Origin of the sequence: Methylobacterium sp. (assembly GCF_019745455.1) — a bacterium.
In the GTDB taxonomy this organism is placed as follows: Bacteria; Pseudomonadota; Alphaproteobacteria; order Rhizobiales; family Beijerinckiaceae; genus Methylobacterium.
The window spans coordinates 1-115343 of sequence record NZ_JAIETD010000013.1 but is presented as its reverse complement, the minus strand read 5'-3'; the positions used below and the strand labels follow the sequence as shown (position 1 = coordinate 115343).

Sequence of the window (115343 nt, the reverse complement as noted above, 5' to 3'; positions counted from 1 at the left end):
CGTCGCCGACGATCTCGCGGGCGCACCAGACGGCATGGCCGAGACCGAGCGGCGCCTGCTGGCGGGTGAAGCTCGTCTGGCCGGCCTTCGGCAGGTCGCGCTTGAGTTCCTCGTAGGCGGCTTCCTTGCCGCGCTCCCGAAGCATGTGGTCGAGTTCGAACGCGATATCGAAATGATCCTCGATGACCGCTTTGCCCCGGCCGGTGACGAAGATGAAATGCTCGATGCCAGCCTCGCGGGCCTCATCGACGACGTGCTGCACCACGGGCCGGTCAACGACCGTCAACATCTCCTTCGGGACCGCCTTCGTCGCCGGGAGAAAGCGGGTGCCGAGGCCCGCGACAGGAAGGACGGCCTTGCGAATCGGTTTCATCAATCGGAACCCGGCTACGGAAAGACACACGGTCGCGATGACCGTCAGGACGACCAGCCCCCATCGACCGGCGCATAATCCCTGACATCCACCGCGCTCTCGTGGCATAAACGATGTGATACCTTTCCGATATAACGTCGCCGGCAAGAGGAGAGCCTTCGATCCGGTCCTCGTCCGTCCACGATCAGGTCTTCGGCTGCCCCGCAGGATCACGGCAAGGGAATAAGAAATGGCGGTTCTTGTAACGGGTGGCGCGGGTTACATCGGCAGCCACATGGTGCTTGCGCTGATCGACGCCGGGCACGACGACGTCATCGTCATCGATGATCTCTCCACCGGTTTCGATTGGGCTTTGCCGCCGGAGGTCACTCTCGTCGTCGGCGACGTCAGCGACCAAACCCTTGTCGCCGACGTCATCCGCCGCCACGGCATCGACGCCCTCGCGCATTTTGCGGCCCGTATCGTCGTTCCGGACTCGGTGGCCGACCCGCTCGGATACTATCTCGCCAATACGGTCAAGACCCGCGCCCTCATCGAGACTGCCGTCAAGGAAGGCGTGAAGCACGTCATCTTCTCCTCGACCGCTGCGGTCTACGGCGAGCCCAAGGTAGTTCCCGTTCCCGAGGACCTCGTTGCTTCGCCGATCAATCCCTACGGCCGCTCGAAGCTGATGAGCGAGTGGATGATCGCCGATGCCGCCGAAGCTCACGGCTTCAATTACGTGATCCTGCGCTATTTCAACGTTGCCGGAGCCGACCCCAGGGGCAGGAGCGGGCAATCCACTCCGAACGCCACCCACCTCATCAAGGTCGCGACCCAGGCGGCGCTCGGGCAGCGGCGGCATCTAGAGGTCTTCGGCACCGATTACCCTACGCCGGACGGCTCGTGCCTGCGTGACTACATCCAAGTCTCGGACCTTGCCGAAGCACATCGCCTCGCGCTCGAACACCTGCGCGGCGGCGGCGAGAGCCTGACATTGAATTGCGGCTATGGCCGGGGCTACTCGGTGCTGGAAGTGATCGAGGTCGTCAAACGCGTCTCAGGCGTCGATTTTGCCGTCAAGCTTTCCCCCCGTCGTGCCGGCGATCCAGCCCGGATCGTCGCCAAGGCGGACCGGATCCGCGAGCGTCTCGGCTGGCGCCCGCAGAATGACGACCTTCAGGGCATCGTCACTCAGGCGCTTGCCTGGGAGGAAGCCCTCACCCGCCGCAACCGGACGTGACGCGCTTCACCGCCATCTCGCTGGTTGCCCTTCTGGCTCCGATGGTGTCACCCTGGGCGATTGCGGCACCAGCGCAGCGCCAGCAACCTGCCGAGGCGGCGACTGTCCGGGAATTCCAGGCTTTCGTCGCGGCCCTGAAACCCGATGCACGTGCGCTGGGGATCTCGGATGCCACTTTCGTTGCCGCGTTCAAGGATGTCACCGCACCAGACCCTGCCGTCATTAGCCGGACCCGCGCGCAAGGGGAGTTCTCGCGACCGGTTTGGGACTACCTCGTGGGCGCAGTATCGTCGGGGCGGATCGATAGGGGGAAAGCAGAAGCTGCTCGTCTTGATGCGACCCTGTCACGGATCGAGGCGAGCTACGGCGTTCCCCGCGCGGTCCTAGTGGCGATCTGGGGAGTTGAATCCGATTTCGGCGCCAGCGGCGGGACCACGTCGGTCATCCGCTCACTGGCGACCCTCTCGCAGGTCCGATACCGCGGCACACTTTTTCGCGACGAGCTCCTGGCGGCGCTCACCATCCTCGAACAGGGCGACGTTTCTGCCGGCACCATGAAGGGGTCCTGGGCCGGCGCCATGGGGCAGGTCCAGTTCCTGCCCTCGAACTACCTCAAGCATGCCGTCGATTACGATGGCGACAAGCGCCGCGACATCTGGACCTCGCGTCCAGACGCCCTTGCCTCCATCGCCGCCTTCCTGCGAAGCCTCGGCTGGAATGCGAGCCTGTCGTGGGGATACGCCGTGACGCTGCCGCCCGGATTCGACCTTACGCGCTATCGCGGGGATCTCTCCGATTTCGCCGGACGAGGCGTACGCCGGATCGATGGCAAGGCACTGCCCGCTTCCGGAAATGCGAGCCTTTTCCTGCCCGGCGGCGCGAGCGGCCCTGTCTTCCTCATCACCGATAACTTCGAGGTGATCCGCGGCTATAATACCTCCGATTCTTATGCCCTCGCCATCGGACACCTCGCGGACCGCCTGGCCGGTGGGCCACCCCTCGCCGTGCCATGGCCTAGTGCCGTTTCGCGCCTCGACAGGGCCGGCCTGCAGGCCCTTCAGAAGGGTCTCGCCGCTGCGGGCTTCTACCAGGGGGAGACCGACGGCCGCGCCGGGCCGAAACTCCGGGAAGCGGTCCGGCGCTATCAGATCGGCGCCGGCCTCGTGGCAGACGGCTATGCGACCCCCGAGCTCCTCGCACATGTGCAGACGTACCGCTGACGATTCGGCGCCGGGCTCGGTTCGCCCTATATGTTCTCAGGCTGCGAGGCCCTCGCGTACCGGGCCGGTGACGACAAGGTCCATCTGCATGGAACCGACGAATTTTTGGAGGGCGATGCCTGCTCGGTGTCATCTGGCAGCCGGGCGCATCCTCACGGTGCAGATTCTGGCGTTCGCCCTGTTCTGCCTCACCGATGCGGCACCGGTTCTGGCGCAATGGAGCGGTTACGACGACGTCCCGCGCCGCCGCCCCCCGGACTATTACCGTGACGACGGTTATGGCGCGCGGCCGAGTGCGCGCCGCTACCAGGCACCGCCACAGGAAGCACCGCGCCAGTTCTTCTGGCCTTGGGAGGACCGTCCGCAGCAGACACAGCCGGCTCCCGTGCCGTCCGTTCGGCAGCGCGGCTATGCCCCGCCTTCCTATGCCGACGAGCGCCGGCCGGCACCGCGCCGGCCGCGACAGACACCTCCAGCCGTCGCGCAACCGAAGCCGGTGGCACCGAAGGTGGAGCCCACGAGGCGCCTGCTCGTCCTCGGGGATTCCCTGGCGAGCTATCTCGGCCGCGGCCTCGACGATGTGTTCGAGGACAATGCCGATGTGGAGGTCTTGGACCGTTCCCGGGCGGATAGCGGGCTCGTCCGCAAGGATGTCGTGGACTGGCCGAAGTCCGCCGAGGAGGCGCTGAAGGCTGGACAGAAGACCACCTATGCCCTCGTCATGCTCGGCGCGAACGATCGCCAGCCGATCCGTGAGGGCGACCAGGCCTTCGAACCGCTAAGCGAGCGTTGGCGCGAGATCTACCGCAATCGGGTCGATGCCCTCGTCAAGGTGTTCACAGACCGCAAGGTGCCGCTGATCTGGGTCGGCACGCCTCCGATGCGCAGCGAGAATCTATCGAAGGATCTTGCCGCGATGAACGACATCTACCGGGAGAGGGTCACGAAGTCGGGGGGCACCTATGTCGACATTTGGCCGGCCTTCGTGGATGACCGCAACCGCTATACGGTGACGGGTCCGGATCTCGATGGCCAGATGGCCAAGCTGAGAACCTCGGACGGCGTTCACTTCACCGGCGCGGGTTCCCGCAAGGTCGCGCATTTCGCCGATGTCGAACTCAAGCGCCTTATGGGCGCCGATACGCCGAATTCGGCGGAGCCGGCAGCCACTGTTGCGGCTACGCCATCTGGATCCAGCCTCGGCGCGGACTTGCCGCGGCTCGACGATACCGCAGCCATCGATAAGCTGATCACGGCGATGCTGCCGAGTTTGCCCGAACCGCCCGGAATACCGGCCCTGCCGGTCAAGCCCGCTGCCGGGCCGGTGGTGCCTCTCAGCAGGGCCGAAGTTTCGCCGGGAGGAACGCTGATGAGTGGTCGCCCACGCGAGAGCGAAACGTCAGCCGCCCTGGAAAGAACCATGGTCCAGGGTGCCGCTCCGGCGCCTCAACCCGGACGGGCCGATGATTTCCGATGGTCGCCGCGCTAGGGAGATCAGCGCGGCAGGACGCTGGCACCCATCAGGGCTTCGTCGATCGAACGGGCGGCCTGGCGGCCCTCGCGGATGGCCCAGACAACGAGGGACTGGCCACGGCGCATGTCGCCTGCCGTGAAGATCTTCTCGTGTGAGGTCCGATAATCACGGTCGTTGGCCGTTACGTTGCCGCGCTTGTCCATGGCGACGCCGGACTCCTCCAGCAGGCCCTTGCGGACGGAACCGGCGAATCCGATGGCCAGGAAGACGAGGTCGGCCGGCAGGACGAACTCGCCACCGGGAATAGGCTGACGCTTCTCGTCGACGCGGGTGCACACGACGCCGGTGAGCTTGCCCTTCTTGCCCTCGAGCCTGAGGGTCGCCGCCTGGAATTCACGCTCGGCGCCCTCCGCCTGACTCGACGAAGTCCGCATCTTGGTCGGCCAGTAGGGCCAGACGCTGAGCTTGTCCTCGCGCTCGGGTGGGCGCGGACGGATGTCGAGTTGGGTCACAGAAAGCGCGCCCTGCCTGAACGAAGTCCCGACGCAATCCGATGCGGTGTCGCCGCCGCCGATGACGACGACGTTCTTGGCGGTGGCAAGGATCGGCGGCTCGCCGTTGCCTGGCATCGGCTCGGCGCCCACACGCCGGTTCGACTGAACCAGGAACGGCATCGCATAATGGACGCCGGCGAGGTCCTGGCCGGGAAGCTGCGGGTTGCGCGGGTCTTCGGCACCGCCGGCGAAGAGCACGGCGTCGAACTCCGAGGTCAGCTCATCGATCTGCTTGTTGAGGCCGACATTGACGCCGTAGTGGAAGCGCACGCCTTCGGCTTCCATCTGCGTCACGCGCCGGTCGATGTGGCGCTTCTCCATCTTGAAGTCGGGAATACCGTAGCGGAGCAGGCCACCGGCCTTCGGCTCGCGCTCGAACACGTGGACTTCATGACCAACCCTCGCGAGTTGCTGCGCTGCGGCCATTCCGGCAGGGCCTGAACCGATCACCGCGACCTTCTTGCCCGTGCGAGTCTCGGCGGGCTCCGGCTTGACCCAACCCATGTTCCAGGCGCGGTCGGCAATCGCCTGCTCGATCGTCTTGATCGCGACCGGCTGGTTCTCGAGGTTGAGGGTGCAGGCCTCTTCGCAGGGCGCTGGGCAGATGCGCCCGGTGAATTCGGGGAAGTTGTTCGTGGAGTGGAGGTTTCTGTGCGCCTCCTCCCAGTCCGACTGATAGACGAGCTCGTTCCAGTCGGGGATCTGGTTGTGAACCGGACAGCCGGTATCGCCGTGACAGAACGGGATGCCGCAATCCATGCAGCGGGCTGCCTGCTTCTTTAGGTCGTGCTCGTCCAGTGGCAGGGTAAATTCACGGAAATGCCGCACGCGGTCTGCCGCGAGCTGATACTTCTGCTCTTGCCGATCGAACTCGAGAAAACCCGTGACCTTGCCCATCGTGCCCGTCTTTCGCGCGTCTGTCTGATCCGCCGCGCAGAAATCGGCCGGGTCGGCTCGTTCCGCGCTGGTGTCTTGTTCTTACCGATCCGGCGTGACGCCGACCGGCCCTTACCTCTTTGCCGTCTCTGTTCCTGCCCCGAAAGCTTCGGTGCAACGGCCGAGCCAAGCCCGGATCGCCGGCCTCGGCCCCAGATCGAATCCACCTTCGTCGGCCCAGTGCGTATAGGCGTAAAGGGCGACATCCGCGATGGTCGCGTCGTCGCCGACGAACCAATCTGCAGCACCGAGATGCAGCTCCATCAGGTCGAGGGCCGCCTCGCCGCGGGCGACCCGATTGGGGTCGCGCGCCGATGCAGGCTTGCCGAGATAGCGCATCTCGAACCTGCAGACCGCGATGTTTGGCTCGTGGCTGTACTGCTCCCAGAACAGCCATTCGTCCATCTTGGCCTGCAGAAAGCTCTCCTGCGGGACGAGGGCGCTGCCGCGCGCCAGGTACCGCATGATCGCGTTAGATTGCGCCAGGCAGCGCCCGTCGTCGAGTTGCAGGCCCGGAACCTGCCCCGCCGGAAAGCGGGAGAGGTAATCGGGTGTTCGGCTATCGCCCTTCAGGATGTCGACCGGAGCCCAGTCGTAGGTGAGCCCAACGAAATCGGCGACGATCTTCACCTTGAGGCAGTTGCCGGAGACGGGATCGCCGTAGATCCGCATGCCCGACCCTATTCCGCTGCCACCGGCATCCGCGCCATCTCCATCTCGCGAAGTGCCCGGCGGTACTCCACCGGCATCACCTTGACGAACTTGGTGCGGTAGCCTGCCCAATCGTCGAGGATCGCCTTGGCGCGAGGCGAGCCGGTGTATTTCAGATGGTTGGTGATGAGCTGCGAGAGCCGCTCCTCGTCATGGCCCGACATGTCGGCGAGGATGTCGACGCGCCCCTTGGTCTCCAGGTCGCCATCCTGGTGGAAGCGGCGCATGACGTCGTCCTCCTCCTCCACCGGTTCGAGATCGACCATGGAGAGGTTGCACCGGGCGGCGAACGAGCCGTCCTCGTCGAGGACGTAGGCGATGCCGCCGGACATGCCGGCCGCGAAGTTGCGCCCGGTCTCGCCGATCGACACGACGACGCCGCCGGTCATGTATTCGCAGCCATGGTCGCCCATGCCCTCGACCACCGCGATCGCGCCGGAATTGCGCACGGCGAAGCGTTCGCCGGCCGAGCCGCGGATGTAGCATTCGCCCGCGATCGCCCCGTAGAGCACGGTGTTGCCGGCCATTATCGTGTGGCCGGCCGGCGCCTTGAGGGCGTCGGACGGGCGGATAATGAGCTTGCCGCCCGACAGGCCCTTGCCGACGTAATCGTTGGCATGGCCGGTGAGCTTCACGGTCACACCGGCGGCGAGCCAGGCGCCGAAACTCTGGCCGGCGGTGCCCGAGAGGTTCACCACGATGGTGTCGTCGGGCAGGCCTTCGTGGCCGTAGAGCTTGGCGACGGCGCCGGAGAGCATGGCGCCGGCGGTCCGGTCGGAGTTCCTGATCACGTCCTCGATGGCGACGGGCTCGGCCCGTTCGAGTGCGGGCTTCGCCGCCTCGATCAACCGACGGTCTAGCACGTCGTCGATCGGGTGCTTCTGCTTCTCGACATGGCGGATCGCCACCTCGGGACCGACATCGGGTCGATGGAAGAGCTTGGAGAAGTCCAGCCCCTTCGCCTTCCAGTGGGCGATGACCTCCTTGGTGTCGAGGTAGTCCGCGCGGCCGATGAGGTCTTCGAGCTTGGTGAAGCCCATTTCCGCCATCAGCTCGCGCAGTTCCTCGGCCACGTAGAAGAAGTAGTTCACCACGTGCTCGGGCGTGCCCTTGAAGCGCTTGCGCAGGACCGGGTCCTGCGTCGCCACGCCGACCGGGCAGGTATTGAGGTGGCACTTGCGCATCATGATGCAGCCGGCCGCGATCAGCGGCGCGGTCGAGAACCCGAACTGGTCCGCGCCGAGCAGGGCCGCGACCAGCACGTCACGGCCGGTGCGGATGCCGCCATCGGCCTGGAGCACGACGCGGCCGCGCAGGTGGCTGAGCACCAGCGTCTGCTGGGTCTCGGCAAGGCCGGTCTCCCAGGGTCCGCCCGCATGCTTGATCGAGGTGAGAGGAGCGGCGCCGGTACCGCCATCGAAGCCGGAGATCGTGATGTGGTCGGCCCGCGCCTTGGCAACGCCGGTGGCGACCGTGCCGACGCCGACCTCGGAGACGAGCTTCACCGAGACATCGGCGGACGGGTTCACGTTCTTCAGATCGAAGATGAGCTGGGCCAGGTCCTCGATCGAGTAGATGTCGTGGTGCGGCGGCGGCGAGATCAGGCCGACGCCCGGCGTGGCGTAGCGGACCTTGGCGATCTTGGCATCGACCTTGTGGCCGGGCAGCTGGCCGCCCTCGCCGGGCTTGGCGCCCTGCGCGACCTTGATCTGCATCATGTCGGAATTGACGAGATACTCCGTCGTCACCCCGAAGCGGCCGGACGCCACCTGCTTGATCGCCGAGCGGCGCGACCGCCCGTCGGCCATCGGCTTGAAGCGCTCGACCTCCTCGCCGCCCTCGCCCGAATTCGAACGGCCGCCGAAGGAGTTGACCGCGATAGCCAGCGTCTCGTGCGCCTCCTTCGAGATGGAGCCGTAGGACATCGCGCCGGTGGCGAAGCGCTTGACGATGTCGGCGGCCGGTTCGACCGCCTCGATGTTCACCGGCGCGCGGCCGATCTCGGTCGCCTGCTTGATACGGAACAGGCCGCGAATGGTCTTGAGGTGGTTCTCCTGCTCGTTCACGAGCCGAGCGTATTCGCGGTAGCGCTCGGGCAGGCCGAGGCGCACGGCGTGCTGCAGGGTCGCCACGGTGTCGGGCGTCCAGGTATGGCTTTCGCCGCGCAGTCGGTAGGCGTATTCGCCGCCGACATCGAGGGCGTGGCGATAGACGGGCGCGTCGCCGAACGCGTCGGCATGACGCCGGGCGGTCTCCTCGGCGACCTCGGCCATGCCGATGCCCTCGATCGTCGTCGCGGTGCCGAAGAAGTCGCGGGCGACGAAGGACGAGTTGAGGCCGATCGCGTCGAAGATCTGGGCGCCGCAATAGGACTGGTAGGTCGAGATGCCCATCTTGGACATGACCTTGAGCAGGCCCTTATCGATCGACTTGATGTAGCGGTAGACGATCTCGTCGTCGGTGAGGTCCGGCGGGAACTCGTCCTTCATGGCGATCAGCGTCTCGAAGGCGAGGTAGGGATTGATCGCCTCGGCGCCATAGCCGGCCAGACATGCGAAGTGATGCACCTCGCGCGGCTCACCCGACTCGACGACGAGTCCGACAGACGTCCGAAGCCCCTTCCGGATCAAATAGTTATGAACCGCAGCCGTGGCGAGTAGCGCGGGAATCGCGATGCGGTCCGGCCCGATGCCGCGGTCCGACAGGATGATGATGTTGTAGCCGCCGCGAACGGCGACCTCGGCCCGGTCGCAGAGCCGGTCGAGCGCACCTTCCATTGCCGCCGCCCCGGCCTCCGCGGGGAACGTCATGTCGAGGGTCTTGGTGTCGAAGCGGTCCTCGAAATGGCTGATCGAGCGGATCTTCTCGAGATCGCCATTGGTCAGGATCGGCTGGCGCACCTCGAGGCGCTTCTTGCGGGAGGCACCTTCCATATCGAGCAGGTTCGGCCGCGGCCCGATGAACGAGACGAGGCTCATCACGGCCTCCTCGCGGATCGGATCGATCGGCGGGTTCGTCACCTGCGCGAAATTCTGCTTGAAGTAGGTGTAGAGCGACTTCGGCTTGTCGGACAAAGCCGAGAGCGGGGTGTCGGTACCCATCGAGCCGACAGCTTCCTGGCCAGTGACGGCCATGGGCGCCATGAGCAGCTTGAGGTCTTCCTGGCTATAGCCGAAGGCCTGCTGTCGATCGAGCAGCGAGACGTCGGAGCGCGAGGCGCGGGGAATGACGGGCTTGAGGTCTTCGAGCACGATCTGGGTGTTCTTCACCCATTGCGCGTAGGGATGCGCGGCGGCGAGCTCGCTCTTGATCTCCTCGTCGGAGACGATGCGGCCCTTCTGCAGGTCGATGAGCAGCATCTTGCCAGGCTGCAAGCGCCAGGATTCGACGATGGTCTCGTCGGGAATCGGCAGCACGCCCATCTCGGAGGCGAGAACGACGAGGCCATCCTCGGTCACGAGGTAGCGGGCGGGCCTGAGGCCGTTGCGGTCGAGGGTCGCGCCGATCTGGCGTCCGTCGGTGAAGCAGACAGCGGCCGGGCCATCCCATGGCTCCATCAGGGCGGCATGATACTCGTAGAATGCCTTGCGCTCCTCGCTCATGAGCGGGTTGCCGGCCCAGGCCTCCGGGATCAGCATCATCATGGCATGGGCGAGCGAGTAGCCACCCTGGACCAGGAACTCGAGCGCATTGTCGAAGCAGGCGGTGTCCGACTGCCCCTCGTAGGAGATGGGCCAGAGCTTCGAGATGTCGTTGCCGAAGAGTTCGGAATCGACACTGACCTGGCGCGCCGCCATCCAGTTGACGTTGCCGCGTAGCGTGTTGATCTCGCCGTTATGCGCGACCATCCGGTAGGGATGGGAGAGCTGCCAGGTCGGGAAGGTGTTGGTGGCAAAGCGCTGGTGGACCAGCGCGAGGCCCGAAACGTAGCGCTCGTCCTGCAGGTCGCGGTAATATTCGCCGAGCTGGGTCACCAGAACCATGCCCTTGTAGACGATGGTCCGGGTCGAGAGCGAGACCGGGTAATAGGCCTTCACCTTCGGGTCGTTGAGGCCGTAGACCTTGGTCGAGATGACCTTGCGCGCGGTGAAGAGGCGCCGCTCGAAAGCGTCCTCGTCCGCGATCGAGGCCGGGCGCCCGATGAAGACCTGACGGTGGAACGGCTCGGTCTCCTTGACGCGGATCCCGAGGTCCTCGGAGTCCACGGGCACGTCGCGCCAGCCGAGCTGCGGCAGACCCTCGTCGGCGAGAACCTGTGCGACGATATCCTCGACGATCTGGCGTCCTTCCTCGTCCTTGGGCAGGAAGAACATGCCGACGCCGTAATGGCCCGGCTCGGGCAGGGTGAAACCGAGGGCCTCGCATTCAGCCTGGAAAAAGGCGTGCGGGATCTGGGTGAGAATGCCGCAGCCGTCGCCCATCTTCGGATCGGCGCCGACCGCACCGCGATGGTCGAGATTCTTAAGGATGAGTAGGCCCTGCTGGACGATCGCATGGGTGCGGCGGTCATGCATGTCGGCAATGAAGCCGACGCCACAGGCATCCCCTTCGCGGGCCGGGTCATACAGCCCCTGTGCCACTGGCAGCGCCTGATCGCGCACGATGATCGGCGCGCCGCCATCGCGGGAGGCGGGGATGGATCCTTGCAGGATCCCGAACTCAGCAGATGCGGCCATGCGCTTCATCCCTCATCTTCCGCTCAGGCTCGCGGGCGAGCATGTTTCGTGCCTCGGCACCGTGGTGCCGTTCTCGTCGCTGTCGCAGGTCCGCTACGGGGTTTCGGTCAATACGGGACCGCCAGACGCGGACCCGGAGCGGCTCGGGTCAAGCCGTACGAGACCGCGTCGCCGTGGTGGCGACCGGTTTCGAATCTCGTTTGGTCGCCAGCACCGTCACGCGCCGAGATCCCCACCCATCCCTGCATAGCGAATCGTCGGAGTCGCAGGGGATCGAAAATGGGACAGTCATACTGTCCTAACGACTGCACATTACAGATTTTAACGTCTCCAGCAAGTGGTGGAGGACGCATCGCTTCAGTTTTCGAAGCGCCTGTGCCTGCGGCGTGGTGGCAGGTCTTCACCCCAGGGATGAGGGCCTGCGAAACGATCCGACACCGAACGGCGCGATGCCGCCCGGATCACCTCGCAATCTCGCCCCAATCCCCCGCTTAACAAAGGCTTGCCAAGCACGAGGCGGATGCGGGGACAACCCCGGCCACGATCGGCGAGACCCGCGGCAAAAGCGGGCTTTCCAAATTACGACGGCCTCGTCCGCGCTCAGGTTCGGGCGGGGCCATCAATCTGAGTGACGAGGTCCCATGGTTTCGAGCCGCAAGGCGCCTGTGCGCTCCTTGAAAGCCCTCTGGTATGTCCTGATCGGTTCGGCGGCCCTCGCCGCGATCCCGGCCCAAGCGCAATACTTCGATCGATTCGACGATCTGCTGCCGCCGCGCGCCGTCGTGGCGCGCCTGAGCGACCGCGGGTTCACGCAGATCGACCGGCCTCGCTTCGACGGCCGTGCCTACGTGGTCGAAGCCACCAACCCTTACGGTGATCGCATCCGCCTCTTCATCGACGCCGAGGATGGCGCCGTGCTCGGCCGTCGGCGGCTTTCGGCCCCACCAATCAGGGTCAGCCGCCCGACCGCGCCAGGATTCGGATGGACCGAGGACGATGTCGCCCAGCGCCGGCCGATGTACGAAGCCGAAAGGATGGTCCCGCCGGCCAACATCCCCTCCGCGCCTCCTCTCGCCCGCCTCCAGCGCACCGAACCCCTGGATCGCAATCCGTCCGGCCTGAATCCCGATGCGGGCGCCGCGCGCCCCGAGACTCCCAAGAAGGTCGTCAGGCTGAACCCACCCGCAAAGCCGGCGGCTCCCCGCATCACGCCCGATGCACCCAAGGCCGCAACGCCTGCGCCTGCGAAGCCGGAAGCACCGACGGCCGCGATCGAGCCGCCCAAGGCCGCTCCGGCTGTGGCCCCGGCGGCTGCGCCTCAGCCCGCCGAGCCAAAGGCTGCCGAACCCAACCCGGTGGAGGCTCCCAAGGCGGACGGCATGGCCTCGAAGGCACCGCAGGCCCAGGCCTGGAAGGATCCTCCGGCCGATGCCAAGCGCCCGGTTCGCGTCATCGACGGCGCGACCGTCGTGCCGGGGACCGCTGAGAAGGGCGGCGCCGAGTAAGCCGCCTATCCGGCATCGCTCGCGCCGGCGCCGATCAGTTGCGGATCGCGCGTGGCGGCACGCACCGGGCCCTCTGCGGCCGGCGCCTCGAGGATCGCCCTGAGGGCTAGCGGATCGAGACCGCTCTCCTCCTTCGGACCGTAGGCACGCAAGGCGTGTCGCATCTTGGGTGTCCAGAACGCCACGATGTGCTTGTGGATGCCGGCGACGGCCTCGTCGTCCGGATAGGACCGGAAGAAGCCGGCGATTTGGTTCGCCATCCTGACGAGCTTCTGGTCGGTGGTGAGGGCGCTCATGACTCTGGCTCTGTGACGGTGGTGGCGTTGCCGCTCATGCTGACGGACTCGAGGATCAGGCGCTCGCGGCCGGTGAAGACCGTGAGCGTGTCGGACCGAGCGATGGCGCAGAGCGTCATGCCGTGAAGGCCGGCACGATCGATGGCGAGGGATGTGGGCGCCGAAATCGCCACCAGCACCGCTGCCCCGAACGAAGCGGTCTTCTCGACCATCTCGAACGAGCATCGACTCGTGATGACGACGAAGCCGTCTGCCGGGTCGGTGCCGCGGCGGATCAAGGCGCCGATCAGCTTGTCGAGGCCGTTGTGTCGGCCGACATCCTCGCGGACGGCGACGAGGTTCCCGGTGAGGTCGGCCCAGGCGGCGGCATGGACCGCGCGGGTCTCGCGGTTCAGCATCTGCGCGTCGCCCAACGCCGTGAGCGCCCGCTGGACGGCGTCGATCGAGACGTCCCGATCATTGCCCGTGCGGGGAGCGGCCTTCGGCAGGGCCGAGAGATCGTCGATCCCGCACACGCCGCACCCGGTACGGCCGCTGATGGCGCGCTTGCGGGCGAGATGCTCGCGTAGCCTGCCGGGCACGAGGTCGACGAGGAGGCGCATGCCGTCCTCGGCCTGCTCCACCGAGACGCCGCGGATTTCTTCGGCAGTCTCGATGATGCCTTCCGTGAGGCTGAACCCGTAGGCGAAATCCTCGAGATCGGCCGGCGTCGTCATCATGACGGCGTAGGGGACGCTCCCATAGACGAGGTTGACCGGCATCTCGACGGCGAGCGGCCGGTCGCCGGGCCGCGGAGCCGGATCGTCATAGGCGACGACGAGAGTGGGAACGCGGCGGACCGTGACGGCCGCCGCGCTCGCCTCGCCCGCGATCTCGCTACTCGGCCGCATTCAACTGCGTCGCGATACGGGTCAGCGAGAAATCCTCCTCGAAGAATCGCGCCTGCCAGTCCGACGGACGGTTGGTTCGACGCACCTGCACCGCCGTCACCTTGTATTCGGGGCAGTTCGTGGCCCAGTCCGAGTAGTCGGTGGTGATGACGTTGGCGCCGGTCTTGGCATGGTGGAAGGTCGTGTACACGACGCCAGGCTGCATCCGCTCGGAGACGATCGCCTTCAGGGCGATGTCGCCGGACCGGCTCTCCAGGGCGACGAGGTCGCCGTCGACGATGCCGCGGACCTCGGCGTCGAACGGGTGGATCTCCAGCACGTCCTCCTCATGCCAGCGCGAGTTCTCGGTACGCCGCGTCTGCGCGCCCACATTGTACTGAGAGAGGATGCGTCCCGTGGTGAGAATCAGCGGGAAGCGCGGACCGGTCCGCTCCTCGGTCGGCACGTACTCGGTGATCATGAACTTGCCGAGGCCGCGCACGAAGCGGTCGACATGCATCATCGGCGTGCCGCGCGGCGCATCGTCGTTGCACGGCCATTGGATCGAGCCGAGCTCGTCGAGCTTGGCGAAATTGACGCCCTTGAAGCTCGGCGTCAGCGCTGCGATCTCGTCCATGATCTCGCTCGGATGCGAGTAGTTCATCGGGTAGCCCAGCGCATTCGAGAGTAGCATCGTACCCTCCCAGTCGCCGATGCCGGCGAGCGGCGGCATGACCTTGCGGACGCGGGAGATGCGGCGCTCGGCATTGGTGAAGGTACCGTCCTTCTCGAGGAAAGAGGCGCCCGGTAGGAAGACATGGGCGTATTTCGCCGTCTCGTTCAGGAAGATGTCCTGGATGACGATGCATTCCATCGCCATCAGGCCGGCGGTGACGTGGTGCGTGTCGGGATCGGACTGGGCGATGTCCTCGCCCTGGATGTACATCCCCTTGAACGAGCCGTCGACGGCCTCGTCCAGCATGTTGGTGATGCGCAGGCCGGGGTCCTTGTCGAGCGACACGCCCCAGAGGGACTCGAAGGTCTCGCGGGTGGCGTCGTCGGAGACGTGGCGATAGCCTGGCAGCTCGTGCGGGAACGAGCCCATGTCGCAGGAGCCCTGGACGTTGTTCTGCCCGCGCAGCGGGTTCACGCCCGCACCCAGCATGCCGATATTGCCGGTGGCCATGGCGAGGTTCGCCATGCCCATCACCATGGTGGAGCCTTGGCTGTGCTCGGTGACGCCGAGGCCGTAATAGATGCCCGCCGCGCCACCCTTCGCGTAGAGTCGCGCCGCGCCGCGGAGCTCGTCCGGGTCGATCCCGGTGAATGGCTGCTGAGCCTCTGGCGAGTGACGCTCGTCGGCGACGAAGCGAGCCCAGGCCTCGAAGTCGTTTAGGTCGCAGCGGTCGCGGACATAGCCTTCATCGACGAGGCCTTCGGTGACGATGACATGCGCCATCGCGTTGATGAAGGCGACGTTGGAGCCGGGCTTCAGCGGCAGGTGGAAGTCGGCCTTGATATGCGGCGACTTCACGAGGTCGATCTTGCGCGGATCGGCGACGATGAGCCTGGCGCCCTCACGCAGGCGCTTCTTCATCCGCGAGGCGAAGACCGGGTGACCGTCGGTCGGGTTGGCACCGATCACGAGGATCACGTCGGAATGGGCCACGGAGGCGAAGTCCTGCGTGCCCGCCGAGGTGCCGAGCGTCGACATCAGGCCGTAGCCGGTCGGCGAGTGGCAGACGCGGGCGCAGGTGTCGACGTTGTTGTTGCCGAAGGCGGCGCGCACCAGCTTCTGGACGAGGTAGGCCTCCTCGTTGGTGCAGCGCGACGACGTGATGCCGCCTACCGAATCCTTGCCGTATTTGGCCTGGATGCGCTTGAACTCGGAGGCCGCACGGCCGATCGCCTCGTCCCAGGTCACCTCACGCCAAGGATCGGTGATCTTCTCGCGGATCATCGGCTTGGTGATGCGGTCCTTGTGGGTGGCGTAGCCGTAGGCGAAGCGGCCCTTGACGCAGGAATGGCCCTCATTCGCCTTGCCGCCCTTGTAGGGCACCATGCGGACGATGCGTGTGCCCTGCATCTCCGCCTTGAACGAGCAGCCGACCCCGCAATAGGCGCAGGTCGTCACCTCGGAATGGTCGGGCTGGCCGTGCTCGATGATCGACTTCTCCGTCAGAGTCGCGGTCGGGCAGGCCTGGACGCAGGCGCCGCAGGAGACGCATTCGGAGTTGAAGAAGTCGGTTGGGCCGGCGGCGACGCGGCTGTCGAAGCCGCGGCCGGAGATGGTCAACGCGAAGGTGCCCTGCACCTCCTCGCAGGCGCGGACGCAGCGATTGCAGACGATGCACTTCGACGGATCGTAGGCGAAGTACGGGTTAGACTCGTCCTTCGGCAGGTATTGGTCGGAGCTCGGCTTGACGTGGTTGGCCCCGTCATAGCCGTAGCGGACGTCGCGCAGGCCCACCGCGCCCGCCATGTCCTGCAATTCGCAATCGCCGTTGGCGGCGCAGGTCAGGCAGTCGAGCGGGTGGTCGGAGATGTAGAGCTCCATCACGCCCCTGCGGAGCTTGGCGAGCTTGTCGGTCTGCGTCGAGACAACCATGCCGTTCTCGGCCGGCGTCGTGCAGGAGGCGGGCGTTCCGCGCCGTCCTTCGATCTCGACGAGGCAGAGGCGGCACGAGCCGAAGGCTTCGAGCGAATCCGTCGCACAGAGCTTGGGGATCTGCGTGCCGACATGCATCGCGGCTGCCATCACCGAGGTTCCGGCCGGAACCGTGACGCTCATTCCGTCGATGGTGAGCGTGACGGTCTGCTCCGAGACGCGGATCGGCGTGCCGTAATCGATCTCTTTGATGAGGGCCATGGGTTAGAGCCTTCTCACTCGGCGGCAACGGACATCGGTCCGCGCTCACGGAAATCTTCCGGGAAATGGGTGATCGCGCTCATGACGGGCATCGGCGTGAGCCCGCCCATGGCGCAGAGCGAACCGTCGGTCATGACCTCGCAGAGGTCGGCCACGACGGCGAGGTTCTCGGCCGGCCGGATGCCGGCGATAACCTTGTCCATGGTCTCGACGCCGCGCGTCGCGCCGATCCGGCAGGGCGTGCACTTGCCGCAGGATTCCACCGCGCAGAACTCGAATGCGAAGCGTGCCTGCTTGGCCATGTCGACGGTGTCGTCGAACACCACGATGCCGCCGTGACCGACGAGGCCCTTCTTGGCTGCCATGGCTTCATAATCGAGGGGCGTATCGAGAAGCTCGTCTGGGAAATAGGCGCCGAGCGGACCGCCGACCTGTACAGCGCGCACCGGACGCCCGGAGGCCGTGCCGCCGCCGAAATCCTCGATGATCTCGCGGAGGGTGATGCCGAAAGCGTACTCGATGAGGCCGCCATGCTTGATGTTGCCGGCGAGCTGGATCGCGAGGGTTCCGAGCGAACGGCCCATGCCGTAATCGGCATAAGACTTGGCGCCGTGCTCCAGGATGTAAGGCACGGCCGTGAAGGTCATGACGTTGTTGACGAGCGTCGGCTGGCCGAGGAAGCCCTTGAGCGCCGGGATCGGGGGCTTGGCCCGGACGATGCCGCGGCGGCCCTCCAAGCTCTCAAGCAGCGACGTCTCCTCGCCGCAGATATAGGCGCCGGCCCCGAGCCGGACTTCGAGATGGAACGCCTTGCCGGACCCGAGGACGTTGTCGCCGAGGACACCGGCCTTCAGGCCGTTGGCGATGGCTTCCTTGAGGGTCGCGAAAGCCTGCGGGTACTCCGAGCGAAGGTAGATGTAGCCTCGCGTCGCGCCCGTCGCGATGCCGGCGATAGTCATGCCCTCGATGAGGTTGAAGGGGTCGCCCTCCATCATCATCCGGTCGGCGAAGGTGCCGGAATCGCCCTCGTCGGCGTTGCAGACCACGTATTTCTGCTCGGCCTTGGCGAGCATCACCGTGTTCCACTTGATGCCGGCCGGGAAGCCGGCGCCGCCGCGGCCGCGCAGACCTGAATCCCGCACCTGGGCGACGATACCCTCGGCGTCGAGCTTCAGGGCCGCCTCTAGGCCGCGATAGCCGCCATGCTCGCGGTAATCGAGCACCGAGACGGGATCGACCACACCGCAGCGCTGAAAGGTGAGCCGGTGCTGGCGCGCAAGATAGGGGATCTTCTCGGGCTTGCCGAGGCGCAGGGGGTGGGCGCCGCCCTCCGCCAGGCCGGCATCGAGCAAAGCCTCGACGTCGCCAGGCGTCACCGGACCGTAGGCAATGCGGCCCTCCGGGGTGGACACCTCGACCATCGGCTCAAGCCAGAGCATCCCGCGCGAGCCCGTGCGGATGATATCGACCTCAAGGCCGCGCCTTTTAGCGCCGGCTGCGATGGCTTTGGCAACACGGTTGGCGCCGAGCCCGATGGCGACGGCGTCGCGCGGGACGTAGATGGTGACGCTCACGAGACGGCCTCCGTCAGGGCTGATTCGAGGCCGTCGGTCGTGAGACGCGCCACCGGCATGTCGTCCACGAGCGCCCCTGGGCCGTTGGCGCAGAGGCCGAGGCAATAGACGGGCTCCACGGTGATGCGTCCGTCGGAGGTGGTGCCATGCCAATCGACGCCGAGACGCCCGAGGATCTCCGCATGAAGCGCGTCCGAGCCCATCGCCTGGCACGCCTCGGCGCGGCACAGCTTCACCTGATGGCGCCCGGCAGGCTCCCGGCGAAAGTCGTGGTAAAAGGTGATGCAGCCGTGGATTTCGGCGCGCGAAAGGTTCAGCGCATCGGCGATGAGCGGAACCGCGCCTTCATCGACGTAACCGAAGGCCTCCTGCAGGGCGTGCAGGATCGGCAAGGTGGCGCCTTCGAGATGGGAGTGTTCGGCGATGATCCCGGCGGCGCGCGTTGCGCTCCACGGCTCGTACGGCACCATTGTTCCAACTCATCGCAGTTTATTCCTGCTCTAAGTCGTCCATCGCCACCCCTGGATCAATCATGCGGTTCGGTGGAACGACAAGGAATTTTTGTCAAAATACATTGCTGCACTGCAAAAAATCAGAGCGACGCGATGGTGTCCGCGATGCTCGGCGCCGACGCCCTGGTTTCGATGAGCAGAGCCGCGCAGAGCGGAGTCATCGGTTCGCGTTCCGGTACGACAAGCCCCACCACGTGACTCACATCCGGCTCGACGATAGGAACGGCGCGCACCCTTTCTCCAAGCCTGAAGCTGTCGGCAAGGACCGCCGGCATCACGCTCGCCCATTTCGCGGTTCGAACGTGGCTGAGCAGTACGATCATCGAGTTCGATTCGAGGAGGGGCGATGTCGGCCGTCCGTCCGGGCTGAGCTGCGCGTCGATGATGCGGCGGTTCTGCATGTCCGGGGTCAGGAGGCAGAGCAGAAGGCGTCTGACATCCTCCCAACTCACAGCATCCCTGGCGCCGTATGCACCGTCGATCGCGGTGAGGAGCTTGTAGCGTTCCCGGTACAGCGGGACAGTCGTGACTCGTCCGAGCGGCTCGTTCTCCAGGTAGGTGACACCCGCATCGATCTCGCGGTCGGCGATCAAGCGCCCGATCTCGCTGGACGTCGTGGACTGGACGGAAAAGGAGACGTCAGGGTGCCGAGCACGAAACGGCGTCGTCAGCAGCGCGACTACGGGCGTCGCGGTGGGAATCGCCGCGAGACGCAGCATGCCGGTGAGACCGCGGCGCAGGCTTGCGACTTCCTGGCGCATGGCACGGGTATCGCCGACAATGCGCCGCGCCCATTCGAGGACACGCTCACCTTCCGGTGTGAACCCCTGGAAGCGTGACCCTCGTTCGACCAGCATGACGCCGAGCCGCTCCTCAAGCTGCTTGACTCCGGCCGAGAGGGTCTGCTGCGAGACGTTGCAGAACTGAGCGGCTCGGCCGAAATGGCGTTCGCGCGCCAAGGCCAGCATGAATTCCAATCTTTCGATCACGGTTTCATCCCGCTCGACGGCAAGGCCGCGCTAGGGACGCGCTCCTGTCCCGTCCTTCGTTTCGTATGCACGAAAACGATCGCTGCGCATGCATGAAGCGGCCTGGCGAGAAGTAAGGAGAGCGCCGTTTGCGAGACGGCAATCATGGCGCCAGTGCGACGCTGTTGCGGTTGCGTGTCCATGTTCGTTGTGGTCTGACACCTTTCACGAGACCAGGGCCGCAGCGAAGCGCGGTCCACACAGCATCCGCGAGGTTTGGATTGCGCAACGCGCGCCAAACGGTAAAGCGGGCGCGACCGAACATGATTTTCGAGCGGAGCCGCGAGAGGCAGATGCGCACGACGCAGACGCAGTACCTGTCACTGGGAATGTTGGCCGGCCTCGGCGCATTCTTGACCTCATCCGTTTCGGCGCTAGCCGCCGGCCTCGGCCAGCCCGAGCCGTGGCAGATGGACCGTCAGGTCCAGGTCACCGAGAACGGCAGGGATATTCACGCATTCGAACACGGACTGCATTGGCTGTCTTTCGGCATCTCGCTCTTCGTGCTCGGCCTGCTGATCTATTGCATCTATCGCTTCAACGAGAAGGCAAACCCGACGCCGTCGAAGACGACGCACAACACGATGATCGAGGTCGCGTGGACCATCGTCCCGGTGCTGATCCTGGTCGCGGTCGCGATTCCATCGTTCCGGCTCCTGCGTGCACAGCTCTCCGACCCGAAGCCCGACGTCGTGGTGAAGGTCACCGGGCACGCCTGGTACTGGTCCTATGAGTACCCCGCCGTCGAGAACGGCGGCGGGTTCACCTTCGATGCGAACCTCGACGAGGCGAAGGAGCCCAAGCTCCTCAACGTCGACAACGAGATGGTCGTGCCGGTGAACAAGGTGGTGAAGGTGCAAGTCACCGCTGCCGACGTGATGCATTCCTGGGCTATGCCTGCTTTCGGCTTCAAGATGGATGCCGTTCCCGGCCGCCTCAACCAGGCCTGGTTCAAGGCGGACCGTGAGGGCGTGTTTCACGGTCAGTGTTCGGAGCTCTGCGGCACACGTCACGCCTACATGCCGATCACGGTCCGCGTCGTGAGCGACCAGGCCTACGCGCAGTGGCTCGTCGAAGGAAAAACCAAGTTCGCGAGCATCGACGACGGCTCCAAGTTCGCCGACGCTCGGCGCTGAAACCGGGTCGCGCACCGACCTTCACGAGATCATCCGGCACCTGAATCAAGGTCTGCATCGCATGGCTACCGCCGCAGCACATACCGGGCACGACGACGCCCACGCCTCTCACACTCCGTCGTTCTTCTCGCTCTGGTTCCTCTCGACGAACCACAAGGACATCGGCACGCTCTACCTGCTCTTCGCGTTTTGCGCGGGCATGATCGGCGCATTCCTCTCTTTCGGTATCCGAATGGAGATGGAAGAGCCGGGCCTCCAGTATTTCGCGAATCCGCAGACCTACAACGTCTTCGTGACCGGCCACGGTCTCATCATGGTGTTCTTCATGGTGATGCCGGCCCTTATCGGCGGCTTCGGAAACTGGTTCGTGCCCCTCATGATCGGCGCGCCCGACATGGCGTTTCCGCGCATGAACAACATCTCGTTCTGGCTCACGGTGGCGGGCTTCCTCAGCCTCGTCTGCTCGCTGTTCGTCGAAGGCGCACCTGGCGCATCTGGCGCAGGTACGGGCTGGACCGTGTATCCGCCGCTCTCGACGTCGGGCCATCCCGGACCTTCCGTCGATTTCGCGATCTTCGCTCTCCACCTCTCGGGTGCCGGATCGATCCTCGGTGCGATCAACTTCATCACCACGATCCTGAACATGCGCGCCCCGGGCATGACGCTGCACAAGATGCCGCTCTTCGCCTGGTCGATGTTGGTGACCGCCTTCCTGCTGCTCCTGTCGCTTCCGGTCCTGGCCGGCGCGATCACCATGCTGCTCACCGACCGTAATTTCGGCACGACCTTCTTCGATCCGGCCGGCGGCGGTGACCCGATCCTGTACCAGCACCTGTTCTGGTTTTTCGGGCACCCCGAAGTCTACATCATGATCCTGCCGGCCTTCGGCATCGTCTCCCACATCATCTCGACCTTCTCGCGCAAGCCCGTGTTCGGCTATCTGGCTATGGCCTACGCGATGGTGGCGATCGGCGTCGTCGGTTTCGTGGTGTGGGCGCACCACATGTACACGGTCGGTCTGTCGCTCCAGACGCAGTCCTACTTCGTCTTCGCGACCATGGTCATCGCGGTGCCGACGGGTGTGAAGATCTTCTCTTGGATCGCGACCATGTGGGGCGGCTCGATCCGCTTCACCGCCGCGATGCATTGGGCAGTCGGCTTCATCTTCCTGTTCACGGTCGGCGGCGTGACCGGCGTGGTGCTGGCGAACGCGGCAGTCGATAAGTACCTCCACGACACCTACTACGTCGTCGCGCACTTCCACTACGTGCTCTCGCTCGGTGCCGTGTTCATCATCTTCGCCGGTGTCTACTACTGGTTCCCGAAGATGACCGGGCACATCATCCCGGAATGGGCTGGCAAGCTCCACTTCTGGTTGGCCTTCATCGGTGCGAACGTCCTGTTCTTTCCGATGCACTTTCTCGGCCTCGCCGGAATGCCGCGCCGCTACGCCGACTACCCCGATGCCTTCGCCGGTTGGCACAAGGTCTCGACCTATGGCGGGCACATTTTCGCCCTGGGCATGGTGGTGTTCGTGATCGGCGTGGTGCTGGCCTTCCGGTCGAGCAGGCGCGCAGCGGACAATCCCTGGGGTCCCGGTGCGACTACCTTGGAATGGACACTGTCCTCTCCGCCTCCCTTCCACCAGTTCGAGACGCTTCCGAAGATCGTCGAAGAGCCTGCCCACTAACGGGCAAGGCAACCGAGACAATCCTGACGATCGCGAGGACCGCCCAGGCGGTCCTCGCTCTTTAAGACGGATCGTACGGCCAAGCCCGCTGGTCCGTGAACGGATGTCGCGAGGTGGCGACTCCCGACACTTCCAAGATCGAACGTTGAGCCATGGTGCCCATGACGAGCCTGTCGAACAGCTTTTCCGCTGACGTCGAGCCTCAGACCTTCGCAGCATCTCCCGGACAAGGCGAGGTCTCGGATTTCTTCGCCCTGCTCAAGCCGCGCGTGATGGTGCTCGTCATCTTCACGGCGCTGGTCGGCATGGTGGTCTCCCATGTCCACGTCCAGCCAGTCGTGGCGACGATCTCTCTCCTGATGATCGCGGTCGGCGCCGGTGCGTCTGGCTGCCTCAACATGTGGTGGGATGCTGATATCGACGCGGTGATGACCCGCACTGCCAAGCGCCCGATTCCGGATGGCCGCATCCAGCCCGGCGAAGCGCTCGCCTTCGGCCTCGTCCTGTCGGCGGGGTCAGTGATGATCCTGGGGCTCGCAGCCAACTGGCTCGCGGCTGGGCTCCTCGCCTTCACCATCGTATTCTACGCGGTGATCTATTCGATGTGGCTGAAGCGGGCGACGCCGCAGAACATCGTCATCGGAGGCGCTGCCGGCGCCCTCCCCCCGATCATCGGACAGGCCGCGGTGAGCGGTACCGTCGGCATCGAATCGATCGTCCTGTTCCTGATCATCTTCATCTGGACACCGCCGCATTTCTGGGCGCTGGCCCTTATCAAGGCGGGCGAATACGCGAAGGCCGGCATACCGATGATGCCGAACGTGGCCGGCCCGGTTTCGACACGCCGTCAGATCCTCGGCTACTCGCTGCTGCTGTTTCCCATCGGACTCGCACCGGTGGCGCTCGGCTTCGGAGGCCTACTCTATGGCATCACCGGTCTCCTCGGCGGACTCGGCATGATCGCCTTCAGCGTGCATGTGATGCGCAACCGCGAGGGCGAGGCGGAGAAGCGGGCGGCGTTGGGGATGTTCGGTTTCTCGATCCTCTATCTGTTCCTGCTGTTCTCAGCGCTCCTCGCCGAGCACGGCCTCGGCCTTTTCCGCGGGGTCTTGGCATGAGCCGCGGACCCAAGGGAAACGAGGTCGCGCCGAAGTCGTTGGACGCGGTTCAGGCTGAGCGAAGGCGCAAGCGCTCGCTCGCCATCGCCGTCGTGCTCGGTACCCTGGTGCTTATCTTCTACGTCCTGACGATCGCCAAGTTGGGGCCGCAAGTCCTCAACCGTCCGCTCTGAGGAAAATAGGATGTCGGAGAGCTCGAGGTCCGGATCGGCTGGAAATACCCCGGCGGCACGCACGGCTTTCGCCTGCGTCGCCCTCGTCTTGACGATGGGCGGCTTGGCGTTCGCTTCGTCGCCACTCTATGACCTGTTCTGCAAGGCCACCGGTTTCGATGGCACACCCCGCCGCGCGGATGCTTCAAGCGCGGTTGCAAGCGACGACAGCATGGTCGTCCGCTTCGATACGAACGTCGCTCCGTCGCTCCCTTGGCGTTTCCAATCCGAGGTACGCGAGGTCACCGCGAAGCTGGGTGAGACCAAGACCGTATTCTTCCGGGTCAAGAACGTCGGGACGACACCCACCACCGGCATCGCAACGTTCAACGTCCAGCCGGCCCTGATGGGCGGATATTTCTTCAAGATTCAATGCTTCTGCTTTAACGAGCAGACCCTGCAGCCTGGCGAGACCATGGAATTTCCGGTGGTGTTTTACATCGACCCGGATGTCCGCAAAGACTCGAATACGGCGCAGTGGAGCGAGATGACCTTGTCCTACACATACTTCGCGTCGAAGAACGGCCAGCCCACGGCCGCGCTTGCGACACCAAGCGGCACGGGGACGAAGTCGAATTTCTGATGCCGTCGGCGTGACAAGGTCACGCTCGTCGCATTATGGGTTCGGGGAGAGGGATCGGGCATCGCGCGATCCTCTGGATGGATGAAAGGCCCGTTGCCGCAAGCGGCTCAAGGGCAGGGGCGAGGAGAGCAGTTTCGATGGCCGAGGCGCACGCCAAGAATCACGACTACCACATCCTGAACCCGAGCCCTTGGCCGCTCATCGGCGCCTTTTCCGGCTTCCTGATGGCGTTCGGTGCCGTTTTCTGGATGAAGAGCCTTACCATCGGCAATCTGGCGATCGGTCCCTACGTGTTCGGCGCCGGCACCCTCGGGGTGCTCTACACCATGCTGGCATGGTGGAAGGACGTCGTCCACGAGGCCAATAGCGGCGACCATACCCGCGTCGTCCAGCTCCATCACCGCTATGGCATGATCATGTTCATCGCCTCCGAGGTGATGTTCTTCGCCGCGTGGTTCTGGGCCTATTTCGAGGCCGCGCTCTACACGGCCGACCCGATCCAGGCCTCCCGTCTCGCCTTCACCGGCGGCACATGGCCACCAAAGGGTATCGAGGCCTTCGATCCCTGGCATCTGCCGCTCCTCAACACCCTGATCCTGCTCACCTCCGGCACCACCATCACCTGGGCGCACCATGCACTTCTGCATGGCGACCGGAAGGGCCTGAAATACGGCCTGTGGCTGACGATCATCCTCGGCGTGCTGTTCACCGCCTGCCAGGCTTACGAGTACAGCCACGCCCATTTCGGCTTCTCGGGCAGCATCTACTCGTCGACCTTCTTCATGGCGACGGGCTTTCATGGCGCGCACGTCATCATCGGGACCATCTTCCTGGCCGTTTGCCTCTATCGGATCTACCTCGGCCAGATGACCACCCAGCAGCATCTCGGCTTCGAGTTCGCTGCCTGGTATTGGCACTTCGTCGACGTGGTCTGGCTGTTCCTGTTCGCCTCGATCTACGTCTGGGGCGCCGGGCCCTCGGCTCACTGAGCGGTCTCGCGACGCGCGAGGTCATCGTCGGAATTTCAGGAAAAGGGCGGCGTGAGCCGCCCTTTTCGCGTGGTGGCGTCGTTGACGTCCCATATCCAACGACATGGCCCGGACTCTGCGCGTGCAGCCGGGCCGAGGAGCATGACGCCTTGAACGAAAGCCAGACCCCCTCCCCGGTTTCAGCCGGCCTGCGCGGAAGCTGCCCACGCTGCGGCCGCGGACACATGTTCGATGGATTCCTGACCTTCCGCCCCTCGTGCGAGGCCTGCGGCCTGGACTATTCCGGCTTCAACTCGGGAGATGGGCCGGCCTTCTTCGTCATGTCGATCGTGGGCGTGGTGGTGGTAGGCATCGCGCTCTGGCTGGAGATCACCTACGAGCCGCCGATGTGGGTCCATGCGCTCGTCGGCGGTGGACTATCGGTCGGCCTTAGCCTGCTGCTGGTCCGCCCGCTCAAGGGTGTGCTGGCAGCGTTGCAGTTCGCCAACAAGGCCGAGCAGGGACGCTTCCGGTGAACGAGGCGACCGGGCGGCAGAACCCCCTGGCCAGCCTTACGATCCCAGCGCTCGCGGCCGGCATCGTGCTGGCGATCCTGCTCGGTCTCGGGACTTGGCAGCTTCAGCGCAAGGCGGAGAAAGAGGCGCTGATCGCCCAGATCATCGCGCGGTCCCGCGTCGAGCCGCCGGCAAGCCTCCCCGCGCCGCGGGATTGGAACCCCGCTTCCGATGAGTTCCGGCGTGTCCGCGTCACCGGAAGCTTCTTCCATGACAAGGAGACCCTCGTCCACGGCCTCGCTGCAGGTTCGACGCCCGGACGCGCGCAGCAGGGTTTCTACGTCGTGACGCCCCTCGTTCGCGACGACGGCGGCACGGTACTGGTCAACCGTGGATTCATCCGGACTGAGTTGAAGGATCCGGCCCGGCGCTCGGCCGGCCAGGTCTCAGGCGAAGTCACGGTCACCGGCATCCTGCGTGGTTCCGAGCCGCGGACGATGTTCGTCCCAGCTCCGGACCCGGCTCGCGGCGAATGGTACAACCGCGATATCGCCGGCATCGCCGCCGCGAAGGGGATCGCCGATGTTCCGCCCTTCCTCATCGAAGCGGATGCGACCTCCAATCCCGGCGGCTGGCCGAAGGGCGGCCAATTGCGGGTCGACCTGCCCAACAATCACCTGCAATACGCCTTCACCTGGTTTGGTATCGCCGGCTGCCTTATCGGCGTCTTCGGCGTCTTTGCCTGGCTTCGGTTGAAGGAGGCGGCCCCGGCGTGACATAACGCCTGTATTGGCAAGCCTCTTGCTGGCCAGTTCTTCGTTGCCAAGGCGGCCTGCCGCTCTACTCTCGTCATCGGTTGCCGACTTTCACGCGGAGGGTGTCATGCGCGCCGTTCTCGCTTTATTCGTGCTCGCCTTCCTGAGCGGGCCGACATTCGCCGCCGACGAAGCTGCCCAGTCCCAGGCTCGGGCTACCGTGGAACGCCAAATCGAGGCATTCCGCAAGGACGATGCGGCCACCGCTTACGCTCAGGCCGCTCCCGCGATTCAAAGCATGTTTCCCTCGCCCGACAGCTTCATCGCCATGGTGCGGAGCGGCTATAAGCCAGTCTATCGGGCGCGCCGCTTCAGCGTCGATCGTATCGAGCCTGCAGGCGAAGACGGCATGGCACTCGGCGTGTCCCTTCAGGACGAGGAGGGCGTCGATTGGATGGCGCTCTACAGCCTGGAGAAGCAGTCAGACGGAGCGTGGCGGATCAACGGCTGCAAGCTGGTGAAGGCGCCTGGCAGCGCGGCGTGACTGGCGATAGGGCGATGTACCTTTCTGGCGTTCAAGCCATTCAGCTTTTCGACACGCCCGCTGACATCGTGTAGACGGAGCCCCTTCCCGGAGGCCCCTTTGCTACACGTCTCGACCCGCGGCGCTGCGGCGCCACTCAACTTTTCCGATGCTTTGCTCGCGGGCCTTGCCCGCGACGGCGGCCTCTACGTGCCGGAATCCTGGCCGCAGATCTCGCTCGAGGCCATCGCCGGATTGGCGGGCGTCCGCTACGCCGACGCCGCAAAACTCGTTCTGCGCCCCCTGATCGACGGCGAGATCGCGGAGGTGGCGCTCGACGGGATGATCGAGGAATCCTACGCCACCTTCCGCCACCCGGCGGTCTGCCCCCTGGTGCAGCTCGACGACAACCTCTTCCTGCTCGAACTCTTCCATGGCCCGACGCTCGCGTTCAAGGACGTGGCGATGCAGCTTCTCGGGCGGCTGATGGACCATGTCCTGCGCACTCGTGGCTCCCGCGCGACCATCGTCGGCGCGACCTCGGGCGATACCGGCAGCGCTGCCGTTGAGGCTTTCCGCGGGCTCGACCAGGTCGACATCTTCATCCTCTACCCGCAAGGCCGCGTGTCCGACGTGCAGCGCAGGCAGATGACGACTGTGGGTGCCGCGAACGTCCATGCCATCGCCATCGACGGCAATTTCGACGATTGCCAGAACATCGTCAAAGCCCTGTTCCAGCACGGCGATTTTGCCGACGAGGTCCGCCTGTCGGGCGTGAATTCCATCAACTGGGCGCGCGTGGCCGCGCAGTCGGTCTATTACTTCACCAGCGCGGTGGCACTCGGCAGTCCCCATCGCCCAGTCTCCTTCGCGGTTCCCACCGGCAATTTCGGCGACATTCTCGCTGGCTGGGTCGCCAAGCGCATGGGCCTGCCGATCGATCGGCTGATGATCGGCACCAATGCCAACGACATCCTTGCCCGCACCCTCGAACACGGTGCCTACGAGGTCCGCGGCGTCCAGCCGACGACGTCGCCGTCGATGGACATCCAGATCTCGTCGAACTTCGAGCGGCTGCTGTTCGAGGCCCTGGGCCGGGATTCATCGAGCCTCGGTCGCCTCATGGCCGGCCTCAAGCAATCGGGCGGCTTCAGCCTCGATCCCTCGGTCCTTGCTAGCGTTCGCGATGAGTTCGACGCCACGGCCGTTCCCGAAGAAGCCGTGATGGCCGAGATCGCCCAGACCCATGCTCAGACGGGACATGTCCTCGATCCTCACACCGCGATCGGCGTCAATGCCGCCCGGCGTCTGCTGGAGCGTGATCCGCATACGCCTGTGGTCGCCCTCGCCACTGCTCACCCGGCGAAGTTCCCGGATGCGGTCTCGCAAGCGATTAAGGGCCCGCGCCCGTCCCTTCCGCCCCACCTCGCCGACCTGATGGACCGCAAGGAACTGTTTTCGCGCTTGCCAAATGATCAGGCGGCGGTGGAGCGGTTCATCCGTGAGCGCGCTCGGATCACCAACTGACCTTCCCCGCTCCGAGCCGACGCACCGCCAGTGTGTCCGCAGCCTGTGACCACCTCTTCGATGAGGAATGTTCAACCGTATGAACCAGCATTTCGCCACGCACGGTGCCTCACCCGATCTCAAGGTGACACGGCTCGACAACGGCCTGACGGTAGTCACCGAGGCGATGCCGGGGGTTGCGACGGCGACGCTCGGCGTCTGGGTCGGAGCCGGCTCTCGCCATGAACGCTCGGACGAGCACGGCCTTAGCCACCTCATCGAGCACATGGCGTTCAAAGGCACCGCGACCCGTTCGGCCCGCCGCATCGCCGAGGAGATCGAGGATGTCGGTGGCGACATCAACGCGGCCACGAGCGCGGAAGGCACCAGCTACAGTGCCCGCGTCCTCGGCGAGGATGTCGGCGTCGCCTTCGACGTCCTCGGCGACATCCTGACGAACTCGCTGTTCGATCCGGGCGAGCTCGCCCGCGAGAAGGGCGTCATTCTGCAGGAATACGCAGCAATCGAGGATACGCCCGACGACGTCGTCTACGAAGCCTTCACCGAGGCCGCCTTCCCGGAGCAGCCGATCGGCCGTCCGATCATCGGCACCCCAGCCACCATCAAGAGCTTCGACCGGAACGCCATCTCGGCCTATCTCGAGCGCGAATACACGCCTGAACGGATCGTCGTCGCGGCGGCGGGCGCCGTTGCCCACGACGCGATCGTCGAGGCGGCCGAGCGCCACTTCGGGAGCATGAAGGCAGCCAAGGCACCGGAGGCCGTGCCGGGAATCTATCGCGGCGGCGAGCGACGCCTCTCGAAGAAGCTCGAACAGGCCAACGTCGTCATCGGCCTGCCCGGTCTGTCATTCCGCGACGACGGCTACTACGCCCTCCACATGTTCGCGCAAATCCTCGGAGGGGGATTGACTTCACGGCTCTGGCACGAGGTCCGCGAGACCCGTGGGCTGGCCTACGAGATCCAGTCCTTCCACTGGCCGTTCTCGGATTGCGGCCTGTTCGGAATCGGGGCGGGCACATCCGGCGCCGACCTCGCGCAACTCGTCGATGTCACCCTGTCGGAGACAGTGAAGGCCGTATCCGATATCGACACGGTCGAGATCGTCCGCGCAAAGGCACAGCTCAAGGTCTCGCTCCTCTCAGCGTTGGAGACGCCGGGCGGCCGCATCGAACGCAATGCCCGTCAGCTTCTGGCCTGGGGTAAGGTTATTCCGGCAGCGGATGTCATCGCCAAGGTCGACGCGATCACCGTCGAGGATGTGCGCGCGGCCGGGCGGCGGCTCCTTCAGGGCGCACCGACGCTTTCGGCGATCGGACCCATCAAGAAACTCCCCACGTTGGAGCATGTGAGGCAGGCCCTTCAGGCCGCTTGAGCGATCCAACGGCATCGTCAACGATGACCGAGTCAGGCGAGGCCGACGCGGCTTGTTTTAGCCGCAAAGGAGCGCGATCGAACCGTGTCGGGCGCTCACGAAACGGTGGGTGGTCGGACTGGACGCTGCACTGCGCCTTGCTCGCCCAACGCCCCATCGATACGACTCGGGGCAACCTAAGCCGTAGATGCCGGGACACCCACTCCGGCCGGAAAACCCGCCCGTTGCGTAAAGCCTTCCTCGCCCTGGCCGTGCTCGTAACGGCCATCCTCTCTGTCCTGGCGACGAGCCGGGATACCTGGGCCGTGGAAGCCGTGCGTCTTACCCTCGATGCGCCGGCCATCGACCTGACGTCGATGATCGAGCGTTACCGCTCGGACGGCGACCTCATCCAGATCTCGACCGCTCCGGGCAAGGACGGCATCGTCCGCCGCATCGTGGTGAAGGCGCGCGACACCGGCGCCCGCCCCGACTGGATGGTGTTCGCTCTCACAAACGATACCGACGAACAGATCGACCGGCTCCTGGTCGCGCCGCATTTCCGGCTCGTCGGCTCCGGGGTGGTCTGGCCGGATCTCGGTGGATCTCGCATCGCCGCTATCACGGCGAGCCAGGGCATCCGCCCTGAGCGCGAGGACAATCCCGAAGCCGATCAGTTCATGATCACCGTCGACCCCGGCGCGACCGTAACCTTCGTGGCTGAGTTGCGTGGCCCCAACATTCCCCAGGTCTACCTCTGGGACCAGGAGGCCTATCGCAAGAAGTCCACCGGCCTGACGCTCTACAAGGGCATCATTATCGGAATCGCCGGGCTCCTGGCCCTGTTCCTCACCATCATCTTCGTGGTGAAGGGAGCAATCATCTTCCCCGCCTCTGCGGCGCTCGCCTGGTCGGTGCTCGCCTATGCCTGCATCGATTTCGGCTTCCTGCAGCGGATCTTCCCGCTCACCGAGGTAGCCGAAAGGGTCTATCGCGCCTCTGCCGAAGCGATCCTGGGGGCGACGCTCCTCGTCTTCCTGTTCGCCTATCTCAACCTCAGCCGGTGGCACGTTCGCTACAGCCACGTCGCGTTCTTCTGGCTCGCCTTTCTGGCCGGCCTCGTCGGACTTGCCGTGTTCGACCCGCCGGTGGCTGCGGGAGTCGCGCGGATCTCGATCGCCGCGGTCGCCGCCGTCGGGCTCCTGCTGATCGTCTATCTGGCGGCACATAACGGCTACGACCGGGCCATCCTGCTGGTGCCGACCTGGGCCCTCCTGATGGTGTGGGTGGTGGCTGCGGGCTTCGCCATCACCGGTCAGATCGGAAGCGATCTGGTCCAGCCCGCCCTGATCGGCGGCCTCGTCCTCATCGTCATGCTGATCGGCTTCACGGTGATGCAGCACGCCTTCGCGGGCGGCGGCCTCACCCATGCCCTCGTCTCCGATACCGAGCGCCGGGCGCTGGCGCTGACCGGGTCGGGCGACGTCGTCTTCGATTGGGATGTGCCGGGAGACCGTGTCTTTGCCGGACAGGAGATCGAAGGCCAACTCGGTCTCAAGCGCGGCGCTCTCGAAGGACCGGCCGCGAACTGGCTCGCCCTCCTCCACCCGTTCGACGTGGAGCGGTATTCCGCCGCCCTGGACACCGTGATCGAGGAACGGCGCGGCCGCATCCTCCACGATTTCCGCCTCCGCTCGCAGGTCGGCGCCTATCACTGGTATCGCCTCAAGGCCCGGCCGGTCATCGGCATCGATGGCGAGGTGGCCAGGATCGTCGGCACGATCGCCGACGTCACCGAGGTCAAATCCGCCGAGGAGCGTCTGCTCCACGATGCGGTCCACGACAGCCTGACCGGCTTGCCGAACCGCGAGCTCTTCTACGATCGTCTCGATGCGGCCCTCGCCTTCGCCAGCCAGGACCCGCGCCTCAAGCCGACGACGATCGTCCTCGACCTCGATCGGTTCAAGACCGTCAACGATGCCATCGGCCTGTCGGCCGGCGACTCGATTCTCCTGACCCTGTCGCGCCGCCTCGGCCGTCTTCTGCGACCGCAGGACACCCTCGCCCGCATCGCCGGAGACGAGTTCGGCCTGATCCTGCTCTCCGAACGTGAGCCCGACAGGATCATCGCCTTCGCCGAGATGATCCGGAAAGCGATTGCAACGCCGATCACCTATGCCGAGCGCGAACTGTTCCTGACGGTCTCCGTCGGCATCGCGCTGCACGAATCCGGCGCGAACCTTAAGCGCGAGGAGGTCTTCAAGAACGCCGAGATCGCGATGATCCAGGCCAAGCGCCAGGGCGGTGACCGCTCGGAGGTGTTCCGTGCCAACATGCGCAACGAGCGCAGCGACCGCCTGATGCTGGAAAGCGACCTGCGCCGTTCCCTCGAACGCAACGAGATGAAGGTGCTGTTCCAGCCGATCGTACGGCTGGAGGACCGGACTGTGGCCGGTTTCGAGGCCCTGCTGCGGTGGGACCACCCGAAGCTCGGGCGCATCCCCCCGGTCAAGTTCATTCCCATTGCCGAGGAGACCGGGTTCATCGTCAATCTCGGCATCTTCGTGCTGGAGCGAACCGCGATCGAGCTCGCCGCCTGGCAGCGATCCCTCGATGTCGAGCCGCCGATCTTCGCCTCCGTCAACGTGTCCTCACGTCAGCTCCTGCGCCACGATCTGCTGCATGACGTGAAGACGGTTCTGGCGCGCTCCGGCGTCCTGCCGGGCTCGCTCAAGCTTGAACTCACCGAGAGCCTGGTGATGGAGAACCCCGAATATGCCGCGCAGATGCTGACGCGGATCCACGATCTCGGCGCCGGCCTGTCCCTCGACGATTTCGGGACCGGTTACTCGGCACTCTCCTACCTCCAGCGCTTCCCCTTCGACACGATCAAGATCGATCAGTCCTTCGTCCGCCAGATCGCCACGGGTCAGACCGTCATCCTGCGGTCGATCGTGAAGATGGCCCAGGAACTCGGACTCGCCATTGTGGCGGAAGGCGCGGAATCCGAGGCCGATGCCCAGGCTCTGGCCGATCTGGGCTGCGAGTACGCGCAGGGCTTCGCATTCGGCGAGCCGATGTCGATGCTTCAGGCGCGCCAACTCGTCGGAGCAGCGCCGGAGGCGGCGTAAGACATCCGCAAACCGTTGGATGTATTTAAACTTCCCTTAACCATGATCTTGCATCGTAGCCCCGTGATCCGAGCGGCGGCGTGATGCCGAGGGATGTTGGACAAGGGACGAAGGCGATGGCGCAGGTGGCGTGGCAGAAGCAGGCGGACACCGAATCCGACATCGTTCGGCGGCTGGTGGCGAGCCCGCTGCGCAGGGCCCACGACCAGCCGCCAGCCGCCAGGCTCACCCTCGTTCCGCCCTCCCCTTCGGAGCTGGACCCGATCGACGCTGACGAGGAGCCTTCGCCGGACCTTCTGCGCCTCAAGACCGAGATGACGTTGATGAAGGCCGTGCTGAAGGCCCAGCGCAGCGAGAATGCCGAGCTTCGCTCACAGCTCGGTCAGGCCGGGCACGGCACCGTCGAAGACGTCAGGCAGGTGCGCGACCGTTGGGCGATCCTCGTCGATCAACTGCTTCGTCAGCCGCGTTGAGCCCGTCCGCGCCTGACCGGCCGGATCTCTCCTCCATCCACTTGCCTGGGAGCAGACCATGAGCGCCCGCTGTTCGCTCGTCGTCAACGGCAAGGCCGTCCGTATCTCGACCGGCGATACGCCGGTCGAGGCAGCGATGGCCGAAGGCATGATCGGCTCCGGGAATGGGCTTCAAGGCGTCGCATCGTTCGGGCAGGCCCTCGCCCCGCTCTCGCGCCGTCCGCAGGCACGGAGGTTCAGGTCCGAGGCACTGGCGCCGCTCCTGCCGCAGCCTCTCGCTCTCGTTCCCTCAGAAGCGGCCAAAGCGTCTCTGCCCACGCGCCGAACCGGCACGATCACCGACATTCGAGCCCTCGGCCCTCACGTCATCGAGATGGTGGTGACCGTCTCGCGGCGACTCGCGTTCGAGCCGGGCCATCAGGTCGTGGTGACGGTCGACGGCTACGAGCCGCTGACGCTGAGCCCGACCCTCCGGATCGACGGCGCCGCGGAACTGAACGAGCTCGTGTTTCATCTGCCTTTGAAGAACGACCGGACCGTTCTTGCCGGCGCCTTGGGTGAGACCGTCGCGCTCGGGACGGAAGTCAAGGTCAAGGGACCGATCGGACGCGGCTTCTATCGCCCCGGCGGCGGCCGCCTTGTCCTCGTCGCGGCCGAGACCGGCTTCGCACCGATCTGGGCGATCGCACGGGCCGCTCGTTACATCGAGCCGGCCCGTGAGGTGGTCCTGATCGCGGGGGCACGCGATCCCCTCGATCTCTACATGCGCCCGTCCCTCGATTGGCTGCGCGCGACAGGCATCAATCGGATCGTCCTCGTGGCGGATCGCTCGCGACAGAGGCCGCCTGATGTGAGGCCCGGACCGCTGACGGCCCACCTTCCCTCTCTCCGGACCACCGACGTGGTCCATGTCGTCGGCGATGCGTCCACAGTGGGCGCCGTGGAGGTCCTCGCCGCCTCGGCCGGCGCCCGCTGTTATCCCGCCCTTCTCGATCCGGCCGGCTGATCGGCGACCCAGAACAGAAGAATCCCCGGCGCATCGCTGCGCCGGGGATTTTTTCTCGTACCGGTCTCTTCGGCTTCAGGCCACCTTCACCCGCCAGATCTCCTCGGCATATTCGCGCATCGAGCGGTCCGACGAGAACCATGCCATGCGGGCCGTGTTGAGGATCGCCGATCTCCACCATGCCTTCGGGTTGCCCCAGGCAGCGTCGATCTCGCGCTGTGCGCGCCAGTAATCGTCGAAGTCCACGGTGAGCAGGTAGCGGTCGTGGTGGCGCAGGTCGTCGACGAGCGGCCGGAAGCGGCTGCGGTCGTCTGGCGAGAACCCGCCTGATCCGATGAGGTCGAGCGCCGCGGCGAGACGCGGCGATGCGGCGATTGCCTTCGACGGATACCCGACCTCCGTCATCCGTTCTGCGACTCCGGCAGCGTCCAGGCCGAAGATGAAGATGTTCTCCGGTCCGACATGGTCGCGGATCTCGATGTTGGCGCCGTCGAGGGTGCCTATCGTGAGAGCGCCGTTGAGGGCGAGCTTCATGTTGCCGGTTCCGGAAGCCTCCATCCCCGCCGTCGAGATCTGCTCGGACAGATCGGAGGCCGGGATGATCGCCTCGGCGAGGCTCACCGAGTAGTTCGGCAGAAACGCGACCTTGAGCCGTCCGGCCACGTCGGGATCGTCGTTGACGACCTTGGCGACGTCGCAGGCGAGCTTGATGATGAGCTTGGCCTGGACATAGCTCGGAGCCGCCTTGCCGCCGAACATCTTGACCCTTGGGGTCCATTCCTTGTTCGGGTCGGCCTTGATCGCCTGGTAGAGCGCAACCGTCTCGATCACGTTCAGGAGCTGGCGCTTGTACTCGTGGATGCGCTTGATCTGCACGTCGAACAAGGCGGTCGGATCGACGATGATCCCGGTCCGGTTCGCGACGACCTTGGCCAGGGCCTCCTTGCGGGCGAGTCGCATGGCGGCGTATCGAGCCTGGAAGGTCTTGTCCTCAGCGTGGCCGGCGAGATCGAGAAGGGCGCTCGGATCATCGAGAACCCGCTCCCCGGCAACTTCGACCGCGAGTTTGGTGAGTTCCGGGTTGGCGTTGTGCAGCCAACGCCGGAATGTGATGCCGTTGGTCTTGTTGACGATCTTATCGGTGTCGAGCGCGTGCAGGTCCTTGAACACCGTCGAGCGCATCAGGTCGGTGTGGAGCGCCGACACGCCGTTGACGCGGCGAGCGCCGAGGAAGGCGAGATGGCCCATCCGAACGCGCTTGCCGTGCGACTCCTCGATCAGGGAGACCGACGCGAGGTGAGCCGCATCCGAATGGCCGTGGCGCCCCTGCTCCTCCAGATGCATCCAGTTGATCAGGTAGATGATCTGCATGTGGCGCGGCAGCAGCCGCTCCATCAGGCCCACGGGCCAGGTCTCCAGGGCTTCCGGCAGCAGGGTATGGTTGGTGTAGCCGAGCGTGTTGGTCGTGATATGCCAGGCATCCTCCCAGTTGAAGCCGTGATCCTCCAGGAGGAGCCGCATCAGCTCGGGAACAGCTATGGCCGGGTGGGTGTCGTTGAGCTGGATGGCCGCGTGATCCGGCAGCGACCGCAGGTCTCCGCGCTCGGCGACGTGGCGCCGCACGAGATCCTGGAGCGAGGCCGAGGTGAAGAAATACTCCTGGCGCAGGCGCAGTTCCTGGCCGGCATCGGAGGAGTCGCTCGGATAGAGCACACGCGAGATCGCCTCCACCCGAGAGCGGTCCGAGACCGCGCCGACATGATCGCCGCCGTTGAAGCGCGCCAGTTCGATCGGCGATTCGGCTTCCGCCTTCCAAAGGCGCAGGGTGTTCACGTGGCGACCGCGCCACCCGACCACCGGAACATCGTGAGCGACGGCTAGCACCGTCTCGGTCGGCTGCCAGTGGCGCCGGATGATCCCTTCCGTCACCGACGACATGGTGACATGGCCGCCAAAACCGATCCGATAGGTGGCGTCCGGCCGCGCGAACTCCCAGGGATTACCCTCGGCGAGCCAGGTCTCCGGTGCCTCCTTCTGCCAGCCATCCTCCAGGGATTGCCGGAATAGTCCATGATCGTAGCGGATGCCGTAGCCGATCGCCGGGATCGACAGGCTCGCCATGCTTTCCATGAAACAGGCTGCGAGGCGTCCGAGGCCTCCATTTCCGAGCGCAGCGTCAGGCTCCGCGCCCTCTACGGTGTCGAGGGAGATGCCGAGGTCGGCGAGCGCCGCTCGAGTCGTCTCGACCAGGCCGAGATTGTTCATGGCATCGGACATCAGGCGTCCGATGAGGAATTCGAGGGAGAGATAATAGACCCGCTTGTTCGGAACGTTCTCGCTCTCGGACGTCATGCAGGCATCGACGATCCGGTCGCGAAGAACCAGAGCCGTTGCGGCGAACCAGTCGCGCTCGCGGGCGATCTGCGGGGTCTTGCCGATCGCATAAGCGAGCTTGGCGACGATGGCTTCGCGCATATCGATAACCGGATCGCCGGACACGCTTCTGGCCGGTTGTGCCCAGGCTGGCGCCGCAGGCATGCCATGGATCGGTTCTGCGCTCGTTTCAGACGCACCCCGCTCGCGCTTCGGTATGGTCAGGACATCGTTCAGCACGTCTAGTTTCCCCCTCGTCGCCGCCGGAATGCGCTCGGCGATCCGCGGCAGGACCGCCTCTTTTGGCGATCTTATGCCCTTGGACGCTTGCGCCGGCATGGTGGGTCCGGGTGATCGCCGTGTCGGGATGACGGCGGCCTCGGTTCCCTCGCTGCAAACACCATGCCTTCCATGGACAACGTCCCGACAACACAGGTTATTGGCGAGGACGCTGACCGAACTATGACCATGCCCGCCTCAGTTGCCGGAGGCGGCGGGAAAGACTCTACGGTCCGGATCAGTCCGTACCGGCATCGCAGCGCAGCAAATTAACTGGCCATTTACCAGGGTCATGGCTTGGATTGTGCATTGCAGCGGGCCGGGCGAACCCCCGGTTCGGCCCCGATGATGGAAGTGGTGTCAGCCGGCACCGACGAGCCTCATCTGGACGATGGAAGCGGGACACCGTCGATGGATCGCGCCGAGCCGTCTCAGTCCGTGGCCAGCCGCAGTCATGCTTCGGCGAGTCTGCCTCATCCGGCGATGGCCGACACCTCGCCCTCGAGATCATTTCGCACGCGCATCCTCTACGTCACGCCCGAGATGGCGGATTTCGTGAAGACCGGCGGCCTCGGTGAGGTCGCGGGTTCGCTTCCACGGGCCTTGCGGCGCCACTACGACGTTCGCGTCCTGATCCCTGGCTATCGCCAAGTCGTCGAGCACTTCGACCATATCCCGGTGGTCGCCCAGATTCCCGGTCATGCCGGCCTTCCGCCCTGTGAGCTCGGCCTCGTCGAGACCAGCGATGGCCTGTCGGTCTACGTCCTCCTCAGTACCGATCTCTATCAGCGCGACGGCAGCCCATATGGCGACGCTGCTGGCGATTTCGCCGACAACGATCTGCGCTTCGCCAGAATGAGCCTCGCCGCGGCTGAGATCGCCCGCGGGCTCGACCCATCCTGGTCGGCGGACTTGCTGCACCTCAACGACTGGCAGACAGCACTTGCGCCGGCCTACCTGGCCTGGACTGGTCAGCGCATCCCGACCGTGCTGACGATCCACAACCTCGCCTACCAAGGCCTGTTCTCGGCAGAAGCCCTCGGCCGTCTCGGCGTGCCAGACGATGCCTTCCAGATGGACGGCGTGGAGTTCTACGGGAAACTGTCCTTTCTCAAGGCCGGCATTTTCTACGCTTCCCACGTCACCACGGTGAGCGAGACCTACGCTAGCGAGATCATGACGGCCGAGCACGGCTGCGGCCTCGACGGGCTGCTGCGCACGCGCGCGAGCCAGGGTAGGCTTGCCGGTATCCTCAACGGCATCGACGAGACTTGGGATCCGCGTACCGATCCGCACCTCGCGACCCGCTTCGAGCCGGATGATTGGAAGGGCAAGCGCGCCAATGCAGAGATGGTCCGGCGTCAGTTCGGGCTCGCCGTCTCGCGGGGGCCGCTCTTCGCCATCGTCTCGCGTCTCGTCCACCAGAAGGGAATCGACCTCAGCATCGCCGCTGCCGAGACCATTGTCGCTCAGGGCGGCCAGCTCGTAGTGATCGGTCAGGGCGAGACCCGGTTCGAGGGAGCCTTGCGCGACCTCGCCAGACGCCACCCCTCCGCCGTCGGCGTCCATGTGGGGTTCGAGGAGAAGGAGGCACGGCGCATGTTCGCTGGCAGCGACTTCCTGCTGATGCCTTCGCGCTTCGAACCCTGTGGCCTTGCCCAAATGTACGCCCAGCGCTTCGGCTCGCTCCCCATCGTCCGTCGTACAGGTGGCCTCGCCGATACGGTCGAGGATGGCGTGACGGGCTTCACCTTCAGCGAAGCCTCGCCGCGTGGCTTTGGCAATGCGATCCGCCGTGCTTTCGAGACCTTCGGCCAGAAGAAGCGGCTCAACGCAATGCGACGCAAGGCCATGTCCCGTAGCTTCGGCTGGGATGGCTCTGCAGCGAATTATTCGGATCTCTACGGCCGGACCATCGGCAACGGCACACCATTCCGGACTCAGCTAGTCAGATGAAGGGCCGAATGCGGCCCTTCTCGAACTCTCAAGCATCACGCTCGTCAGCGATCCCGGATTTTTACCCCTCGCGAACGAAGATCGTCGTCGCGAGCGGCGGCGCGGTCAGCACCACCGAATAGGGCTGCCCGTGACTCTCGACAGGCTCTGCATGCAGGCCGCCCAAGTTGCCGACGTTGGAACCGCCGTAACGTTCGGCATCACTATTTATCGCCTCGCGGTAGAACCCACCTTCGGGAACCCCGATACGGTAGCCATGCCGCGGCACCGGCGTGAAGTTCGACACGACCACCGCCACCTCGCCCGACTCGCGGCCCTTGCGCGCCCAGGCAATGACGCTGTTGTCCTGGTCGTCGGCGACGAGCCACTGGAAACCGGCCGCTTCCGTATCTCGAGCATGGAGAGCCGGAGTCGAGAGGTAGAGGTGGTTGAGGTCCCGTACCAGATCCTTCACGCCGGCATGGAGGCCGTCGCCGAGCAGATGCCAGTCGAGACTCTGGTTGTGGTTCCACTCCCGCTCCTGTCCGAACTCGCCACCCATGAAGAGCAGCTTCTTGCCCGGATGCCCCCACATGAAACCGAAATAGGCCCGCAGGTTTGCGAATTTCTGCCAGCGGTCGCCCGGCATCTTGCCGAGGAGCGAGCCTTTCCCGTGTACGACCTCATCGTGTGAGAGCGGCAGGATGAAGTTCTCCGAGAAGGCGTAGAGCAGGCCGAAGGTGAGGTCGTGGTGGTGGTAGCGGCGGTGGATCGTCTCCTTCGAGACGAAGTTCAGGGTGTCGTGCATCCACCCCATGTTCCACTTGAAGCCGAAGCCGAGGCCGCCCGTATAAGTCGGGTGCGAGACGCCCGGCCATGAGGTCGACTCCTCCGCGACCGTGATCGTGCCGGGCGCGTGGGTGTATGTCGCCTCGTTGGTCTTGCGCAGGAAATTGATCGCGTCGAGATTCTCGTTGCCGCCGTACTGGTTCGGGATCCACTCGCCCTGTCGGCGCGAGTAGTCAAGGTAGAGCATCGATGCCACCGCATCCACGCGCAGGCCGTCGAGGTGATAGTGTTCGAGCCAGAACCGGGCATTGGCGGCGAGGAAGGTCGCTACTTCCGTGCGCCCGAAATTATAGATGTAGGTTCCCCAATCCTGGTGGAAGCCCTGGCGAGGGTCGGCATGTTCATAAAGATGCGTCCCGTCGAACTGGCCAAGGCCATGGGCATCGAGGGGAAAGTGGCCGGGCACCCAATCGAGCATCACGCCGATGCCGGCCTTGTGGGCTTCATCGACGAAGGCGGCGAAATCGTCCGGCGTGCCGAAGCGGCTCGTCGGGGCGAACAGCGAGACGGGCTGATAACCCCATGAGCCGTCGAACGGGAACTCCGTGATCGGCAGCATCTCGATATGGGTGAAGCCCATCTCCTTGACGTAAGGAATAAGGCGTTCGCCGAGCTCTCGATAGGTGAGGTAGCGATTGCCCTCTTCGGCTACGCGAGCCCAGGAGCCGAGATGAACCTCGTAGATCGAGATCGGGATGTGGCGAGGGTCCTTGGCCCCACGCGTCGCCATCCATTTATCGTCGCTCCAGGCAGGATCGTTGGTGCCCTGAAGGACAGAGGCGGTCTCCGGCGGCTGCTGTGCGGCAAAAGCGACAGGATCCGCCTTCAACGGAAGCAACGTGCCGTCGGGCCCGGTCAGTTCGTACTTGTAATGAACTCCGGCCTTCAGGCCGGGAACGAACAGCTCCCAGATCCCGCCATTCTGCCAGAGGCGCATGGGATGACGGCGGCCATCCCATTCGTTGAAGTCGCCGACGATGCTGACCCGGCGGGCATTGGGCGCCCAGACGGCGAAGCGGAATCCGTCGATGCCGTCGACGGTCTTCGCCTGAGCGCCAAGGAGGCGATAGGTGACATTGGTGCCGACCTCGCGCAGGGCGTCGACATCGGTCTGGTTCAGGGACGAGCCGAAGCCGTAGGGATCGTGCCGATGATGCTCAGTACCGTCCCAGGTCTGGTAGGCGATCTCATAGAGTGGCCGCCCCTGACTCTCGACGCGCGCGACGTAGAATCCATCGGCGTGGCGCCGCTCGAACGGCACGCGTCCACCACCGACGAGGAGGGTCGCCGATTTCGCCTCGGGCAGTACGGCTCGAACCTCCCAGATGCCGGAGCCGACCTCGTGCGGGCCCAGCACGGCGAAGGGATCGCCGTGACTGGCTGACATGATCGCCGCGATCGCATCGGGACCCACGGTCTTAGGAACAGGCGCCGACGACGTGCCGACAGGCGTTACGTCCGAGGCCCCATCTGTATGGGAAGAATGCCCCGTCTGATTCGCAAACGTCTCGTCGGCCACCGTCATTCATATGCCTCTCTTGATGTCGTCCAGAATGGTCAGAACCCCCCGGGCGGGGATTTCGATCCAGTCGGGACGGTTGTTGGCTTCGTAATCGACCTCGTAGAGGGCCTTGGTCAGCAGACAGAGCTTCAGCAGCCGACCTTCAGTCCCCTCATCGGTCACGGCGGCCCGGCTCTCCGAGACTGCCGCCCGATATCCCTCCAGGAACGCAGCATCGATCATGCCGCGCCAATCCGAAGCGGCACGGCGCGCACGTGAATGCGAATCCGCGAAGCGTCCGGTGATCTCGCGGGTGACCGTTTCTGCCCCGTAGGCGAAGGACCGCAGCATGCCGGCGACGTCGCGCAGGGGCGTCGCCTTCGCTCTCCGCTCGTCGGCCGGCCGCGACGGCTCGCCCTCGAAATCGACGATGACGAGATCGCCTTCCGAAGCCAGCACCTGGCCGAGATGGTAATCCCCATGGATACGGGTCTTCATCGCACCCTTGGGTACCGTCGCGACCAGTGTCTCGATCGCATCCTCGACCTCGCGACGGCGGCCGAACAGCTCCGTGCTCGCAGCATTCGACTGGCGCCCCGCCAGGGCTTCCAGCCCACGGAAGGCGCGCTCGCCCTGGAGACGTGTGTCGTCGCCGAGCGCCCGCAGGTCGTCATGAGTGAAGGGCTCTGCGGCGAAGGCCGCATCCTCCGTCTCGATCGCGAACGCCTTGTGCATCTCGGCCGTGCGGCGTCCGAGCAACTCGGCCCAGCGCAGATGATCTCCGAAAGCCTCTTCGGCGGTCGGCGCTTCGCTCTCGGGGGCGAGCACCACCGTGTCGAAGTCGCGCCGCAAGCCCTCCAGCATCAGGGTCCAGGCATCACCCTGATTGGGGACGAACCTCTGGAGAACGGCCAGTGCCGTGCGGGAGCCGGATGCGTCCACATGCTCGAGTATCCCAAGGAGCGCAGGCGTGTTCGAGAAACCCGCCGTCTCGGTCAGGAAGCGGCCGATCTCGATCTCGGGATGGATGCCGGTCTGCAGCCGCCGCAGCAGCTTCAGCATCATCTTCGAGCCGATGGCGATGGAGGTATTGCTCTGCTCGGCCGAAAGCCGGCGCACCTCTCCGGCCTCCACGACGACGTCGCGGTCGAAGGCAGAGGTCGTCGAGAACTCAAGCCGCCCCGATTCGCTCGGAACCGAGAGCCCGGCGCGCATCCCCTCGATGATTGCCACGGCGAAAGACGACGAGGCGGCCGCGCCGTAGAGCAGCCCGGTGCGCGGACCGCGCCGGACGCGCGCCACGGCGAAGGGCATCAGTGTCTCGTCCTCGCGGCCCTCGTCGACCGCGACCGGCACGAAGTAATCCTGCCGTTCCCCCGTGGCGAGATGGACGGCGACGCGAGGTAGGAGGAACTTCGCCTCTCCGCCACCGTCCTTCAGCGTGACGCTGTCGATCACCTGCACGGACTTGATGCGCGAGCCCTTGGCACCGAACCAGCGGCGCGTACTGATGAAACGTGGCGCCACGGTGCGCTCGAACGCGATCCGCTCGCGCCCTGCCATCAGCGTCTCGATCCCGCCGGTGAGGACGAGTGTGAAGAGCTCGGGAGCCTCCGGCTGCGGACCGACCTCGCCCGCATTGGCGGCGCTAAGGGAGAACCAATAGAAGCCATAGGATGGCAGCGTCAGCAGATACGGCAGGTCGCCGATCGGTGGGAATTCCGAACCGCCGGTCAGTTCGATCGGGACGGCGCTGCGAAGCTCGGAGAGGTCGAGCTGAACCGCCTGGGGTGCCCGCGACAGGTTGGCGACGCAGAGCACCCGCTCGCCCTCGAACTCACGGATCCAGGCAAGGACCTTGCGGTTCGACGGATAGAGGAACTGGATCCCGCCGCGACCCAGCGCGACGCTGTTGTTGCGGATCGCGATCATGCGACGCGTCCAGTTCAAAAGGCTCGTCTGCGACTGGGTCTGTGCCTCGACGTTGATCGCGTCGAAGCCGTAGATCGGGTCCTGCACCGATGGCAGGAACAGCCTCTGAGGGTTCGCACGCGAGAAACCGCCGTTCCGGTCGGGGGTCCATTGCATCGGCGTACGCACGCCGTCGCGGTCGCCGAGATAGATGTTGTCACCCATGCCGATCTCGTCGCCATAGTAGAGCACCGGCGTACCAGGCATCGACAGGACGAGGGACTTCATCAGCTCGATCTTGCGCCGGTCGTTCTCCAAGAGCGGCGCGAGGCGGCGGCGGATGCCGAGATTGATGCGGGCGCGGCGCTCGGCGGCATAGAACGACCAGAGGTAATCGCGCTCTTCCGCGGTCACCATCTCGAGCGTCAGTTCGTCGTGGTTACGCAGGAAGATCGCCCACTGGCATCCCTCAGGGATCTCCGGCGTCTGGCGCATGATGTCGGTGATCGGGTGCCGGTCCTCGCGGGCGATCGCCATGTACATCCGCGGCATCAGCGGGAAGTGGAACGCCATGTGGCATTCGTCGCCGTCGCCGAAATACTGCGCCGTCTCCTCCGGCCATTGGTTGGCTTCGGCGAGGAGCATCCGGTCAGGATAGCTGACGTCGAGGGCGGCGCGGATCGCCTTGATGACCGTGTGGGTCTCCGGCAGATTCTCGCAATTCGTGCCGTCACGCTCGATCAGGTAGGGGATCGCGTCGAGACGCAGGCCGTCGACTCCCATGTCGAGCCAGTAGCGCATCACCTCGATGACGGCCTCGAGCACGGCCGGGTTGTCGAAGTTCAGGTCTGGCTGATGGCTGTAGAAGCGGTGCCAGAAATACTGCTTGGCGACCGGATCCCAGGTCCAGTTCGAAACTTCGGTGTCGAGGAAGATGATGCGCGTGTCGGAATAGGGCGTGTCGGTATCCGACCAGACGTAGAAATCTCGTTCCGGCGATCCCGGAGGCGCCTCGCGGGCGGCCTGGAACCAGGGATGCTGGTCGGAGGTGTGATTGATGACGAGTTCGGTGATGACGCGGAGTCCGCGTTCGTGCGCGGCGTCGACGAACCGCCTGAACTCCTCCATCGTCCCGTAGGACGGGTTCACCTCGCGATAATCGCCGATATCGTAGCCATCGTCGCGCAGCGGCGACGGATAGAACGGCATCAGCCAGATCGCCGTGACGCCGAGGTCCCGAACATAATCGAGCTTCTGCGTCAGCCCCTCGAAATCACCGATCCCGTCATTGTTCGAGTCGAAGAACGACTTGACGTGGATCTGGTAGATGATGGCGTCCCGGTACCATTGCGGATCGCTGCGATCGATCATCGCGTCGTTGCCTCATGCGTCGAGTTCAAGGGTGGATAGGACGAATCCGCACCGGCGGCCGGGAAAGGCTTGGCTGAGGCTGGGCGTCGGCCGGAGCTTTGGCTCCAACTTCTGGGCGACAACACGACGGTCAGCCCGGCCGTGATGTTTTTTGCTGACACGCCCGCCCTCATCACGCAACCCGGCGCGGCACCCGCAAGCGCCAGATGATCGTCGAACGCTCGGCCGGATCGAGGGCGATCCGGTGCGACTTGCCGCGAAGCTCGAACTTGTAGCCCTGAAGCAGGTCCTCGACCTCAACCGCCCCGTCTTCGGGCTGGCCTAGCAGCCAGAGAGGTACCTCGTAGGTGCATTCCTGGCGGCTGCGCGGATCGAGGTTCACGAGGACGAAGACGCAGTTGTCGCGCTCGGGCGTCACCTTGGCGTAGGCCAAGATCTGTTCGTTGTAAGCGCCGGTGAAGACGACGTTCCGGAAGTCCCACAGGGCCGGATTCTCGCGGCGGATGCGGTTGAGCTTGATGATGTGCTCGCGGATGTTGCCGGGCTTGTGATAATCCCAGGCCTTGAGCTCGTACTTCTCCGAGTTGAGGTACTCTTCCTTGCCCGGATAGGGTTCGGCCTCGCAGAGTTCGAAGCCGTTATAGATGCCGTAGACCGATGAGAGCGTCGCCGCCAGCGTCGCGCGGACGATGAAGCCGGCGCGACCGCTCGTCTGAAGATAGACTGGATTGATATCCGGCGTGTTGGCGAAGAAATTCGGCCGGTAATACTCCCCCATCTCTCCCGCGAGTTCGGTCGAGTACTCGATCAGCTCCTGCTTCGTGTTGCGCCAAGTGAAGTAGGTGTAGCTCTGCTGGTAGCCGGCCTTGGCGAGCTTCTTCATCATCTTCGGCCTGGTGAAAGCCTCGGCGAGGAAGATGACGTCGGGATAGCGCTCGTTGACCGCGGCGATCATCCATTCCCAGAACGGGATCGGCTTGGTGTGCGGGTTGTCGACGCGGAAGATGCGCACCCCGCGCTCCGCCCATCCCATCACGATGTCGCGCAGCTCGATCCAGAGCGAGGGCAGCGCGCCGCCGTAGAAATGGACGTTGGAGATGTCCTCGTATTTCTTGGGCGGGTTCTCGGCGAACCTCAACGTCCCGTCGGGCCGCCATTCGAACCATTCCGGGTGGTTCTTGATCCAGGGGTGGTCCGGCGAGCACTGGATCGCGAAATCGAGGGCGATCTCCATGCCGTAGGCATGGCTCGCCGCCACCAGGCGCGAGAAGTCGTCGAGGGTGCCGAGTTCGGGATGCACCGCCTCGTGGCCGCCCTCCTCGGAGCCGACGGCGTAGACCGAGCCGACATCGCCGGGCTGGGCCTTGAGGGTGTTGTTCTTGCCCTTCCGATTGGTCTTCCCGATCGGGTGGATCGGCGTGAAATAGAGCACGTCGAAGCCGAGCTCGCGGATCTCGGGCAGGCGGCGGATGACGTCGTCGAAGGTGCCGTGGCGGTTCGGATCGCCCGATTGCGAGCGCGGGAAGATCTCGTACCAGGCCGAGAACCGGGCCGCGAGGCGGTCGGCGATGACCGGGATCTCGACCGGATAGCGCGACAGGTTCACCCGCTCGGCATTGCGGCGGATCAGGGAGGCAGCCGTCGGCGCGAGGATGCGGTCGAGCTGCGACGCCGATCCGGCCTCGTCGGCTTCGAGTGCAGCGACGAGGTCGGCCAGGGCGGTAGCGTCGGGGCCCGTGGCAAGGCCGGCGGCGGCCTTCACGAGGGCGACGCCCTCGATCGTCTCGAGACGGACATCAACGCCGGCATCGCGCTTCTTCAGGGTGTCGCGGACCCAGGACGAGAAGGCATCGCGCCAGGCCTCGATGGTGAAGACGTGGCGGGCGTTGCGCTCCAGCGGGAAATGCCCGCGCCAGCGATCATTGTCGACGAAGACCATCGGGTCGCGGCGCCACTCGGTCTCGCCAGCAGCACGCGATAGGATCTCGGCGTCGATGATGTCATGGCCGTCGCTGAAGATATCGGCCGTCACCTCGACCTGCTCGCCGACCACGCGTTTCACCGCCGAACGGCCGCCGTCGATCTCCGGCGAGACCGCCTCGATGACGACGCGGCCGCGGCCATCCGGGTTGGTGGGCCGCGGCCAGCGCGTCACCTTCGGCTGGTCGGCGGCGAGGATGCGGACCTCGCCGGGCTGCAGGGTGACGGCATCGCCGACGCGGAAGGCGATCGGCGAGGCGTCCGGCGTGCGGTCGATGAAGGTGCCGATCATGCCGCCGGTACGGGCAAGGATCGCGGTAGCATCGACGGGGATCGGCGCCGCCGTCGGGTTGTGGAGCACGAGCACGGCGTGGCGGGCCGAGGCCGCGTGGCCGGTATCGAAGCGGATCAACGCCACGACGTCGGCATCCGGCGCCGAGATGCGTGCCTGGGCGCCCTCGACATTGGCGGCCGGAAGCTCGGCGCGCAGAGCGTTGACCGCTGCAACGAAGGCGGAGATGTCGATACCGGTCTCGGATTCGCGGCTTTCGGGCGTCGTCTCGACGACGTGCAGGGCGCGGGAATAGCCCCATTCGTAGCCGATCGGCATCAGCACGCCGGCTGAGAAGAACGCAGCGAGTGCGTAGCGGGCCTTCAGGTGGCGGGCGATCTCGCCGGCATCCCCCTCGGCCTCCGCCGCGAGCCGCGGCATGTCGTGGTTCTCGGGAAAGGCGATCGAGGGCGCGATGATGCGAAGCCGCTCGTACTGCTCCAGGGCCCAGGGTGCCTTCAGGTCCCACCAGGCGAAGGAATTGAACAGGTAATCGAAGCCGGCTCCGGCAGTCGCCTGGGCCTCCTCGAAGGTGCAGCCCAGCGTCTCGGCGGCGAAGAGGCAATCCGGCTCCAGCGCTTTCGCCGACTGGATCAGCACGCGCCAGACCTCGGGCGGCACCTTGTAGGCGGCATCGCAGCGAAAGCCGCGCACGCCGAGGTCCTGCAGGCGGTTGATATAGGCTGCCCAGATCTTCGTGAGTTCCTGAGCGGCGGCCTCGGAATGGTAGTTGAGCTCGGCGAGATCGCCCCAGACCGTACGGATCGACGGGTCGTCGGGATCGACGGCATAGGGGCTCTCGGGCTGGCCGTGTTCGTCGAGGACGAAGAGGTCCGGCCGCTCCCGCGCCAGCGGGCCGTCCTTGGCGGTGTGGTTGACGACGAGGTCGGTCATCACCGAGAGGCCATGCGCCTCGGCGGCGGCGCAGAAGCGGCGGATCTGCTCGTCGTCCGAGGTGCCGTCATGATCGCGGAAGCGCTCGTCGAGGCGCTCGATATCCGAGACGGCGTAGAGGCTGCGCGAGCCGCCGGTCTGGTGGAAGGGGTTGAGGTAGATCCAGTCGAACCCGAGGGCGGCGATGCGGGGCAGCTCTGCAGTCCAGGCCGAGACGCGGCCGACGAGGAGCGGGAACAGGTTGTAGATCCGCGGCCCCTCGGCCCGTGGCGCCAGGGTCGCCGGAAGGGCGACGCTTCCGGCCTTGGCCTGCTGCACGGAGGTCGTGGCGGGTGGCTGTGCGTTCATCCTGTCCCTCGTCATTCTTGCCACCAATCCCTCTCCCCTCTGCGGGAGAGGGTGGCCCGCGAAGCGGGTCGGGAGAGGGGAGCGCCTTATCCGGAGAGGTCGTCCCCTCTCCCGTCTCGCATCCACGAGGCACCCGCCCCCCACGGAGGGGGGAGGGTTCGTCCCGTCTCAGACCACTCGCTTAAGCACCGCATATGGCAGTTGCGCGAACAGCGTCGTGAGATCGATACGCCCCTCGCCTGCCATCCGTTCCTCGCCGGTCACGAGATCGACCCATCGGCTCGCCTCCGGCACCGGCAGCACCGTTCCGGAAAAGCCCGCGCCCGACCAGCCTTCGCCGCCGACGAGATCGGCGACTAGCCGAGGCACGGCGACGAGGAGGTCGCCCTCCCCGCTCGTGCTGTCGGAGCGGGTGAAGGCGAGCACGTGGTCGGCCTTCTCGCCCTTGGCCGGAACGGCGATGTAATCCGCGTCGGCATAGAACGAGGGCCGCGCGGCACGATCCGCCAGGAGCCGCGCCAAGGTCGCCTGCTTGACCCGTCCGTCGCGCCAGCTGCCGATCAGCGAGCGGGGATCGCCGGCCTCCTCAAGGGCGCCGGCAAGGCGCGCATAATCCACCGGCCGGCGGTTGTCGGGATCGACGAAGGAGAAATCCCAGGCCTCGGTGCCCTGATAGGTGTCGGGCAGGCCGGGCAACGTGCATTTCAGGACGGTGCGCCCGAGGCTCGCGATCATCCCGAGATGGGCGAGGCGCCGCGCGATCGGCCGCGTCAGCTGGAGGAACTTGGCGCCAGGCGCGATCAGCCCGGCAAAGAGCGCCTTGACGGCGTTCTCGTAGCCCTCGTCGACATTGACCCAGCTCGACCGGCGCTTGCCCTCGCGAAGAGCCTTCTCCGAATAGGCGTCGAGGCGCTTACGGAAATCCTCGATCACGGCTTCGTCGTCGTGGTCGAGGAGCTCGATCGGCCAGGCGCCGAGGATCGCCTGGAGGAACATCCACTGATCCTTGGCATCCGGCTCGAGACCGTCATCGCCCTTATGAAGATGGGCGCGGGCCGTCTGGCCGAGGATCGTCCAGGCTTCCGCCCAGACCTCCGGGAGCTCGGAAAGCGCCAGCAGCCGGGTGCGGGCATCCTCCCCGCGCTTGGTGTCGTGGGTCGCCGTCGTGATCATGGCGTTCGGCCAGTCGCGGGCCCGCGCCGCCTGCAGCGCGTGGAAATGTATGGCGTCGATGCCATACTCGCCGGGGTCGCCGCCGACCTCGTTGAGCGCCAGCAACTCGCTGAAGCGATAGAACAAGGTGTCTTCGAGGCTCTTGGCCATGACCGGGCCGGTGAGCTGCTGGAAGCGGCGGCGGAAACGAAGGATCACGGCGGGTTCCGGGCGCCCCGGTCCGTCGGTTTCGATGCGTCCGAGCAGCGCGTCGGCCGCGAAGTCGTGGACCGATCGATCCGGCAACGAACTCCAGCGCTTGGCCTTGGCGACGGCGCCTTCGATGAGTTGCACGTCGTCGTCCTCGACATCGCTCTCGTCGAGATCGCCGGGCAGGTAGGAGCGATAGGTCGGGAAGCGGGCGATGATCTCGATCAAGGCTCGGCGGATCGCGTTGACGGAGAAGTCGCGTGTGCGCCGGTCGGCGTCCGCGATCTGCTTGAGATCCGCCGTCATGACTTCGAGCTCGCTGGCGAAGCTGATCTCGATGATCTCGGCCTTGGCGGCGCGGAGCTGGAAGCCGTAGGGCTCGTCGTCGCCGGTGGCCCAGCGATAGAATTGGGTAACGCGGCTGTGGCGCTCCTGATCGACCAGGATGCCGTCGAGCTGATTGAGGACGTCGTAGCCGGTGGTGCCGGCGACAGGCCAGGGCCGCAGCTTCTCGCCCGGCTCCAGGATCTTCTCGACCACGACGTAGAAGCCCGGCCCGACCTCCGCCTGCAGGGCGCGAGCATAGCCGAGCGGATCGGCAAGGCCGTCGATATGGTCGATGCGCAGACCGTCGATCCGGCCTTCGCGAACGTGGCGGAAGATCGTCTCGTGCGACTTCTGGAAGATGTCGGACTTCTCGACCCGAAGACCGGCGAGGGAGTTCACATCGAAGAAGCGCCGGTAATTGATGTCGCTCGCCGCCACCCGCCAATGGGCGAGGCGGTAGGATTGCAGTTCGAGCAGCCGGTGCAGGGGACCGAAGCTGTCCGGGTAGCCCTCGACGCCGTTGAACAGCCGAAGCGTCCGCTCGATCGCGGCCTGGAGCGCCGGCGATGCGGCCACGGCCTCTGAGAGGCGCTGCTTCAGCTCGTCGGCCTCCTCGGGAAAACCACGGCGGCGGTCGAGCTTGGTCTCCTCACCCATCAGCCGAAGCTGCTCGGAGATGCTGAGCACCTCGTACGCCGCGGCGTCGCCGACATCCTCGAGGGCGGCCAGAGCGCGGTTGAGGATCGAGGGGTATTGAAGCGGGCAGATCGGGAAGGCGTGCTCGTAGTGCCAGACGCTGAAGGCCCCCTGCTCGGCATCGAACTTCAGGTCGAGCTTGCCGCTTTCCAGCGCCTCGCCGTAGCGGTCGCCGAGGAAGGGCACCACGAGCTTGTTGTTGGCGCCGAGCCGCGACCAGTCGATGTCGAAGGCGTGGGCGTAGGGCGAAAGCCCTCCCCATTCGAGCACCGAGAGCCACCACGGATTGTCGGCCCCGCCGACGCCCATGTGGTTGGGCATGATGTCGAGGAGAAGCTTGAGGCCGTGCTCGCGTAAGGCTTCCGAGAAGCGGACGAAGCCTTCCTCGCCGCCGAGCTCGGGGTTGATCGTCGAGTGGTCGGCGATGTCGTAGCCGTGGGTCGAGCCCGGCCGCGCCTTCTGGATCGGCGAGGCGTAGACGTGGCTGATCCCGAGCTTGGCGAGATACGGGACGATCGCCTCAGCGTCCGCGAAGGTGAAGCCCTTGTGGAACTGGAGCCGGTAGGTCGCCCGCGGCGGCGGCGAAGACAGGCGCGCGGCGCCGGAACGCGGCCCTCGGAACTCGGCCGAGAGCGCGGCGGCAAGCTTCGCCAGGGGACCACCCGGCGCCGCGATGGCTTCGAGGCTCCGGTCGAGCTTCCTCCGCCAGTTCGGATAGCCCTCGGTCGAGCCCGGTACGTTGGCCTGGCTCAGTTCGGAGACGACATCCTCGTACTGGACCGCCGTCAGCATCGAGGGCGCGCGGGCGAGATAGCGGGCGGCTGCCTCGAAGGGCGCCGCCTCCGGGGGATCGTAGCTCGGCAGGAGCTGGTCGGCCGCAAGCGCATCGGTCAGGCGCTGACGCTCGGTGACGCGGCCGACCCGCTCGGCCTCTGCGCGCTCGGCGTCGTAGAGCCCCAGGGCCTGGCGCGTATCGGTATCGACCACCCGCCACCATCCGACGAAGGTCGGCAGGTCGTGGGTCGTGATGGCGGTGAGCGCATCGCGCGGGTAGGCCGAGGGCGGCTTGAAGCGGCCGTCATGCTCGCGCTCGAAGGCGAGGATGCGGTAGCTCAGGATTCCGGCCTGCATCAGCGCGTCGGAGAAACCCTCGGGCGCGGTGCCGAGGTCCTCGGCGATGACGAGGCACTTGGAGCGGTGGCTCTCGAGGCGCAGGACCGCCAGCATCGCCTCGAACGGCATCGCCACGTAGGCGCCGTCCTTGGCAGAACCGTTCGACGGGATGAGGAACAGGCGGGCGAGCTGGAAGGCGTGATCGATGCGGATCGCGCCGGCATGGCGCATGTTCGCCTGCACCAGCGCCCTGAAGGCGGCGAGGCCGTCCTTCTCCATCTCGAGTGGATCGAAGGCGGGCAGGCCCCAATCTTGGCCTTTCGGGGCGAGGAGATCGGGCGGCGCGCCGATGGATACGCCGAGAGCGAAGCGCTCGGAATGGGACCACACCTCGGAACCACCGCGATCGGCCCCGACCGCGAGGTCGCGATAAAGACCGAGTCGCATGCCGGTGCCGAGGGCGGCCTCCGAGGCCGCACCGAGCTGAAGGTCGGCGAGGTATTGCAGCCAGACATGGTAGCTGACCGCCTCGGCGTGCTCGCGGGCAAAATCGGCCACCGCCTGCGAGCCGGCCGCGCGCATCTCTTCTGGCCAGTCGCCGACCCAATGCGCGCCGCGCGCCTGGAAATGCTCCGACAAAGCCTCGAAGCGGCCATGCGCTTCGAGATCTGCCCCTCCCGCCTCGCGAAACGCCCGGAAAGCCGGGTCGCGGTCGGTGCGGGCGGCGGAATCCTCCCAGAACGCCCGCAGCACAGGCGAGAGCACGGCCCAGACGCCCGCATGGTCGACGAGTGCCGATTCCTGCAACGCCTCGACCCGTCCCGCCATCTCGCCTAGCAGCGTGGCTGCCCGCGATCCCCTGAAGCCAGGAAGCGAGGCAGGTTCGATGAACAGGGTTTCAAGGAACAACCGCGACGAAGGCGAGTAGGGCGAGATTTTCGTTCGATCGGACTCGAAGAGGGCGTGGACCGGGCTGAGGCCCAGGAACGAAGCTCCCCGCAATCCCGCATCCCGTGCAGCACGGCCCGCATCAGCGTAGGAGCCGATGCCGAGGTTCTCCGGAGAACGAAGGCCATAAAGTTGCGCCGCCAGACCCCAGTCGCGAGCTCCATCGTCGGCATACGCTCGCGGGCGCCAGCAGCGCTTGGGCGCTGCGATCACCCAGGCTTCGGCACGTTTGTCGCCTAGACTGGCGGTCAGGCGATGATACCCAGGAGTGAGGGGCGGAAGTTGGAAGGTCGGCTCCGCACCTCCCGTTATCGCCGCGCGGCCCTCGCGCACCTGACCACGCTCGTCCACGAGACGCCAGGCGACGTGACCAGAACCGGACCGGGTACGGAGCGGGACATAGGTCGTACGCCGTGATTCCGCTGGCAGCAGCGAAGGGATCAACCCGCGGCGCAGGTCCTCGACGATGGCGAGGCTCTGCGTAATGGCGGCGTCGTCCTCGACGGCGATACCGAGCGCCGTGAGCATACCGCGACGCGTTTCGAGGCTGGTCTCCACCGGCTGGCCGAAGGCATCAGTGTATCCCGGCGCGACGCCGACGAGATCCGCAAGGGTTTCGAGGTCGACACTCATCAAAACGCTTTCGTAAGGAAGATGCCGGACCAAGACGGCAGCAGAAGATCGGGTTCGGCCGCGTCGCTCGACCAGATGGTGTGGGCGCCCTCGGCATTAGCCTCGAAATCGTCGAGCCCGAGATTGGCGATGAAGCGCAGCGATCCGGCCTCGAATCTCCAAGTACAATCGACGACATCTGCCCGGGGCAGACTCGCTTCGGATCCGAGATAGCGGGACTTCGTCAGGGGCACCACGGATTGCCGCCTGATCTGAAGCAGGTTGCGGGTATCGGCCCAGACCTCACGATGCCCTGGCTTATCGATCTCCGACCAATCGATCTTGGAGTCGAGGAATGTCTTCTTCTCGGTCGGATCGGGTATGACGGAGGTGTCGTCCGCGAAGGCAGCGAAGCTCTTGAACTCGCGGCGCCGACCCTCGCGCACCGCCTTGTTCAGCTCCTCGTCGGGAGCGAAATCGACGAAGAACAGGAAAGGCGCGGAGGCGGACCATTCCTCGCCCATCCAGAGCATCGGAATCTGCGGCGACAGAAGCAGGCTAGCGCGCGCCAGCGCGAGCTTCTTCGGATCGGACAAGGCGCTCAGGCGTTCGCCGAGCGCGCGGTTGCCGACCTGATCATGGTTCTGCAGGAACGTGACGAAGGCCGAAGGTGGCAGGTGTGCGGAAGGCTCGCCGCGCGGGTGGTTATCCAGCGTCGGGAACGGCTCGCCCTGATAAGCGAAGCCTTCGGACAGACAGCGCGCCAGATGCACCACCGGCTTGTCCGCGAAGCTCGCGTAGTAGCCCGCATCCTCGCCGGTCAGCAGCACGTGCCAGCAATGGTGGAGGTCGTCCGCCCATTGCGCGTCGTGCTGGATCGACCGGCCCGATGCGTCGCGCTCCAGCCACCGGGCCTGGTTGGCCTCGTTCTCGAGGACGAGGTGGATATGGCGACCGGGCAGCCGAGCCCGGATCGTCTCGCCCAGCTCGCCGATGAAGTGCGTCTCGGAATCGTCGAGGATGGCGTGGACGGCGTCGAAGCGAAGGCCGTCGAAATGGTACTCCTCAAGCCAGTACAGGGCGTTCTCGAAGAAGTAGTCGCGCACGACGCGGCCGCTCTCCTTGCCGTCGACGTTGATCCCGGCGCCCCAGGGGGTGGGATGGCGCTCGGTGAAGAACGTCTTTGCATAGGAGTGGAGGTAGTTTCCGGCGGGTCCGAAATGGTTGTAGACGACATCGAGGAAGACCATCAGGCCGAGCGAATGGGCATGGTCGATCAGGCGCTTGAGATCGTCGGGGCGGCCGTAGGCGGCATCAGGCGCGTAGGGCAGCACTCCGTCGTAACCCCAGTTGCGCGCGCCCTTGAAGTCGCCGAGCGGAAGGAGCTCGATCGCGGTCACGCCGAGGTCGCGCAGCTCCTCGAGTTTTCCGGCCAGAGCTGCGTAGGTGCCTTCCGGCGTCGCCGTGCCGACATGCAGTTCGTAGAGCACCGCCTCTTCCCACGGGCGGCCCGTCCACTTGGTGTCGGCCCAGGGATAGGAGCGCCCGTCGACGACCTCGCTGAGGCCGGACACATCGTCCGGTTGAAAGCGTGATGCCGGGTCGGGCACGACGAGATCGCCATCGATGCGATAGCCGTAGCGCGCGCCGGGCCGAGTTCCGGAGACGGTCGTGCGCCGCCATCCACCGCCCACAGCCGGAATCTCGTGATCTGACCCATCGACGACCAAGGTGACGTCGTTCGCGGTCGGCGCCCACAGCGCAAAGCGGATCCCGTCCTCGACCGGCTCAGCGCCGAATTGCATGGTGTGGGCGCGCTGCATCAGGCCGGCATCCTCGATGGTCCGTATCGGCGGGGCGGTCACGCCGTGTCTGAGAAGGCCTCACGGCCGAGTCTTGTTCCCGCATCGGACCTATGGCGTGACGGCGGGTCGGCAACCCGACGAGTCCGAGGAATTGTGCAGCGCCAAACGGAGTGGAGAATCGACAGGGTTGCATGTGGTGACGACGTAGCGGCAGCTTGGAGTTGCTCGTCTCTCTCGTGCTGCTGGAACCTGAACGCGCCACTTCTCCTTACCTTGCGCCGACAAAGGCACGAGGAGACGACCATGAGCCGTGGATATCCGTCGATGACGGCATTGCTGGGTTTGCTGGCGGTCGCCGGCTTCCAGAACAGGGATAAGATTGCCGAGATGCTCGGCGGTCTCGGTAAGGCGCCGGGTGGTCAGCCCAATCAGCCAGGGCAGGCCGCCGATCAAGGTGGTCTGAGTGGCATTCTTGGAAGCATTGCGGGAGCTTTGGGCGGCGCAGGAGCCGGCGGCTTCCTCGGCGGCGGCGTTGGCGAACTCGTTGATCGCTTCAAGCAGGCAGGCCAGGGCGAGACAGCCGATTCCTGGGTGAATCACGGCCCAAACCGTGAGATCGCTCCGCCTCAGCTCGAACAGGCGATAGGTCCCGATGTGCTAGCGACCTTGTCGCAGCAGACGGGTCTCTCTCGGGAGGAGCTGTTGTCTCGCCTCTCCCGCGAGCTTCCTAAAGCGATCGACCAGTATACCCCGGACGGCCGTGTCCCGGCTTGACACTTACCCGCGCGAGAAGCTCGCTCCGTAAGCTGAAGCCGAGCGGGCGCGCAGGACGAAGAGGGAGCGGCTTTCGAGCCGCACCCGAGCGCCGGGTGGAAACAATGCTTGGCCAGCCGGCACCGACCCGGTCGATCGCGTGGTATCGAAGATTACCATCCATGGCCCGCTAATGACCGTCGCGAGGGTGAAGTCGCACGGTTCCTCGCCGGCATTGGCAAGGATCAGCAGGCGGTCGGCTTCAGGCAGATCGTTGCCGATCTGCATTCCGAAGGCGCGGCGGTCGCCGTCGCCCCAATCTGAGCCTTGCATCTCGTGGCCGTCGGGCGAGAGCCAGTGGACGTCCCGTAACGCCTCGTCCGGATCGATGGCAGCTCCGGTGAGGAAGGAGCGCCGGCGCAGGGCCGGCTGTTCGCGGCGCAGGCGCGTCAGGTGAGCAAAGAAGGCGGAGAGACCCGGATCGGGATCGTTCTCCCAATCCACCCAGCTCGTCTCGTTGTCCTGAGCATAGGCGTTGTTGTTGCCGCCCTGGCTGCGGGACCGCTCGTCGCCCATGAGGATCATCGGCACGCCCTGGGCCAGCATGATCGTCGCGAGAAGGTTGCGCTTCTGGCGGGCACGCAGGGCGAGAATCGCCGTATCGTCGCTGTGGCCCTCAGTCCCGTAGTTGCGGGACAGGTTGTGTCCGTGGCCGTCGCGGTTCTCCTCGCCATTGGCCCAGTTGTGCTTGTGTTCGTAGGAGACGACGTCGGCGAGGGTGTAGCCGTCATGGCTCGCAGCGTAGTTGATGCTGGCTTGCGGCGGACGACCGGAGGGCCCGAAGATCTCTCGCGAGCCGGACAGGCCCTGCGTCACCTTGCCGAGCATGCCCGGATCGCCGCGCCAGAAGCCGCGGACGCTGTCGCGGAACTGGTCGTTCCACTCACTCCATCCCTTCGGATAGCCGCCAAGCTGGTAGCCGCCGTCGCCGATATCCCAGGGCTCCGCGATCATCTTGATCCGGGCGAGGATGGGATCCTGCGCGATGGCCTGGAAGAAGGCGGCCTTCGCGGTGAAGTCGTGAGGTGCGCGCCCCAGCGCCGAGGCAAGGTCGAAACGGAAGCCGGCCACGCCGTAGGCGGTCACCCAATGCCGCAGCGAGTCGAGCACGAGCTGCATTACCCGCGGATGGTCGAGGTTGAGGGTGTTGCCGCACCCGGTGCAATCGACGTCGCGGCGGCGATCATTCGGGTCGAGCTTGTAGTAGCTCGCGTTGTCGATGCCGCGGAAGGACAAGGTAGGCCCAAGCCTGTCGGCCTCCGCGGTGTGGTTGTAGACGACGTCGAGATAGACCTCGATCTCGGCCGCCGCCAATTCGCGGATGGCAGCCTTGAGGCCCCCGATCCCGGCTGGGCCGAGATAGCGCGGCTCTGGGGCGAAGTAGCCGAGCGGCTGGTAGCCCCAGAAGTTGACGAGCCCCTTCTCGACGAGGAAGCGATCGTCGACGAAGGACTGGATCGGCAGCAGCTCGATGGCGGTCACGCCGAGCTTGAGCAGGTGCTCGATGATCGCCGGGTGGGCCAGGGCGGCATAGGTACCGCGTTCGTCCTCGGGGATTGCGGGATGGCGTTGGGTCAGCGCCTTGACATGAGTCTCGTAGATCACCGTCTCGGAGAGCGGTCGGCGCGGCGCGAAGCCATGGCCCGGCACCGCGATCTCCGGTCCGGTGACGACCGCCTTCGGCATATGGATCGCGCTGTCGCGCCGGTCGATCTGGTCCTCCCGCTGGAGGCTTCGCCGGTGGCCGTACAGCGAGTCGTGCCAGCGCACGCGCCCGCTGATCTCGCGGGCATAAGGATCAAGGAGGAGTTTTGCCGGATTGAATCGATGGCCGTGGACAGGGTCCCAAGGTCCGTGGACCCGATATCCGTAAAGCTGTCCGGGGAATACGCCGCGAAGATAACCGTGCCAGATATCCTCGGTGCGGCAGGGAAGACGAATGGTGTGATGCTCGTGGCGCTCGCCCGGCCCGAACAGGCAGAGATCAATGGACGTCGCGTGCTCCGAGAACAGCGCAAAGTTTACGCCCCGGCCATCGAAATGCGCGCCCAAAGGATATGGCACGCCGTCATCGATGCCGATCATACGCTGGTGGTCCCTGCAATCTCGAGAGGAGCAGGAACTTAGCCGCTGGGCCAGGACCGTCAAATGTCGACGGTCGCCACCAGAGCGCCGCGGTCGCTACTCCGCCGCCGCGGCGGCCGGGCGTGGCGGCTCGCGCTCGATGGTCCGAAAGTTCTCGAGATCCGACATGAAGTTGCGGGCCCACCAATCGACGTCCTCGCGGGTCATCCGCTCGGCCATCGGCTTCCAGCGTTCGAGTCGCTCGCTCCGCGGCATGTAGAGTGCGGTCCGAATTGCCTCGGCGACCTCGAAACGATCGTAGGGGTTGACCAGCAGGGCCTCGGGCAGCTGCCGCGCCGCGCCGGCGAACTTGGACAGCACGAGCACGCCAGGATCGTCGGGGCTCTGCGCCACGACGAACTCCTTGGCGACGAGGTTCATGCCGTCGCGCATTGGCGTCACCAGCCCGACCCGGGCAGCGCGGTAGAGTCCGGCGAGGACGGGCCGTGGATAGGCCTTGGTGACGTACTGGATCGGCGTCCAGTTCGGCTCGCCGAGCGATCCGTTGATCTCGCCGACGGTCTGGTTCACCTCGCGGCTGAGTTCCTCGTATTCCGGGACCTCGGTGCGGGATTTCGGCGTGATCTGGATGTAGACGACGTTCCCGCGTTGGTCCGGGTTAGACGCGAAAAAGCGATCGACCGCTTCCATCCGCTCAGGCACGCCCTTGGAATAGTCGAGTCGATCGACGCCGATCAGCAGCTTCCGAGTTCTCAGGCCTGACAGCGTCTCGCGGACGATCTTGTTGGCTCCCGCGTTCTCGGCCGCTTCCTTGAACCCGGCGACGTCGATGCCGATCGGGAAGCTGCGGATACGAGTGCGCCGCCCCTCGACCATCAGTGAACCGCCACCAAGGGGTATCGCCCGCAACTCGTCGATCAGATTGCGCGAAAGGTTGTGAACGTCAGGATCGGTCTGAAGGCCGATGAGGTCGTAATCGGCGATAGCGCGCAGCAAGTCGCCGCTTGCCGGAAGGGTGTTGAACACGTCTGCCGCCGGCCACGGAATGTGGTGGAAGTAACCGATAGGGTTGGCGATGCCGAGGCCACGCAGCTCCGCCGCGAGGGGCAGCAGGTGGTAGTCGTGCACCCAGATGATGTCGTCGGGCTCAATCAGCTTCGCCAGCGCACGGGCGAAGATACGGTTGACGCGAAGATACCCGGCATAGTCCGAACGCGAAAATGCCCCGAGTCCGAGGCGGTAATGCATGATCGGCCAAAGGGCCCGGTTCGCGAACCCGCTATAGTACTCTCGATGATCCTGCGGAGAGAGATCCACCACCGCATACTGTATGCGTCCGCGATCGATGATGGTCGGCTCGGTCGAGGGCGTCTCAGTGACGTTGCCGCTCCAACCGAACCATAGCCCTTCGTAAGCTGTGAAGGCTTCCTTGACGGCGACCGCCAAACCGCCGGCGGCGACCGTCTTGTTCTCGTCAGGAACGGCGACGCGGTTGGAGACGATGACGAGGCGTGCCACGCAGGTGGGCTCCGGTCCTTCGGCTCGGCACGACGACAGCGCCTTGCCGCAATGAAACTGTGCAGTGAACGCGCAGAAACCGTTCCTGATCCGTCCCAACAGCCAAACGCATTTGCGTGGTCGCGGTCAAGGAGTTCGACCGAGCTTCCCCATGTTGCGTCGCCGGATGGAAGCCTCAGGCGCTGCCTGCGACGACGGGCCCGCCCGTTCACGAAGGCTTCGGCAGGAACGTCCACAACGGAACCGCCTCTCTGTCGTGAATGTTACCGAGGCAGAACATTGGTCCGCAGAGCACTCCTCATCCGTAGAGCGCTGCCCGCACGACCGATAAATCTGAATAATCCGGAAGAAGGAGAGTTGTCCGTGAGCGCAACACATGCCCCAGGGCAGACCGAAGCCAGTTCCCCGGCGGGGAACACGGCCTCCCAGCCGGACCTGAAAACGCTTCGCGACGATGTCGACGATATCAAGGACCTGGCCCTTGAGCGCGGTAAAGGCTTCGTCGACGCGGCCAAGGCTCAGGCCACCGATTATGTCGACCGCCGCAAGGGAGATGCGGCGCAATCGGTCCACGACCTTGCCCGCGGTTTGCGCGATTCCAGCAAGACGTTCGACGATAAGCCCAACATCAAGGCCTTCTTCGATAGCGCGGCTGATGGCCTCGAACAGCTTGGTGGATCCATCGAGAATCGGAGCTTTGCCGATTTCTACGATGACGCGGAAGCTTTTGCCCGGCGCGCCCCGGTCGCCGTTGCCGTTGCGACCTTCGTCACAGGGTTCATGGTCGCCCGCTTCATCAAGTCGTCCAGCGTGTCGCAGACGAGCGACCGCTACGACGGCTATCGCGCCTGAGGGTACTCCGATGTCCAACGGAACTCCGTCAAGCATCCAGGGGCTCATCGGCGACGCCTTGCGCGAAACCAACGAGCTCGCTCGCAAGGAGATCGCCCTCTTCCGCAACGAGATGACGAGCAATATCCGCTCGCTCTTCCTCGGCATTGCGATGCTCGTTGGAGCAGCGGTCTTCGGCGTCGTGGCGATGCTCGTTCTCGTGGACGCCTTGGTTAAATGGCTCGCCACGGTCGTCAATTCGGAAGCCCTGGCCGCACTCATCGTTGGCGGCGTGATGCTCGCCGTAGCCGTCGGCCTCGCCCTATGGGGCCGCAGCGCGATGTCGCTGTCGACCCTCGCGCCGACGCGGACCACCCGGCAGGTCCGCGAAGATGCGCGCACTCTTTCCGAAAGGGTCTCGGGATGACCGGTTCGCTCAACGAACTCGAACAGGAAATCGAGGCGAGCCGAGCTCGCCTCGATCAGACCATCGATCGGATCCAGGATCGCCTGTCGGTGTCCAGTATCGTGGACGAGATGATCGGCAATGTACGCAAGACACCGCTGAATGGCGCCTATGACGGCGTTCTTCAGGCAATCCGCAACAACCCGGTACCCGTACTCTTGATAACGGCCGGGGTTGGCTGGCTTCTTCACCGAATGTCAGGAGATGCCATGCGGCAGGCCGAGCGCCGCCGCGTGCAGCGGGCGGCCGAGGAACTCCCCGTCCTTCGGAACGGCAGCGACCGTGTCTACGACCCTGACATACCGACCCGTCATCCATCCGCAGGACTTCGCGAGGAGACTCAGATCTGAGGCGACGGGCCTAAAGCGTCCGATCGTTCCATCCACAACACGATCCAGCCGCCGATGCGGCGTTCCACCAAAACCCGTCGCGGCCGACGACGAAGCAGGAGTTCACGACCATGAGCACCACCAACACCACCATCGGCGGTCCAGGCACGTCGCCCGATGACATCGCCGCCGCGGCCGGACTGCCGCGCGGTTCCTCCAAGCCAGTCGGGGACGCCCTCGATGCGAACCGACGCCTGGTAGAGGAGGCCTCCGATCCCTCGCAACACGCCAAGTCTCGCTCTACGAAGGCTTCGGATGCGGCGACCGACGTTTTGAACAGGGCAAAGGAAGGCGTGACATCCGCTGCCACCAACATTGGCGAGCGCGTGGCGCAGACCGCGGAAGGTCTGCGCGGCCAGGCATCCCAAGCCTACGATGACACCCGCGAATGGGCGTCGGACCAGCACGCCACCCATCGTCGAAAGATCGGGGACCTTTCTGGCCGTGGACAGGAGCGAATCCAGCAAGGCCGCAGCGCCGTGGAGGGCTTCGTGTCCGAGAACCCGCTCCTCGTCGGCGTCGTTGGCGTTGCCGCCGGGCTTCTACTTGGCGCACTGCTTCCTCGCACCCGCGCCGAGAACGAGGCGGTCGGTCCATGGGCCGACGACCTTCGCGACCAGGGCTTGCGCTATGCTCAGGACATCACCAATCGGGGTCGTCAGTTCGTCGAAACGGCGCTCGATCCGGACAATCTCAGCGCTGCCACCGAGCGGTCTACAAGCCAGGACCAGGGTCAGCCTGCTGCTGCGTCCGGACCGCGAACGCACTGACGCCTTGTTGCTTAGATGACTCTCGGCAAGGGCGGTGCAGGATGCGCACCGCCCTTGTTTCATGTCGGTGCCCCGATCATCGTGCGGCTTTCTTGAGCGCCTGGAGGTCACCTGCGCCAACATGGAACCCACGCCTGCCAAGCTGCTCTGGAACGGCGACACTGCCTTCACGGTGGAGTTCGGCGAGTCCATCAACGGGGATCTTAACGACCGAGTTCTGGCACTCGACGGGGTCCTTCGTGAAACTGGCCTCGACGGCATCGTCGAGACGGTCCCGACTTACCGGTCCCTCACCGTCCACCTCGATCCCGTCGCCGTCGATCCATCGACCCTGGCGGCAAACGTCTTGAGCCTAGCCCAGCACAAGGTCGGACCGGCAATCCGCTCGCGGACCTGGCGGATTCCCGTAGTGTACGGCGGCGAGTTCGGCATCGATCTCGAAGCCGTCGCGTCGCATCACGGCATCGGAGCGGACGAGGCGGTGAACATCCACGCGAGCGCCGAATACCGCGTCTTCATGCTGGGCTTCCTGCCCGGCTTTGCCTATCTTGGTGGCCTCGACCCGCGCCTTGCCCTGCCCAGACGCGTGAATCCGCGATCAATCACGCCGGCGGGAACGATCTCGATCGGCGGCGCACAGGCTCTCGTCGCCAGCATCGCCGCGCCGAGCGGGTGGCATCTCCTGGGGCGAACGCCGGTGCGAACCTTCCGACCGGGCGACGATCCGATCTTCCTCTTCGAGCCTGGCGACCGGGTACGCTTCGAGCCGATCGACGCTGATCGCTGGGATGAGCTCGACCGGGCCGCGCAGGCTGGTGAGCGCATCGCCGGTTTTGTAGAGGAATGAGCGGTACGGCCCTCGTCGTCCTGCGCTGCAGCGGCCTTGCAAGCCTTCAGGATGGCGGCAGGCCAGGCTACCAGCGATATGGCCTCTCCGTGTCTGGCCCCATGGACCCGCTCGCCATGGCGTCTGCTAATGCGCTGGTGGGCAACGCCCCGGCTGTATCCGCCGTCGAGTTCGGCCTCGGCGGCGGAAGCTTTCGAGCGGAGGGCGCAGAACTTCACCTCGCGATCGCGGGTGCTGTCGGTGTCGTCACCGTCGACGGCAGACCGCTGATCGGCTCCCGGTCCTTCACGCTCTCGGACGGAGCCGAAATGACGATCGCTCCGCCCCGCCAAGGCAGCTTCGGCTATCTTGCCGTCGCAGGCGGCTGGCTGACCAAGCCCGTCCTCGGGAGCGTCGCGCTCCACCTGCGCGCGGGCATCGGCAGCCTTGCAGGCACGCCGCTCAAGGACGGCGACAGGCTCAAAGCCACGCCGACGTCACGGCGCCTGCCCGACTACGCTCTCGAATCTGCTCCCCTCTATGGCGGGGAGCCGATCCGCGTGATTCTCGGTCCCCAGGAGGACCATATCTCCGACGACGGCCTGCGGACTTTTCTCGGAAAGGTCTTTACCCTCTCGCACCAAGCCGATCGCATGGGCTACCGGCTCGACGGTCCGGCCATCGCGCACGGTGCAAAGGGCTTCAACATCGTTTCGGACGGTACCGCGCCGGGATCGATCCAAGTGCCGGGCAACGGCAGTCCGATCGTGCTCATGGCCGACCGGCAGACCACGGGAGGCTACCCTAAGATCGCGACGGTCATTTCCGCTGATCTGCGCCGCGTCGCCCAGCGAAGGCCTGGCGATGAGATCCGCTTCGCTGCCGTCGACCTCGCTACGGCGAGGGACGCCGCGCGAGCGCTGGCGTCTCGGATACGGGACTTGCCACGGTCCCTGCGAGACGCGGAAATGGCAGAGATCGAGCGGCTCAGCCGCGCCAACCTCGCAGGCGATGTGGTCGACGCCATGGCCGAGCAGCCATGACGGACACCATCTCGACGCGAGCGGATCGGCCGGCTATCGAGCGCCCATGAAGACGGCCGATTGCGACATCCTCATCCTTCCGGGCCTTGCGGGCTCCGGCGAAGAGCATTGGCAGGCCCGCTGGGCCAGCCGGCTCTCCACCGGGCGCATCGTCGAGCAGGACGACTGGCACAATCCCGATCCGGATGCCTGGTGCGGCCGCATTGTCGAAGCGGTCGCCCAGGCGAGCCGTCCGGTCGTCGCCATCGCCCACAGCCTCGGCGTCGTCGCCACGGTACTGGCGGCGCCGCGCTTCCCGCAGGGCGTCGTGCGCGGCGGCATTCTCGTGGCGTTTCCCGATGTCGAGACGACGCCGAACCTGCCTGACAGCGTTCGCCGCTTCGCACCGGTTCCGCGCGATCCCCTGCCCTTCCCGGCCCTGGTGGTGGCGAGCCGGAACGATCCCTATTGCAGCTACGAGCGTGCCGAGGATTTCGCCTATTCCTGGGGCGCCGCGATGGTCGATGCGGGCGAATCCGGCCACATCAACGTCGCCAGCGGCCACGGCCCCTGGCCGGAGGGGCTGATGCGGCTCGCCGGCTTCATGAAGGGCCTTTGATCAGGCCTACGGCTTCTCCTCCGTCGAGGCGCGCAGCAATTCGCTCGCGACGTCGATGAGGCGTGGCGGCTCCTCGCGGATGAAGGGCAGCGGCCGGCATACCGCCATGGCGGCGAGCCCGAAGCGCGCGGTCATCAGCCCGTTGAGAACACCCTCCCCGAGCTTGGCCGAAACGCGGGCCGCGATGCCGAGGCCGAGCACCTGCTGCATCATGCTCTCGCCCACTGCCATGCCTCCCGTGGCGGTGAGATGGGCGAAGGCCGAGCGTGCGAGGCGGATGAAGCCTAGGAAGCCCGGCCGGCCGCCATAGATCGTCGCGATCCGCCGGAGCAGGCGCACCGCCACGAAGACCACGAAGGCGACGTCGACGATGGCGCGGGGGCTGAGTGCCGTCACCGCCGAGACCTGCTTGGCGGACGCCGCGATCGCGTTGCGAGCCTGCCTGTCGAGGGGCGAAAGCAGCTCGTGCTCGGCGATGCCGAGACGGTCGTCGACGTCGAGGATCGCGTCGCCGAGTGTGTCCAGGCGCTGACGTCCTGCTTTGAGAACGGCCCTGTCGGCGTAGAGCGCGGCGAGATCGCGGACGACCGATTGCGCCTGGCTGTGGTCCCGCGTCGCGACGGCCTCCATCGCCCGCCCGCGCAGGGCCTCGATCTGTCGCTCGCGCCAGACCCCGCCGAGCTCACGCGCGACGATGGCCAGGAAGGCGATGCCGGCAAGTGCCAGGAGCACGAGCGCGACCCAGCCGAGCCAGGGCGCCGCCGAGAACAGGTCGGCGATCAGCCGCTCGAGCGATAGCCCGACCCCGAGGGAGACGAGCCCGCCGAGGGCGACGAACAGGATCGACAGCCACGGCGCCCTCGCCTTGGGCGCCACCGGCACCGGCGTCCCGTCGGCGGCGTCGACGATCTCGAAGGGTTCTTCGACGATGCGGACGGTGCTCGGCGTAACCACAGCCTCGACGGCCGAGGAATCATCGGCAGAGGGGATGCGGAAGGCGCGGGGACGCTGTGTCGAGGTCATGTCGCGACCTTTCGGGGGCGATCAGGCAAGCTTGTCTCCGATCAGGAACTGCATCGCTCGGTCCAGCCGGATCTGAGGCAGATGGCCGGGGCGGCCCAGCGCATCGGCCTTGATCGCGGGCGGGCGGAAGCGTGGAAAGCGCAAGGAACCCGGCGGCACCGCGCCGTCAAGGACGGCCTCCGGGCGGGCCGGAAGCTCGCCGGGGAAGATCGCGGCCTCGCTCAACCCGTCGAAGACCTCGTCGCCGACGATCTCGCCGGCCTCGGGCGTGCCGGATACCGCCCGAAGGATTTCGTTGCCGTCATGGATCGTGGTCTCTCGCGTCGCCCGCACCGAGGCCAGCGCGACGGTACCGACGCGGGCGCCCGCCGCCTCGGTACGGCGCATGGCGCGCGAGACGAGATGGCGCAGGAGCGCGTCGAGGCGGTCGTGGCTGGTCTGGTGCAGGTGATCCGCCTTGGTGGCGGCGAACAGGATGCGCTCGGCCCGCGGCGCGAACAGGCGAGACAAGATGGTGTTGCGGCCGATGCGGAAGCTGAGGAGCACCGCGTCGAGGGCCTCCTCGAGCTCGGCGAGGGCGGCAGGCCCGGCATCCACGGCGGCGAGAACGTCGACGAGGACGATTTGGCGGTCGACGCGCTGGAAATGGTTGCGGAAGAACGGCTCGACCACCTTCGCCTTGTAGGCCTCGAAGCGCCGCTCCATCAGGCCCGCGAGGCTGTCGGGGCTCAGCGGCTCGACGAGGTTGTCCAGCGGCGCGAAGGTCAGGGCCGGCGAGCCGGCGAGATCGCCCGGCATCAGGAACCGGCCCGGCGGGGTCGTCGCCACCGCTTCGGGCCCAGCCCGCAAGGCGGCGAGGTAGGTCTTGAAGGCCGTGCTCGCCTGCTCGGCGACCACCTCGTCGAGGGGCGCCTGCGGATCGAGGGCCTTGAGGGTGTCGAGCCAGGGCGCGGCGGCCTCGGCCCGGCCGCTTCGCCTCGTGCCGGCGATGGTAGCGCGCGACCAGCCGGTATAGCTCTGGTCGATCAAGGCGAGGTCGAGGAGCCATTCGCCTGGATAATCGACCACGTCGAGCATCAGGGTCCCGGGACCCGAGCGCCAGCCTCCCGAGCGCTCGTACTCGATGGCGAGCCGGAACTGGCTGATCCTGTCCGTGGATCGCGGCCAGACGCGCGGGCCGCTCAGTGCCGAGTAATGATCCTCGAAGGGAAAGCGAGGGATGTCGTCGTCCGGCTGGGGCACCAGGCGGGCGCGCCGCAGGCGGCCTTCCTGTGACGGGGCGAAGGCCGGCAGGGGATGCGCCTCGACGAGATGATGGATCAGGGCGGTCGTGAACACCGTCTTGCCCGAGCGGGCGAGCCCGGTGACGCCGAGCCGGAGCGTCGGCTGGATCAGGAGATCGCTCGACGCTTCGGCGAAGGCCCGGACCGCCGATCCGGCGCGCGCGGTAAAGCTAGTCATCGGCGAGGGATCATGGGCAAGGGATCATGGGCGAGGGATCATTGACGGAAGGGCATGGGTGGCGGGGGGATCTTGGCGCGGGACCTTGGCGGCTGCGGTGAGGTGGCGCGCGGGAAGCGCGACCGCAAGGGCCGTCCCCGCCCGAGCCGGCTCCGGCTTTCACGGTCCGGCAGCCGGGGTGCCGGCCGCCAGGCGAGCGATCGCCCCCTCGACCAGAGCGGGACTGGCCCGAAGCGTGCCGAGCTCGACCGCGGACATCGCCAGCATGACGGGCGCGAGGTTGGCCGACGGCCGGCCATCGGCGGCGAAGAGCCCGAGATCGTCCTCGATCTTGACGCCGATACTGGCGGCGATCCGCGTGGCGTAGTTGCGGATGCGGGTCTCGTCGTTCGCACAGAGCGGCGGCGGGACGCTGAGGTCGAGGAGCGGGATCGATGGTCCGCCGGCTGCGATCGGAGGCAGGGCTGCGGCTTCCATTGCCAGGCGCTCCGCCAGAACGGCTACCGGCCGAGTGGGAACCTCGGGCTTCGCCCGCGGCTGGCGAGCGGGGGTCCCTGCCGCCTTGGGCTGCATCAGAAGCTCCGAGGGGCGCACCAGCAGTACCGACGGTTTGACGAGAAGAACCGAGGGCTTGACCAGCAGATTCGGATTTTGTGGAGCGGGCTCGGGTCTCGCGCTCGCCTCGCGGGCACGTACCGGAGGCCCGGGAGGCCGGCCGCGCGCCATCAGGGCGCGGGCTGACCAGGGCTGGACGCGAAGAGGCCCCGCGGACGGCGTCGGAGCACGCCGGGAGGCCGCCACTGCCTTCGGCATGCCGCCGCGGGTGTTGCGGGCAAGGTAGCGGGCGCGCAGATTCTTGCGCAGGCCGAGAGGCGCCACCTCCTTCGAGACCGGTCCCGTCGGCGCGGAGGCCAGGGCGGGCGATCGGCATTCGGCCGGCGCCCAGCGGCGTACGATGGAAAGGGCTGTGCGGCGGTTGAGGTCGCGGTAGTAGCGCCGCAGCAATTGCGCGGCCGCATCGGCTCCGGCGCCCGCCGTGGCGAAGCCGGTATGGCCTTCGGAATCGGCGCCGATCTCGCCGGTCCAACGGGCGCTTTTGATGCACCAGTAATTGTTGAGCCGGACGCAGCGGGCGACGAAGACCGGCTCGGTGGCGGCGTAGCGTGCGACGAGGGCAAGAGAGGCCGGACGCAGCGATTGTCCCGCCTCCGCCCGCCAGTTCGAGACCGCCCGTGCTTCGGTCGAGAAGACCGGCGCAGGTGCGGGTGCTTCAGCCGGCAGGGCGATGCGCATGGCGAGGTCGTCGGCGTTCCGCCGGACGACGTCGATTCCCTTTCTCATGCCGGGAAAGAGGGTCGTCGCGATCACGAGGGATGTCAGGAGCACGGGCGGTTCACGCTGTCGGAATGGCTCTCGGCAACGACGTCAGGGGGGAACGGTTCAATGAAGAGAACCGATCAAGCTTCCTCTTCCTCGAGGTCGCGCGGCCGGACGAAGCGGTCGACCTCGCCGGACCTGCGGCGGATATCCGCCCAGCCCGCGACGTCGAAGTCGATGACGGCGAGCGCCGCCGTCGGGAACTCGGTGGAGAGCTGGCGCTGCAAGGCCTCGGGGCCAGACCCTACGAGCGCCATGGCGAGATCCTGGATCCCCGGATTGTGGCCGACGAGGAGCAGGCTGGCCGAGTCGTCAGGCGCGGACCGGATTACCGCCAGCAGGGCTTCCGCCGGAGCTTCGTAGATCGCCTCGACGAACTCCGAAGGCGGGTTGCCGATGGCTTCGCGCACAGCGTCCCAGGTCTCGCGCGTCCTCGTGGAGGTCGAGATCACCGCGCGGTCGGGGCGAAGGCCCTCCTTAGCCATGTACTGCCCGATGAGGGGCGCGGCCCGGCGTCCGCGTGGGTTCAGCGGACGCTCGAGATCGCGAATTCCGGCCGGCCGGTCAGACTTGGCATGGCGCAACAGGATGAGGCGACGGCGAGCGTTATCGGGCACAGGATCTTTTCCACTCACAGGTAGCCGACGATCGGGTGTGGGACGTAAGCCGCCTCCAGCGCCTTTGTCTCCTCGGGCGTCAGTTCGAGGGCGAGGGCCGCCACGGCATCGTCGAGGTGGTGGGGCTTCGAGGCGCCGATGATCGGCGCGCAGACGTTCGGCTTCTGCGCGACCCAGGCGAGGGCCACCTGTGCCCGCGGAACGCACCGCGACGCGGCGATTGTCGCCACCGCCTCGACGACGGCGCGGTCGGCGGCTTCCGTCGCCGCGTAGAGCTTGCGACCGACCTCGTCGGTGTCCTGGCGCGGGCTGGTCTCGTTCCAATCGCGGGTCAGGCGACCCCGCGCAAGCGGGCTCCATGGCAGGATCGCGACGCCCTGATCGGCACAGAGCGGGATCATCTCGCGCTCCTCCTCGCGGTGGAGCAGGTTGTAATGGTCCTGCATCGTCGCGAACCGGGTCCAGCCGTTGAGATCGGCCGTGAACAGCGCCTTTGCAAACTGCCACGCATACATCGACGAGGCTCCGATATAGCGCGCCTTACCGGCCTTCACGACGTCGTGAAGCGCCTCCAGCGTCACCTCGATCGGCGTCTCGTAATCCCAACGATGGATTTGGAAGAGATCGACGTAGTCGGTGCCGAGGCGTTGCAGGGACGCATCGATCGATGAGAAGATGGCCTTGCGCGAGAGGCCGCCGGCATTGGGCTGGCTCCTCAGGGGGAAGTAGCACTTCGTCGCCAGCACGATGGCATCGCGGTCGGCATAGTCCTTGATGGCACGCCCGAGGATCTCCTCGCTTGTGCCGTCCGAATAGAAATTCGCCGTGTCGAAGAAGTTGAATCCGAGATCGAGGGCGCGCCTGATCAGCGGCCGGCTCTCGTCTTCACGAAGCGTCCAGGAATGCGGACCGCGCTCGGGGATGCCGTAAGTCATGCAGCCAAGGCAGAGCGGCGAAACGTCGAGGCCTGTTCGGCCGAGCTTCTTGATCTTCATGAGCCCCGGTTTCCTCCTCGCGTCGCCGGCATAGCTAACTCCCGCGAACCGCGGCGCCAATGGGGACCCCGACGTCCAATAGCTCGAAGGCGAGAAGCCTCACCCTCCGCGACCCTCGCGCCGCATCATGAAGGCGAGCTTCTCGAAGAGGCTGACATCCTGCTCGTTCTTGAGGAGTGCTCCATGCAGCGGCGGGATCAGCTTACGCGGGTCGCGTTCGCGCAGCTGCTCGGGCGAGATGTCCTCGGAGACGAGGAGCTTGAGCCAATCGAGCAGTTCGGAGGTCGAAGGCTTCTTCTTGATCCCCGGGGTCTCGCGCACTTCGAGGAAGATCCGCAACGCCTCGGCCACCAACCGCTGCTTGATGCCGGGATAATGGACATCGACGATCGCCTGCAGCGTCTCGGCGTCGGGAAACTTGATGTAGTGGAAAAAGCACCGGCGCAGGAACGCGTCCGGCAATTCCTTCTCGTTGTTCGATGTGATGATCACGATCGGGCGGCGTTCCGCCTTCACGGTCTCGCCGGTCTCGTAGACGTGGAACTCCATTCGGTCGAGCTCGGTCAGGAGATCGTTGGGAAATTCGATGTCGGCCTTGTCGATCTCGTCGATGAGCAGAACCGGGCGCTCGGGCGCCGTGAAGGCCTCCCAGAGCTTGCCGCGGCGGATGTAGTTGCCGATGTCGGAGACGCGCGGGTCGCCGAGCTGGGAATCGCGCAGGCGCGAGACCGCATCGTATTCGTAGAGACCCTGCTGCGCCTTGGTGGTCGACTTGATGTTCCAGGTCAGCAGGGGGACACCGAGGCCCTTGGCGATCTCCTCGGCCAGAACCGTCTTGCCGGTGCCGGGCTCGCCCTTAACCAGGAGCGGGCGTTCGAGCACGATGGCGGCATTGACCGCGATCGTCAGGTCGTTCGTCGCGACGTAGGCATCGGTTCCGGTAAAGCGCATCAGACGTGTCGTTCCTTTTCGGACGTGTCGCGAGCTCGATCCGTGACGCGCGGTGACGATGAGTCCTGGCGAGCATCACCGAAGCTCAAGTTGCTGCTACGGCGCCCTTCACGACTTTTTCCCCTCGCTCCACACGCAATTGCGCCCGAGGATCTCGAGGTTCACGTCGGATTTCGCTGGCTGCGGCAGGATCTTGCCGTCCATTGCGAGGTCGATCTTGATCTCGACCTGCCCCTTCGTCTCGTTGGTCCGGCGCGAGAAGTAGCAATATTGCTGGAAGGGCGCGTCCTCGTTGGCACGGAAGTTCCAGCCGGTCACGATCTGCCCGTCCATGTAGGGCACCTGCTTGAACACCGTGAAGGTAGTGTTCACCGGCGCCTTCGAGGCCGGCGCGGCATCGTTGCCGAGCTGCGCCTGGGTCGGAGTCGGCACTCCGCTACGCGGCATGCCGCCTTCGAGCTTCAGCGTGTTGTCGGTGAGCGTCACCTCGCCCTTGGTCTTGATCGTCACATCGGCAAGCGCCGTCTGCATCGCGGCGGCGATCTTCTCCGCCGCGCTGTCGAACTGGTTCATGGTCGCATAGCCGTAGAAGGCCGCGCCGAGACCAGCGCCCGCGAGGAGCGTGAAGGCCCCTGCCCCGAGCGAGCGGAACAGGAAGGCGCGGGCACCGATCATCCGGGCCTCCGCCCGAAGGCGCCCGTTGACGCTCTGGGCAAGGACGACGTTCTCCGGCGTCCCAGGAGCGTGGAGGCTCATGCGCCGGCTCCCGCGCTTGCCGGGACCGGGATCGGTGCGCTCTGCGCCGGACGGCGATCCATCGGGATGACCGCACCGGACGCCGCGGCCTCACGCGCCGCGGGCTTGGGCTGCTGCAATCCCATCTCCTCGCGGATCGCATCGGTGATCGAGTCCAGCATGTAAGGCGTCGCCGCCGGGTCGACGGTGGCGCCGAGGTCGTCCTCGTCCATGAAAGTCTTGCGCACCGAGACCGAGCAGAGGGCGAGGATCGTCGAGGCGAAGGCGGCGCAGAGCGCCGGCACGAACACGAAAATCCGAAGGAAGGCGTGGACCTGCGCGTCCGTCACTTCGATCGGGTCGACGCCGTAGACCATGGCGGTAAACGAGTGGAGCTGCGAGCGGTTGACCGAGTTCCGATAAATCTGCTCGGCATCGGCGACCTTTCGGTCTGCGGCTCCCCGATCGAGTTCGGCCCGAGCCTTGCGGGCATCCTCCAGGGACTTCACGACAAGGGCGCGGTCGGTCCCGGCCTTGGCGACGCTGGCATTGAGCGTCGCCGTGCGCGGATCGGTGACGCATTTGAGGTTTGAATAGCGCTGACCGCGGCTGTTGGTGCCGGAGATCCGCTCGCAGCGCTGTGCCGGCAGACCGGCGAGCTGGGACGCGTTGTCCGCGGCGCGCTTCTCGATCTGATCGAGCTCGGTGGTGTACTGAGCGACGCGCGCATCGGCGGCGGCGATGCGGGTGTCTATGCTAGCCCGGTCAGCCTGGGCGTCCTTCAGCGCCGTCTTGGCCTTGGCCGCATCCATCAGACGAGGATGGAACATCATCTCACCAAGCTGCGACACCGACTTCGTCGTTACGCCAGCGGCGAAGATGATGCCGATGATCGCGAGAGAACGTACGAGGTAAGACCGCTGGGTACGGGCGAGAATTCCGAGGGGAACGCGGCAGAGTTCGACAGCGGCGTAAACGAGCGGCGCCAGCAGCATGAAGTAGAAGGCGCGTTCATCGCCGTCGCTGTAGTAGCCTGCGAACAGCCATGCGCCCCAAAGCGAGGCGCCGATGACCATTGCCTCGACGAAGTAGGCGATGCCGACATAGCCCCACTTGATGCGGTATCCGCGCTCGACGTGGCGCTCGTGACGCCAATGTTCCTTCTCGCGGATCCAGGCGCGTCGTTCGCGCTGGACATCCCTGCTCGGCGGATTTCTCGGCATGGGCCACTCGGGTCTCGATACGCGACGGAGCGTCTTTAACACTCGGTTAAGCTGTCCGGTTATGCGGCTATTGTGCCGTTTTTGCGCCGCCTCGGCGTGCCGTCGAGAAAGAGTCGCCCGATCTCTGTTCATGGCTCCGCGAAAGCGGCGAGAAACCCGCTTGCTTCACTAGGCGGTGTCCCGCAAAGCCGGAGCCAAGCAGTCATTGGGCACAGACACCGACCTCACCTCTCTCGAAGCCGCAGCACCGTCGGTCTGCCGGCCAGATTGAGGGTTGCGAAGGCCAGGGACTGGCTCATGATCCGATCCGCCCCCGCACGAACCGGAACGCGATGACCGAGGTCCACGCCGGCTCCTACAAGGAAGCCATCATCTTTCTGGTCACGGCGGGCGTGGTCGTACCGCTGTTCCATCGGCTGCGCATCAGCCCCGTTCTCGGTTTCATAGGCGCAGGCGCGCTTCTCGGACCGTTCGGCCTCGGACGGTTCGCCGACGCTATGCCTTGGATCGGCCTCGTTACGATCGGCAACCGGGAGCAGATCAGCCACCTCGCCGAATTCGGCGTGATCTTCCTCATGTTCATGATCGGCGTGGAGTTGTCATGGGAGCGCCTTCGTACCCTGCGGCGCCTCGTCTTCGGTCTCGGCTCCGTGCAGGTCCTCGCATCGGCGGTGGTCATCGCGAGCTGCCTCTACGGTGCGGGCGTCGGCGTGGCGGCGGCCCTGATCGTCGGCTTCGCGTTGGCTCTGTCATCGACCGCCGTCGTCATTCCCGTGCTCGCCGAGCAGAAGCGCCTGAACAGCCCGGCGGGCCGCGCCAGCTTCGCGGTGCTACTGTTTCAGGATCTCGCGGTCGCGCCGCTCCTTTTCGCGGTGGCGGTCCTCGGACGACGCGACGGCGCCGACGTGGGCTCGGTGCTGGCGATCGCGCTCGGCCAGGCAGCAATCGCCGTCCTCGTCATCGTCGTCGCCGGCCGCCTCGCGCTCCGGCCGCTGTTCCAGCTCGTTGCGCGGACACGCTCGCCCGAGCTGTTCATGGCGGCCTGTCTCCTCGTCATCGTCGCCACTGCCCTCACCGCTGCGGCAAGCGGCCTGTCGATGACGCTCGGTGCCTTCGTTGCCGGCCTACTCCTGGCCGAAACAGAGTATCGCCGGGCGATCGAGGCGACCATCGACCCGTTCAAGGGCCTTCTGCTCGGGGTCTTCTTCGTCTCGGTGGGCATGGGCCTCGATCCCGCGCTGCTGCTCTCCGCTCCCGCAACTATCATCGGGCTCGCTCTGTGCCTGATCGCGATCAAGGCGGCGATCATCGTCGCGGCCGCGCCCTTCTTCCGCGTCTCGCGGTCGGTGGCGCTGGAATCGGCTTTGCTGCTCGGACCTGGCGGAGAATTCGCCTTCGTGCTCATCGGCGGGGCGATCGTCGGCGGGCTCGTGCCGAACGAGGTCGGCCAAGCGGCATTGATCGTCACGACGGTGACGATGATCGCAATTCCCGGCCTCTCCGTCCTCGCAAGGCGACTCGGGCGCCGGCTTTCAACCAAGAACCTCGGCCGCGCCAGAGCCGACCCGATCCCCGACAAGCAGCAGAACCGCGTTATCATTGCCGGCTATGGCCGCGTCGGCCGCCTCGTCGGCGAGATGCTGACCCGCCACAAGATCCCCTATCTCGCCCTCGACGCGGATGCGGCGCGCGTTTCCGAGCAGCGGCGCCTGGGCAATCCCGTCTATTTCGGCGATTCGTCAAACCCCGAATTGCTACGCCGCTGCGACATCGCAACGGCGCGGGCGCTTGTCGTCACGCTCGATAATCCGAGGGGTGTGGAAGCGGTCGTCGAGGCGGCGCGGGCTGAGCGGCGCGATATCACAATCGTCGCCCGTGCCCGCGATGCCCGTCACGCGGCGGCCCTCTACGAGCTCGGCGTCGACGATGCCGTGCCGGAGACCATCGAGGCATCGCTCCAGCTCTCGGAAGCGGTACTGGTCGATGTCGGGGTGCCAATGGGTCTCGTCATCGCCTCGATCCACGAACGGCGGGACGAGTACCGCGCCATGCTCAAGCGCAAGGAGACGGAGGTGCGGCCAGCCTTCCGCGCGCGCCGGACCGTCGGCAAGGCGGTCCCCGAAACCGCCGAAACGCCCGCTATCAAGGAAGCGTGATCGAAGTCGGGCCTTCCGGAGGCGCAATCAGCCATCCAATAGATTTTTGTTATTGTGCCGGCTTCGTCCGTCGGCGACCTTGCCTCCAGTGCGGGAATCAGAAATACGGGTCGCCGAAGTCGAGGCGTGACAGTCAGATCTGAAACCGAAGAGCATGGGCGAGGATATGCTTTCAGTTTATCGCGTTACGTCGACTCAGGGCGGATGAGCTCAAGTAAATATCAGAATAGACGTCCCTGACTGTGTGTCGGCAGGCTGGGCTTAGGCGGCTTGGGGGCGGGCGCCTCGATCGGCCGCTCTCCGGGTTTTCTTGGGGCCCGACGGACACCAACCCTGGTGCGTGGTTCCATGCCGGTCGCGTAACTACATCGATAAACGATCTCGTCAGGTGGGCCGAGCGCCGTATCGAGCGGTACGGTGACAGTGTCACCGGAATAGCTCCATTTTCGGGTGCCCTTATCCCAATAGAGCCAGATCGTCGTCGGATGGCCTTTTACGGCAAAGACGGCTGCTTTCTTTGAAACGGCTTGGACGGTGCGGGGCTCGTACATGCCCTTTTCGCGATAAGCGTCCTGAAACGCCTTTGGCTGGCGTTCGATGAAGGTGTTGCGCACGATTTGAATCGTCGCGCCCGGCTTCGTCAGAAACCGTTTGAAGTCGCTCAAAGATCGCAAGACGACCGACATGGCGTCCATCCCTACGCAAGCCCCACGCCGAGGCCACCACAGCGCGACACTGCGAGATTAGCTGTTCGATTCTCGTGACGCTAAAGGAGGGGGGTCGAAGCCTAGCTTGGGGGATATCAACAGAAATCCGGGGTTATACCCAGCTTCGTGCAGGGAATCGCAAAACCTTTACCCTCCCGGCTGTATCAGCCCGCCGGCCAAATCCTTATCCAACTTCATATTTTTTTGACGCCGGCCGGACGTACAAGTGACGCTGAGCGGTTGGAGAGACGGCCACGCAGAACGGTTCCAGCCAACTTGACGAGATGCTCCGGTTCGCGCGTTGTCCGTCCATGCTGCTCCAGTTCTTCGCCGAGCTTCGCGCTGCCAAGGTTCCCGTCACTCTGCGAGAGTACCTCACGCTGCTCGAAGCCCTCGACCGCAACCTCGCCGACCGCAACGCCGATACCTTCTATCTTCTGTCGCGTACCGCGCTCGTAAAGGACGAGCGGAACCTCGACCGATTCGACCGCGTCTTCGGCAGGGTTTTCAAGGGCATGCTCGCCCCCGGCGAAAGCGATACGGTCGAGATCCCGGACGAGTGGCTTCGCAAGCTCACCGAGAAGTACCTCACCGAGGAGGAGAAGGCCGAGCTGAAGGCCTTGGGCTGGGACAAGCTGTTCGAGACGCTGAAGCAGCGTCTGGCGGAGCAGAAGGAGCGTCATCAAGGCGGATCGAAGTGGATCGGCACCGGCGGCACGTCGCCCTTCGGCGCCTACGGCTACAACCCGGAAGGCGTTCGCATCGGCCAGGACGGCAATCGCAACTTCCGCGCGGTGAAGGTCTGGGATAAGCGCGAGTTCAAAGATCTCGACGGCGATGTCGAGCTCGGCACTCGCAATCTGCGCGTGGCGTTACGGCGTCTGCGCAGCTTCGCCAGGACTGGGGCGGCGGAGGAACTTGATCTCGATGGCACGATCCGGGCGAGCGCGGCGAACGGTTACCTCGACCTGCGCCTGCGGCCAGAGCGGCGCAACAGCGTTAAGGTGCTGCTGTTCCTGGATGTTGGCGGCTCGATGGACTGGCATATCGAACTCGCCGAGGAGCTGTTCTCGGCCGCCCGCGCCGAGTTCAAGCACCTGGAGCATTTCTACTTTCACAATTGTCCCTACGAGAAAGTATGGCGCGACAATTGCCGTCGTCACGACGAAAGCGTGCCTCTCCTCGACGTGATCCGCACCTACCCCTCGGATTACCGCCTCGTCTTCGTAGGGGACGCGGCGATGAGCCCTTACGAGATCGCGATGCCTGGAGGATCGGTGGAGCATTGGAACGAGGAAGCGGGAGAGATCTGGCTCCGGCGGCTCCTCGATCACTTTTCGAAGGCTGTCTGGCTCAACCCCGTGCCCATCGGTAATTGGGCGTACACGCAATCCACCACGATGATCCGCCGCCTCGTCGCGGACAGAATGTTTCCGCTCAACCCCGACGGCATCGACGCGGCGACACGCGCGCTGATGCGCTGAGATGGAGCCGCCTGTCTCAGACCGCGTGCTAAGACGCGGTCTGCCGGTTGGGTTCGGCGCCCTGATGCCCGCACTCCATGTACGTTATCCTGCAGTCAACCTCGACTTCTGGTGCGATATCTCTGGATTTGGAGTTGCGTATGCCCGATCTGAGGATGGATTCGCGTTCATCGACCGAGATACCACCGGGGTCATGTTGTGCCTCGTAAAAGGCAACAGTTTCACCGCCCACTCGAACCGCCGCTGCGACGCGGAGTGAACTTGCAGACCCTGTCAGACAGCCTCGATCAGATCACGAAAAGGCCCGGCGAGGCTTCCTGGCTGCTGTTTCGACCGCCCCAAGACGCCCGGTACCGAGTCGGTCAGCTTGAGACCGGTCTCCGGCAGGTCCTTTTCCAGGCCCGGGACGGCTATCTCCTGCAATTTGCCGAGACGCTCTGAACTCGCAGCCTCAACCCTGGCGCGCCGGGGTCGTCACAGTGAGGCCGTCGAGTTCCGGCTTGATCCGGATCTGACACGACAGGCGCGAGCTTGAACGGACGTCCGACGCGAAATCGAGCATATCCTGCTCCATCGCCTCGGCCGGACCGACGATCGCCGCCCATTCCCCATCGACATAGACATGGCAGGTCGCGCAGGCGCAGGCGCCGCCGCATTCGGCGTCGATCCCGGGCACGTTGTTGCGGATCGCCGTCTCCATCACGGTCGATCCGACCTCTCCGTCTACCGTCCTGGCCGTGCCGGCATGGTCGACGTAGGTGATTTTGGGCATCGCAGGCTCCGGTTTCGTCCACCGCAGGTGTGGCCGGTTTCAAGGCGCGCGCCTGCCTTGAAGGCGCGGGCCCCCGAAAGCAAGCGCTCAAGCCGTACCGGCCCTTATTCCTTCGCCGACGCAGCAGCGCCAGGGCGGTTCCGGAGGAATATGTCGCGGCTCGCATTTGCCGCACAGACGTCATTCCCGCCAGACGCGAACCTCAGGTCTGTCAGCTTGCGATGGCGAGAACTGTCGCGTCGACTGCGTCCGAGAGACGGTCGAGGGCCTTTTCATCAGGCTCGTTTCGCCGAAGGGCATCCTCCAGGATCGCGCAAACCTGCGAGACCGCGTTCGCTCCGATCCCGACCGCAGAGCCGCGAAGCGTGTGAACGTGATCCGCGCGCAGGCCCGGCTCGATGCTCCCGTCGCGGATCAAAGGCATGAGCCGAGAGCATTGTTGGACAAAGAGGCCGAGAACTTCCCGCGCAAGGTCGGCATCGCCGAAGGTCTGGGCGGAGAGGTGATCGCGATCGATCAAGCCGGCTCTCCGGAAGCGATCGTCATGGCCGTCCCCTCCCCCGCCGGGTGCCTGTCCACAGGCGGTCCGACTCCCATTCGCCTCTGCTTAAGCATTGAGGCATCATGCGGATAGGCCGCTCCACGTCGTCGGGCTTTCGCTTGGTAACCATTCCGTTAAGGTTTTTCGCGTCGTCGGGGCGATGCGGGTATCCCGGCCCGGCGACGAAGTCTAAACTTCCTTGGTAAATCGGTAAAAATGACTCCGGCGGCCGTTGGCATGTCGGAGCCAGTGTAACGAGGCGTTGAATGGCCACGGAAAAGAAGCTCAAGGACCCGGCCGAGGCGGCGCTTTCCGCGATCGAACACGCTCTGAACCTCGACATGCTCACCCCGGACCGGGATGAAAAGCGGGTCGAGCCGCGGATGCCCGATGTCGGCGACGGCGACGACCTCCTCGACCGCAGCGGAAGGCTGTCTCCTCCGCGCCTCGACATCGATCCGCCCCTCGTCTCCGACCTCGCCCAGGTCGAGCGCACCCGGCCTCGCCGTGAAGGCGGGCTGCTGCCGCCCGACCGCTCCCTTGTTGCCAACGACGATCGCCAGAACATCGGCATCCTGCAGCAGACCCTGCGTGTGCGGCCCTCGTCGACGCCCTATCTCGTGGCCGCGATCGCCGCCCTTGTATGGGCTGGTGCGCTCGTGGCGTTGGCCTGGAACCAGTCCGGTGGCGACCTCAAGGGCTTCGCCCTGGGGCTGACCGCCATCCAGGCCGCCGTGGCGGCAAGCGCAATCGTCGGGCCCATCGTCCTGTGCTTCATCATGGCGATGCTGGCCGTGCGGGCGCAGGAGATGCGCCTCGTGGCGCGCGCCGTGGGCGAGGTCGCCATCCGTCTGGCCGAACCCGAGAACTTCTCCACCGATGCCGTCCTCACCATGTCGCAGACCGTCCGCCGCGAGGTCGCCGCTGTCGGCGACGGCGTCGAGCGGGCGCTGGCCCGAGCCGGCGAGCTGGAGACCCTCGTGCGCGGTGAGATCGCGACCCTCGAGCGGGCCTATTCGGAGAACGAAATCCGCATCCGCTCGCTGGTCGACGAACTCGTCGCCCAGCGTGAATCCATCGTCGCCAATGCCGAGCGCGTTCGAGGCGCCATCACCGGGTCGCACCAGAACCTGACCGCCGAACTCGATGGTGCAGCCGAGCGCATCGTGAGCGCCCTGACGGGTGCCGGCGACCGCGTCACCGGTTCGCTCGATGCCCGCGGCGAAGCCATTACCGCCGCGCTCGGTGAGGCCGGCGATAAGGTCGTGGGACTTGTCAGCGATCGCGGCGATGACCTCGTGCAGCGCCTCGTTGCCACGAGCGACGGCGTTCGCGGCAGCCTGACCGAAGTCGGTGACGCCCTTGCCAAGTCGCTGGAAGTCCGAGCCAGCGAGGTCACCCAGGCTTTCGAGCGCACCGGCGGCATTCTGACGACGACGCTTGCAGACAATGCCGGCCAGGTCTCGCGGACCCTTGCCGAGACCGGCGCCGAGGTCATCTCGGCCCTGAACCGCCAGGGCGGTTCGGTGCGCCAGAGCTTCGAGGAATCCGCCCGTTCTCTCGAGACGACGTTCCTGTCTCGGGGTAACGAGCTCACTGAGCAGTTCGCCTCCACTGGCGGCACCATCACGGCGCGCTTCGCCGAGACGGGCGACGCACTGCGCCAGCATTTCGCCACCACCGGCGCCGCCGTCAGCGACGACATCGCCAGCCGTGGCGCCGCCCTGCGTGCCGAAATCGAAGCTGCCGGCGCCGGCGTGTCCGAGCTCATCGAAGCGCGCAGCCGCGATGCGCAGGCGGATCTTGTGCAAGCCGCCACCGGAGTGGTGGAGACCTTCGGTGCCCGCGCGAGCGAGTTGCGGGACGAGATCCTGGCCTCCGCCGAGATTTTGTCCGCCGATGTCGGCGCGAAGGGCGAGGTCCTCGCCGATCGCCTGGCGGCGGTTGCCGACCGCCTGCACGAGACGGTCAACGTCCAGGGAAGCGGGCTGGAGGCGACCCTGAACGCCAGCGGCGAGCGCGTTGTCAGCCTCGTCAGCCTTCGGGCGGAAGAGGCGTCCGCTGCCCTCGACGAAGCGTTCCGGGCTCTCGGCCAGGGCTTCGAGGCGCGGGCCTCCGATGCGGCCGCAAGCCTCCTGCAGGTTGCCGAAGGCGTCGGAGCGGAGATCGGCCGTAGCACCGGGAGCTCGGTCGAGGCGCTCCGCCTCGCGCTTCAGGACATCAACGTCGACGTGGCGGCACGCGCCGCGGAGGCTGCCGGCTCCCTCGGAGCGACCGCTGAGGACATCCGCACCGATCTGACGCTGCGCATTCAGGAGGTCGAGACCGCCTTCGGGAGCCATGGACGCAGCCTCACCGATCTGATCTCGACCCACGCGAACGACGCCCAGAACCAGCTCGCGACGACGGCACGCGACGTCGTGATGGCGGTGACGACGCAAGGATCTCGGGTCAACGAGGCCTTGGTCCGCACCGGGGCCAACTTCACGGAAGCAGCCGACGGCCGCACCCGCGAACTCGACACTGTACTCAACGACCGCCTCGGTGCCCTGATGGAGGTCATTTCCCGCGGCGACATTTTGGCGGACCGGATCTCCCGCGATACCGCGTCCCTGAGTCAGGTCGTCGGCGGCCAGCTCGAGGAGATGGACCGCGTCATCACCGTCCAGGGCAAGGCCGTGGCCGAGACCATCGCCGAGCGCACCCGCGAGGCGCGCGAGGCAGTGGAGACCCATCTCGGCGCCTTGGAGGAACGCTCGGTCAAGCGCTCGACGGAGATCGGCGAGACCTTCGCGACCCTCGTGAGCCATATCGACGGTCACCTCGGCGCCCGCGCCACTGCGCTCAATGAGGCCCTGATCGTGCGCACCGGCGAGATGGCGCGCATCATGGCCGAGAGCAGCCGCGACCTGGTTCAGGCCCTGGATAACCGCGCCGACGGCATGGCCGAGGACATCGCCGCCCGCAGCCAGCGGCTCGGTGAGACCCTGAGTGCCCGCACCGGCGAGATCACCGATCGCATCGAGCATCAGACGACCGAACTCGCGCGTCGCCTCGACGAAGGTGTCGGCCGCTTCGACAGCGGCGTCCTCGATCGTCTCGACGCGATCAGCGCCGCCCTCGAAGAGCGCAGCCGCCTCATCGACGAGACCTTCGGCGCCCAAGCCTTCGAGGCGATCCGCCTCATCGAGAGCCGCACCCGCGCGGTGGACGACGAGCTTGCAAGCCGCACCCGCGAACTGGTTTCGCTGATCGAGCAGCGTAGTGGCGGCGCCAATGAGGCACTGGCCGGACAGGTGGAGGCGATCCGCACGGCCTTCGCGCAGCGTGCCGATGATCTCGGCTCGGTCATCGACGCGCGCACCGCCGCGATGGCGACCGAGCTCGACGAGAAGGGGCGCCAGGTCTTCGGTGCCCTCGGAACGCGCATCACCGACCTTGCCCGCCTGTTCGACAGCGGCAGCTCCTCCCTCGGCGCCATCCTCGACCAGCGCGGCGAGGCTGTGCTCGGACGGCTACGCGACGTCGTCGCGGAGGCCGAGCGCCTGCTCACGGAGGGCGAAGGCCGCCTCGGCAAGACCTTGGACTCGCGCACCTCCGACATCAGCGCGCTTCTCGATGAGGGCGTGCGCACGGTCCACGGCCTGCTCGATGGGCGCACCGGCGAAATCCGCGGGCTCCTCGACCATCATGCCGGCGTGCTCGCGACGACGTTCGACGAACGGTCGGCGCAGATCCGCAGCCTGCTCGACGACCGGTCCGGCGCCATCGCGGCGACCATCGACGGACGCGCCGAGAACGTCCGTGGTATCCTCGACCATCGGACGCAGGCGCTTGCCGAAGCCCTCGACGAACGCACCGGCCGTATCCATGAACTCGTCGACGGCCATTCCCGTGCCGTCTCCTCGACGCTTGAAGACCGCACGGCCGAAATTCGCGCTCTACTCCAGGGCCATGCAGGGGCTATGGCGACGGCGCTGGACGAGCGGACCGACGAGATCCGCGGTATCCTCGACAGCCACGCGGGTTCGCTCACCGCGACCTTCGACGACCGTATCGGACCGCTACGGGAGGGCCTCGCCGAGCGCGGCCAGGATCTTGTCACCACCATCGAGACGAGCCTGACGCACGCCACGGAGGTCGTCGACATCCGCACGCAAGCGCTCGCTACCTTGTTCGACGAGCGCATCGGAAATCTCGACGCGGTTGTCCATGGGAGCGGCGCGCGCGTCGCCATGACGCTCGACGAGCGGACAACGGGTATGCGCAGCCTTCTCGACGAGATGCTGCGCGCCCTCGACGGATTGGTGGACAGCCGTACGGCGGCCCTGACCAACCACGTTGATTCCCGTACCCAGACCTTGTCCAGCCTGTTCGACGAGCGCATGCGCGCCCTCGACGTGTTGGTTGAGGACCGCGCCGCCGCTTTTGCGCAGACGGTCGAGAGGCAGGGCACGACCCTCACCGAGGCAGTCGATGCACGAAGCGAAGCCTTCACCACCCGGATCGATACCCGGATGAGGGCGTTCGCGACGCTCGTCGCATCCCGTGGCGACGCCCTCGCCACAGCCTTCGACGACCGTCAGGATTCCTATGCGGCTCTCGTCGACCAAGGGACAGCGACGATGATCGCCGCCTTCGACGAACGCATCAGCCGTCACGCCGCCCTCGCCGATGCCCATGCGGCAGCGCTTGGTGCCGCCCTCGACCAGCGCAACGATGCCATCGCGTCACTTCTCGACGGCCGGGCGGAAGAGCTCGGTACCGCCTTCGAGCGCCGCTCGGGAGCCTTGGCCACGTTGATCGATTCGCGGGGCCAGGCGCTCTCGAAGCGTCTTGCCGAGAGCGCGGAGGTCATCACCCGGGCGATCGACGAGCGCGGCGGTGCCCTCGTCAGCACGCTCGACGGGCGCGGTAACGCCGTCGTCGATGCGATGGGCGATCAAGCCGAACGCCTGCGCAGGCTCGTCGAGGGCCCGGCGACGGAACTCGTCACCGCGCTCAACGAGAGCGGCAGCGCGATCGAGCGCGCGCTCGGCGAGCATGGTCAGCCGCTGATCGATGCGATTCGCGAGCGCACCGAGGCTCTGGTGGCCCAGTCGGACGCCTCGGCGAAGGCCCTTCTGTCTACGATCGACGACGGGGCCTCCCGCGCGATTGCGACGCTCAATGAAACTAACGAGCACCTTCGTCGGGATCTCAACGGAGTGCTCGGGCGGATAAACGGAGCCAACGAGGCTCTGCGTTCCCTCGTCAGCGAAGCCGGCGGCAACCTCGGTGCCGTCGAAGAAGGATTGGCCGGCCGGGTCCATCAGATACAGGGGGCGCTCTCCCAGATCGCGGAAGAGACCCGCCGCGGCAGCGACGCCGTCGCCGCGCAGGTCGACCAGCTGCGGGGCACGGCCGAAGGCGCCCTTCGCGAAGCCGCGGAGCTCGCCGCCTCCCTCGACGATCGCAGTCGCTTGCTCTCCGAGCGCGGCAGGGAGCATGTGGGCAATCTCACCCGGGTGGCGAATTCACTCGCGGACATCGAAGGGCGCGTCTCTCAGGGCGCTGCCGAGCGAGTGGCTTCCATTGAGACCGCACTCGCCCGCATCGAGGAGCGCTCCGGCACCCTCGAAACCCAGGCTCAGCGCTTCGATTCCGTGATCGGTGACACCGTACGCGCTGCCGAGGACCGCGCCAGAGAGATCGGCGAGAGGTTGTCTGAGACCGCCAGGACGGCCAGCACACAGGTCACGGGCGAGTTCGAGAAGTTGCGCGAAGGCGCCAGCAGCGAAGGCGAGAGAACGACGCAGCACGTTCAAGCTGCTGTCGCTAGCGCGTCGCAGCAAATGACAGAGGTGTTCGGCAACGCCTCTGCGCGCTTCGGTGAGTCGGTGACGACGCTCCGTGACATGGCTGCTGAGATTCGGCGCGAGCTTGAAGCCACCAGGGCCGACCTGCAGCGCGGCGTCCTCGATCTTCCGCGGGAGACGCAGGATGCGACTGGCGAAATGCGCCGCGTCGTATCGGATCAGATCAAGGCATTAAACGAACTGTCCACCCTCGTCGCCCGTTCGAGCCGGTCGGTGGATGTGGCAGCGCCCGCCGCTCAGCCGAAGACCATGGTTCAGGCTGTTGTGCCGGCGCGCGCAGAACAGCCCGAGGCGCGCCGCCCGGCCGAACAGAAGCCAGCGCCGCAGGCTCCAGCCGCGACGCCGCCCTCGCGCGCGGTGGTGACGACGGCACCTCCGGCCTCCGCCGAGCAGGCACGCCCCGCCTCCTCCCGTCGAGACGAGGCCAAGCCGAGCCGCGACAACCGGGGCTGGCTTTCGGACCTCTTGACCCGCGCTTCCCTCGACGAGGCGACGGACGAGGAGATCCGCAATGCCGTACCGGCGGCGTCGAAGCCGGCAGCTCGCTCGCCGCAGCCGAAGCCGGACGCGGCAGCAGGCCCATCGAGCGCGCTGACGGTAAGGCCGGCGACGGACCGGCGGGCGACGACCCTCGACACGCTCACCACCGACATCGCCAGGATGATCGATCATCAGACGGCAGTGGACCTGTGGGAGCGCTATCGCCGCGGAGAGCCGAACCTGTTCAACCGCTCGCTCTACACGCAGCAGGGTCGCCAGACCTTCGACGAGATCCGGCGGCGCTACGGGGCGGATGCCGAGTTCCACCGCACGGTCGACCGGTATGTGACGGAGTTCGAGCGCCTGCTCGGTGAGGTGTCACGCAACGACCGGGATTCGAAGCGCGCCGACGCATACCTCACGTCGGAAACCGGCAAGGTCTACACGATGCTGGCCCATGCCAGCGGCCGTTTCGACGGCGCGTAGGTCGACGCCGTCGGCCCGGTCCGTGCGTCGCGGACCGGGATCAGATCAGGCCGAGGCCGGCAAGCTCGCGGCGGAGGCTTTCCGGCATCTCGGCCAGATCTCCGGCCTGCCGGCCGTCCAGATCGGGCGGTGCATTCTTGGCTTCGAGGTAGCGCCAGCCCTGGAACGGCCGGCACGGTCGCGGCCCCACCGGAACCACGTCCGGACCCAGGACGAGCCGACAACGGCCGATCCCGTCGGCGCCGGTGACCGGCAGGATTTCTCGAATCTCCTGGCGGCAGGTCAGGGTGCCTTTGATCACCCAGTAGATCGAACCGCGCCCGGCGATCTCGACCGCGCGCTTCGGGAACATCCGGGTTGTGTGCGCAGGGCCGGGATCGATGCCCGTGGCCAGCGCCATGGTCCGATTGGCCGCTATACGGGCGACAAGTTCGTCAATGGAAGCGGGGCCGACGCAGAGCTTGAGAAGATGCAGCACCATGCGCCTGCCCTTAGCGCATCGGACGCTGCCGCATCGAGAGATTTCAAGAGAACAGCGCAGACTTCTCTTCGGGCGTCAGCCGATCGATATCCGCGAAGGCGGTCTCGATATCAGTCTGCACCGGCCACTCCTCGTCCTCGGCCGTCGCGTCAGCCAAGAGCTCCGACGGCAGGGTGGAGATCTCCTCGGCATCGGCCATGTCGAGAGTTGCGGCCTCGCTGGCTGCCTCCGCATTCTCGGACACCGGGTCGGTCGGGTCCTCGACCGGAGCTTCGACCGACATGTCGTCATCGTCCTGCGAGTTCTCGACGAACAGGAGTTCGTCCTCGAGGGACGCCGCGTCGGGCAGTTCGGGCTTTGGATGGGATGCGGTGGCCGGGACGCCGTCCATGCCGATGTAGCGGTCGACGTCGCTCTGGCAGAGCTCTTCCTCCGGAACCTCCGCTGACAGGTTCTGCGCGGGTACGTCACCGAGTTCGTCACCCCAGACGGCCATCATCGCGCCGAGGCGCTCTTCGAGGTAGCGCAGCGTGTGGATGATGCGAGCGGTCCGCTGTGCGGTGATGTCCTGGAACGAGCAGGCCGTGTAGATGCGCGTCGCCATGCGGTCCAGCTCGTCGCAAACGGCGTCGTCGGAACCGGCTTCGCGAAGGGTCCAGGCCACCTCCTGCACATGCTCGGCCGCGCCGAGAATGTCGGAGGTTGCCCGCTCGGTCGTGTGCACGATCGCATCGAGGGCGACGCCGAGGCGGCTGTGGTCGCCGTCCGGAGCATGGATGGCCGCAACCTCGACCTTGGTCCGGGCAATCGCGTTCGCCATGTCCATCAGGTCGACGCGCACACGATCGATCGTGTCGGGTCCGGGCGCGCTGTTCCGCTCGGCCGTGACGACCCCTTCCAGACGCTCGATCGCCCCGAGAAGCATCTCGGTATCGGCGGTGCGGTTGCGGCGGGCGTATTCCTGGAGGAACCAGCGCCCGCGAGCGCTCTCCGACATCGTCGCTTCGATGAGCTCGTATTCCGGGGCATCGGTCGACGTGATGGAACGGGAGCCCGACATGCAAACGCGTCCTTGGTACACCGTCACGACAGCCGTCAGCGATGACTGAGGCCGTCGAGGCCCGACAGGTTGACACGACGACTTTAACGACGGCTTTACGCTGAAAAACCGGGCATTCCCGTCCCGCGTCATGCGCTTGGTGTCCGTGCAGAGCCGTCCTCCCGTTGCCGCCCAGCCCGACGCCGCGCGCCTTTCGCTGCTCTATGCCGTCGTCTTCGTCGAAATCGGGATCGCGATGCCGTTCATGCCGCTCTGGCTGAACGCACTCGGTCTTGATCCGCGCTTGATCGGCGCCCTCCTGGCGCTTCCCATTGCGGTGAGGATCGTGGCGACGGCGCCGCTCCTCGGACTGATAGACCGGGGCGTCAGCGCCCGCCGGCTGATCGTCGCCGGAAGCCTGGCGTTGGCGATCACCTATGCGCTGATGCCGGCGGGCGCCGTCATCGGATGGCCGATCCTCGCACTTCTCATCGGCCTCAACGCAGTGGCGGGAGCGCCGCTCGTGCCGAGCATCGATTACCTGACCCTTGCGGCGGTGCGTGCCAGCCGGCGTCTCGATTACGCCAGGATCCGCATGGCCGGCTCCCTCGCGTTCCTCGCCGCAAGCCTCGTGGGCGGTGCGCTCCTCGATCGGTTCGGCGAGCGGCCGGCGATCCCCTGGCTTCTGACGGGCCTCGCCCTCGTGGCCGCATTCACTGCCACGGCGAGCAGCGTCGCCACGCCTCAGAGCCCACGCCCCGCCGACCGATCGGTCCGGGTGCCGCTGCCGAAGGTCCTATGCATGACGGTGGCGGCCGCCGCTGCAATTCAATCGACCCACGGCGCGATCTACGCCTTCGCCAGCATCCATTGGGGTGCTAGCGGCATCTCGGCGCCTTGGATCGGAGCCCTTTGGGCGATCGGCGTCGTGTCCGAGATCATCCTCTTCGCAGTAATCGGCAGGATGCCGGCGGCATGGCGGACGCCGTTCCGTCTTCTCACCATGGGTGCGGCCGCGGCCCTGGTGCGGGCCATCGGGATGGCCCTCGTGGGCGACAGGCTCGAGGCGATGTTCATGCTGCAATGCCTGCACGGCTTCACCTTCGGCGCGACGCAGCTCGGGGCCATGGCCGCCGTATCGAGTTTCGCGCCGGACGGGGCTAGGGGCCGGGCACAGGGAACCTTCAGCTCCGCAAATGCCCTCGCCTCGGCCGCCTCAACGCTGATGAGCGGCATAGCATACCAGGCGGGAGGCGGGCCGCTGACCTTCGCCCTGATGACGCCTTTGGCCGTGTCCGGCCTCGTCCTGACGGAACTGGCAAAGCGACGGATTGCAACCGAGGCCTTCACACCGCCGCGTTTGTAGGTCAGCAAGGCGAAGGGGGCTGAAGATCGCGGCCGTGTTCGACGCGGCCCATCGACGGGAGTGTCACTCTGTGCGAACCGCCGAAGCCGTGCAGGACCGTGACCGTGCGGGCGCATCCCTGATTGAGAACGGGACCGTCCTCCTGTCAGGCCGCTGGACCGCCGACGAAGCGCCGGCGGTGGAGGAATCGGCCGGCTGGATCATCAAGGCGGCACGGACCGCGCCGATCCGTATCGACATGTCAGGTCTCGCACGGCTCGATACCCTCGGTGCCTGGGTGCTGGAACGCACCCGCGGCGAGGTCGAGGCGGCCGGCGGTCAGTTTATCTATGCCGGCGCCTCCCCCGAATACCGAATCCTTCTCGGCGAAGCGCAGATCCGCAGTCCTGTGCCGCCGCCTCCCGTTCGCCGGGGCCGTCTCTATTCGTTCTTCGATGCCTTCGGCGTCCGCGTCGTCGGCGGTAAGACCGACTTCATCACCGGCCTCGCCTTCCTCGGCGAAGTCGTCATAGCCTGCTTGCGGGTTGCCTCCCGGCCGTCGAGCTTCCGTGGCACCGCCCTCGTCAATCAGATCCAGCAGGTCGCCTTCAACGGCGTACCGATCATCGTGCTGATCTCCTTCCTCGTCGGCGGCATCGTCGCGCAGCAGGGGATCTTCCAGCTCCAGCGCTTCGGCGCCCAGAGCTTCGTCGTGAACCTGATCGGCCTCCTGATCCTGCGCGAGCTCGGGGTACTGCTCACCTCGATCATGGTGGCGGGCCGCTCGGGCTCGGCCTTCACCGCCGAGATCGGCTCGATGCGGATGCGCGAGGAGGTCGATGCCCTGCGCGTGATGGGCCTCGACCCGGTCGAGATCCTGATCGTGCCGCGCATCCTCGCTTTGGTGATAGGCCTGCCGATCCTCGCTTTCCTGGCATCATTGGCGGCGCTCGCCGGGGGCGGGCTCGTGGCCACCCTCTACGGCGGCATGACGCCGGAGGCGTTCCTTTCGCGCCTGCAGGCAGCGGTCTCGTTCCATCACGTCGCTGTCGGACTGATCAAGGCGCCGTTCATGGCATTGATCATCGGCATCATCGCGACGATCGAAGGTTTCGCAGTGGAAGGCTCGGCGGAATCCCTCGGCCGTCACGTGACCGCCTCAGTCGTGAAGTCTATCTTCATGGTGATCGTGCTGGATGGACTTTTCGCCGTCTTCTTCGCCGCCATCAATTTCTAGGCCCGTGACAGAGCAATCCCTCCCCCCCGTCTCGGTGCCGAGCCGAGACCCCATCATCCGCGTTCGCGACCTCGTCGTCGGTTTCGGCGATAAGATCGTGATGAAGGGGCTCGACCTCGACATCTATCGGGGCGAGATCCTCGGCTTCGTCGGGCCGTCCGGGCAGGGAAAGTCGGTGTTGACTCGCACCATCCTCGGCCTCGTCCCGAAGCGTTCGGGCACCATCGAGGTTTTCGGCGAGGACGTCGATGGCCTGACGATCTCGCAGCGCCGTCGGATCGAACAGCGCTGGGGTGTGCTGTTCCAGCAAGGTGCGCTGTTCTCGGCCCTGACGGTCAAGCAGAACATCCAGATGCCGATGCGCGAGCACCTGAACCTGTCCGAGCGCCTGCTCGATGAGTTCGCGAGGCTGAAGATCGAAATGGTCGGCCTGAAGCCCGACGCCGCCGACAAGCTGCCCTCGGAACTCTCCGGAGGCATGATCAAGCGAGCGGCGCTGGCCCGGTCCCTCGCCCTCGACCCCGAGGTGCTGTTCCTCGACGAACCGACCTCCGGCCTCGACCCGATCGGCGCCGGCGAGTTCGACGAGCTCGTCGCCACGCTGAAGCAGACCCTCGGCCTGACCGTCTTCATGGTGACGCATGATCTCGACAGCCTCTACACCGCTTGCGACCGGATCGCGGCGCTCGGCGATGGACAGATCATCGCGCAGGGACCGATCGAGGCGATGCTGGCGAGCAATCATCCCTGGCTGCGCTCATACTTTCACGGTAAGCGCGCCCGCGCCATCGTCCCTGGGGGCAAGGTGCAGGCGCCGAAGGTTCCTGCTCATGCATGACGCGCGGTCTTCTCTCGGTACCCAGCGAGCGCGTGCGCTGACGCACCGCGTCCGCGGCGGCGATCCGGGACAGGTCTGAGCCGATGGAGACCCGTGCTAACTATGCCCTGATCGGTGCCTTCACCCTTGCGGTGATCGTGGCCGGGTTCGGATTCGTGCTCTGGCTTCAGGGCGGCTCGCGCAGCCAAGCCCGTGAGAGCGTTCGCATCGTCTTCTCGGGCAGCGTCGGCGGCCTGTCCAAGGGCTCGACGGTGACCTTCAACGGCATCAAGGTCGGCGAGGTGATGAGCGTGCGTCTGCTTCCGCAGGATCCGCGCCGCGTGATCGCGGTAGCCGAGGTCGAGCGCACGACGCCGCTACGCGCTGACACGCGGGCGAGACTCGATTCCGCGCTTCTGACCGGCGTTTCCGTCGTGACACTGAGCGGCGGAAGCGCCGATGCGGCCCCCCTCCCCTCGAGCAACGGGGAGGAGATGCCGACGATCTTCGCCGACAGCTCCGACATTCAGGACATGCTGACGGCAGCCAAGCAGATCGCCCAGCGCGCCGACGACGTGCTCCAGCGCCTCGACAAGATCGTCGCTGGCAACGAGGGCGCGATTAACCGGACGCTGGCCAATGTCGAGGCCTTCTCGAAGACAATGCAGGAGAGTGGGCCGGCGGTGAGCGCCCTCGTCAAGGCGATCGACGGGCAGAAGCTGAACCGCGTCATCGACAATGCCGAGCGGTTCTCGGCGGCCCTGAGCACATCGAGCCCCGATATCGAGGGTGCGGTGAAAGATGCGCGCTCGCTGGCGGGTAAGCTCAACGACTCCGCCGACAAGGTGGACTCGGTCCTCAGCGGTGCCCAGCGCTTCCTCGGCTCGGCCTCCGGCGAGGCCGGCACCAGCACATTCACCGAGGTACGTGAAGCCGCAATCTCGGTGCGCGATGCCGGACGGGCGTTCCGCACGTTGTCGGAAAACCTCGACAAGCGAACCGCCAACATCGCAACGAGCTTCGGCCGCCTGAGCGGAACCGGTAAGCGCGAGGTCGAGGCGCTCTCGACGGACGGGCAGCGGACCCTGAACACCCTCAGCCGCACAGTTCGCAGCCTAGAACGCGACCCGTCGCAGGTGATCTTCGGCGGAAAGCCGACGTTGCCGGAATACAACGGCGCCCGATGATGAGGGCAATCTCCACCCTCGCGTGCTCCCCCGCACGGCACCAAATCAGCTTTGCCGTAGTTGAGGCTCGGCAGCGGTTCACTTCGCGACCGCCTGTAGGCCTTCTGCGCGTATGACGTCTCTCAGACCAGCGGTCGTAGCTATCCTCCTCGCGCTGCCCCTCGGCGGATGCGGAGGAGCGACGCCCCTCACCTTCGATCTTATGGCCCTTCCCGGCCAGGGCCGGCCTGCGGCGACCGCGCGTTCCATCGTCGTAGCGGAACCCGTCGGGCTGCAGCCATTCGAGGCGGACCGCATCATCGTGCGCGAGCCCGGCGGCGGCCTCTCGTTCCTCGGCGGTGGCCAGTGGTCCGATCGGCTTCCGCGGCTGATCCAGACCCGCATCATCCAGAGCCTCGAGAATTCCGGGCGCCTGCGCTCGGTGAGCCGGCCCGGCGACAAGATCGCGGCGCAGTATCAGCTCATCAGCGAGATCAGGGCCTTCGACATCGCCGCCGGTTCGCGCGAAGCGGTGGTTGACCTCTCGGTCAAGCACATCGCCGATGCGAGCGGTAGTGTGGTCGCCGCCAGAGTATTTCAGGCACGAGTGCCGGTGGCCTCGGTCGAGCCTGGCGCCGCTGCAGCCGGTCTTGATGCCGCAACGAAGATCGTCCTCGCCGACATCGTGCGCTGGGTGAATTCCGGGCGCTGATTCAGGACTTTAGGCTGCGGTCGAGGCGGTTGTTGACGAAGAAGTAGAGCTCCTTGGCGCCGGGCTCGGAATAGAGCACCTGCACCTCGCGGCCGGACCGCCCTGCCCCGACCAGCACGTCGGTGGGCGGCTTTCCCTTGAGGCGCACGAGGTCGCATTCGCCGATGCCGGGTGCGATCTCCGTCGCGGTCGATGGGCTTGGCTCGGTACAAGTTCCATCGGATCTCAGGACCGGGCCGGAGAAGGTCAGCGCAGGGGCAGGAGGAGGTGCCACGGCCGCGACGGGGGCGGGTCGCGGAGCCTCGCTGGAAACGCAGGCGCCGAGCCCGAACAACATCGCGGCCCCAACACATCGTTCGATCATCGTCTGCCCTCGGTAGCGGCCCGCGCCTTGATCGCGGCCTCATAGAGCGCGGCGCCGTCGCGGTGGAAGGCCGCGCGGGAATCGGCACGGGAATAGAACATGTGCCCGCCGGGATAGACGGAGAGGCCGAGACGGCCGCCTCCGCCGAGGGGCGGCATCTGGTCGATCAGAAGTTTCGAGGCGAAATAGGGCGTCACGAGGTCGGTGAAGCCGTGGACGATGAGGACGCGCAGGTTGCCGTCGAGGGCCATGACGCCTCGCAAGGCTCCGACCGCCTCCGGCGCGGTGCGCCCGCCACCCCAGTTCCAGCCGCGATTGACCGCGTTGTTGAGGAGTTCGTAGCGCAGGTCCGGCACGCGGTAGTTCAGCTTCGTCGCATAGAGGTCGAGCATCGCGCTCGTCAGCGGCGCCTGCATGCCGGTGAGAAGCGGGTCCTCGAAGCCCGCGGACGGCGCCGTCGGATCGGGGTCCCAGCCGGTGACGGCCGTGTCATAGGCGCTGGCGACCCGCCCCTCGTCGCGACCGATCTCGCGTTGAACGCTGGTGGATCCGAGGCGCCCGGCCTGGCGCCGCACGAAGGCCGGATCGAGGCCTGTCAGCGCGCCGACCCCGTCGGCCAGGCGAGCGACGGCGGCCCCGTCCCCCGGACCCTTGATGAGATCGTCGAGATAGGGACCGACGGCATAGGCTTCGGCCTCGGCCAGCAACGCCCGGTCCGGCGTCCGGCCGGCCCGCTCCATCGCGGCGGCGGCGAAGGACGGCAGCTTGGTGACATGGATCCACGGCGTCGTCCGCGGCGCCTGCAGCCAGGCGAAATCGAGCACCGGGGAGACCAGGACGAGGCCAGAGAGGCCGATGCCGACCTCCTCCTGGAGCTTGGCCGCGATCAGTGGCCCGCGGAAACCGCCATAGCTCTCGCCGAGGAAAAATTTCGGCGCGGCGATGCGGTCGTTGGCGCGAAGGTAGCGGGAGATCGCGGCCGAGAGGACCGAGGCGTCGGAATCGATGCTCCAGTAGCGCTTGGCATCGCCGTCGGAGGCGCGGCTATAGCCGCTGCCGACCGGGTCGATGAAGACGAGATCGGTGAAGTCGAGCCAGGTGCCATCGTTGTCGAGGAGCGAAGGCGGCATCGACGGGCTGATGCTGTCGGTCGGCAGCGGTAGCCGCCAGGGGCCGACCGCGCCGATGTTGAGATAGGCGGAGGCCGCGCCGGGCCCGCCATTGAGAGCGAAGGTGATCGGCCGCGCCGGTTCTCCGGCCTTCGTCGGAACGATGTAGGCGATGAAGGCGATCTCGGCCTGGAGCTTGCCCGTCTCGTCCACGAGGGGCAGGCTGCCGGCCGTCGCCTTGAAGGTCAGGCCTCGGCCGTCCTTCAGCGTCACGGCGTGCTCGGTCGTGACGTCGGGGGGAAGCTTTCGGCCTTCCGGGCCGCGGCTCTCGGCGCTTCGACGCGCCTCGGGCGGAGAGCCGCCATGAGGATTGGGCTGGCCGATGGCAGGCGCACCCGTCAGCCCGAACAGAAGGGCGATCACCAGGTAGGAAAAACGCGTCATCGATCTGTCCCGGCCGCCACTGCGGCGTCTGCGATACGAAAGAGAGTGCCGCTCACGCCTTCTTCTGCCAGCGGCCGTCGTCGTCCTGCTGCCAATAGGCGAGGGTGTGTCCGGCCTCCTTGGCCAGCTTCCACTGGCTGCGGGCGAGGAGCAGCGCCTCCTGATCGGTGCCTTCGAACAGCACGCAGATGCGGGCATAGCTCTCCGCATCGGCGGGAAGCGGCGATCCCTCGACGAGGAACCGGATCGACGCCGCGTTCGGGTTGGTCTCCGCCAGGGTGAGAACCACCGGCAGACCTGCGGGATCGGCCTCGCGATCCGTGCCATGGGGCAGGAAGCTGTCGTCGGAATAGGTCCACAGCCCGTCGTCGAGGGCCTGGAGCCGCTCCTCTGAGGCCGCCTGGATCGCCACGCGCCACGAGCGCTCCAGCGAGCGCTCGACGAGGCTCGGCAGCACCTTCTCGAGGGGCTGGCGCTGGAGGTGGTAGAAGAGGATCTCGGTCACGTCAGGACAGATAGGTGCTTGCCCGGTCTTTGACAGCGGGCAGATTTGGACAGCGGGCGCTCAAGGCGCCTCGATGATGTGGGGCACGAACAGGGCGGTGTTCCTGGTGATCGGGCCGGCCTCTTCGCGCAGGCAGATCCCCGCTGGTTCGTCGCCGACGATCCAGGAACCGACGAGAGCGGAGCGGCCGTCGAAGTCCGGCAGGAGCGCGAGTGCTTGGCGGACATGGCCCTCCCCGCCGTAAGGCCCGTGATCCTGCGCCAGGACGGCGCCGTCGCGCACGATCAGGATGTTGGCGCCCTCGCGCGAGAATAGCGGCTTCTTGACGAAGGAATTTCCGAGCGAGCTCTTTCGCGGGTCATCCTCGAAATAGGCCGGGAGGAGGTTGGGATGGCCCGGCTCCATGGCGAAGAGGTGCGGCAGAAGCCCCTTGTTCGAGAGCACCGCCTTCCAGGGCGGTTCGAGGAAGCGCGTCGATGTGGCACCGATCGCAGTGCCGAACGCGTCGGCGAAGATCCATTCCCAGGGATAGAGCTTGAACAGGGTCGCGATCGGAGTTTCGTCTGGGCCGACGAAGCGTTGCTCGGCATCGAGGCCGATCTGCGCAAGATCGAGGAAGCGCGTGGCGAGACCGGCCTGCCGCGCGCAATCCTCGAGATACGCGACGGTGCCGCGATCTTCCGGCGCGTCGGCATAGGCGGTCAACGTGAGGGTTCCGTCGCCGGCCACCTGCCTGAACCTCGCGATCAGATGCTCATGGACCGCATTGAACTGATCCGTTCCGGCAGGCAGGTGTCCCGAGGCCAGCAGTTCCTCCAGCCATTGCCACTGGAAGACGCCGGTCTCGTACAGGGCGGTCGGGGTATCGGCGTTGTATTCGAGGAGCTTGGTGGGCCCGGCCCCGGCGCCGCCATAGGCGAGGTCGAGGCGTCCGTAGAGAGAAGGGTCGCCGCGGCGCCAGCTGTCCCGGATCGCGTCCCAGGCGTGGTTGGGGATGGCGAGCGAGGCGAGGATCCGCTCGTCCTCGACCGCCCGAGCGACGAAGGCGAGGCAGAGGGCATGGAGTTCGGCGCTCGGCGCCTCGATGCCCTGCTCGATTTCGTCGAGGGTGAACGCGTAGGCGTGGCTCTCGTCCCAGTAGGGAGCACCATCGAGGGTGTGGAAGGTGAAGCCCATGGCGATCGCGGTCTCCCGCCAGTCCGGCCGCTCCGGGAGGGCGACGCGCCGCATCGACGTCCCCTAGCTTGACGAGCCGTGCGACGAGAAGCTCCTCCCGGTCTGGCCGAAGCCGCCGAAGGATGCCGGGCGCACGGATGCCGCAGAAACGCGGGCGCTCGACGAGGCCCCTCCGCTCGCGGTCACGATCCGGCTGCCCGAACTCGTGCAATAGCCGCCATGGCCGGAATGAGCCTGGACGGCCTCGTTCGGCCGATGGTGATAGAGAGGTTGCGGAGTGAGGTCCTGACTCGCACGACGACCTAGCAGATAGCCCGCCATCATCGGGACGTATCGGCCGGCGGCACTGGCCGCGACGGCCGCACCTGGAACGCAATGGGCTGGACCGTGATGGGCCTCGCAGTCGGCCAATCCGGGATAGCGCGGCGCGGCTTCCGGATAGGCCCTGAGCGCGATCGCATAATCCCGGCGGCAATCTGCATCCGTCCGAATGGCTGCCATGGAACAGGCATCGGGACCTGGATAGACGAGCATATCCTCCTCGCGCTGCGATGGGTCCAGTTCGCCGAGGACGAGGGCAGTGGTGCCGGCCCCCGCGACGAGGACCAAGGTCACCAAGGTCGAGCGCTTGATGCGCGATGGGACTGGCGCTCTTGATGATGTCATCGCCGTTCAGCCGTCGAAAACGGCTCGACTCCCCGTGAGCAGAACGCTGCAACGCAAGCGTAGGAAACAACGAGGCTGTTGGGAAGAAGCGCAGCCGTTTGGCCGGATCAGTAGGTCATCGAGGCTGCATCGACCACGCCTGCGGCAAAGGAGGCCGCGGCGAGAAGGATGGCGGGGGCGAGTTGCCCAGACTCGATCCGCGCAGATAGATCCGGGATCGCGAGGCGCACCAGAAAGTAGACCAGGATCTGAAAGACGAGCGCGACGAGACCCCAGATCACGCAATCCAGCACCGATTGCGCGTTGAAGATCGCGACCGACAGGGGCAGCGTGTAGCCGATCAGGCTGCCGCCGAGCGCCATCGCGGCGGCGACGTTGTTGTCCCGGATCAGCGCGATCTCGCGGTGCGCCGTCGCGGTGAGGTAGACGCCGAGATAGAGCACGACGAGTCCGAGCGCGACGGCGACGTAGGACAGAAACGCCGGCAGGCCGGAAATCGAGACCATCACCGGCCCTCCTGTGGATTAGACCAGCCGGCTCTGATCGATCGCCGCGCCGATGAAGCTGCGGAACAGAGGATGCGGCTCGAACGGGCGCGATTTCAACTCCGGGTGGAACTGTACGCCGATGAACCACGGATGGCCCTCGTGCTCGACGGTCTCCGGCAGCAGCCCGTCCGGTGACAGGCCGGAGAAGCGCAGGCCCTTGGCCTCCAGGCGGTCGCGATAGGCCATGTTGACCTCGTAGCGGTGACGGTGCCGCTCGGAGATGTCGGTGGTGCCGTAGATTTCCGCGATCTTCGATTCCGGATGCAGGCTCGCCTTGTAGGCGCCGAGCCGCATGGTGCCACCGAGGTCGCCCTCGGCCGCGCGCCGTTCGAGCTCGTTGCCGCGCAGCCATTCGGTGAGAAGGCCGACCACGGGCTGATCGGTCTCGCCGAACTCGCTGGAATTGGCGTCGGTCACCCCGGCGAGCGATCGGGCCGCCTCGATCACGGCCATCTGCATGCCGAAGCAGATGCCGAAATACGGGATCTTGCGCTCGCGGGCGAAGCGGGCCGCCCGGATCTTGCCCTCGGCCCCGCGCTGGCCGAAGCCGCCGGGCACGAGGATACCGTTGATTCCTTCGAGGAACGGCGCCGGGTCCTCGCGCTCGAAGACCTCCGACTCGATCCATTCGAGGTTGACCCGGACCCGGTTGGCGATGCCGCCATGGGTGAGTGCCTCGGTGAGCGACTTATAGGCGTCCTTGAGGCCGGTATACTTGCCGACGATGGCGATGTTGACCTCGCCCTCGGGGTTGCGCACCCGCTCCGAGATCGTCGTCCAGCGCGTCAGGTCGGGCTCGCCCTCCGGCTCGATGCCGAAATGCGCCAGCACCTCGCGGTCGAGACCGGCCTCGCGGTAGGAGAGCGGCACGTCGTAGATCGAGGCGACGTCGCGCGCCTCGATCACCGCCGTCTCGCGGACGTTGCAGAACAGCCCTAGCTTGCGCCGCTCCTCGACCGGGATCGGACGGTCGCAGCGGCACAGCAGCATGTCGGGCTGGATGCCGATGGAGCGCAGCTCCTTCACCGAATGCTGGGTCGGCTTGGTCTTCAGCTCGCCGGCAGAGGGGATGTAGGGCAGCAGCGTCAGGTGCACGAAGGCGGTGGCGCCGCGCGGCAGCTCCTGCCCGAGCTGGCGGATCGCCTCGAAGAAGGGCAGGCCCTCGATGTCGCCGACCGTTCCGCCGATCTCGACGAGCACGAAGTCGAAGGCGTCGTTGCCGTCGAGCACGAAGGCCTTGATGGCGTTCGTGACGTGCGGGATCACCTGGATCGTCGCGCCGAGATAATCGCCGCGCCGCTCCTTGGTGATGATGTCGAGATAGATCCGGCCGGTGGTGATGTTGTCGGCCTTGGTGGCCGGCAGCCCGGTGAAGCGCTCGTAATGGCCGAGGTCGAGGTCCGTCTCGGCGCCGTCGTCGGTGACGAAGACCTCGCCATGCTGGGTCGGGCTCATCGTGCCCGGATCGACATTGAGATAGGGGTCGAGCTTGCGCAGGCGGACCTTGTAGCCGCGCGCCTGAAGCAAGGCCGCCAGTGCGGCCGATGCCAGACCCTTGCCGAGCGAGGAGACCACGCCGCCGGTGATGAAAACGTACCGCGTCATGGGCTTTGGTCCATAAAGCAAGGAACATCGATTCGCCAAACGCGCGTTCGCACGCAGCTCGGCACCTGAGCCGTCGGCGACAGGCGATGGCGGGCGTTCGCCCGGCGATTCCCGAACGACCACGTGATGAAATCCGGAGCGACGGCTCGGCGCTCCGTGAGAGTACCCGCGCAGATTCAGACGCGGGTGACAGGCCTCAGCGGGATTGCGGCGCGTCCGGCGTCGCGGGCTGGGCCGGCGGCGGAACGGGGACGGTCGGTTGGCTCGGCGCGGGCTGAGCGGGAGTACCCTGGCCCTGGCGCAGCGTGTCGAGCAGGTTATCGGCATTCGGCTGAGCCGGCTGCGTCGCCACGGGATTTCCGGCTCCGTCGAGAATAGAGCGCGGCGCGGCGGCCCTGTGCGACATCACCGCCAGGGTCATGCTGGTGGCGAAGAAGATCGCCGCCAGGATCGCCGTGGCGCGGGACAGCGCGTTGGCCTGGCCGCGCCCGGTCATGAAGCCGGACACGCCACCGGAACCGCCGCCACCGAGGCCGAGTCCGCCTTCCGAACGCTGAAGGAGGACCACGACGATCAGGCCGAGGACGACGATGAGGTGAATCGAGATCAGGACGGTCTGCATGTCGCTTTACGATAGCCCGATGGTCCGTGAATGACGCCCGGCGGGAGCCGGCGCGCCGAAGCGGATCACCTTGGAGAAAACGCGCTCCTACACGAGATCGGCATGCGGACCAAGTCGCGCAAGACCGTCGATCGTGGCAGGATCAGGCACAGGCGGCAATGATGCCGAGGAAATCCTCGGCGACGAGGCTGGCGCCTCCGACGAGCGCGCCGTCGACGTTTTCCACCGCCATCAATTCGCGGGCATTTCCCGGCTTGACCGAGCCACCATAGAGGATGCGGACCTTCTGCGCCTCTGATCCGATGATCTGCCCGAGCATCTCGCGCAGGGAGGCGTGGACCTCGGCGATGTCTGCAGGCGTGGGCGTCAGGCCTGTGCCGATCGCCCAGACCGGCTCGTAGGCGATGACCGTGTCGCGCGCGTTGGCACCCTTCGGTACGCCGATCGCGAGTTGCGCCCTGACGATGTCGAGCGTGCGGCCCTCCTCACGTTCTTCCTTCGTCTCTCCGACGCAGATGATGCCGCACAGTCCGGCGCGACGGGCGCCGAGTGCCTTGGCGTGGACACCATCATCGGTCTCGTGGTGGTAGGCGCGTCGCTCGGAATGGCCGACGATGACGTAGGTGGCACCGAGATCGGCCAGCATCTCGGCCGAGATCGAACCGGTGAAGGCGCCGCTCGCCTTGGCATGCAGGTTCTGGCCGCCGATGGCGATCGGGGTATCGTAGACAGCGGCGACGCAGGAGGAGATCAGCGTGGAGGGCGGGCATATGAGAACGTCGACCGCCTCGCGCATCCGCGGCGTGAGACCGTTGCGGACCGCCTCGACGATGGCGACCGACTCGCGGAGGCCGTTCATCTTCCAGTTGCCGGCGACCAAAGGGCGCCGCAGCCGACCCGTCATTATGTCCCTCACGACCCGTTTGTTTCGGGCCGGGGCCTAACAGAGCCGTATCCGGGGCGTAAACAGTCCGGAGGCCTTTCCGCAAGGCGAGCTTTGCGGATGGCCGGCGGATGGTCTATCGCGTGCCCGACCTTTCCGACACCCGAGCCCCCGATGCTTCAGTCCATCCGCACGGCGAGCCGCCACTGGCTCGGCAAGATCGTCCTTTCGGTCCTCTTCGTCTTCCTGATCGCCGGCGTCGCCGTGTTCGGCGTCGAGGATTTCTTCCGTGGCGGCTCGTCGACCAGCGTCGCAACCGTGGGCAAGACATCGATCTCGGCCGAGGCGGTCCGCTCCGCCTACCAGAATCAATTGCAGCGCTATCAGAGCCAGCTCCAGCGTAACTTCACCCCCGACCAGGCTCGGGCGCTCGGTATCGACCGGCAAGTTCTGGCGCAGCTCATCAGCGAAGCCTCCCTCGACCAGCAGACCCGCGAACTCGGCCTCGTCGTGCCCGATGCGGCCGTCCTGAGGGCGATCCGTGAGGAGGCTGCCTTCAAGGGTGCCAGCGGGAACTTCGACTCGACGCTGTTCTACCAAACTCTCCAGCGGGCCGGAATCACCGAGGCGACGTTCGTGCGCGAGCAGCGGGCCGTGATCGCGCGGCTTCAACTCGCCGAAGCCGTCGTGGCGGATCTCCACGTGCCGGTGGCGATGCGCGAGGCGGTCCACCGCTACGCGACGGAGCGCCGGACGGCTTCCTTCATGGTCCTGCCTCCTTCGGTTGCCGGCGACATCCCCGCTCCGAGCGAGGACGAGATGAAGGCCTTCTACGAGGACAACAAGACCTCGTATCGCGCGCCGGAGACCCGCGGCGTGACGCTGCTCGTCCTCGATCCCGCCACCCTTGCGAAGCCCGATGCGGTGAGCGCCGAGGACGTGCGCAAGCGCTACGAGAGCGCACGCAGCACCTACGGCTCGCCCGAGAAGCGCACGATCCAGCAGATCGTGTTCCCGGACGCCGCCGCCGCCGAGGCAGCCCGCAAGGAGATCGAGAGCGGCGAGAAGCCGTTCGAGGCGGTCGCCATCGCCCGCGGCGTCGACGCCAAGGATCTGTCGATCGGCACCCTGACCAAGGCCGAGCTGTTCGACAAGGCGGTGGCGGACGCAGCCTTCGCCCTCCCCCAGAACACCGTCAGCGCCCCGGTTCAGGGCCGCTTCGGCACCGTGCTGCTGCGCGTCACCGCCATATCTCCGGAGACGATCAAGCCGCTCGCCGAGGTGGAACCGGTGATCCGCAAGGCCATCGCGGCCGAGCGCGCCGCCACGGAGATCGATACGATCCACGACAAGATTGAGGACCAGCGCGCCAACACCAAGCCGCTCGCCGACATCGCCAAGGAAAGCGGCCTGCAGCTCCTGATGGTTCCGGCGGTGGATGCCCGCGGCCTCGATCCTTCGGGCAAGACCGTCGAGGGCATTCCCGACCGCGACACGACCCTGGCGGCCGTCTTCCGCGGCGAGATCGGCGGCGATACCGAGGCGCTGCGTACCAAGGGCGGCGGTTATGTCTGGTACGACGTCACCGCCATCGACCGCGCCCACGACAAGCCCCTGGCCGATGTCCGCGATGCGGTCTCCACCGGCTGGCGCAGCGCGGAGGTCGCCAAACGCCTCGCCGCCAAGGCCAAGGACCTCACCACCCGCCTCGACAAGGGCGAGGCGCTGGAGGCGCTCGCCGCCGAGACCGGCGTGCAATCCGAGACCGAGAGCGACCTGACCCGCGGCCAGCCCAAGGGGCAGCTCACGCCGACGACCGTCGAGCGCATCTTCGCGACGGCGGTAGAGAAGGCAAGCTCGGTGGAATCGGGCGAGACCCGCGTCGTCTTCAAGGTCGCCAGCGCCACGATGCCGGCCCTCGCCCTGGCCAGCCCCGCCGACGCCGCCATCGAGACACGCTTCCGCACGGTCGTGGCCGACGACGTCCTCAGCCAGTATATCGGCGAGGTCCAGAAGGATGCCGGCGTCAACGTCAATCAAGCCGCCTTCCGGCGCGCCATCGGCGGCGAGTATTGAGCGCCGCGACCATGCCGACCCCCGACCCCTCCGCCGCCGAGCACGTCGCCCGCTCCTACGAGGCGGGTCACGCGACGCTCCTGAGCCTGACCCTGGTGGCGGATCTGGAAACTCCGGTCGCGGCTTATCTCAAGCTCCGCGCCGGGCATTCCGGGCCGGCCTTCCTGCTCGAATCCGTCGAGGGCGGGGCGGTACGCGGACGCTACTCGATGATCGGGCTCGACCCCGACCTCGCCTGGCGCTGCCGCGCCGGCCGGGCCGAGATCGCCCGCGGCCACGACCTCACCGCCTTCGAGCCGGAGGCGGCGCACCCGCTGGAGAGCCTACGCGCGCTCATCGCCGAGAGCGCGGTCGGCGACCAGGTTCAGGGCGATGCGCTTCCGCCGATGGCGGCGGGCCTGTTCGGCTATCTCGGCTACGACATGGTCCGGACCATGGAGCGGTTGCCGGAACCGAACCCCGATCCCCTCGGCGTTCCCGACGCAATCCTGATCCGGCCGCGGGTGATGGTGGTTTTCGACGCCGTGCGCGACCTCATCACCGTCGTCGCACCGATCCGGCCGCGAGACGGCGTCTCGGCGAAAGCCGCCTTCGAGACGGCGATGACGGCCCTCGAGCGGGTGGCGGAAACCCTGGAGGGGCCGCTGCCGGTCGACACGCGGGTCGACCCCCGGGACATCGCGGCACCCGAGCCGGTCTCGAACACCACGCCCGACCAGTTCTACGCCATGGTCGCCCAGGCCAAGGAATACATCGTCGCCGGCGACATCTTCCAGGTGGTGCTGTCGCAACGCTTCGAGGCGCCCTTCACCCTGCCGGCCTTCGCGCTCTACCGCTCGCTCCGGCGCACCAATCCGGCGCCGTTCCTCTGCTACCTCGATTTCGAGGATTTCCAGCTCGTCTGCTCGTCGCCGGAGATCCTGGTCCGCGTGCGCGAGGGCGTCGTCACGATCCGACCCATCGCCGGAACCCGCCGCCGCGGCGCGACGCCGGCCGAGGACCGGGCTCTCGCCGAGGAGCTCCTGGCCGACCCCAAGGAGCGCTCCGAGCACCTGATGCTCCTCGATCTCGGCCGAAACGATGTCGGCCGCGTCTCGAAGATCGGCTCGGTGAAGGTGACCGACTCGTTCTTCCTCGAATATTACAGCCAGGTCATGCACATCGTCTCGAACGTCGAGGGTGCGATTGATCCAGCCCACGACCCGCTGAGCGCGCTGGCCGCCGGCTTCCCCGCCGGCACGGTCTCGGGCGCCCCGAAGGTGCGGGCTATGGAGATCATCGACGAGCTCGAGAGCCAGAAGCGCGGCCCTTATGGCGGCTGCATCGGCTATTTCGGCGCGCGCGGCGAGATGGATACCTGCATCGTCCTGCGCACGGCCCTCGTGAAGGACGGCCGGATGCACGTCCAGGCGGGCGCCGGCATCGTCTACGATTCCGACCCGGCCTCCGAGCAGCAGGAATGCGTCAACAAGGCCAAGGCCTTGTTCCGGGCGGCAGAGGACGCGGTGGTGTTCGCGAGCCGAGCGCGGCGGGGGCAGTAGCCCCGCCGACTCTCCTCAGGATCAGGCTGCGGTGCCGCTCGCCAGATGCTTGAACATATGGGCGCGGGCCTCGTCGTCCATCTCGGCCTTGAACGGGAAGCGGTCCTTGAGGGCAACGGCCCGAGCGGCGGCCGGACGGGCCGCGATGGTGTCGTGGTGCCGCTTCAGGTTCGGCAGGTCGGCCCAGGCCTCGTCGCCTAGAATGAATGGCAGCATCCGCGCCCAGCCCCAGACGCTCATATCGACGATGGTGTAGTCGCTGCCTAGCATGAACGGCCGCTCGGCGAGATGTGCGTCGAGGATCGCGTAGTGGCGCTTCGCCTCGAAGCGGTATCGCTCCTGCGCGTAAGGCACCTTCTCCGGCGCGAAGTGCCGGAAATGAACGGCCTGGCCAGAGAACGGACCGATCCCGGTGGCCACGAACATCAGCCAGGACAGCAGCGGGCCGCGCTCCGCTACCCCGGTGGGGATGAAGCGGCCTGTTTTCTCAGCGAGGTAAAGCAGGATCGCGTTGCTGTCGAAGACCGTGACGTCGCCATCGACGATGACCGGCACCTTGCCGTTGGGGTTGAGGGCCAGGAAATCGGGAGCGAACTGGTCGCCCTTGCGCGTGTCGATCGCCACGGGCTCGTAGGGAAGGCCGAGTTCCTCCAGAAGAAGCGCGACCTTCGTCGGATTCGGCGAGCCGTTGAAGAAGAATTTCAGCATCTTTGATCCTGACCGCGATGAAAGGGACGGTGATGGCGCGCCCGGCTCTACGGCAGCAGATCACCCGTCACAACCGCGAGTCTGCTGGCTGGAACTCCCGGATCTCGGGTGCAGGGCCGACGATCCGGTATTCGCCGATCGAAACATGCCGGTCGGCCGTGCAAGAACCGCCGAAGGGTTGACCCCGCCTCACCCTGCCGTCACATCGGCTCGTGAGAGCTGAGCTGCCGCGAGCCGATGTCCAACGTCCTCGTCATCGACAACTACGATTCCTTCACCTGGAATCTCGTCCACCTCATCGGCCCGCTCTGCGGATCGATCGACGTCGTGCGCAACGACCGGATCACCATCGACGAGATCCGGAGCCGGGCCCCCGATGCGGTCGTGCTGTCGCCCGGCCCGTGTTCGCCGAACGAGGCCGGCATCTGCCTGAACGTGATCGACGAACTTTCGGCGGCGATCCCGATCTTCGGCGTCTGTCTCGGGCTGCAGGCGATCGGTCAGGCCTTCGGCGGCGAAGTGGTGCGGGCGCCCACCCCGAAGCACGGCAAGATCTCGACGATCCATCACCGGGCCTCGGGCCTGTTCCGCGGGCTCAACGGGCCTTTCGAGGCGACGCGCTACCACTCGCTCGTGGTCGAGCGTGCGACCTGCCCGGAGGTCCTTAAGGTGACGGCCGAGGCCGACGGGCTGATCATGGCGCTCCAGCACGCGAGCCTGCCGATCCACGGCGTTCAGTTCCACCCCGAGAGCATCCTCTCCGAGCACGGCGCCGTCATGGTGCGCAACTTCCTCGACCAGGCCGCGGCCTGGAACGCGGCACGTGACAAGGGCCGCGACGGCGTGCATTGACGGCGCGCCACGGCACCTTCGCCGGGTTTTAGCGGGCCGCGCGTCGCACCCATGGATTCGTTCAAGCCACTCCTGGCGAAGGTCGCTTCCGGGCAGCCCCTGGCGCGCGTTGAGGCCCGCGCCGCCTTCGACGCGCTCCTGTCCGGCGACGTCACCCCCGTCCAGGCCAGCGCCTTCCTGATCGCCCTCAAGGTCCGCGGCGAGGCGCAGGACGAGATCCTCGGCGCCGTCGAGGCCATGCGCGCCCGCATGATCCGGGTCGATCCCGTGGCCGGCGCCATCGACGTGGTCGGGACCGGCGGCGACCATTCGGGCAGCTACAACGTCTCTACGCTCGCCGCTATCGTCACCGCCGCCTGCGGCGTGCCGGTGGCCAAGCACGGCAACCGCGCCGCGACCTCGCGCTCGGGCGCCGCCGACGTGCTGGCGGCCCTCGGTGTCAAGCTCGGGCTCGATCCGGAGGGGCTGTCGCGCTGCCTCGCGGAGGCGGGCCTCTGCTTCATGTTCGCGCAGACGCATCACGGCGCCATGCGCCATCTCGCGCCGATCCGGGCGGAACTTCCGACCCGCACGATCTTCAACCTGCTCGGCCCCCTCTCGAACCCGGCCGGAGTCGAGCGCCAGCTATTCGGCGTATCGAGCCCGGACTGGGCCGAGCCGCTGACGCGGGTCCTCGCCGAGCTCGGCTCCGCCAAGGTCTGGACGGTGCATGGAAGCGACGGCCTCGACGAGATCACCGTCACCGGTCCGACCTCCGTCGTCTCCCTGGAGAATGGCCGCATCGACCGTTTTATCATCGAACCGCGCGAGGTCGGCCTGCCGTCCTGGACCCTCGACGACCTGCGCGGCGGCGATCCCGAGCACAACGCATTGGCGCTGAGAGCCGTCCTCGACGGCGCGGAAGGCGCCTATTTCGACATCGCCATCCTCAATGCCGGCGCCGCCCTGGTGGTCGCCGATGCGGCGGATACATTGGCGGATGGAGTTGCCCGCGCCCGCGACGCGATCACATCGGGGGCCGCTCGCGCGACCCTCGCGCGCCTCGTCCAGATCTCGAACGCCTGAGGAGGCGAGGTCATGTCCGACGCCCCGACCGCTACCCGCTCCGACGTCCTCGCCCGGATCGAGGCCTATAAGCGCCGCGAGATCGCCGAGGCGAAGCTGCGCCTCCCTCTGGCGACCCTGGAGAAGCGCGTCGCCAAGGCCGGTCCTGTCCGGGGCTTCGCCGACGCCATCGCGGCCCATATTGCGGAAGGCCGGCCCGCGCTGATCGCAGAGGTGAAGAAGGCCTCGCCATCCAAGGGCCTGATCCGCGCGGATTTCGACCCGGCGGCGATCGCCAAGGCGTATGAGGAGGGCGGCGCGAGTTGCCTCTCCGTCCTCACCGACACGCCCTCGTTCCAGGGCAAGCCCGACTATCTCGTCGAGGCGCGCGCGGCCTGCGCCCTGCCGGTCCTACGCAAGGACTTCCTGTTCGAGCCCTACCAGGTCTACGAGGCGCGGGCCTGGGGTGCCGACTGCATCCTCGTCATCATGGCCTGCCTCGACGACGACGAGGCGCAGGCGCTGGTGGCGACAGCGCACGACCTCGGCATGGACGTCCTCGTCGAGGTCCACGATCAGGCCGAGCTGGAGCGGGCGATCCCACTGGAAACCCGGCTCGTCGGCGTCAACAACCGCAACCTCAAGACCTTCGAGGTCTCGTTCGAGACCGCCATCGATCTCTCCGCGGGCATCCCGAAGGACAGGATCGCCGTGGCCGAGAGCGGCATCTCCGGCCATGAAGAGGTGCTGCGCCTGCGCCAGCACGGCCTTCACACGATCCTCGTTGGCGAGAGCCTAATGCGGCAGGCCGATGTCGCCTCGGCGACGCGCATCCTTCTGTTCGGGAAAGCCTGACATGGTTGGACTGACCCATCTCGATGCGGCCGGCGCGGCCAACATGGTCGACGTCTCAGACAAGGCCGCCACCGCCCGCACCGCGCGCGCGGCCGGCCATGTCGTGATGCTGCCCGAGACCCTGGCGTTGATCCGCGAGGGCGACGCCAAGAAGGGCGACGTGATCGGCACGGCGCGGCTCGCCGGCATCATGGCCTCGAAGCGCACCCACGAGCTTATCCCGCTCTGCCATCCTCTCCTGCTCTCGAAGGTCAAGGTCGAGTGCGAGCCGGACGAGACCTTGCCGGGTCTTCGGGTGACCGCCGAGGTGAAGGTATTGGGTCCGACCGGCGTCGAGATGGAGGCGCTCACCGCGGTCTCGGTCGCCTGCCTCACGATCTACGACATGGTCAAAGCCGTCGATCGCGGCATGCGGATCGAGGGTATCCGCCTTATTGCCAAGGATGGCGGCCGCTCCGGCGCCTATCGCGCCGACGACGCGACGACGGCAGACACATGAGCGGGTTGATCCCGGTTGCCGAGGCCCTGGCGCGCATCCTCTCCGGCGTTCAGCAACCGACGGGCGAGGAACTCGTGGCGATCGGCCGGGCGGCGGGCCGCGTCCTCGCCCGCGATCTCCGCGCGACCCGGACCCAGCCACCTTTCCCGGCATCCGCCATGGACGGTTACGCGATTCGCAGCGCCGATCTGGCAAGCGTGCCGGCCCGGCTGCGTCAGGTCGGTGTCAGCGCCGCAGGGCGCGGCTTCTCCGGCACCGTCGGACCCGGCGAGACCGTCCGGACCTTCACCGGCGCACCTGTGCCTGAGGGCGCCGACGCCATTTTGATCCAGGAGAATGCGGAGGTCGACGGCGAGCACGTCACCGTGCGCGAGAGCGTCGCCGCCGGACGGTTCGTCCGCCACTCCGGCCTCGACTTCCGAGAAGGCGACCTGCTCCTCCAGGCCGGCGAGTCCCTGGATCCGCGCCGCCTGGCGCTTGCTGCCGCCGCCGGATGCCCGGACCTCTGGGTTCGCCGCGCGCCGCGCGTCGCGATCCTCGCCACGGGAGACGAGCTCGTCGCGCCCGGCGCGCAGGCGGCCTGGGATCAGATCGTCGCCTCGAACGGCCTCGCCGTGGCGGCGCTCGCCCGGGATGCGGGAGCGGAGGCGATCGACCTCGGCATCGCGGGCGACAGCCTCGAGGCTCTCGACGACGCGATCGGCCGGGCACAGGCCGCCGGCGCCGACCTTCTCGTCACCCTCGGCGGCGCCTCGGTCGGCGATCACGACCTCGTCCAGGCCGCCCTGCATCGGCAGGGCCTCGAGCTCGGGTTCTGGCGCGTCGCCTTGCGCCCCGGAAAGCCCCTGATGCATGGCCGCCTCGGCGGCATGATGGTGATTGGCCTGCCGGGCAATCCGGTCTCGGCCATCGTCTGCGGCCTGCTCTTCGTGGTACCGGCGATCCGCGCCATGCTCGGCGATCCCAAGGCCGGTGTCGATCGGAGCGAGCCCGCGATCCTTGGGTCGCCGCTCCCTGAGAATGACGGCCGCGCCGACTACATGCGTGCGCGAATCGAGACCGCGCCCGACCGCTTGCCGGTCGCTTTCCCCGAGAACCGCCAGGATTCCTCGATGCTGTCGATCCTCGGGCATGCGGAGGCTCTGCTGATCCGCGAGCCGAATGCGCCCGCAGCTGAGTCAGGCGAGACGTGCCGAATCGTGCGACTCGATCGTTCAGTCCGCTGAAGTCTGCCGCACGCTCAAAGTCACGCTGCCGGAACCCTTGCAGAACACTTGAAGAACGCTTAACGTGTTCGCGATTTGTTTCTGCGAGTGCGCCTCCGGTGCACTCGCGCAAGAGCGAGCCTGACGGATGTTGACGCGCAAACAACTGGACCTGCTTCAGTTCATCCAGCAGAGGATGCGCGAGAGCAGTGTTCCCCCCTCGTTCGACGAGATGAAGGATGCCCTCGACCTGAAGTCGAAATCAGGCATTCACCGGCTCATCACGGCACTAGAGGAGCGCGGCTTCCTGCGGCGCCTGCCCAACCGGGCTCGGGCGATCGAGGTGATTCGAATGCCCGAGAGCCTCGGTGGCCAGGAGGCTGCAAGGCCGGCGCCGACCGGAGAGGTGCGCCGGTTCACTCCCAGCGTCGTCGAGGGAGGCAAGTCGCAGAATAACCCCGCGAAGACTTCTCCGCCTCGCCCGATGATGGCGCGGGCGACGGACGAGGACGGCCGGGCCGTGATGGTGCCTGTGATGGGCCGTATCGCCGCCGGTACACCGATCTCGGCGATCCAGGACCAGAGCCACACTATCGCGATGTCGCCGGACTTCCTGGCGGGCGGCGAGCATTACGCCCTCGAGGTGCGCGGCGATTCGATGGTCGAGGCCGGCATCCTCGACGGCGACCTCGTCGTCATCCGCAAGCAGGACACGGCCGCCACGGGGGACATCATCGTTGCGCTCATCGACGACGAGGAGGCCACCCTGAAGCGCCTGCGCCGGCGCGGTTCCTCGATCGCCCTGGAGGCCGCCAACCCCGCCTATGAGACCCGCGTGCTCGGTCCCGACCGGGTCCGCATCCAGGGCCGTCTGGTGAGCCTTGTCCGCCGCTACTGAGGGCTGTCGGGCGGGATATCGGGTTCGTCGCTCTCCGGCATCTCGGACGGCAGAGCGGCGGGCTTCACCACGGGTTTCGGGTCTTGCGGGGCAGGGCGCCAGGGTTTGGTCTCACCGGGCTTGCGTACCGTGGTCAACACGGGTCCTTCGGCCGCGAAGCGGATCGCCGTCGCACCATGAGTGCGCAGGAAGGCGCCGTCGACGATCGTTCCAGCTCCGCAGTTCGGCGGCGAGGCGACGCGGGCGATGAGAATCCCGGCACGGGCGCAATCCTCGGCGAAGCCTCGCCTGTCTCTGAGGAGCGCGACCCAGCGCCCGTCCTGCGCCTGAAGGGTGCAGCCGATCCGGTCGCAGCGGGCCGTGCTGGCCTCGATGACCGTCGCAGCCGAACGCCCATCACCATCGGCCTTCAGCCACTGCTCCATCACGAAGGCGGACGGCCGTCCTAGTGTGACGAGACGCCCACTCTTGTCGCGAACGGCGGCACCCGCCGCTTCCCTATCGATGTAAATGTCGTGCCGCTGGGGCGTCGCCGCGAGCGCGACCCCGAGCGCCGCCGGAGCGAGGCCGATCCAGCGAAGGTGAGATACCGGCACTGTCAGCATGATCAGCGCGAGGGCGAGCCACGCGAGCGCCCCGCTACTGAAGGCCGGGATCACCAGGCTGGCATGCCCGAAACCGCTGATCCAGGCGGAGATCGACAGCATGCCCTGGATCGCGAGCCCCATCATCCACCAGACCGGCTGATCGAGGGCGAAGGGATAGACGAGAATTCCGAGCACCGCGGACGGCATCACCACGAGCGAGACGAGGGGCAACGTCAAGGCGTTGCCGATGAGGCCGAAGGGTTGCACGGTCTGGAAGTGGAACGTCGAGAACGGCGCCGTGGCGACCTGCGCGACGAGGGTGGTCGCGACCGTGCCGATGACGACGGCGGCGATGCCGAATAGGAACCGCATGATGCGGCTGTCGCCTTCGCTTCGAAACAGGCTCCCGTTGATGTAGCGGGCGCAGGCGATGAGGCCTGCGACGGCGCCGAACGACATCTGGAAGCTCGGCCCGAGCACGCCCTCGGGCTCGCGGGCCAATGCGATCAGGGCGGCGAGCGCGAGGTTGCGCATGCTCAAGGCCGGCCGGTCGACGAGGATCGCGCCGAGCATCACCAGCGTCATGATCAGGGATCGTTCGGCCGCGATGTCCCAGCCCGAGAACACGCAATAGGCGGTGACGCCGACCATGGCGAAGATGGCGGCGATCTTCTTGATGGGCGCGTGCAGGGCGAGGAACGGGACCGTCGCGAGAACCGCCCGCACGAGCCAGAAAACGACGCCTGCAGCGAGCACCATGTGCAAGCCTGAGATCGATACGACGTGATAAATTCCCGCTGCGCGCAAGACCTCGTTGCTCTGCGCGTCGATGAGCCCCCTTTTGCCGGTGACGAGGGCGGCCGCGACGGCACCGGCCTGCCCGCCGATCGCGTCGGCGATCCGCCGGGTCAGGGCATTGCGGGCCTCGTCCGTCGCGGCGGCGAGGCGAAGGGTCCAGGTCAGAGGACGAGGCGGCGGCCGCACCTCGATCTTGCCGACCAGGGAACCGACGGCGCCGAGGCCGCGGAAGTACGCGTCGCGCGCAAAATCGTAGCCTCCCGGGCGGGCCGCTTCCGGCGGCGGCAGCAGGCGGGCATTGGCGGCGATGAAGTCGCCCGGCTTGAGGGTCTGCGCTGTCTTGTAGGAGACTCGCACCCGAGTCGGTCGCTGATCGGGTGACAAGGTGCCGAAGCGTTCGACGAGAACGACGAGGCGGGCGCCCTCCTCCCGCTCGTCGAGGGTTTCGACAAAGCCCGTCAGCGGCGCGATGGTCGTCCGCGCGAGAACCGGCCCCGCTACCCGCGCGACGCGCCAGGCACCGGCTGAGAAGCCGAGCAGGGCCGCGATCAGCGCCAGCAGAAGCGCCCGGGCGACCGGCCGCGCCGCGCAGAAGGGCAGCACCACGCACAGCAGGATCGCGAGGCCGAGCGGGGCCGCCATCACCGGTTCGCCGGCCGTCGCGGTGAAATAGACGAGAACGCCGGCTCCGAACGCGACCGCCAGCCAGGGAAATAGACGCCGCTGGTCATGCTCCTGCGCCAGGCCCGCGAGAACCCACTCCGTGAGGCCGCGCAGCCAGTAGGCGGAGAACCCGGGGCGCGGGGCGGCGACCGCCCCCGAACTCCGAGCCCTGGCCTCGCCCGATGCCATCGCGCCTCACCGCATCGCGAAGGACTCGCCGAATTCAGGCACGAGACGATTCCTTAACGTGCCAGCAACCGCATGCTACATGCCGCCATCCGGGCCGGTCGAGTGGCCCTGGTCCCGCTTCCCCACATAAGTCAGCCCGCCCGATGTCGTCTGCCGTCGTCACCCGTTTTGCGCCCTCCCCCACCGGCTACCTCCATATCGGCGGTGCCCGTACGGCCTTGTTCAACTGGCTCTATGCCCGCCGTTTCGGCGGCCGCATGCTGCTGCGGATCGAGGACACCGACCGCGAACGCTCGACGCAAGGAGCGATCGACGCGATCGTCGACGGACTGCACTGGCTCGGCCTCGATTGGGACGGAGACGTCGTCTATCAATTCGCCCGCGCCGAGCGTCATCGCGCGGCGGCCGAGAGCCTGCTCGCCTCGGGCAACGCCTACCGCTGCTACGCGACGCCGGAAGAACTCACCGCCATGCGCGAGGCGGCACGCGCCGAAGGCCGGCCAATGCGCTACGACGGCCGCTGGCGCGACCGCGATCCGTCCGAAGCCCCGGCAGGCGTCAAGCCGGTGATCCGCCTGCGCGCGCCTTCGGAGGGCGAAACGGTGGTCGAGGACGGCGTCCAGGGCCGCGTAGTCTGGCAGAACCGCGACCTCGACGACCTCGTCTTGCTCCGCTCGGACGGCAACCCGACCTACATGCTCGCCGTCGTCGTCGACGACCACGACATGGGCGTGACCCATGTCATCCGCGGCGACGACCACCTCACCAATGCGGCTCGCCAGAGCCAGATCTACCAGGCTTTGGACTGGCCAGTGCCGAACATGTCCCATATCCCGCTGATCCACGGGTCAGACGGCGCCAAGCTGTCGAAACGCCACGGCGCTCTCGGGGTCGATGCCTATCGCGACCTCGGCTATCTGCCGAGCGCCCTGCGCAACTACCTCGTGCGCCTCGGCTGGAGCCACGGCGACCAAGAGATCTTCTCGACCGACGAGATGATCGCGGCCTTCGACCTGCCGGCGATCGGCCGCTCGCCCGCCCGCTTCGATTTCGCCAAGCTCGAGAACCTCAACGGCATCTACATCCGCGGCGCCGAAGATTCGCAGATCGTCGATGCCATCGACGGCATCCTGCCGGCCCTTGGCCCTGCCCGTGGCATCCCCGCGCCGATGCCTGCGGATCTGCGAGAGAAGTTCACCGCGGCGATGCCGGGCCTGAAGGAGCGCGCCAAGACCCTCGTCGACCTCCTCGACAGCGCCTATTACCTCACCGCCGCCCGACCGTTGACCCTCGACGAGAAGGCCGCCGCGCTTCTCAACCCGGACGCGCGCGCGCGTCTCGCCGCAATCCTCCCGCCGCTCGAAGCCCTGCCCGAATGGGATGCGACCTCGACCGAGGGCGCGGTCCGCCTCTTCGCCGAAAGCGCCAGCCTGAAGCTCGGACAGGTCGCACAGCCCTTGCGAGCGGCGCTCACCGGCCGGGCCACCTCGCCGCCGCTCTTCGACGTGATGGCGGTGCTCGGGCGCGAGGCGAGCCTCGGTCGCCTGCGCGACCAGATCGAGGTTGCCTGAAAACGGTGACATCCCGGCCCGGATTTCGCTTCGAGAGGACCGGGTGTCGCGGAGCGTGAGTTGAAGGTCGAAGATCGATCCGCTAACCCGGTGACGGTGTTCGCACTTGCAGCAATCCAAGCAGGCGGACACCCGATGCCGATCGTCGCTTCGTCGTCAGGCGGGCCGGTTCGGCATCATCGCCACGGTCCGTCCTCTGCCAGGAAAGGGTCCACGTCTCCATGAGCGCATCCAGCACGATCACCGTGGGCGACAAGCAGGTCGAGCTTCCGATCAAGACCGGGACCATCGGCCCCGACGTCATCGACATCGGCAAGCTCCACGCCAAGACCGGAGCCTTCACCTTCGATCCGGGCTTCACATCGACGGCGTCCTGCGAATCCAAGATCACCTATATCGACGGCGATGCCGGCATCTTGCTCTATCGCGGCTACCCGATCGAGCAGATCGCCGAGCAGGGCGACTTCCTCGAGACCTGCTACCTAATGCTGTTCGGCGAGTTGCCGACGCCGGCTCAGAAGGCCGATTTCGACTACCGGGTCACGCGCCACACCATGGTGCACGACCAGATGAACCGGTTCTTCCAGGGCTTCCGCCGCGACGCGCACCCGATGGCCATCATGGTCGCCTGCGTCGGCGCGCTCTCAGCGTTCTATCACGACTCGACCGACATCTCGGACGACAAGCAGCGGATGATCGCGTCACTGCGCATGATCGCCAAGATGCCGACACTCGCGGCGATGGCCTACAAGTATTCGATCGGCCAACCCTTCGTCTATCCGAAGAACGACCTCGACTATACATCAAACTTTCTGCGGATGTGCTTTGCCGTTCCGTGCGAGGAATTCGTCGTCAACCCGATCTTCGCTCGCGCACTTGATCGGATATTCATTCTCCACGCTGACCACGAGCAGAACGCCTCGACCTCGACTGTGAGGCTCGCGGGTTCGTCTGGCGCAAACCCCTTCGCTTGCGTTGCGGCCGGCATCGCCTGCCTGTGGGGGCCAGCCCATGGCGGCGCCAACGAGGCGGCGCTGAAGATGCTCGAGGAGATCGGCACTCCCGACAACGTCGCCAAATACGTCGCCAAGGCCAAGGACAAGAACGACCCGTTCCGCCTGATGGGCTTCGGCCATCGCGTCTACAAGAACTATGATCCGCGCGCGCGGATCATGCAGAAGACCACGCACGAGGTGCTCGGGCAGCTCGGCATCAAGGACGACCCGTTGCTCGAAGTCGCCGTGCAGCTCGAGCAGATTGCTCTCAAAGACGACTACTTCATCGAGAAGAAGCTCTACCCGAACATCGACTTCTATTCGGGCATCACCCTCAAGGCGATGGGCTTTCCGACCTCGATGTTCACGGTTCTCTTCGCACTCGCGCGGACCGTTGGCTGGATCGCCCAATGGGCCGAGATGATCGAGGACCCGTCCCAAAAGATCGGCCGCCCGCGCCAGCTCTATATCGGCCCGGAACAGCGCGAGTACG

General features: G+C 66.3%; 88 protein-coding genes (1 of these 88 running past the window's edge). 46 read left to right on the top strand and 42 right to left on the bottom strand.

What is annotated here, in order from left to right; all coding sequences use genetic code 11:
* Positions 1-373: the 5' end (the start) of a UTP--glucose-1-phosphate uridylyltransferase GalU gene (galU, locus tag K2Y56_RS01960; protein ID WP_292504348.1), read on the bottom strand. The gene continues 494 nt to the left of window position 1, outside the view; 373 of the gene's 867 nt are visible here — the first part of the coding sequence; its start codon is at positions 371-373; its stop codon lies off the left edge, out of view.
* Positions 374-602: 229 nt separating this feature from the next.
* Here galU and galE point away from each other — a divergent pair, with 229 nt between their 5' ends.
* The 3 genes from galE (at position 603) to K2Y56_RS01945 (ending at position 4304) form a co-directional block, all read left to right on the top strand.
* The gene (galE, locus tag K2Y56_RS01955) at positions 603-1595 is read left to right on the top strand and encodes a UDP-glucose 4-epimerase GalE (RefSeq protein ID WP_292504346.1); all 993 of its coding nucleotides are present in this window, start codon (positions 603-605) and stop codon (positions 1593-1595) included.
* Between the two features lie 41 nt (positions 1596-1636).
* Positions 1637-2815 carry a lytic murein transglycosylase gene (locus K2Y56_RS01950; protein ID WP_292504402.1) on the top strand — a complete coding sequence of 393 codons (1179 nt, stop codon included), beginning with the start codon at positions 1637-1639 and terminating at the stop codon, positions 2813-2815.
* 115 nt (positions 2816-2930) lie between these two features.
* Complete coding sequence (locus tag K2Y56_RS01945) at positions 2931-4304, top strand: SGNH family hydrolase (protein WP_292504345.1); 1374 nt, start codon at positions 2931-2933, stop codon at positions 4302-4304.
* A gap of 5 nt (positions 4305-4309) precedes the next feature.
* Here K2Y56_RS01945 and K2Y56_RS01940 read toward each other — a convergent pair whose 3' ends face one another.
* The 3 genes from K2Y56_RS01940 to gltB all read right to left on the bottom strand — a co-directional run bounded on the left by K2Y56_RS01940 (position 4310) and on the right by gltB (position 11166).
* Complete coding sequence (locus K2Y56_RS01940; RefSeq protein WP_292504343.1) at positions 4310-5740, bottom strand: glutamate synthase subunit beta; 1431 nt, start codon at positions 5738-5740, stop codon at positions 4310-4312.
* A gap of 111 nt (positions 5741-5851) precedes the next feature.
* Positions 5852-6451 carry a glutathione S-transferase family protein gene (locus K2Y56_RS01935; protein WP_292504340.1) on the bottom strand — a complete coding sequence of 200 codons (600 nt, stop codon included), beginning with the start codon at positions 6449-6451 and terminating at the stop codon, positions 5852-5854.
* 8 nt (positions 6452-6459) lie between these two features.
* A complete protein-coding gene (gene gltB / locus K2Y56_RS01930; RefSeq protein WP_292504337.1) occupies positions 6460-11166 on the bottom strand; it encodes a glutamate synthase large subunit in 4707 nt (1568 codons plus the stop codon).
* A gap of 641 nt (positions 11167-11807) precedes the next feature.
* Between gltB and K2Y56_RS01925 the strand changes: the two genes are divergently transcribed.
* Positions 11808-12671: a PepSY domain-containing protein gene (locus K2Y56_RS01925; RefSeq protein ID WP_292504335.1), complete on the top strand. Its 864-nt coding sequence runs from the start codon at positions 11808-11810 to the stop codon at positions 12669-12671.
* A 5-nt stretch (positions 12672-12676) separates the two neighbouring features.
* Here the strand turns inward: K2Y56_RS01925 and K2Y56_RS01920 are convergent, their stop codons facing one another.
* From K2Y56_RS01920 to K2Y56_RS01895, 6 genes are all read right to left on the bottom strand, one after another.
* Complete coding sequence (locus tag K2Y56_RS01920) at positions 12677-12967, bottom strand: formate dehydrogenase subunit delta (protein WP_292504334.1); 291 nt, start codon at positions 12965-12967, stop codon at positions 12677-12679.
* The gene (fdhD, locus tag K2Y56_RS01915; RefSeq protein ID WP_292504333.1) at positions 12964-13857 is read right to left on the bottom strand and encodes a formate dehydrogenase accessory sulfurtransferase FdhD; all 894 of its coding nucleotides are present in this window, start codon (positions 13855-13857) and stop codon (positions 12964-12966) included. Before fdhD ends, K2Y56_RS01920 begins: the two co-directional genes overlap by 4 nt.
* A complete protein-coding gene (fdhF, locus tag K2Y56_RS01910; protein ID WP_292504332.1) occupies positions 13844-16705 on the bottom strand; it encodes a formate dehydrogenase subunit alpha in 2862 nt (953 codons plus the stop codon). The genes fdhD and fdhF overlap by 14 nt, the downstream gene beginning before the upstream one ends.
* Before the next feature lie 14 nt (positions 16706-16719).
* The gene (locus K2Y56_RS01905) at positions 16720-18279 is read right to left on the bottom strand and encodes a formate dehydrogenase beta subunit (protein WP_292504329.1); all 1560 of its coding nucleotides are present in this window, start codon (positions 18277-18279) and stop codon (positions 16720-16722) included.
* Positions 18276-18749 carry a formate dehydrogenase subunit gamma gene (locus K2Y56_RS01900; RefSeq protein ID WP_292504326.1) on the bottom strand — a complete coding sequence of 158 codons (474 nt, stop codon included), beginning with the start codon at positions 18747-18749 and terminating at the stop codon, positions 18276-18278. Before K2Y56_RS01900 ends, K2Y56_RS01905 begins: the two co-directional genes overlap by 4 nt.
* Before the next feature lie 122 nt (positions 18750-18871).
* On the bottom strand, positions 18872-19780 hold the full coding sequence (locus K2Y56_RS01895) for a LysR family transcriptional regulator (RefSeq protein WP_292504324.1): 909 nt from the start codon (positions 19778-19780) through the stop codon (positions 18872-18874).
* A 332-nt stretch (positions 19781-20112) separates the two neighbouring features.
* On the opposite strand from K2Y56_RS01895, the gene coxB reads away from it, so the two are divergent.
* From coxB to K2Y56_RS01825, 14 genes are all read left to right on the top strand, one after another.
* Complete coding sequence (coxB, locus tag K2Y56_RS01890; protein WP_292504321.1) at positions 20113-20955, top strand: cytochrome c oxidase subunit II; 843 nt, start codon at positions 20113-20115, stop codon at positions 20953-20955.
* Between the two features lie 61 nt (positions 20956-21016).
* On the top strand, positions 21017-22645 hold the full coding sequence (ctaD, locus tag K2Y56_RS01885) for a cytochrome c oxidase subunit I (RefSeq protein ID WP_292504318.1): 1629 nt from the start codon (positions 21017-21019) through the stop codon (positions 22643-22645).
* Between the two features lie 161 nt (positions 22646-22806).
* Positions 22807-23763 (top strand): heme o synthase, encoded by a 957-nt coding sequence (locus K2Y56_RS01880; RefSeq protein WP_292504316.1) that lies wholly within the window; start codon positions 22807-22809, stop codon positions 23761-23763.
* A complete protein-coding gene (locus K2Y56_RS01875; RefSeq protein ID WP_292504313.1) occupies positions 23760-23936 on the top strand; it encodes a hypothetical protein in 177 nt (58 codons plus the stop codon). Before K2Y56_RS01880 ends, K2Y56_RS01875 begins: the two co-directional genes overlap by 4 nt.
* Positions 23937-23946: 10 nt before the next feature.
* Entirely contained in the window at positions 23947-24558 is a 612-nt protein-coding gene (locus tag K2Y56_RS01870) for a cytochrome c oxidase assembly protein (RefSeq protein ID WP_292504310.1), read from the top strand.
* A 137-nt stretch (positions 24559-24695) separates the two neighbouring features.
* The gene (locus tag K2Y56_RS01865; RefSeq protein WP_292504307.1) at positions 24696-25547 is read left to right on the top strand and encodes a cytochrome c oxidase subunit 3; all 852 of its coding nucleotides are present in this window, start codon (positions 24696-24698) and stop codon (positions 25545-25547) included.
* A gap of 149 nt (positions 25548-25696) precedes the next feature.
* Positions 25697-26062: a DUF983 domain-containing protein gene (locus K2Y56_RS01860; RefSeq protein WP_292504304.1), complete on the top strand. Its 366-nt coding sequence runs from the start codon at positions 25697-25699 to the stop codon at positions 26060-26062.
* Positions 26059-26817, top strand: a complete 759-nt coding sequence (locus K2Y56_RS01855) for an SURF1 family protein (protein ID WP_292504301.1) — start codon at positions 26059-26061, stop codon at positions 26815-26817. The genes K2Y56_RS01860 and K2Y56_RS01855 overlap by 4 nt, the downstream gene beginning before the upstream one ends.
* A gap of 106 nt (positions 26818-26923) precedes the next feature.
* Positions 26924-27340, top strand: coding sequence for a DUF4864 domain-containing protein (locus K2Y56_RS01850; protein ID WP_292504299.1), 417 nt, complete (start codon positions 26924-26926; stop codon positions 27338-27340).
* A 99-nt stretch (positions 27341-27439) separates the two neighbouring features.
* Positions 27440-28846 (top strand): threonine synthase, encoded by a 1407-nt coding sequence (thrC, locus tag K2Y56_RS01845; RefSeq protein WP_292504297.1) that lies wholly within the window; start codon positions 27440-27442, stop codon positions 28844-28846.
* Between the two features lie 79 nt (positions 28847-28925).
* Complete coding sequence (locus K2Y56_RS01840; protein ID WP_292504399.1) at positions 28926-30221, top strand: pitrilysin family protein; 1296 nt, start codon at positions 28926-28928, stop codon at positions 30219-30221.
* A gap of 224 nt (positions 30222-30445) precedes the next feature.
* The gene (locus tag K2Y56_RS01835) at positions 30446-33331 is read left to right on the top strand and encodes a sensor domain-containing phosphodiesterase (protein WP_292504295.1); all 2886 of its coding nucleotides are present in this window, start codon (positions 30446-30448) and stop codon (positions 33329-33331) included.
* 83 nt (positions 33332-33414) lie between these two features.
* Positions 33415-33804, top strand: a complete 390-nt coding sequence (locus K2Y56_RS01830) for a hypothetical protein (RefSeq protein WP_292504293.1) — start codon at positions 33415-33417, stop codon at positions 33802-33804.
* Between the two features lie 58 nt (positions 33805-33862).
* On the top strand, positions 33863-34810 hold the full coding sequence (locus K2Y56_RS01825; RefSeq protein ID WP_292504290.1) for a ferredoxin--NAD(+) reductase: 948 nt from the start codon (positions 33863-33865) through the stop codon (positions 34808-34810).
* Between the two features lie 75 nt (positions 34811-34885).
* Here the strand turns inward: K2Y56_RS01825 and K2Y56_RS01820 are convergent, their stop codons facing one another.
* On the bottom strand, positions 34886-37423 hold the full coding sequence (locus K2Y56_RS01820; protein ID WP_292504287.1) for a glycogen/starch/alpha-glucan phosphorylase: 2538 nt from the start codon (positions 37421-37423) through the stop codon (positions 34886-34888).
* A gap of 522 nt (positions 37424-37945) precedes the next feature.
* Between K2Y56_RS01820 and glgA the strand changes: the two genes are divergently transcribed.
* Positions 37946-39418 carry a glycogen synthase GlgA gene (gene glgA / locus K2Y56_RS01815; RefSeq protein ID WP_292504397.1) on the top strand — a complete coding sequence of 491 codons (1473 nt, stop codon included), beginning with the start codon at positions 37946-37948 and terminating at the stop codon, positions 39416-39418.
* A gap of 61 nt (positions 39419-39479) precedes the next feature.
* On the opposite strand, the gene glgB is transcribed toward glgA, so the two are convergent.
* From glgB to treZ, 5 genes are all read right to left on the bottom strand, one after another.
* Positions 39480-41633, bottom strand: a complete 2154-nt coding sequence (gene glgB / locus K2Y56_RS01810) for a 1,4-alpha-glucan branching protein GlgB (protein ID WP_292504285.1) — start codon at positions 41631-41633, stop codon at positions 39480-39482.
* 138 nt (positions 41634-41771) lie between these two features.
* Positions 41772-45029, bottom strand: a complete 3258-nt coding sequence (treS, locus tag K2Y56_RS01805) for a maltose alpha-D-glucosyltransferase (RefSeq protein ID WP_292504282.1) — start codon at positions 45027-45029, stop codon at positions 41772-41774.
* A gap of 172 nt (positions 45030-45201) precedes the next feature.
* Entirely contained in the window at positions 45202-48582 is a 3381-nt protein-coding gene (locus tag K2Y56_RS01800) for a maltotransferase domain-containing protein (RefSeq protein WP_292504280.1), read from the bottom strand.
* A 168-nt stretch (positions 48583-48750) separates the two neighbouring features.
* The gene (locus tag K2Y56_RS01795; protein ID WP_292504277.1) at positions 48751-53661 is read right to left on the bottom strand and encodes a malto-oligosyltrehalose synthase; all 4911 of its coding nucleotides are present in this window, start codon (positions 53659-53661) and stop codon (positions 48751-48753) included.
* Positions 53661-55463, bottom strand: coding sequence for a malto-oligosyltrehalose trehalohydrolase (gene treZ, locus K2Y56_RS01790; RefSeq protein ID WP_292504394.1), 1803 nt, complete (start codon positions 55461-55463; stop codon positions 53661-53663). Before treZ ends, K2Y56_RS01795 begins: the two co-directional genes overlap by 1 nt.
* Before the next feature lie 285 nt (positions 55464-55748).
* Between treZ and K2Y56_RS01785 the strand changes: the two genes are divergently transcribed.
* Positions 55749-56219: a YidB family protein gene (locus K2Y56_RS01785; RefSeq protein WP_292504275.1), complete on the top strand. Its 471-nt coding sequence runs from the start codon at positions 55749-55751 to the stop codon at positions 56217-56219.
* A gap of 3 nt (positions 56220-56222) precedes the next feature.
* Here the strand turns inward: K2Y56_RS01785 and glgX are convergent, their stop codons facing one another.
* Together glgX and K2Y56_RS01775 are read right to left on the bottom strand one after the other, a co-directional pair.
* The gene (glgX, locus tag K2Y56_RS01780) at positions 56223-58343 is read right to left on the bottom strand and encodes a glycogen debranching protein GlgX (RefSeq protein ID WP_292504273.1); all 2121 of its coding nucleotides are present in this window, start codon (positions 58341-58343) and stop codon (positions 56223-56225) included.
* A 96-nt stretch (positions 58344-58439) separates the two neighbouring features.
* Positions 58440-59861, bottom strand: coding sequence for a trehalose-6-phosphate synthase (locus K2Y56_RS01775; protein WP_292504271.1), 1422 nt, complete (start codon positions 59859-59861; stop codon positions 58440-58442).
* Positions 59862-60296: 435 nt separating this feature from the next.
* On the opposite strand from K2Y56_RS01775, the gene K2Y56_RS01770 reads away from it, so the two are divergent.
* From K2Y56_RS01770 to K2Y56_RS01740, 7 genes are all read left to right on the top strand, one after another.
* Positions 60297-60713, top strand: coding sequence for a hypothetical protein (locus K2Y56_RS01770; RefSeq protein WP_292504391.1), 417 nt, complete (start codon positions 60297-60299; stop codon positions 60711-60713).
* 10 nt (positions 60714-60723) lie between these two features.
* Positions 60724-61119 (top strand): phage holin family protein, encoded by a 396-nt coding sequence (locus K2Y56_RS01765; protein WP_292504268.1) that lies wholly within the window; start codon positions 60724-60726, stop codon positions 61117-61119.
* Positions 61116-61508 carry a DUF3618 domain-containing protein gene (locus tag K2Y56_RS01760; RefSeq protein ID WP_292504266.1) on the top strand — a complete coding sequence of 131 codons (393 nt, stop codon included), beginning with the start codon at positions 61116-61118 and terminating at the stop codon, positions 61506-61508. The genes K2Y56_RS01765 and K2Y56_RS01760 overlap by 4 nt, the downstream gene beginning before the upstream one ends.
* A gap of 110 nt (positions 61509-61618) precedes the next feature.
* Positions 61619-62317 (top strand): hypothetical protein, encoded by a 699-nt coding sequence (locus K2Y56_RS01755; protein ID WP_292504263.1) that lies wholly within the window; start codon positions 61619-61621, stop codon positions 62315-62317.
* A gap of 121 nt (positions 62318-62438) precedes the next feature.
* Positions 62439-63164 carry a 5-oxoprolinase subunit PxpB gene (gene pxpB, locus K2Y56_RS01750; RefSeq protein ID WP_292504260.1) on the top strand — a complete coding sequence of 242 codons (726 nt, stop codon included), beginning with the start codon at positions 62439-62441 and terminating at the stop codon, positions 63162-63164.
* Positions 63161-64186, top strand: a complete 1026-nt coding sequence (locus K2Y56_RS01745) for a biotin-dependent carboxyltransferase family protein (protein WP_292504259.1) — start codon at positions 63161-63163, stop codon at positions 64184-64186. The genes pxpB and K2Y56_RS01745 overlap by 4 nt, the downstream gene beginning before the upstream one ends.
* A gap of 46 nt (positions 64187-64232) precedes the next feature.
* Positions 64233-64784 carry an alpha/beta hydrolase gene (locus tag K2Y56_RS01740; RefSeq protein ID WP_292504254.1) on the top strand — a complete coding sequence of 184 codons (552 nt, stop codon included), beginning with the start codon at positions 64233-64235 and terminating at the stop codon, positions 64782-64784.
* A 6-nt stretch (positions 64785-64790) separates the two neighbouring features.
* On the opposite strand, the gene K2Y56_RS01735 is transcribed toward K2Y56_RS01740, so the two are convergent.
* From K2Y56_RS01735 to K2Y56_RS01700, 8 genes are all read right to left on the bottom strand, one after another.
* Positions 64791-65807 carry a YcjF family protein gene (locus K2Y56_RS01735; protein ID WP_292504253.1) on the bottom strand — a complete coding sequence of 339 codons (1017 nt, stop codon included), beginning with the start codon at positions 65805-65807 and terminating at the stop codon, positions 64791-64793.
* A 21-nt stretch (positions 65808-65828) separates the two neighbouring features.
* Entirely contained in the window at positions 65829-67268 is a 1440-nt protein-coding gene (locus K2Y56_RS01730) for a YcjX family protein (protein ID WP_292504251.1), read from the bottom strand.
* A 159-nt stretch (positions 67269-67427) separates the two neighbouring features.
* Positions 67428-68654, bottom strand: a complete 1227-nt coding sequence (locus K2Y56_RS01725; protein WP_292504248.1) for a hypothetical protein — start codon at positions 68652-68654, stop codon at positions 67428-67430.
* Positions 68655-68725: 71 nt separating this feature from the next.
* Positions 68726-69262 carry a histidine phosphatase family protein gene (locus K2Y56_RS01720; protein WP_292504246.1) on the bottom strand — a complete coding sequence of 179 codons (537 nt, stop codon included), beginning with the start codon at positions 69260-69262 and terminating at the stop codon, positions 68726-68728.
* 14 nt (positions 69263-69276) lie between these two features.
* Entirely contained in the window at positions 69277-70257 is a 981-nt protein-coding gene (locus K2Y56_RS01715; RefSeq protein ID WP_292504243.1) for an aldo/keto reductase, read from the bottom strand.
* Between the two features lie 99 nt (positions 70258-70356).
* Positions 70357-71208 (bottom strand): MoxR family ATPase, encoded by an 852-nt coding sequence (locus K2Y56_RS01710; protein WP_292504240.1) that lies wholly within the window; start codon positions 71206-71208, stop codon positions 70357-70359.
* Positions 71209-71316: 108 nt separating this feature from the next.
* Complete coding sequence (locus K2Y56_RS01705) at positions 71317-71964, bottom strand: hypothetical protein (RefSeq protein WP_292504238.1); 648 nt, start codon at positions 71962-71964, stop codon at positions 71317-71319.
* Entirely contained in the window at positions 71961-73166 is a 1206-nt protein-coding gene (locus tag K2Y56_RS01700) for an ATPase (protein WP_292504235.1), read from the bottom strand. Before K2Y56_RS01700 ends, K2Y56_RS01705 begins: the two co-directional genes overlap by 4 nt.
* A 332-nt stretch (positions 73167-73498) precedes the next feature.
* Here K2Y56_RS01700 and K2Y56_RS01695 point away from each other — a divergent pair, with 332 nt between their 5' ends.
* Entirely contained in the window at positions 73499-75322 is a 1824-nt protein-coding gene (locus tag K2Y56_RS01695) for a cation:proton antiporter (protein WP_292504232.1), read from the top strand.
* Positions 75323-75543: 221 nt separating this feature from the next.
* On the opposite strand, the gene K2Y56_RS01690 is transcribed toward K2Y56_RS01695, so the two are convergent.
* Positions 75544-76008, bottom strand: a complete 465-nt coding sequence (locus K2Y56_RS01690; protein ID WP_292504231.1) for a hypothetical protein — start codon at positions 76006-76008, stop codon at positions 75544-75546.
* Between the two features lie 332 nt (positions 76009-76340).
* On the opposite strand from K2Y56_RS01690, the gene K2Y56_RS01685 reads away from it, so the two are divergent.
* Together K2Y56_RS01685 and K2Y56_RS01680 are read left to right on the top strand one after the other, a co-directional pair.
* The gene (locus K2Y56_RS01685; RefSeq protein ID WP_292504228.1) at positions 76341-77513 is read left to right on the top strand and encodes a VWA domain-containing protein; all 1173 of its coding nucleotides are present in this window, start codon (positions 76341-76343) and stop codon (positions 77511-77513) included.
* 261 nt (positions 77514-77774) lie between these two features.
* Entirely contained in the window at positions 77775-77954 is a 180-nt protein-coding gene (locus K2Y56_RS01680; protein WP_292504226.1) for a hypothetical protein, read from the top strand.
* A 10-nt stretch (positions 77955-77964) separates the two neighbouring features.
* Here K2Y56_RS01680 and K2Y56_RS01675 read toward each other — a convergent pair whose 3' ends face one another.
* Entirely contained in the window at positions 77965-78285 is a 321-nt protein-coding gene (locus tag K2Y56_RS01675; protein WP_292504223.1) for a 2Fe-2S iron-sulfur cluster-binding protein, read from the bottom strand.
* Between the two features lie 211 nt (positions 78286-78496).
* A complete protein-coding gene (locus K2Y56_RS01670; protein WP_292504220.1) occupies positions 78497-78805 on the bottom strand; it encodes an Hpt domain-containing protein in 309 nt (102 codons plus the stop codon).
* 287 nt (positions 78806-79092) lie between these two features.
* Here K2Y56_RS01670 and K2Y56_RS01665 point away from each other — a divergent pair, with 287 nt between their 5' ends.
* Complete coding sequence (locus K2Y56_RS01665) at positions 79093-85650, top strand: hypothetical protein (protein ID WP_292504218.1); 6558 nt, start codon at positions 79093-79095, stop codon at positions 85648-85650.
* A 40-nt stretch (positions 85651-85690) separates the two neighbouring features.
* Here the strand turns inward: K2Y56_RS01665 and K2Y56_RS01660 are convergent, their stop codons facing one another.
* Positions 85691-86131, bottom strand: a complete 441-nt coding sequence (locus K2Y56_RS01660) for a DUF1489 domain-containing protein (protein ID WP_292504215.1) — start codon at positions 86129-86131, stop codon at positions 85691-85693.
* A gap of 43 nt (positions 86132-86174) precedes the next feature.
* Positions 86175-87191, bottom strand: a complete 1017-nt coding sequence (locus K2Y56_RS01655) for a hypothetical protein (protein ID WP_292504213.1) — start codon at positions 87189-87191, stop codon at positions 86175-86177.
* A gap of 130 nt (positions 87192-87321) precedes the next feature.
* On the opposite strand from K2Y56_RS01655, the gene K2Y56_RS01650 reads away from it, so the two are divergent.
* From K2Y56_RS01650 to K2Y56_RS01630, 5 genes are all read left to right on the top strand, one after another.
* Positions 87322-88536, top strand: a complete 1215-nt coding sequence (locus tag K2Y56_RS01650) for an MFS transporter (RefSeq protein WP_292504211.1) — start codon at positions 87322-87324, stop codon at positions 88534-88536.
* Positions 88537-88606: 70 nt separating this feature from the next.
* Complete coding sequence (locus tag K2Y56_RS01645) at positions 88607-89752, top strand: MlaE family lipid ABC transporter permease subunit (protein WP_292504209.1); 1146 nt, start codon at positions 88607-88609, stop codon at positions 89750-89752.
* A gap of 100 nt (positions 89753-89852) precedes the next feature.
* The gene (locus K2Y56_RS01640; protein WP_366848096.1) at positions 89853-90590 is read left to right on the top strand and encodes an ABC transporter ATP-binding protein; all 738 of its coding nucleotides are present in this window, start codon (positions 89853-89855) and stop codon (positions 90588-90590) included.
* Positions 90591-90673: 83 nt separating this feature from the next.
* The gene (locus K2Y56_RS01635) at positions 90674-91756 is read left to right on the top strand and encodes an MlaD family protein (RefSeq protein ID WP_292504206.1); all 1083 of its coding nucleotides are present in this window, start codon (positions 90674-90676) and stop codon (positions 91754-91756) included.
* A 112-nt stretch (positions 91757-91868) separates the two neighbouring features.
* Entirely contained in the window at positions 91869-92447 is a 579-nt protein-coding gene (locus K2Y56_RS01630) for an ABC-type transport auxiliary lipoprotein family protein (protein ID WP_292504204.1), read from the top strand.
* Position 92448: 1 nt separating this feature from the next.
* On the opposite strand, the gene K2Y56_RS01625 is transcribed toward K2Y56_RS01630, so the two are convergent.
* The 9 genes from K2Y56_RS01625 to tpiA form a co-directional block, all read right to left on the bottom strand.
* Complete coding sequence (locus K2Y56_RS01625) at positions 92449-92784, bottom strand: hypothetical protein (protein ID WP_292504388.1); 336 nt, start codon at positions 92782-92784, stop codon at positions 92449-92451.
* A 23-nt stretch (positions 92785-92807) separates the two neighbouring features.
* Positions 92808-94364, bottom strand: a complete 1557-nt coding sequence (locus K2Y56_RS01620) for a peptidase S10 (protein WP_292504201.1) — start codon at positions 94362-94364, stop codon at positions 92808-92810.
* A 52-nt stretch (positions 94365-94416) separates the two neighbouring features.
* Positions 94417-94869: a DNA polymerase III subunit chi gene (locus tag K2Y56_RS01615; RefSeq protein ID WP_292504199.1), complete on the bottom strand. Its 453-nt coding sequence runs from the start codon at positions 94867-94869 to the stop codon at positions 94417-94419.
* Between the two features lie 60 nt (positions 94870-94929).
* The gene (locus K2Y56_RS01610) at positions 94930-96099 is read right to left on the bottom strand and encodes a glutathionylspermidine synthase family protein (protein ID WP_292504197.1); all 1170 of its coding nucleotides are present in this window, start codon (positions 96097-96099) and stop codon (positions 94930-94932) included.
* Positions 96100-96108: 9 nt separating this feature from the next.
* Positions 96109-96711 (bottom strand): DUF1190 domain-containing protein, encoded by a 603-nt coding sequence (locus K2Y56_RS01605; RefSeq protein WP_292504195.1) that lies wholly within the window; start codon positions 96709-96711, stop codon positions 96109-96111.
* A gap of 107 nt (positions 96712-96818) precedes the next feature.
* Complete coding sequence (locus tag K2Y56_RS01600) at positions 96819-97217, bottom strand: DUF350 domain-containing protein (protein ID WP_292504192.1); 399 nt, start codon at positions 97215-97217, stop codon at positions 96819-96821.
* An 18-nt stretch (positions 97218-97235) separates the two neighbouring features.
* Positions 97236-98864: a CTP synthase gene (locus K2Y56_RS01595; RefSeq protein ID WP_292504190.1), complete on the bottom strand. Its 1629-nt coding sequence runs from the start codon at positions 98862-98864 to the stop codon at positions 97236-97238.
* Between the two features lie 196 nt (positions 98865-99060).
* Complete coding sequence (secG, locus tag K2Y56_RS01590) at positions 99061-99486, bottom strand: preprotein translocase subunit SecG (protein WP_292504187.1); 426 nt, start codon at positions 99484-99486, stop codon at positions 99061-99063.
* 142 nt (positions 99487-99628) lie between these two features.
* Positions 99629-100390 carry a triose-phosphate isomerase gene (gene tpiA, locus K2Y56_RS01585; RefSeq protein ID WP_292504184.1) on the bottom strand — a complete coding sequence of 254 codons (762 nt, stop codon included), beginning with the start codon at positions 100388-100390 and terminating at the stop codon, positions 99629-99631.
* A 153-nt stretch (positions 100391-100543) separates the two neighbouring features.
* Here tpiA and K2Y56_RS01580 point away from each other — a divergent pair, with 153 nt between their 5' ends.
* Together K2Y56_RS01580 and trpE are read left to right on the top strand one after the other, a co-directional pair.
* On the top strand, positions 100544-102445 hold the full coding sequence (locus tag K2Y56_RS01580) for a peptidylprolyl isomerase (protein WP_292504181.1): 1902 nt from the start codon (positions 100544-100546) through the stop codon (positions 102443-102445).
* A gap of 11 nt (positions 102446-102456) precedes the next feature.
* Positions 102457-103986 carry an anthranilate synthase component I gene (gene trpE, locus K2Y56_RS01575; RefSeq protein WP_292504180.1) on the top strand — a complete coding sequence of 510 codons (1530 nt, stop codon included), beginning with the start codon at positions 102457-102459 and terminating at the stop codon, positions 103984-103986.
* Between the two features lie 21 nt (positions 103987-104007).
* Here the strand turns inward: trpE and K2Y56_RS01570 are convergent, their stop codons facing one another.
* Positions 104008-104694: a glutathione S-transferase N-terminal domain-containing protein gene (locus tag K2Y56_RS01570; protein WP_292504177.1), complete on the bottom strand. Its 687-nt coding sequence runs from the start codon at positions 104692-104694 to the stop codon at positions 104008-104010.
* A 237-nt stretch (positions 104695-104931) separates the two neighbouring features.
* On the opposite strand from K2Y56_RS01570, the gene K2Y56_RS01565 reads away from it, so the two are divergent.
* The 6 genes from K2Y56_RS01565 (at position 104932) to lexA (ending at position 110047) form a co-directional block, all read left to right on the top strand.
* Positions 104932-105546, top strand: a complete 615-nt coding sequence (locus K2Y56_RS01565) for an aminodeoxychorismate/anthranilate synthase component II (protein WP_292504174.1) — start codon at positions 104932-104934, stop codon at positions 105544-105546.
* A 51-nt stretch (positions 105547-105597) separates the two neighbouring features.
* The gene (gene trpD, locus K2Y56_RS01560) at positions 105598-106611 is read left to right on the top strand and encodes an anthranilate phosphoribosyltransferase (protein WP_292504172.1); all 1014 of its coding nucleotides are present in this window, start codon (positions 105598-105600) and stop codon (positions 106609-106611) included.
* Positions 106612-106623: 12 nt separating this feature from the next.
* The gene (trpC, locus tag K2Y56_RS01555; protein ID WP_292504169.1) at positions 106624-107445 is read left to right on the top strand and encodes an indole-3-glycerol phosphate synthase TrpC; all 822 of its coding nucleotides are present in this window, start codon (positions 106624-106626) and stop codon (positions 107443-107445) included.
* 1 nt (position 107446) lies between these two features.
* Complete coding sequence (gene moaC, locus K2Y56_RS01550) at positions 107447-107944, top strand: cyclic pyranopterin monophosphate synthase MoaC (protein ID WP_292504167.1); 498 nt, start codon at positions 107447-107449, stop codon at positions 107942-107944.
* Positions 107941-109170: a gephyrin-like molybdotransferase Glp gene (gene glp, locus K2Y56_RS01545; RefSeq protein WP_292504165.1), complete on the top strand. Its 1230-nt coding sequence runs from the start codon at positions 107941-107943 to the stop codon at positions 109168-109170. Before moaC ends, glp begins: the two co-directional genes overlap by 4 nt.
* 127 nt (positions 109171-109297) lie before the next feature.
* Positions 109298-110047: a transcriptional repressor LexA gene (gene lexA, locus K2Y56_RS01540; protein ID WP_292504162.1), complete on the top strand. Its 750-nt coding sequence runs from the start codon at positions 109298-109300 to the stop codon at positions 110045-110047.
* On the opposite strand, the gene K2Y56_RS01535 is transcribed toward lexA, so the two are convergent.
* Complete coding sequence (locus tag K2Y56_RS01535) at positions 110041-112284, bottom strand: ComEC/Rec2 family competence protein (RefSeq protein ID WP_292504160.1); 2244 nt, start codon at positions 112282-112284, stop codon at positions 110041-110043. The genes lexA and K2Y56_RS01535 overlap by 7 nt on opposite strands.
* A 143-nt stretch (positions 112285-112427) precedes the next feature.
* Between K2Y56_RS01535 and gltX the strand changes: the two genes are divergently transcribed.
* Both gltX and gltA read left to right on the top strand, forming a co-directional pair.
* Positions 112428-113855, top strand: coding sequence for a glutamate--tRNA ligase (gene gltX / locus K2Y56_RS01530; RefSeq protein ID WP_292504157.1), 1428 nt, complete (start codon positions 112428-112430; stop codon positions 113853-113855).
* 221 nt (positions 113856-114076) lie between these two features.
* Positions 114077-115343 (top strand): citrate synthase (gltA, locus tag K2Y56_RS01525; RefSeq protein ID WP_292504155.1); only part of this gene is annotated, 1267 nt, incomplete at its 3' end.

Coding starts and splice junctions, on each gene's coding strand:
- galE (WP_292504346.1), top strand. CDS start 603: ATGGCGGTTCTTGTAACGGGTGGCGCGGGTTACATCGGCAGCCACATG.
- K2Y56_RS01950 (WP_292504402.1), top strand. CDS start 1,637: ATGGTGTCACCCTGGGCGATTGCGGCACCAGCGCAGCGCCAGCAACCT.
- K2Y56_RS01945 (WP_292504345.1), top strand. CDS start 2,931: ATGCCTGCTCGGTGTCATCTGGCAGCCGGGCGCATCCTCACGGTGCAG.
- K2Y56_RS01940 (WP_292504343.1), bottom strand. CDS start 5,740: ATGGGCAAGGTCACGGGTTTTCTCGAGTTCGATCGGCAAGAGCAGAAG.
- K2Y56_RS01935 (WP_292504340.1), bottom strand. CDS start 6,451: ATGCGGATCTACGGCGATCCCGTCTCCGGCAACTGCCTCAAGGTGAAG.
- gltB (WP_292504337.1), bottom strand. CDS start 11,166: ATGGCCGCATCTGCTGAGTTCGGGATCCTGCAAGGATCCATCCCCGCC.
- K2Y56_RS01925 (WP_292504335.1), top strand. CDS start 11,808: ATGGTTTCGAGCCGCAAGGCGCCTGTGCGCTCCTTGAAAGCCCTCTGG.
- K2Y56_RS01920 (WP_292504334.1), bottom strand. CDS start 12,967: ATGAGCGCCCTCACCACCGACCAGAAGCTCGTCAGGATGGCGAACCAA.
- fdhD (WP_292504333.1), bottom strand. CDS start 13,857: ATGCGGCCGAGTAGCGAGATCGCGGGCGAGGCGAGCGCGGCGGCCGTC.
- fdhF (WP_292504332.1), bottom strand. CDS start 16,705: ATGGCCCTCATCAAAGAGATCGATTACGGCACGCCGATCCGCGTCTCG.
- K2Y56_RS01900 (WP_292504326.1), bottom strand. CDS start 18,749: ATGGTGCCGTACGAGCCGTGGAGCGCAACGCGCGCCGCCGGGATCATC.
- coxB (WP_292504321.1), top strand. CDS start 20,113: ATGCGCACGACGCAGACGCAGTACCTGTCACTGGGAATGTTGGCCGGC.
- ctaD (WP_292504318.1), top strand. CDS start 21,017: ATGGCTACCGCCGCAGCACATACCGGGCACGACGACGCCCACGCCTCT.
- K2Y56_RS01880 (WP_292504316.1), top strand. CDS start 22,807: ATGACGAGCCTGTCGAACAGCTTTTCCGCTGACGTCGAGCCTCAGACC.
- K2Y56_RS01875 (WP_292504313.1), top strand. CDS start 23,760: ATGAGCCGCGGACCCAAGGGAAACGAGGTCGCGCCGAAGTCGTTGGAC.
- K2Y56_RS01870 (WP_292504310.1), top strand. CDS start 23,947: ATGTCGGAGAGCTCGAGGTCCGGATCGGCTGGAAATACCCCGGCGGCA.
- K2Y56_RS01865 (WP_292504307.1), top strand. CDS start 24,696: ATGGCCGAGGCGCACGCCAAGAATCACGACTACCACATCCTGAACCCG.
- K2Y56_RS01850 (WP_292504299.1), top strand. CDS start 26,924: ATGCGCGCCGTTCTCGCTTTATTCGTGCTCGCCTTCCTGAGCGGGCCG.
- K2Y56_RS01840 (WP_292504399.1), top strand. CDS start 28,926: ATGAACCAGCATTTCGCCACGCACGGTGCCTCACCCGATCTCAAGGTG.
- K2Y56_RS01830 (WP_292504293.1), top strand. CDS start 33,415: ATGCCGAGGGATGTTGGACAAGGGACGAAGGCGATGGCGCAGGTGGCG.
- K2Y56_RS01825 (WP_292504290.1), top strand. CDS start 33,863: ATGAGCGCCCGCTGTTCGCTCGTCGTCAACGGCAAGGCCGTCCGTATC.
- glgA (WP_292504397.1), top strand. CDS start 37,946: ATGGCCGACACCTCGCCCTCGAGATCATTTCGCACGCGCATCCTCTAC.
- glgB (WP_292504285.1), bottom strand. CDS start 41,633: ATGTCAGCCAGTCACGGCGATCCCTTCGCCGTGCTGGGCCCGCACGAG.
- treS (WP_292504282.1), bottom strand. CDS start 45,029: ATGATCGATCGCAGCGATCCGCAATGGTACCGGGACGCCATCATCTAC.
- K2Y56_RS01800 (WP_292504280.1), bottom strand. CDS start 48,582: ATGAACGCACAGCCACCCGCCACGACCTCCGTGCAGCAGGCCAAGGCC.
- K2Y56_RS01795 (WP_292504277.1), bottom strand. CDS start 53,661: ATGAGTGTCGACCTCGAAACCCTTGCGGATCTCGTCGGCGTCGCGCCG.
- treZ (WP_292504394.1), bottom strand. CDS start 55,463: ATGCAGCGCGCCCACACCATGCAATTCGGCGCTGAGCCGGTCGAGGAC.
- K2Y56_RS01785 (WP_292504275.1), top strand. CDS start 55,749: ATGAGCCGTGGATATCCGTCGATGACGGCATTGCTGGGTTTGCTGGCG.
- glgX (WP_292504273.1), bottom strand. CDS start 58,343: ATGATCGGCATCGATGACGGCGTGCCATATCCTTTGGGCGCGCATTTC.
- K2Y56_RS01765 (WP_292504268.1), top strand. CDS start 60,724: ATGTCCAACGGAACTCCGTCAAGCATCCAGGGGCTCATCGGCGACGCC.
- K2Y56_RS01760 (WP_292504266.1), top strand. CDS start 61,116: ATGACCGGTTCGCTCAACGAACTCGAACAGGAAATCGAGGCGAGCCGA.
- K2Y56_RS01755 (WP_292504263.1), top strand. CDS start 61,619: ATGAGCACCACCAACACCACCATCGGCGGTCCAGGCACGTCGCCCGAT.
- pxpB (WP_292504260.1), top strand. CDS start 62,439: ATGGAACCCACGCCTGCCAAGCTGCTCTGGAACGGCGACACTGCCTTC.
- K2Y56_RS01745 (WP_292504259.1), top strand. CDS start 63,161: ATGAGCGGTACGGCCCTCGTCGTCCTGCGCTGCAGCGGCCTTGCAAGC.
- K2Y56_RS01740 (WP_292504254.1), top strand. CDS start 64,233: ATGAAGACGGCCGATTGCGACATCCTCATCCTTCCGGGCCTTGCGGGC.
- K2Y56_RS01735 (WP_292504253.1), bottom strand. CDS start 65,807: ATGACCTCGACACAGCGTCCCCGCGCCTTCCGCATCCCCTCTGCCGAT.
- K2Y56_RS01730 (WP_292504251.1), bottom strand. CDS start 67,268: ATGACTAGCTTTACCGCGCGCGCCGGATCGGCGGTCCGGGCCTTCGCC.
- K2Y56_RS01715 (WP_292504243.1), bottom strand. CDS start 70,257: ATGAAGATCAAGAAGCTCGGCCGAACAGGCCTCGACGTTTCGCCGCTC.
- K2Y56_RS01710 (WP_292504240.1), bottom strand. CDS start 71,208: ATGCGCTTTACCGGAACCGATGCCTACGTCGCGACGAACGACCTGACG.
- K2Y56_RS01705 (WP_292504238.1), bottom strand. CDS start 71,964: ATGAGCCTCCACGCTCCTGGGACGCCGGAGAACGTCGTCCTTGCCCAG.
- K2Y56_RS01700 (WP_292504235.1), bottom strand. CDS start 73,166: ATGCCGAGAAATCCGCCGAGCAGGGATGTCCAGCGCGAACGACGCGCC.
- K2Y56_RS01695 (WP_292504232.1), top strand. CDS start 73,499: ATGACCGAGGTCCACGCCGGCTCCTACAAGGAAGCCATCATCTTTCTG.
- K2Y56_RS01690 (WP_292504231.1), bottom strand. CDS start 76,008: ATGTCGGTCGTCTTGCGATCTTTGAGCGACTTCAAACGGTTTCTGACG.
- K2Y56_RS01685 (WP_292504228.1), top strand. CDS start 76,341: ATGCTGCTCCAGTTCTTCGCCGAGCTTCGCGCTGCCAAGGTTCCCGTC.
- K2Y56_RS01675 (WP_292504223.1), bottom strand. CDS start 78,285: ATGCCCAAAATCACCTACGTCGACCATGCCGGCACGGCCAGGACGGTA.
- K2Y56_RS01665 (WP_292504218.1), top strand. CDS start 79,093: ATGGCCACGGAAAAGAAGCTCAAGGACCCGGCCGAGGCGGCGCTTTCC.
- K2Y56_RS01660 (WP_292504215.1), bottom strand. CDS start 86,131: ATGGTGCTGCATCTTCTCAAGCTCTGCGTCGGCCCCGCTTCCATTGAC.
- K2Y56_RS01655 (WP_292504213.1), bottom strand. CDS start 87,191: ATGTCGGGCTCCCGTTCCATCACGTCGACCGATGCCCCGGAATACGAG.
- K2Y56_RS01650 (WP_292504211.1), top strand. CDS start 87,322: ATGCGCTTGGTGTCCGTGCAGAGCCGTCCTCCCGTTGCCGCCCAGCCC.
- K2Y56_RS01640 (WP_366848096.1), top strand. CDS start 89,853: ATGAAGGGGCTCGACCTCGACATCTATCGGGGCGAGATCCTCGGCTTC.
- K2Y56_RS01635 (WP_292504206.1), top strand. CDS start 90,674: ATGGAGACCCGTGCTAACTATGCCCTGATCGGTGCCTTCACCCTTGCG.
- K2Y56_RS01630 (WP_292504204.1), top strand. CDS start 91,869: ATGACGTCTCTCAGACCAGCGGTCGTAGCTATCCTCCTCGCGCTGCCC.
- K2Y56_RS01625 (WP_292504388.1), bottom strand. CDS start 92,784: ATGTTGTTCGGGCTCGGCGCCTGCGTTTCCAGCGAGGCTCCGCGACCC.
- K2Y56_RS01620 (WP_292504201.1), bottom strand. CDS start 94,364: ATGACGCGTTTTTCCTACCTGGTGATCGCCCTTCTGTTCGGGCTGACG.
- K2Y56_RS01610 (WP_292504197.1), bottom strand. CDS start 96,099: ATGCGGCGCGTCGCCCTCCCGGAGCGGCCGGACTGGCGGGAGACCGCG.
- K2Y56_RS01605 (WP_292504195.1), bottom strand. CDS start 96,711: ATGACATCATCAAGAGCGCCAGTCCCATCGCGCATCAAGCGCTCGACC.
- K2Y56_RS01600 (WP_292504192.1), bottom strand. CDS start 97,217: ATGGTCTCGATTTCCGGCCTGCCGGCGTTTCTGTCCTACGTCGCCGTC.
- K2Y56_RS01595 (WP_292504190.1), bottom strand. CDS start 98,864: ATGACGCGGTACGTTTTCATCACCGGCGGCGTGGTCTCCTCGCTCGGC.
- secG (WP_292504187.1), bottom strand. CDS start 99,486: ATGCAGACCGTCCTGATCTCGATTCACCTCATCGTCGTCCTCGGCCTG.
- tpiA (WP_292504184.1), bottom strand. CDS start 100,390: ATGACGGGTCGGCTGCGGCGCCCTTTGGTCGCCGGCAACTGGAAGATG.
- K2Y56_RS01580 (WP_292504181.1), top strand. CDS start 100,544: ATGCTTCAGTCCATCCGCACGGCGAGCCGCCACTGGCTCGGCAAGATC.
- trpE (WP_292504180.1), top strand. CDS start 102,457: ATGCCGACCCCCGACCCCTCCGCCGCCGAGCACGTCGCCCGCTCCTAC.
- K2Y56_RS01570 (WP_292504177.1), bottom strand. CDS start 104,694: ATGCTGAAATTCTTCTTCAACGGCTCGCCGAATCCGACGAAGGTCGCG.
- K2Y56_RS01565 (WP_292504174.1), top strand. CDS start 104,932: ATGTCCAACGTCCTCGTCATCGACAACTACGATTCCTTCACCTGGAAT.
- trpD (WP_292504172.1), top strand. CDS start 105,598: ATGGATTCGTTCAAGCCACTCCTGGCGAAGGTCGCTTCCGGGCAGCCC.
- trpC (WP_292504169.1), top strand. CDS start 106,624: ATGTCCGACGCCCCGACCGCTACCCGCTCCGACGTCCTCGCCCGGATC.
- moaC (WP_292504167.1), top strand. CDS start 107,447: ATGGTTGGACTGACCCATCTCGATGCGGCCGGCGCGGCCAACATGGTC.
- glp (WP_292504165.1), top strand. CDS start 107,941: ATGAGCGGGTTGATCCCGGTTGCCGAGGCCCTGGCGCGCATCCTCTCC.
- lexA (WP_292504162.1), top strand. CDS start 109,298: ATGTTGACGCGCAAACAACTGGACCTGCTTCAGTTCATCCAGCAGAGG.
- K2Y56_RS01535 (WP_292504160.1), bottom strand. CDS start 112,284: ATGGCATCGGGCGAGGCCAGGGCTCGGAGTTCGGGGGCGGTCGCCGCC.
- gltX (WP_292504157.1), top strand. CDS start 112,428: ATGTCGTCTGCCGTCGTCACCCGTTTTGCGCCCTCCCCCACCGGCTAC.